100 protein-coding genes, 1 other RNA gene and 1 pseudogene (1 of these 102 running past the window's edge) are annotated in these 115,343 nt (G+C 34.7%); 54 read left to right on the top strand and 48 right to left on the bottom strand.

The window, feature by feature from the left end:
• A protein-coding gene (locus N4A45_06065; GenBank protein MCT4664781.1) for an ATP-binding protein crosses the window boundary here: on the bottom strand, positions 1-495 show its start. It extends 780 nt beyond the left edge of the window; the window shows 495 of its 1,275 coding nt (coding positions 1-495); it begins with the start codon at positions 493-495; the stop codon falls past the left edge of the window.
• 390 nt (positions 496-885) lie between these two features.
• Between N4A45_06065 and N4A45_06060 the strand changes: the two genes are divergently transcribed.
• On the top strand, positions 886-2,322 hold the full coding sequence (locus N4A45_06060; protein ID MCT4664780.1) for a glyceraldehyde-3-phosphate dehydrogenase: 1,437 nt from the start codon (positions 886-888) through the stop codon (positions 2,320-2,322).
• A 321-nt stretch (positions 2,323-2,643) separates the two neighbouring features.
• Here N4A45_06060 and N4A45_06055 read toward each other — a convergent pair whose 3' ends face one another.
• The 5 genes from N4A45_06055 to N4A45_06035 are packed head-to-tail and all read right to left on the bottom strand — an operon-like array spanning position 2,644 to position 7,378.
• The gene (locus tag N4A45_06055) at positions 2,644-3,843 is read right to left on the bottom strand and encodes a M20 family metallopeptidase (protein ID MCT4664779.1); all 1,200 of its coding nucleotides are present in this window, start codon (positions 3,841-3,843) and stop codon (positions 2,644-2,646) included.
• 5 nt (positions 3,844-3,848) lie between these two features.
• On the bottom strand, positions 3,849-4,472 hold the full coding sequence (locus N4A45_06050) for a class I SAM-dependent methyltransferase (GenBank protein MCT4664778.1): 624 nt from the start codon (positions 4,470-4,472) through the stop codon (positions 3,849-3,851).
• A gap of 34 nt (positions 4,473-4,506) precedes the next feature.
• Complete coding sequence (locus N4A45_06045) at positions 4,507-6,027, bottom strand: Ig-like domain-containing protein (GenBank protein MCT4664777.1); 1,521 nt, start codon at positions 6,025-6,027, stop codon at positions 4,507-4,509.
• On the bottom strand, positions 6,027-6,362 hold the full coding sequence (gldC, locus tag N4A45_06040) for a gliding motility protein GldC (GenBank protein MCT4664776.1): 336 nt from the start codon (positions 6,360-6,362) through the stop codon (positions 6,027-6,029). Before gldC ends, N4A45_06045 begins: the two co-directional genes overlap by 1 nt.
• Positions 6,363-6,364: 2 nt before the next feature.
• Positions 6,365-7,378 (bottom strand): DUF2268 domain-containing putative Zn-dependent protease, encoded by a 1,014-nt coding sequence (locus tag N4A45_06035; GenBank protein ID MCT4664775.1) that lies wholly within the window; start codon positions 7,376-7,378, stop codon positions 6,365-6,367.
• Between the two features lie 83 nt (positions 7,379-7,461).
• Here N4A45_06035 and N4A45_06030 point away from each other — a divergent pair, with 83 nt between their 5' ends.
• Together N4A45_06030 and N4A45_06025 are read left to right on the top strand one after the other, a co-directional pair.
• Positions 7,462-8,115, top strand: coding sequence for a PorT family protein (locus N4A45_06030; GenBank protein MCT4664774.1), 654 nt, complete (start codon positions 7,462-7,464; stop codon positions 8,113-8,115).
• Between the two features lie 11 nt (positions 8,116-8,126).
• Entirely contained in the window at positions 8,127-8,579 is a 453-nt protein-coding gene (locus N4A45_06025; protein ID MCT4664773.1) for an N-acetyltransferase, read from the top strand.
• Positions 8,580-8,792: 213 nt separating this feature from the next.
• On the opposite strand, the gene N4A45_06020 is transcribed toward N4A45_06025, so the two are convergent.
• Both N4A45_06020 and N4A45_06015 read right to left on the bottom strand, forming a co-directional pair.
• A complete protein-coding gene (locus N4A45_06020; GenBank protein ID MCT4664772.1) occupies positions 8,793-9,098 on the bottom strand; it encodes a thioredoxin family protein in 306 nt (101 codons plus the stop codon).
• 93 nt (positions 9,099-9,191) lie between these two features.
• Complete coding sequence (locus N4A45_06015) at positions 9,192-9,785, bottom strand: helicase associated domain-containing protein (protein MCT4664771.1); 594 nt, start codon at positions 9,783-9,785, stop codon at positions 9,192-9,194.
• Positions 9,786-10,062: 277 nt separating this feature from the next.
• Between N4A45_06015 and N4A45_06010 the strand changes: the two genes are divergently transcribed.
• A complete protein-coding gene (locus N4A45_06010; GenBank protein MCT4664770.1) occupies positions 10,063-11,295 on the top strand; it encodes an aminotransferase class I/II-fold pyridoxal phosphate-dependent enzyme in 1,233 nt (410 codons plus the stop codon).
• Positions 11,296-11,792: 497 nt separating this feature from the next.
• Here N4A45_06010 and N4A45_06005 read toward each other — a convergent pair whose 3' ends face one another.
• Together N4A45_06005 and N4A45_06000 are read right to left on the bottom strand one after the other, a co-directional pair.
• Positions 11,793-12,008: a type II toxin-antitoxin system RelE/ParE family toxin gene (locus N4A45_06005; protein ID MCT4664769.1), complete on the bottom strand. Its 216-nt coding sequence runs from the start codon at positions 12,006-12,008 to the stop codon at positions 11,793-11,795.
• Positions 12,009-12,013: 5 nt separating this feature from the next.
• Positions 12,014-12,232, bottom strand: a complete 219-nt coding sequence (locus N4A45_06000) for a hypothetical protein (protein MCT4664768.1) — start codon at positions 12,230-12,232, stop codon at positions 12,014-12,016.
• A gap of 196 nt (positions 12,233-12,428) precedes the next feature.
• On the opposite strand from N4A45_06000, the gene N4A45_05995 reads away from it, so the two are divergent.
• From N4A45_05995 to N4A45_05935, 13 genes are all read left to right on the top strand, one after another.
• The gene (locus N4A45_05995; GenBank protein ID MCT4664767.1) at positions 12,429-12,983 is read left to right on the top strand and encodes a YeeE/YedE family protein; all 555 of its coding nucleotides are present in this window, start codon (positions 12,429-12,431) and stop codon (positions 12,981-12,983) included.
• 3 nt (positions 12,984-12,986) lie between these two features.
• Positions 12,987-13,403 (top strand): YeeE/YedE thiosulfate transporter family protein, encoded by a 417-nt coding sequence (locus tag N4A45_05990; protein MCT4664766.1) that lies wholly within the window; start codon positions 12,987-12,989, stop codon positions 13,401-13,403.
• An 84-nt stretch (positions 13,404-13,487) separates the two neighbouring features.
• Positions 13,488-14,291, top strand: coding sequence for a hypothetical protein (locus N4A45_05985; GenBank protein ID MCT4664765.1), 804 nt, complete (start codon positions 13,488-13,490; stop codon positions 14,289-14,291).
• Positions 14,292-14,294: 3 nt separating this feature from the next.
• The gene (locus N4A45_05980; protein ID MCT4664764.1) at positions 14,295-15,062 is read left to right on the top strand and encodes a hypothetical protein; all 768 of its coding nucleotides are present in this window, start codon (positions 14,295-14,297) and stop codon (positions 15,060-15,062) included.
• Positions 15,063-15,084: 22 nt separating this feature from the next.
• The gene (locus tag N4A45_05975; protein ID MCT4664763.1) at positions 15,085-15,723 is read left to right on the top strand and encodes a hypothetical protein; all 639 of its coding nucleotides are present in this window, start codon (positions 15,085-15,087) and stop codon (positions 15,721-15,723) included.
• A gap of 71 nt (positions 15,724-15,794) precedes the next feature.
• Positions 15,795-17,042 carry a DUF819 family protein gene (locus tag N4A45_05970; GenBank protein MCT4664762.1) on the top strand — a complete coding sequence of 416 codons (1,248 nt, stop codon included), beginning with the start codon at positions 15,795-15,797 and terminating at the stop codon, positions 17,040-17,042.
• 51 nt (positions 17,043-17,093) lie between these two features.
• Complete coding sequence (gene ruvB / locus N4A45_05965) at positions 17,094-18,110, top strand: Holliday junction branch migration DNA helicase RuvB (GenBank protein MCT4664761.1); 1,017 nt, start codon at positions 17,094-17,096, stop codon at positions 18,108-18,110.
• A 156-nt stretch (positions 18,111-18,266) separates the two neighbouring features.
• Entirely contained in the window at positions 18,267-18,692 is a 426-nt protein-coding gene (locus tag N4A45_05960) for a DUF2141 domain-containing protein (protein ID MCT4664760.1), read from the top strand.
• A gap of 186 nt (positions 18,693-18,878) precedes the next feature.
• Positions 18,879-19,889 (top strand): histidine kinase, encoded by a 1,011-nt coding sequence (locus tag N4A45_05955; protein ID MCT4664759.1) that lies wholly within the window; start codon positions 18,879-18,881, stop codon positions 19,887-19,889.
• Positions 19,886-20,617, top strand: a complete 732-nt coding sequence (locus N4A45_05950) for a LytTR family DNA-binding domain-containing protein (protein ID MCT4664758.1) — start codon at positions 19,886-19,888, stop codon at positions 20,615-20,617. Before N4A45_05955 ends, N4A45_05950 begins: the two co-directional genes overlap by 4 nt.
• A gap of 31 nt (positions 20,618-20,648) precedes the next feature.
• Positions 20,649-21,821 (top strand): DUF1343 domain-containing protein, encoded by a 1,173-nt coding sequence (locus N4A45_05945; GenBank protein MCT4664757.1) that lies wholly within the window; start codon positions 20,649-20,651, stop codon positions 21,819-21,821.
• 154 nt (positions 21,822-21,975) lie between these two features.
• Complete coding sequence (gene metK, locus N4A45_05940) at positions 21,976-23,229, top strand: methionine adenosyltransferase (GenBank protein MCT4664756.1); 1,254 nt, start codon at positions 21,976-21,978, stop codon at positions 23,227-23,229.
• 191 nt (positions 23,230-23,420) lie between these two features.
• On the top strand, positions 23,421-24,254 hold the full coding sequence (locus N4A45_05935) for a DUF4476 domain-containing protein (GenBank protein MCT4664755.1): 834 nt from the start codon (positions 23,421-23,423) through the stop codon (positions 24,252-24,254).
• Between the two features lie 67 nt (positions 24,255-24,321).
• Here the strand turns inward: N4A45_05935 and N4A45_05930 are convergent, their stop codons facing one another.
• Entirely contained in the window at positions 24,322-24,741 is a 420-nt protein-coding gene (locus tag N4A45_05930) for an Rrf2 family transcriptional regulator (protein ID MCT4664754.1), read from the bottom strand.
• 100 nt (positions 24,742-24,841) lie between these two features.
• Here N4A45_05930 and N4A45_05925 point away from each other — a divergent pair, with 100 nt between their 5' ends.
• The 5 genes from N4A45_05925 (at position 24,842) to N4A45_05905 (ending at position 29,046) form a co-directional block, all read left to right on the top strand.
• The gene (locus N4A45_05925; protein MCT4664753.1) at positions 24,842-25,348 is read left to right on the top strand and encodes a cytochrome c; all 507 of its coding nucleotides are present in this window, start codon (positions 24,842-24,844) and stop codon (positions 25,346-25,348) included.
• 357 nt (positions 25,349-25,705) lie between these two features.
• A complete protein-coding gene (locus tag N4A45_05920; GenBank protein ID MCT4664752.1) occupies positions 25,706-27,112 on the top strand; it encodes a rhodanese-like domain-containing protein in 1,407 nt (468 codons plus the stop codon).
• 309 nt (positions 27,113-27,421) lie between these two features.
• On the top strand, positions 27,422-27,880 hold the full coding sequence (locus N4A45_05915) for a winged helix DNA-binding protein (protein MCT4664751.1): 459 nt from the start codon (positions 27,422-27,424) through the stop codon (positions 27,878-27,880).
• A 132-nt stretch (positions 27,881-28,012) separates the two neighbouring features.
• On the top strand, positions 28,013-28,432 hold the full coding sequence (locus tag N4A45_05910; protein ID MCT4664750.1) for a lipocalin family protein: 420 nt from the start codon (positions 28,013-28,015) through the stop codon (positions 28,430-28,432).
• 218 nt (positions 28,433-28,650) lie between these two features.
• Positions 28,651-29,046 carry a lipocalin family protein gene (locus N4A45_05905; GenBank protein ID MCT4664749.1) on the top strand — a complete coding sequence of 132 codons (396 nt, stop codon included), beginning with the start codon at positions 28,651-28,653 and terminating at the stop codon, positions 29,044-29,046.
• A gap of 106 nt (positions 29,047-29,152) precedes the next feature.
• Here the strand turns inward: N4A45_05905 and atpG are convergent, their stop codons facing one another.
• From atpG to N4A45_05840, 13 genes are all read right to left on the bottom strand, one after another.
• Positions 29,153-30,013: an ATP synthase F1 subunit gamma gene (atpG, locus tag N4A45_05900; protein MCT4664748.1), complete on the bottom strand. Its 861-nt coding sequence runs from the start codon at positions 30,011-30,013 to the stop codon at positions 29,153-29,155.
• Between the two features lie 79 nt (positions 30,014-30,092).
• On the bottom strand, positions 30,093-31,673 hold the full coding sequence (atpA, locus tag N4A45_05895) for a F0F1 ATP synthase subunit alpha (protein ID MCT4664747.1): 1,581 nt from the start codon (positions 31,671-31,673) through the stop codon (positions 30,093-30,095).
• Positions 31,674-31,684: 11 nt separating this feature from the next.
• A complete protein-coding gene (gene atpH, locus N4A45_05890) occupies positions 31,685-32,233 on the bottom strand; it encodes an ATP synthase F1 subunit delta (protein MCT4664746.1) in 549 nt (182 codons plus the stop codon).
• A 7-nt stretch (positions 32,234-32,240) separates the two neighbouring features.
• Entirely contained in the window at positions 32,241-32,741 is a 501-nt protein-coding gene (locus tag N4A45_05885; protein ID MCT4664745.1) for a F0F1 ATP synthase subunit B, read from the bottom strand.
• 93 nt (positions 32,742-32,834) lie between these two features.
• Positions 32,835-33,023, bottom strand: a complete 189-nt coding sequence (locus N4A45_05880) for a hypothetical protein (GenBank protein MCT4664744.1) — start codon at positions 33,021-33,023, stop codon at positions 32,835-32,837.
• Positions 33,024-33,062: 39 nt separating this feature from the next.
• The gene (atpB, locus tag N4A45_05875; protein ID MCT4664743.1) at positions 33,063-34,154 is read right to left on the bottom strand and encodes a F0F1 ATP synthase subunit A; all 1,092 of its coding nucleotides are present in this window, start codon (positions 34,152-34,154) and stop codon (positions 33,063-33,065) included.
• Positions 34,155-34,549: 395 nt separating this feature from the next.
• Positions 34,550-34,897, bottom strand: a complete 348-nt coding sequence (locus N4A45_05870; GenBank protein ID MCT4664742.1) for a YraN family protein — start codon at positions 34,895-34,897, stop codon at positions 34,550-34,552.
• On the bottom strand, positions 34,890-37,346 hold the full coding sequence (ligA, locus tag N4A45_05865) for an NAD-dependent DNA ligase LigA (protein ID MCT4664741.1): 2,457 nt from the start codon (positions 37,344-37,346) through the stop codon (positions 34,890-34,892). The genes N4A45_05870 and ligA overlap by 8 nt, the downstream gene beginning before the upstream one ends.
• A 6-nt stretch (positions 37,347-37,352) precedes the next feature.
• Positions 37,353-38,213 carry a YicC family protein gene (locus tag N4A45_05860; GenBank protein ID MCT4664740.1) on the bottom strand — a complete coding sequence of 287 codons (861 nt, stop codon included), beginning with the start codon at positions 38,211-38,213 and terminating at the stop codon, positions 37,353-37,355.
• A gap of 58 nt (positions 38,214-38,271) precedes the next feature.
• Positions 38,272-40,659 carry a heavy metal translocating P-type ATPase metal-binding domain-containing protein gene (locus N4A45_05855; protein ID MCT4664739.1) on the bottom strand — a complete coding sequence of 796 codons (2,388 nt, stop codon included), beginning with the start codon at positions 40,657-40,659 and terminating at the stop codon, positions 38,272-38,274.
• Between the two features lie 200 nt (positions 40,660-40,859).
• Positions 40,860-41,444, bottom strand: a complete 585-nt coding sequence (locus N4A45_05850; protein ID MCT4664738.1) for a thioredoxin family protein — start codon at positions 41,442-41,444, stop codon at positions 40,860-40,862.
• A gap of 185 nt (positions 41,445-41,629) precedes the next feature.
• The gene (locus tag N4A45_05845) at positions 41,630-42,094 is read right to left on the bottom strand and encodes an LEA type 2 family protein (GenBank protein ID MCT4664737.1); all 465 of its coding nucleotides are present in this window, start codon (positions 42,092-42,094) and stop codon (positions 41,630-41,632) included.
• Between the two features lie 32 nt (positions 42,095-42,126).
• Complete coding sequence (locus N4A45_05840; protein ID MCT4664736.1) at positions 42,127-42,549, bottom strand: hypothetical protein; 423 nt, start codon at positions 42,547-42,549, stop codon at positions 42,127-42,129.
• 166 nt (positions 42,550-42,715) lie between these two features.
• Here N4A45_05840 and N4A45_05835 point away from each other — a divergent pair, with 166 nt between their 5' ends.
• The 5 genes from N4A45_05835 to N4A45_05815 all read left to right on the top strand — a co-directional run bounded on the left by N4A45_05835 (position 42,716) and on the right by N4A45_05815 (position 52,893).
• Positions 42,716-46,429, top strand: coding sequence for a carboxypeptidase regulatory-like domain-containing protein (locus N4A45_05835; GenBank protein ID MCT4664735.1), 3,714 nt, complete (start codon positions 42,716-42,718; stop codon positions 46,427-46,429).
• Between the two features lie 20 nt (positions 46,430-46,449).
• Positions 46,450-50,691 carry a T9SS type A sorting domain-containing protein gene (locus N4A45_05830; protein MCT4664734.1) on the top strand — a complete coding sequence of 1,414 codons (4,242 nt, stop codon included), beginning with the start codon at positions 46,450-46,452 and terminating at the stop codon, positions 50,689-50,691.
• Positions 50,692-50,716: 25 nt separating this feature from the next.
• Positions 50,717-51,793 carry a PorV/PorQ family protein gene (locus tag N4A45_05825; GenBank protein ID MCT4664733.1) on the top strand — a complete coding sequence of 359 codons (1,077 nt, stop codon included), beginning with the start codon at positions 50,717-50,719 and terminating at the stop codon, positions 51,791-51,793.
• Between the two features lie 227 nt (positions 51,794-52,020).
• Positions 52,021-52,497 (top strand): transcription elongation factor GreA, encoded by a 477-nt coding sequence (gene greA, locus N4A45_05820; protein MCT4664732.1) that lies wholly within the window; start codon positions 52,021-52,023, stop codon positions 52,495-52,497.
• A 3-nt stretch (positions 52,498-52,500) separates the two neighbouring features.
• On the top strand, positions 52,501-52,893 hold the full coding sequence (locus N4A45_05815; GenBank protein ID MCT4664731.1) for an HIT family protein: 393 nt from the start codon (positions 52,501-52,503) through the stop codon (positions 52,891-52,893).
• Between the two features lie 36 nt (positions 52,894-52,929).
• Here the strand turns inward: N4A45_05815 and ruvC are convergent, their stop codons facing one another.
• On the bottom strand, positions 52,930-53,484 hold the full coding sequence (gene ruvC / locus N4A45_05810) for a crossover junction endodeoxyribonuclease RuvC (GenBank protein MCT4664730.1): 555 nt from the start codon (positions 53,482-53,484) through the stop codon (positions 52,930-52,932).
• On the opposite strand from ruvC, the gene N4A45_05805 reads away from it, so the two are divergent.
• Both N4A45_05805 and N4A45_05800 read left to right on the top strand, forming a co-directional pair.
• Positions 53,485-54,348, top strand: coding sequence for a hypothetical protein (locus N4A45_05805; protein MCT4664729.1), 864 nt, complete (start codon positions 53,485-53,487; stop codon positions 54,346-54,348). It abuts the gene before it with no gap.
• A complete protein-coding gene (locus N4A45_05800; GenBank protein ID MCT4664728.1) occupies positions 54,345-55,427 on the top strand; it encodes a glycosyltransferase in 1,083 nt (360 codons plus the stop codon). The genes N4A45_05805 and N4A45_05800 overlap by 4 nt, the downstream gene beginning before the upstream one ends.
• Before the next feature lie 31 nt (positions 55,428-55,458).
• Here the strand turns inward: N4A45_05800 and N4A45_05795 are convergent, their stop codons facing one another.
• From N4A45_05795 to N4A45_05785, 3 genes are all read right to left on the bottom strand, one after another.
• Positions 55,459-57,957, bottom strand: a complete 2,499-nt coding sequence (locus N4A45_05795) for a gliding motility-associated C-terminal domain-containing protein (protein MCT4664727.1) — start codon at positions 57,955-57,957, stop codon at positions 55,459-55,461.
• Positions 57,958-58,419: 462 nt separating this feature from the next.
• On the bottom strand, positions 58,420-59,541 hold the full coding sequence (locus tag N4A45_05790) for a PQQ-dependent sugar dehydrogenase (protein ID MCT4664726.1): 1,122 nt from the start codon (positions 59,539-59,541) through the stop codon (positions 58,420-58,422).
• Positions 59,542-59,781: 240 nt separating this feature from the next.
• On the bottom strand, positions 59,782-60,198 hold the full coding sequence (locus N4A45_05785) for a RidA family protein (GenBank protein MCT4664725.1): 417 nt from the start codon (positions 60,196-60,198) through the stop codon (positions 59,782-59,784).
• A gap of 61 nt (positions 60,199-60,259) precedes the next feature.
• Here N4A45_05785 and N4A45_05780 point away from each other — a divergent pair, with 61 nt between their 5' ends.
• The 5 genes from N4A45_05780 (at position 60,260) to N4A45_05760 (ending at position 66,982) form a co-directional block, all read left to right on the top strand.
• On the top strand, positions 60,260-61,048 hold the full coding sequence (locus N4A45_05780; protein MCT4664724.1) for a nitrilase family protein: 789 nt from the start codon (positions 60,260-60,262) through the stop codon (positions 61,046-61,048).
• Between the two features lie 66 nt (positions 61,049-61,114).
• Complete coding sequence (locus tag N4A45_05775; GenBank protein ID MCT4664723.1) at positions 61,115-63,013, top strand: class II glutamine amidotransferase; 1,899 nt, start codon at positions 61,115-61,117, stop codon at positions 63,011-63,013.
• A gap of 246 nt (positions 63,014-63,259) precedes the next feature.
• Positions 63,260-63,793 (top strand): VTT domain-containing protein, encoded by a 534-nt coding sequence (locus N4A45_05770; GenBank protein MCT4664722.1) that lies wholly within the window; start codon positions 63,260-63,262, stop codon positions 63,791-63,793.
• Between the two features lie 332 nt (positions 63,794-64,125).
• A complete protein-coding gene (gene rho, locus N4A45_05765; protein MCT4664721.1) occupies positions 64,126-65,970 on the top strand; it encodes a transcription termination factor Rho in 1,845 nt (614 codons plus the stop codon).
• Between the two features lie 97 nt (positions 65,971-66,067).
• Positions 66,068-66,982, top strand: coding sequence for an SPFH domain-containing protein (locus N4A45_05760; protein ID MCT4664720.1), 915 nt, complete (start codon positions 66,068-66,070; stop codon positions 66,980-66,982).
• Between the two features lie 378 nt (positions 66,983-67,360).
• On the opposite strand, the gene N4A45_05755 is transcribed toward N4A45_05760, so the two are convergent.
• Complete coding sequence (locus N4A45_05755) at positions 67,361-68,341, bottom strand: hypothetical protein (GenBank protein MCT4664719.1); 981 nt, start codon at positions 68,339-68,341, stop codon at positions 67,361-67,363.
• Positions 68,342-68,537: 196 nt separating this feature from the next.
• Between N4A45_05755 and N4A45_05750 the strand changes: the two genes are divergently transcribed.
• Positions 68,538-70,034: a hypothetical protein gene (locus N4A45_05750; protein ID MCT4664718.1), complete on the top strand. Its 1,497-nt coding sequence runs from the start codon at positions 68,538-68,540 to the stop codon at positions 70,032-70,034.
• 37 nt (positions 70,035-70,071) lie between these two features.
• On the opposite strand, the gene N4A45_05745 is transcribed toward N4A45_05750, so the two are convergent.
• The 3 genes from N4A45_05745 to N4A45_05735 form a co-directional block, all read right to left on the bottom strand.
• Positions 70,072-71,655 carry a hypothetical protein gene (locus N4A45_05745; GenBank protein ID MCT4664717.1) on the bottom strand — a complete coding sequence of 528 codons (1,584 nt, stop codon included), beginning with the start codon at positions 71,653-71,655 and terminating at the stop codon, positions 70,072-70,074.
• Between the two features lie 191 nt (positions 71,656-71,846).
• A complete protein-coding gene (locus N4A45_05740; GenBank protein MCT4664716.1) occupies positions 71,847-73,211 on the bottom strand; it encodes a hypothetical protein in 1,365 nt (454 codons plus the stop codon).
• 313 nt (positions 73,212-73,524) lie between these two features.
• Positions 73,525-74,358, bottom strand: coding sequence for a M23 family metallopeptidase (locus N4A45_05735; GenBank protein MCT4664715.1), 834 nt, complete (start codon positions 74,356-74,358; stop codon positions 73,525-73,527).
• Positions 74,359-74,470: 112 nt separating this feature from the next.
• Here N4A45_05735 and N4A45_05730 point away from each other — a divergent pair, with 112 nt between their 5' ends.
• Positions 74,471-74,803, top strand: a complete 333-nt coding sequence (locus N4A45_05730; GenBank protein MCT4664714.1) for a hypothetical protein — start codon at positions 74,471-74,473, stop codon at positions 74,801-74,803.
• A gap of 10 nt (positions 74,804-74,813) precedes the next feature.
• Here N4A45_05730 and mltG read toward each other — a convergent pair whose 3' ends face one another.
• The 9 genes from mltG to N4A45_05685 all read right to left on the bottom strand — a co-directional run bounded on the left by mltG (position 74,814) and on the right by N4A45_05685 (position 86,428).
• A complete protein-coding gene (mltG, locus tag N4A45_05725) occupies positions 74,814-75,854 on the bottom strand; it encodes an endolytic transglycosylase MltG (GenBank protein MCT4664713.1) in 1,041 nt (346 codons plus the stop codon).
• A gap of 21 nt (positions 75,855-75,875) precedes the next feature.
• Positions 75,876-76,242: RNase P RNA component class A (gene rnpB, locus N4A45_05720), an RNA gene on the bottom strand.
• Positions 76,243-76,287: 45 nt separating this feature from the next.
• Positions 76,288-81,102 (bottom strand): DNA repair ATPase, encoded by a 4,815-nt coding sequence (locus tag N4A45_05715; protein ID MCT4664712.1) that lies wholly within the window; start codon positions 81,100-81,102, stop codon positions 76,288-76,290.
• Between the two features lie 30 nt (positions 81,103-81,132).
• Positions 81,133-81,516: a hypothetical protein gene (locus N4A45_05710; protein ID MCT4664711.1), complete on the bottom strand. Its 384-nt coding sequence runs from the start codon at positions 81,514-81,516 to the stop codon at positions 81,133-81,135.
• A 105-nt stretch (positions 81,517-81,621) separates the two neighbouring features.
• On the bottom strand, positions 81,622-83,721 hold the full coding sequence (locus tag N4A45_05705; protein ID MCT4664710.1) for a flotillin family protein: 2,100 nt from the start codon (positions 83,719-83,721) through the stop codon (positions 81,622-81,624).
• 21 nt (positions 83,722-83,742) lie between these two features.
• Positions 83,743-84,459, bottom strand: coding sequence for a hypothetical protein (locus N4A45_05700; GenBank protein MCT4664709.1), 717 nt, complete (start codon positions 84,457-84,459; stop codon positions 83,743-83,745).
• A gap of 58 nt (positions 84,460-84,517) precedes the next feature.
• Positions 84,518-85,228 (bottom strand): PspA/IM30 family protein, encoded by a 711-nt coding sequence (locus tag N4A45_05695; GenBank protein ID MCT4664708.1) that lies wholly within the window; start codon positions 85,226-85,228, stop codon positions 84,518-84,520.
• Between the two features lie 6 nt (positions 85,229-85,234).
• Positions 85,235-85,636, bottom strand: coding sequence for a YbjN domain-containing protein (locus tag N4A45_05690; GenBank protein MCT4664707.1), 402 nt, complete (start codon positions 85,634-85,636; stop codon positions 85,235-85,237).
• 471 nt (positions 85,637-86,107) lie between these two features.
• Positions 86,108-86,428, bottom strand: coding sequence for a heavy metal-binding domain-containing protein (locus N4A45_05685; protein MCT4664706.1), 321 nt, complete (start codon positions 86,426-86,428; stop codon positions 86,108-86,110).
• Between the two features lie 157 nt (positions 86,429-86,585).
• On the opposite strand from N4A45_05685, the gene N4A45_05680 reads away from it, so the two are divergent.
• On the top strand, positions 86,586-87,236 hold the full coding sequence (locus tag N4A45_05680) for a helix-turn-helix domain-containing protein (GenBank protein MCT4664705.1): 651 nt from the start codon (positions 86,586-86,588) through the stop codon (positions 87,234-87,236).
• Positions 87,237-87,360: 124 nt separating this feature from the next.
• Here N4A45_05680 and N4A45_05675 read toward each other — a convergent pair whose 3' ends face one another.
• The 7 genes from N4A45_05675 to N4A45_05645 form a co-directional block, all read right to left on the bottom strand.
• Positions 87,361-88,623, bottom strand: a complete 1,263-nt coding sequence (locus N4A45_05675) for an erythromycin esterase family protein (protein ID MCT4664704.1) — start codon at positions 88,621-88,623, stop codon at positions 87,361-87,363.
• Positions 88,624-88,645: 22 nt separating this feature from the next.
• Entirely contained in the window at positions 88,646-89,041 is a 396-nt protein-coding gene (locus N4A45_05670) for a TlpA family protein disulfide reductase (protein MCT4664703.1), read from the bottom strand.
• A 268-nt stretch (positions 89,042-89,309) separates the two neighbouring features.
• Positions 89,310-89,525 (bottom strand): hypothetical protein, encoded by a 216-nt coding sequence (locus N4A45_05665; protein ID MCT4664702.1) that lies wholly within the window; start codon positions 89,523-89,525, stop codon positions 89,310-89,312.
• Positions 89,522-90,211 (bottom strand): T9SS type A sorting domain-containing protein, encoded by a 690-nt coding sequence (locus tag N4A45_05660; GenBank protein MCT4664701.1) that lies wholly within the window; start codon positions 90,209-90,211, stop codon positions 89,522-89,524. The genes N4A45_05665 and N4A45_05660 overlap by 4 nt, the downstream gene beginning before the upstream one ends.
• Positions 90,208-90,900, bottom strand: a complete 693-nt coding sequence (locus N4A45_05655; protein MCT4664700.1) for a T9SS type A sorting domain-containing protein — start codon at positions 90,898-90,900, stop codon at positions 90,208-90,210. The genes N4A45_05660 and N4A45_05655 overlap by 4 nt, the downstream gene beginning before the upstream one ends.
• On the bottom strand, positions 90,890-92,254 hold the full coding sequence (locus N4A45_05650) for a glycoside hydrolase family 16 protein (protein ID MCT4664699.1): 1,365 nt from the start codon (positions 92,252-92,254) through the stop codon (positions 90,890-90,892). Before N4A45_05650 ends, N4A45_05655 begins: the two co-directional genes overlap by 11 nt.
• 16 nt (positions 92,255-92,270) lie before the next feature.
• Positions 92,271-93,362, bottom strand: coding sequence for a tail fiber domain-containing protein (locus N4A45_05645; GenBank protein MCT4664698.1), 1,092 nt, complete (start codon positions 93,360-93,362; stop codon positions 92,271-92,273).
• A 337-nt stretch (positions 93,363-93,699) separates the two neighbouring features.
• Between N4A45_05645 and N4A45_05640 the strand changes: the two genes are divergently transcribed.
• From N4A45_05640 to N4A45_05560, 17 genes and pseudogenes are all read left to right on the top strand, one after another.
• Complete coding sequence (locus N4A45_05640) at positions 93,700-94,449, top strand: hypothetical protein (protein ID MCT4664697.1); 750 nt, start codon at positions 93,700-93,702, stop codon at positions 94,447-94,449.
• A 258-nt stretch (positions 94,450-94,707) separates the two neighbouring features.
• A complete protein-coding gene (locus N4A45_05635) occupies positions 94,708-95,934 on the top strand; it encodes a c-type cytochrome (protein MCT4664696.1) in 1,227 nt (408 codons plus the stop codon).
• Between the two features lie 20 nt (positions 95,935-95,954).
• Entirely contained in the window at positions 95,955-99,059 is a 3,105-nt protein-coding gene (locus N4A45_05630) for a TAT-variant-translocated molybdopterin oxidoreductase (GenBank protein MCT4664695.1), read from the top strand.
• Between the two features lie 27 nt (positions 99,060-99,086).
• Positions 99,087-100,451: pseudogene (gene nrfD, locus N4A45_05625) on the top strand (polysulfide reductase NrfD).
• Between the two features lie 13 nt (positions 100,452-100,464).
• Complete coding sequence (locus N4A45_05620) at positions 100,465-100,986, top strand: DUF3341 domain-containing protein (GenBank protein ID MCT4664694.1); 522 nt, start codon at positions 100,465-100,467, stop codon at positions 100,984-100,986.
• An 11-nt stretch (positions 100,987-100,997) separates the two neighbouring features.
• Positions 100,998-101,591 (top strand): cytochrome c, encoded by a 594-nt coding sequence (locus N4A45_05615; GenBank protein ID MCT4664693.1) that lies wholly within the window; start codon positions 100,998-101,000, stop codon positions 101,589-101,591.
• A 21-nt stretch (positions 101,592-101,612) separates the two neighbouring features.
• Positions 101,613-103,160 (top strand): quinol:cytochrome C oxidoreductase, encoded by a 1,548-nt coding sequence (locus tag N4A45_05610; protein ID MCT4664692.1) that lies wholly within the window; start codon positions 101,613-101,615, stop codon positions 103,158-103,160.
• 19 nt (positions 103,161-103,179) lie between these two features.
• Positions 103,180-104,328, top strand: a complete 1,149-nt coding sequence (locus tag N4A45_05605; GenBank protein MCT4664691.1) for a cytochrome c oxidase subunit II — start codon at positions 103,180-103,182, stop codon at positions 104,326-104,328.
• 34 nt (positions 104,329-104,362) lie between these two features.
• Positions 104,363-106,144, top strand: coding sequence for a cbb3-type cytochrome c oxidase subunit I (locus tag N4A45_05600; protein MCT4664690.1), 1,782 nt, complete (start codon positions 104,363-104,365; stop codon positions 106,142-106,144).
• Between the two features lie 250 nt (positions 106,145-106,394).
• Positions 106,395-107,063 carry a CBS domain-containing protein gene (locus tag N4A45_05595; GenBank protein MCT4664689.1) on the top strand — a complete coding sequence of 223 codons (669 nt, stop codon included), beginning with the start codon at positions 106,395-106,397 and terminating at the stop codon, positions 107,061-107,063.
• A 9-nt stretch (positions 107,064-107,072) separates the two neighbouring features.
• A complete protein-coding gene (locus N4A45_05590) occupies positions 107,073-107,954 on the top strand; it encodes an NAD kinase (GenBank protein ID MCT4664688.1) in 882 nt (293 codons plus the stop codon).
• A gap of 31 nt (positions 107,955-107,985) precedes the next feature.
• Positions 107,986-109,995, top strand: coding sequence for a DNA primase (gene dnaG, locus N4A45_05585; GenBank protein ID MCT4664687.1), 2,010 nt, complete (start codon positions 107,986-107,988; stop codon positions 109,993-109,995).
• A gap of 105 nt (positions 109,996-110,100) precedes the next feature.
• Positions 110,101-111,507 (top strand): hypothetical protein, encoded by a 1,407-nt coding sequence (locus tag N4A45_05580; protein MCT4664686.1) that lies wholly within the window; start codon positions 110,101-110,103, stop codon positions 111,505-111,507.
• A 120-nt stretch (positions 111,508-111,627) separates the two neighbouring features.
• The gene (locus N4A45_05575) at positions 111,628-112,113 is read left to right on the top strand and encodes a TlpA family protein disulfide reductase (GenBank protein ID MCT4664685.1); all 486 of its coding nucleotides are present in this window, start codon (positions 111,628-111,630) and stop codon (positions 112,111-112,113) included.
• 46 nt (positions 112,114-112,159) lie between these two features.
• A complete protein-coding gene (locus N4A45_05570) occupies positions 112,160-113,842 on the top strand; it encodes a DUF6029 family protein (GenBank protein MCT4664684.1) in 1,683 nt (560 codons plus the stop codon).
• A 1-nt stretch (position 113,843) separates the two neighbouring features.
• Positions 113,844-114,743, top strand: coding sequence for an Omp28-related outer membrane protein (locus N4A45_05565; protein MCT4664683.1), 900 nt, complete (start codon positions 113,844-113,846; stop codon positions 114,741-114,743).
• A gap of 153 nt (positions 114,744-114,896) precedes the next feature.
• Positions 114,897-115,343 (top strand): Rpn family recombination-promoting nuclease/putative transposase (locus N4A45_05560; GenBank protein ID MCT4664682.1); only part of this gene is annotated, 447 nt, incomplete at its 3' end.

The following is a 115,343-nucleotide window of genomic DNA, read 5'->3' as shown; positions in this document are numbered from 1 at the left end:
CATTGGGCGTTTAATGACGCTAGCGAAGTTGTAAATATCATTTTTCTTACCTGACTTCAACTCATTTCTCTCAAAAATTTTTGCTTTTCTACCTTTAGGGTAATAGTATAATTTTTCAGAAATAATTTGTGTTTTGGATAAGGAAAAAGAATAATCAAATTCTACTTCATCAATCATAAAACACATTTGAAACTCACTGGGCTGACTTTCTTTTTGAAATTTAAACACCTCATAGTCAAAAAATGTATTTTCATTAAAATTATGAGAGCTGAAAACATACCCGCAGCATTGCCTAATTGCTTTTATAACATTTGATTTACCTGAAGCATTCGCACCATAAATTACCGCCGTTTTAAGGATATTGTGTTTTTGTTTTTTGACAATATTATTTGATAATTTTTGAGCTCTTTCCCCTCGGATATTTGCAGCCTGCATATCTAACACAACCTCGTCTTTAATCGAGTAAAAGTTTTTTAAACGTATGTATAGTATCATTAGGGTTCGTTTTATGTAGTAAAGCTACAAATTTTATTGATAAATCAAATATTATTCAACTTTAATCAGTAGTCAGTAAAAAATTATTCTTTAAAAAAATATGGGGGCGTTCTTTCTTGGATGATATTTTTGTTTTCTTATTTAAACTTACCCTAAGTTACAAGTTGTTCTAAAATGCTGTAATCGGTATAAAAATCTAACCTTTTGTTTGATTTTTTAGAGATTTCTGTCGAAAATTGAGATATGATATTCCAAAAAATAGGTCAAAAGCTTCAATTACTCCAATAATAGATTCAAATTCAACAACTTTTTACCCCTAAAATTTGCGGAACTTTTGTACTTTTGCCCCATGTTTATTCAAGGGAATCATTCCCTAAAAAAAATATCAAAATGAGCATCTTAAATTACGAAGAAGAACTAATTCAACGTGTAAAAGAAGAAAAAGCGGCTGTAGAGCTTATCAAAATCGTTAGCGATCTTTGGCTTGACCGTCAAGTAGAATTGGTTATGTTCAGAAAAAGACTTTTGGACCAAAAAATGAGCGAAATCTTGAGTCTTTTCGACTATGCAAAGGATTTTGTAAAAAAACCAATTAATGTATTTGATGCTTTAACAGCAGCAAGAATAATAGAAAATGGAAACTATGGTGCTGCCAAAATAGACTTAGGTCATTTGGTATTCAACTGTGAAGACAAATCTAATATTGAAGCCCATGTAGTCAATGCATTAAAAGACTTCTCATCTGATACAGCATCAGAAATGGAATCTAAAGATGTTGTTCTTTACGGTTTTGGAAGAATCGGTCGTTTATTAGCTCGTGAACTTATCACACAAGCAGGAAAAGGTGATCAATTGAGACTTAGAGCGATCGTGGTAAGAAGAGACGACGATGCCGAGATCACGAAAAGAGCTTCTTTACTTAGAACAGACTCAGTTCATGGAGAATTCCCAGGGACAGTTGTAGAAGATTTCCAAAACAAAGCATTGATCATCAACGGACATCACGTGTTGCTAATCAAAGCAAACAACCCTGAGGATATCGATTATACAGCTTATGGAATCAACAATGCTTTAGTATTAGACAATACTGGAGTGTTTACAGATAAAGAAGCTTTGAGCAGACATCTTCAAGCAAAAGGAACTTCTAAAGTAATCCTTACAGCTCCAGGTAAAGAAATTCCAAATATCGTTTTTGGAGCGAATCACTTGGATTATAAACCAGAAGATCATGATATCTTCTCTGCAGCTTCTTGTACTACAAATGCCATTACACCAATGCTAAAAGTAGTCAGTGAGAACTTTGGAGTAGAAAAAGGACATATAGAAACAGTACATGCTTATACAAACGACCAAAACTTGGTTGACAATATGCATAAGAAAAACCGTAGAGGTAGAGCTGCTGCATTAAATATGGTAATTACTTCTACAGGTGCAGGAAAAGCGGTTGTTAAAGTAATTCCTTCATTAGAGGGGAAACTTACTGCGAATGCCGTTCGTGTTCCTACACCAGATGGTTCTTTGGCAATTCTAAATCTTAATTTAGATAAAGCAACAAACCTTGATGAGTTTAATGAAACAATGAGAAAAGCGGCCTTGGAAGGAGCCCTTGTTGAGCAAATAGAATACAATACATCAAAAGAGCTTGTATCTTGTGATATTGTAGGAAATGCTGCGGCTTCTATCTATGATAGCAATGCGACTCATGTTTCTACAGATGGAAAATCTGTTGTAATCTACGCTTGGTATGATAATGAGTATGGTTACTCAAGACAAGTAATGAGACTTGCAAAATATGTTTCTAACGTAAGAAGAAAGACGAATTACTAAATAGTTATTATTCTTTAAAATATAAACCCCATTAACAGATCTGTTAATGGGGTTTTTTAGTGTTATGTATTAAAGAAAATGATTAGATCATTTGCGGTATTAATTTACACACTGGTATAAACCTTCCCAACTTTTCGTGAGGGAAAGGGGGATGGTGCATCTTGTTTCATAATCGAATAACATTTTTATCGTTTCTTTTTCGGAGGTGTTTACTTTGTGAACATCCCTTTTTCCTCCCGAAAAATCGGGACAAGCTCTTCACAAGGGGGCTTATGACAGTGTGTAAATTAACACCATAAATGGTATTATTTACCACTAGAGTTATTTCTCCTCAGAATTAAAATAATTAAGGGCTAAATAAGTCATCATACCCACAGAAGTTTCTAAAGAGCTTTCGTCAATATCAAAAAGAGGATGATGGAGTTTTTTTTCGTTTTCTTTTCCGGGTTCAGCGGTTCCAAAACGGTAAAAGCAGGCTGGCATCATTTGAGAATAATAGGCAAAATCTTCGGCGGTCATTCTCATTCCAAGTTCTACCACATTTTCTTTTCCGAGGTATTCTTCTGCCGATTTTCTTAACAATTTTGTTAAGTCTGGATCGTTTTTTAAACTTGGATATCCCAGTTTGAGATCCAAGTCTGCCGAGCAATCATGAGCAAGGCAAGTTGCATCAATAATTTTACGTAGTTCTTGATGAGCTACGGCTCTCCATTCTTCATCCAAGCATCTTAAAGTTCCTTTAAGGTGAACTTCATCAGGAATTACGTTGGTTGCCCCCAATCCTTGGATATATCCAAAAGAAAGAACAACGGGTGCATAAGGAGAGATTTTTCTGCTAACAATTTTTTGTGCATGCGTAATAAATTCAGCACTGGCGAGTATCGTATCTTGATGTGTGTGCGGCAATGCAGCATGTCCGCCTTTTCCTTTAAAACTAAGATGAATTTCATCACAAGAAGCCATATATAAGCCCGATCGAAATCCTATTTTGCCTGCAGGCAAGTCTGGAAAAACATGTTGCCCAAAAATTGCTTGTGGTAATTCGGGTTCAAAAATGCTCTCGTCTATCATCAGCTTTGCTCCACCAGGAAGTACCTCTTCTCCTGGCTGAAAAATAGCTGTCAGTTTTCCTTCCCAAAGGTCTTTGTTTTCATTTAGAATCTTGAGAACCACCAAAAGAGAAGCGGTGTGTGCATCATGCCCACAAGCATGCATGGTATTGGGTTCGGTAGAACAATAGGCAACCTCATTTTGTTCTTGAATAGGGAGCGCATCTATATCAGCCCTTAAAGCCAGATTTTGCGTTCCTTCTCCAGATGTTAATAAGACTTTGATTCCTGTATTTACATATCCTGCTTGAAAGGGAATATTCCATTTCTTTAGCAGTCCTTGAATATATTCAGAGGTTTTGTATTCTTCAAATGAAAGCTCTGGGTTTTGATGTAAATATCTTCTGATTTCTATAACAAGAGCCAGTTCTTTTTTTACAAGTTCTTTTATTTTTTGAATACTTCTTTGCATGGAATTTATTTTTTCTGAGCCAACATTCTGATGACCCATCCCTCGTCTTGATGTGCACCAGAGTTTAAGGATATTTTTTCTTCTACTAAGGTAAGAAAATCAAAATTCTCAAAATCTTTTTTCATCATTTCTTTAGAAAACATTAATGCTTCTTCTTTTGGACCTCCAAGATGGGGTTTTGTTTTTTTGAGTTCGAAATGCTTTTTAGAAAAACCTTCGAGAATAATATAAGCACCTTTTTTAACGGTTTTTGCTAGTTGTTTATGATATTGCCCTCGAATACTTGGAGGAAAATGCGCATAACATAAACCAATGGCATCAAATGTTTCAGGCGGATATTCAATATCTTCTAAAAAACGCCCTACACGATAATCTACTTCAAACTGGTGCTTTTTATGAAGTTTTAATGCTTTTTCTTTTCCTACTGAGCTGATATCAAAAGCTGAAACCTTCCACCCGATTTGGTTACAATACAAGGCGTTTCTTCCTTCTCCTTCGGCAGGTAAAAGAATCTGTCCTTCTTGTCCTTTGAGTTTATCTATTTCCTGTTTAAGAAAAGAATTAGGGTTCAATCCATAAACATATTCTTCTTGATCAAAACGATTGTTCCAAAATTCTGTCCAACTCATAAATTTTCTTTTGATATTAAATGTACTGATGGAGTTAAAAGTCAATTTCTACTTCCCAGTTTGGCTTCATGTCAAGTGCTTCTGGGTGTAGTATAATAGGTTCTGGTTGTAAATGTTTGGCAGGATCACCAAGGTCATGAACCCCATTTTTATTCAAATCAACGATTTTTCTTAAATAGTATTTTCCAGGAAGAATATAATGAAATTTGATCATTCCTCCGCCTTGAATACTTGATTCTTGCATCACCTCTAGCTTATTGTTTAAAAGCTGTACAATTTGAGTACTGTCTTTTTTAGAAGAAACATTGATTTCTAAGACCGAAAAAGCAATTTCAGGTTTCACTTCAAACGGGATAGATGCTATGTTTTTCAAAGGTTTTTGAAAAAGAGATAGAGCAGAATCTGGGAAAATTAATTCGTAATTACCTATCGATAGATGCTGTTGATCTATGATAAACTGTTGGTTGTTTTCACCATTTAATGATAAATAAATAGTTGTATCCTTAGATTTTAATCCAAAAGGTTTCTGTATTGAAATGGGGTAATTTGTAAAACAAATGAATGAGTCTTGAGGAGTCAGAATCTTTTTTGGGCTCCAAATACTCGGTTTGTGGTGTTTTTCTGCTAAGTAAACATTAAAAGTATCTTGATGTGCTAAAACAGTTAAGCTGTCGGCTTTTCCATTATAATTCACAAATAAGGAATCATTGAATTCAAAAACAGGTAAGGCTCGATTGTTTTCAGATAAAACAACAAGGTTTTCTAAATCAAATTTTTGATTTTGTTTAATATACAGTAATCCTTTAGCTATTTCCTGAACAGAAAGAATAGCGTTTTTTTGAATGACAGGATAGAGATGTAAGTCAACTTTTCCTTGGTCACTAGGGGTTATAGGTTTTGGCTGATATGAAAATGGTTCAATTTTATCCCATTTTCCATTTTTATTGACATCTTCAAAGGCATAAATGTAGTATTCTTTTTTCGGTAGAAAATGAAATTTATAAATCCCTTCTGTATTGGATTGCATTAAATAGCTTTTGTCATTTTTGATAAAGCTACTGTCATTAAATTGCTGATCTTCTACTAAAGCAATATAATATTGATCTGTTTTATTTTCTAGAGGTTTAGAAACTTTTCCTTGGATGCTCAAAGAATCTATTTTATCACCAGTAGAAAAAACATAGGCATAGAAAGGAATTGGGTTTCCTTCGTGGTAGTCCTTGATAACATTAACAAACTGAAAGCTATAAGTAGTTTGCTCCTTCAAAGGTTTTTCCCACGAGACTTTAATCTTTTTTCCTTTGTATTGATATCTAAGATCTTCAATTTTTGGGGAAACTAAAACTTCGGTTTCGAAATTGGAGTTTTGGATGAACTCATCAAAACGAACACTGAAGCTATTTTCCGTAAAATTAATCTGTTTGTTTTTAGGAGTCTCTTTGGTAACTACTGGTGGTAGGGTGTCTTTCCCTCCACCAGTAGGCATAATTACTTTGGCACAAGAACCAATCATCATGAGTAAAATGATGGTCAATATTCTTTTTAGAAAACTCATTAGTTATCTTGATACAGTTGTGCTTTTTTAGCAAAATAGGCACTAAATTTTTTCATATCAGTAGCCAATTCTTCATCATCTGTCGCTCTAAGATAGGTTTCTGAAAGAGAAGCGAGTGTTTGGTGAACAAAATATTTCATTTCATCCACTTTCATTTCTTTGGTCCAAAGATCAATTCTTAGTGCATTATTTTCTTTTTTATCCCAAATACTGAGCATAAAAGCTTCACATTCTCTAAGTTCAGATTTTCCACTATCAGTGGATTCCCATGCAAGTTTATCTGGAACATGATTCTCATCTAAGCTCACGTGAAATTTTATTTCTTCTTTTTTCATTCTTATGGTTTGTATTTGGAATCATTGAGGAATTTCTGAGCATCTTGTAAGGCCATCATGTCTTCCACAGTAGAATTTGTGTTTGTCATATAGGCTTTCACAATTTGTAATCCTACCCATTCTCCAATTCTTCCTGGTGATTTCTGATCGAAGCTAAGATAAAATTTTGAGAAAGGTGCTTGACGCATAAATCTCATTTTGGCATCATCATCTGTAGAGAATAATAAATCATTGGATATAAAGAAGTTCCATATATCTTTTTCATTTTCTTTTGTCCAAGACATTTTCGTTTCATCTGTTTTCATTAAAAATGAATCGCTTGCCTTTCCGCTAAGCATGAGCTCTGTCATAAAAAGTTTTTTTCCTTCGAAAATCATATCATCTAACAAAGTTTTTTTCTCGGTAGTCGCTTTTGTGATTAATCGACTTTCCATCCATGCATTAAGAATGTCCGCTACTAGATATTTAGGATCTTTTTCTTTTCTAATATACATTGGTAGATGATCATAATATAAGTGATTGGCTCCCAAATATTGATCAGTTGCAATAATGATATCATTTCCATAATTCCATGCACCTTCATTCATTTCAAATGCCGAGTTCCATACAAAAATATTCGGTAAAACATCATTTTTGATATGTTTCTTATAGATATCAACACTTTCATGAAGTTCTTTTTCCCAAGAAAGTCCATCAAAAACTTTATTAAGGGAATCTACAAATTGTTGTAGAGGTTTATTTGTTCTTCTTTTTAACCATGTTGCATTGGGTTGCTGTCCAAAGAAGAATACTTGATAGTCACTCTTTAGATTTTCTAATTGAGTAATAAAACCAATTGAGTCTTCTGGAAGTTGATAAAAATCTTTATCGAAATTTTTTATAACCGCTTGTCGGTTATCAATTGTCTGGGATGTTTCACTTTTTTCATTTTTATTATTACAACTTGTGAATAATCCTAAAAAAATAAAAATTGCAAGGGTATTTTTAACCATTTGTCGTTTTGTTATAGACTTCATACTATCAATTTTGATATCTTAGCTTTACTTTAGTTCAAACAAAAGTAACATATTGTAGAAAAAACAACAAACTAAATCGATTCATGAAAAAATTATTTGTATTAATTCTATTAACTTCATTATTCTATTCTGCTCAGGCTCAGGATTCAAAAATACGAGTGGGATTGCATTTTTCACCAAGTATTTCTTATTTTAGAACGGATAGTAAAATTACCGATAAATCATCGAAAGTTAAATTTTCTTGGGGTTTTAGGAGTGAGAAAAAATTTGAAGATAAGCCCTATAGTATTATGCTTGGGATAGATCATTCAAAGAGAGGAGCAATCATGCGATTCAAAGGAGATGATGAAAAGGAATATAGCATTGACTATAATTACGAAAACATTGAAATCCCTGTTGCTATTAAAATGTCCACAAGACAAATAGGAATGTTTGCTTATTGGGTATATGTAGGAATGGCACCTAGTTTTCAGATTAGTGAGAACAGTTCAATGACCGAAAAAACACAAAATGAACCTTTAGAGGAATTTGCAGATCATTCGTTTGTAGATGGTTTTGATATTAGTTTAATCCTTGGTGGAGGAGTAGAGTATGAGCTTACAGAGGAAACTTTACTAACACTTGGACTTACTTTTAATAATGGATTATCTAACACAGTGAGTGATCAAAAATATTGGAAAAACGGAAAAGGTGGATTCAATTATTTTGGTCTTCAATTAGGCGTAATGTTTAGATAATATAATAAAAAATGATACATAAATTAGCAGATGTTCAAAGTTCGCACATTGGTGAACATACTCAAATTTGGCAATTTGCAATTGTGTTAAAAGACGCAATAGTTGGCAGTAACTGCAACCTTAATAGCCATACTTTTGTAGAAAATGACGTGGTTATAGGGAACAATGTTACAGTTAAGTGTGGGGTTTATCTTTGGGACGGTATTCGGGTAGAAGATAATGTTTTTATAGGACCCAATGTAACTTTTACCAATGACAAATTTCCTAGATCAAAAGAGTATCCTGAAAATTTCCAAAAAACACTCCTTAAAAATGGTGCTTCTGTTGGAGCAAATGCCACGATTCTTGGAGGAGTAACCATAGGAAAAGAAGCGATGATTGGTGCTGGAAGTGTGGTTACAAAAGATATTCCAGATGGAGAACTATGGGTAGGTAATCCTGCTAGATTCGTAAGGAAAATCTAATTTTCGAGTTTCATTATTCTATAGGACGATTTTTTTTAGAGTAATACGATTTACTTACTCGTCATAAATATAAAAACCATATTCCAGCTTGTCTGAAATATGGTTTTTTGTATCTTTTAGATGGATAATCTTTGTGGAGATATAGAATACCCCAATTATTAGCTAAAATCACTCATTTAATATCTACTCGGTAGACTAATTTTAGAAAGGTATTTATTTCATTTCAAGGTAAGTTTCTAAAAGCTTGATGGTGTCAGGAACATTCATAAAACCTTTGTATTTCCATATTAAGTCGCCATCTTTATAGAGGTGTAAAATGGGGACACTTTTGATTCCAAAGGCCTCTACAAGCTCTTGGTTTTTATCAACATCAATTTTTATAATTTTAAGCTCTTCTCCAAAGTGATTTGCGACTTCTTGAAGTATTGTGTCAAGCATTTTACACGGTTCACACCAAGTAGCATAGTAATCAATTAATAAGAATGAGTGTTTTTCAACGAGTTCTTTAAGCATTTCCATTTATAGGTAGTTTTTAGGCACAAAAATAGGGAATTCGAAATGAATCGAATCCCCTAAATATTACAAAAACTTATTTACTTATTAAAATTTCAACTAATTAATCTCTATACCTATACCTCTTAATTTTTGCACTTTTACCTCTTCTAATCTCAAGTTCTTGAACTTGATTTTTTGCTGGTTTATCCAGTTATAAAGTTTTAAATTTTCTTTATAAGATGGCAACCTTCTATTTTTATTGATAAATGACTGAAGCGTATCAAAATTTTGCTCCCAGATATAGTCATTACCATTCCAAATAAATCCTAAATTATTTAACTTCTCTACTTTGTCTTCAGAGAGTGTTAATTTTATTCTACGTTGTTTCTGTACCCATCTTCCAAAGATTGGATCTTTTTCAAAGTTCACAGGAACATTTGTATCACCATGTTGGTCCTTGTAAGTAATCAATTTTTCATAGTTGTCTTCCCAAGAATTCTTTCTAGGATCCCAAACAAACTGAATAGTATCTAGTAAATCCAATTGTTCTGGAGTTAATGAATTTTTTATTACACGTTGTCTCACGACCCAAGTACCAAGAGATTTATTTCTCTTGTGTCTTGCAGAGATGTTTGAGTGACCATTCTTTTCGTAGTAACGCTTCAATTGATTGTAGCGGTACATCCATTTTCGTTTAAGTGCTGTACTCATAGTTTAAAAATTTTTATAACAATAAATTAGATTACGAAACAAAACTATGGCTAAGTATCAAACATTCAATATATAATAAGATAATGGTCACTATTATTAAGTTGAAATGTTGAATTTTTTCGATTAGTGATTTTTGATTTATGCGAGTAACTATGTAACAATATCTATTTAGAAAAACAAAAAGGATTAAAAATCATAAAAAGGTTATTCGTATTTCTCGTGAATAGTTCAAATTTGCAACTTATTTCTTCTCGCTTGAACACTAAAGAAAATCAGTATGAATTGGCCAAGAAAAAGCTTTGAACAGATTAAGGAAATCGTATTTCGTAGATTAGGAGAGAACATGAACTACAAGCACTTCCCTGTGATGGGTGTTCCTGGATCTTACCTCGATAAAGAAACATTTTATGACGATGCTCCATTTTTAAAAGAAGCCCCTTTTGTTTCAACCTTAATTGCAAATCCTAATCACATTGGTTGTCATACCTTAGAGGAAAAATCTGAAGTATTTTTTAAGGGTACACAAAGGTTAGAAAGAGAGTTGATATCTTTAGTTTCTGAAGAAATTTTCCGAGCAGAACCTAAAAGTATCGATGGTTATGTAGCACCAGGAGGAACAGAGGCGAATATTCAAGCAATGTGGTGTTATAGAAATTATTACCAAAAAGAATTTGGAGCAAATCCTCAAGAAATCTGTTTGATCTATTCTCAAGATTCTCATTACTCTATGCCAAAAGCTGCAAATTTATTGGCATTAGATCAAGAAATCATCAAAGTAAACCCAGAGTCACGTAAATGGGATTTGGAAGATCTTGCACAAAAAGTTTCTAACAGGAAAACCACTGGTACAAAATATTTTATTGTCATTGCAAACTGTTCAACAACCATGTTTGGTTCAGTTGATGATCTCGATGCAATTTGTGATTTCTTTACAAGGGAAAATCTGACATTCAAACTTCATATAGACGCGGCTTATGGTGGTTTTATTTATCCATTTACAGACGAAGAGAGTCAATATCATTTCAAAAATCCGCATATTACTTCTATGACTATTGATGGACATAAAATGCTTCAAGCTCCTTATGGAACAGGACTTTTCTTAGTTCGTAAAGGTTTTATTCAGTATTGTAAAACAGAAGAAGCAAGTTATGTGCAAGGTAAAGATTATACGATTTGTGGATCTAGATCAGGAGCCAATGCTATTTCCATGTGGATGATTCTTCATTTACACGGATCACAGGGCTGGAAAATGAACATGGAAAAACTTATTCAAAGAAGTGATGATATTTGTAATAGGTTGGAAAAAAGAGGTGTAGAGTTTTTTAGAAACCCTCATATCAACATTATTACCATGAAGGCACAATATATTCCAAAAGAGGTAGCAGAAAAGAATTTTTTGGTTTCAGATAATCACGAAAATCCTAATTGGTATAAAATTGTCGTAATGCCTCATGTGAAAAGAGGAATGATTGATCAGTTTTTTATTGATTTAGATAATTTCAGAAAATAAGATAGATTATACCGATTACTTGCTGAAATCACCCACTTATTTTACTGCGTTCATAACTGGCTTTTAGCAATGTATCGGCATAATACCTATGGGTAAATTAACACCAAAAATGGTATTACTTGTTGAATACTAACCTACTCATAGATATAAACCCCCTTTGAATAGCTTGTCCCGATTTTTCGGGAGGGGAAAGAGGGTTTACTACAACGAAATTTCCCAAAGACTAATACCTACGAAGGCTAAGATTAGTAAGGTATTTAAGCGAGGTTAGCTGTCAAGCTACTAAATAGCTATTAACGCTTGATTAGATTTATCTTCTTATCCTTAAAAGTAATAAAGACTTTAATGGCGGGGCAGGTGAGTACCCACTTTCCCTAATTACATTTATTGATTTTAACTTTTGTTATATTTTATGTGATTTTATTTCTCTTTTGATAGAATTTGGGTTTTGCCTATGTCAATAAAGGTAATAATCTCAATAGCTTGTTCTTCTATATTTATTTGATAGTATAATGTGTTTTGTTTTGTACGACACACTTGAAAAGACCCTTAACTTCTTCTGATTGAGGACAGCTTTCAGGTTGGGCAGAAATTTGGTTGATTTTAGCTTTTAATTTATTCAAAAAATCATTTCGAACTTTTTGATTCCACTCTGTTAAAAGAAATTCCAGAAGAATGGTAAGCTTTTCTTCAGCTGTTTTCGATAAGTACACTTTCACTAACCGATCCTTTTAAGGAACTCATTAAACTCAATTTTGTCACCCTTTTTTAAGTCCGACATGCCTTGTTGAATTTCATTTTGTTCCTCTATGGAAAGTTCATTCCAAAAATCAGCTTTTTCTCTCTTAATAAATTCGGAAATTCTTTGAATCATAGCGGTATTATCAATATCTAATATTGTTTTCAGTAATTCTTTTTTTGATGCTTGAAAATCCATTATCGAAAGTTTATTATACAAATTTACGAAATTTTTAGTTTTTGCTTTATGAGGTCTAATGAGTGAATTAACACCGTAATTGGTATAAAATAGCGGAGAAAATAGTGTTATATACAAAACTCCATTCTCTGGTGATTTGAATTACCATTTTTAGTGAAAATTTCCATGAATTTTGCCGATTAAAAGACGTAAGATTATGGACATTATTTTTCAACCTTTCCCATGGTATATAGCGGGGCCATTAATAGCCTTGGTGATGTTTGCTATGCACTATGTAGGAGATGGTATGGGTATTTCGACAAATTTCAAGACTATGTGCTCTATGAGCGGCGCTGGTAAATACTGTAGTTTTTTTGATAGTAATTGGAAAGATCAGGCATGGAATATTACTTTTATTTTAGGAGTTGTTTTTGGAGGATTTTTGAGTGCAAATTTTCTTGAAATTGGAGATATTGAACTAGCAGATTCTTTCAAAGAGGTTTTGGCAGGATGGAATTTGAGCCATGATGGCAACAGTTTATTTCCAAAAGAAATTTTTTCTTGGGATAACTTATTTTCTGGAAACGGTTGGTTTTTCATGCTTCTTGGTCCATTTTTAGTAGGATTTGGAGCACGCTATGCTCAAGGTTGTACCTCTGGTCATGCAATATCAGGCCTAAGTAACCTACAACTTCCTTCGCTTATTGCTGTAATTGGATTTTTTATAGGCGGTTTATTTGTTACTCATATTGTTTTACCTTTAATTTTCTAAATCATGAAAAAACTACTTCCCTTTTTTATTCTTGGAACACTTTTCGGAGTTGTATTATCTAAATCACAAGTAATTTCATGGTTCAGAATTCAAGAAATGTTTCATTTCCAATCTTTTCATATGTATGGAGTCATTGGTTCTGCTGTAGTAACGGGTATTATTTTAATTGCCATTGCCAAAAAGAATTATTGGAAAAATAATCGACAAAAAAATATGTATTTCAGAATTAAAGAAGCTGGACTACGTAAATACATCATCGGAGGAATAATTTTTGGACTTGGATGGTCTATTACAGGAGCTTGCCCAGGTCCTATGTTTGTTTGGCTTGGGAGAGGTGCTTCAGTTTTTGTTCTGATGGTACTCATGGGTGCACTTGGTACATTTGTTTATGGTCTTATTAAGGATAAATTACCACATTAAAAAATTATTGTTAAACACAAAAAAAAGAAGTTAATCGTCATAGATTTAACTTCTTTTTTTATATTTGGGGTAAATCATCTATTCATGAGGAGTATTTTAATCGTATTTTTTGCTTTTTTTCTAGGCTTTTCCTCTTACGCCCAGTCGGATGAGCATCCGCCATTTGGGATAAGAGCTTATCGTTATTTAGGAGGACTACCATCCAAAAACATTTCATTTGGGAGTGCAAAGTCTAGATCCAACCGAAAAGGAAAACCATTTTTGTATATTGATGCCTCTTTTCGTTCTATGTTTCATTTGACTAATGAAAGTTTTCAAACTACGACAACAACAGTTGATATTTTGGACGCTTCAGTATCCAATACACAAACCGCTGATATCGGAATTCCATTGGATTTTATGGAAAATGGTTTAAGATTAAGAGCCCATATTCCATTAAAAGTGTTTACGCTTACGGCTTCGTTTACACAGTTTTTACCTTATTCTGTAAATAACGAACACCATTTAATTACATTGAATGATAATCCTTACCCTTATATGGCTTCTGCAAGTGTAGGGACCTATAGTTATGCGTTAGAAACAAATTATTTCTTTGCATTAGCAAAAAAATTATGGTATCTAAATGTGGGGGTAGAAGGAGTGAATTCAAAGTATGACCTTCTTCCAAATGGAGACGGTGAAATAAAACTACCCAACGGTTCATCAATCAAAGTGCCAGAAATAAACCATGAATTCTCTAGAACTTATGCAAATGTAGGTTTTGGAGTTCATTTTCATAGAGGGTGGTTTAGTGAAGTTCAGTATATGACCACTTCCGTGTTTGATAAAGAACGACCTTCATCGGCAATTTCATTTAGTATCGGTTATCGAATGTTTTTTAAATTTTAAGCCATGACAAAAAGAATATTACTATTATTTATTGCATTCGTTGCATCATGGTCTGCTCAAGCGCAAATCAAAAAATATTACCCAAAAAGCCCTAGAGATGGTTTTTTAAGAACTTGGGAAGTAGGGGTAGGAGGATTTTATTCACAGATAAAGGATAAACAATACTCAAATTCTGCAATGTCTGATTCTTATGGTCTAGATTTGTCTCTTAGGTATAAAATGAATGACTATGCGTTTATTGATGTAGGAGCTTCTATTTCTACAACAGAGAACGATAGAAAAATGCTAGGGAATAACACTTATAGCAATACCTATTTAGGTTTCTTTCCTAACAGTATTTATGACAAAGATTTTAAAGACAAAAATAACAAAGAGACTTATATTGATGATATTACTCAGTTTTATTTTAGTTATAGTTCTACTCAAGTAAGATTTAGTTTTGGACGATATGTAATTGGTTCTCAAAATTCGCGTTTTGCTTTTGCCCCTGTTTGTCCTACCATAGGTGTGATGTTGTATAATGCAAGTTTTAACTATGTATTCGAAACAACAAATGGAGCTCATGATTTTAATCATTCATCAGCCATTTTACAGTTAATGAATAAATCAACATTACAACTTAGACTTAACAGAGTAAATATTTTTGCAGAGGTTCTTTTCTTTGCTTCTATGTCTAGAGAGCAAAGTATTAAATTCCCGATTTTTGAACCATTTTATAAACCACAAATTGCTGGATATTCAGGAATATTTGGTGTAAGATATCATTTGTAAAACAAGAAATTAACAAAGTAAAATGAAAAAAATATTATTAGCCCTAGTTCTTTTATTTAGTATCTCCGAATCTTTCGCTCAAATTGATTTCCGTAGTGGAGGAATTAACGGATATGGAGGCGGAAATTTCTCAAGAGGTGGTTTCTCTTCGGGAAGAGGAGGAGGCGGAGCCTCTGGTGGACAGCTTTTCTTGGTAAGTTTAGGGGTACACTACGATGCCGTAATTGAAAAACCAGGAGCTTTTGCGGAAATAGGATTGGGTAAATATTCTATATTTGCTTCATACGTACCGAACACAATAGAAATTCCGACAGTTGACGGAAAGCTTGAATCAATCGATCAAAACGTGAGAACGATACAGTTAAGATCACGAGCTCCATTTATTACCGATTATACCTATATATTTGCAGGAGCTGGTATGCAGACGGTTACAGCAAAAGTTAATGGTCAGGATATCTCTGCAGACCAAGGAATAGGTGAATTAGGTCCAGGAGTAAGATTCAGATTCGGTAAAATAGGAATTATGGCTGAGGCTGGTTTCCAAGTATATGGAGGTGCATTTTCTATTGATGTAAATGGTGTAGGGAGTACTACAAATACAGATGGAAGCTTTGGGTTTGATTTTAAATCTGCAAGATTCGGAGTAATTTTCATCTTGTAGTAAACATTCGTAAAATATTCTAAACCCATTCATAGTATATTATGAATGGGTTTTTTTAATTTTCAATCATCATGACAGAAACATTATTTACCAATAAAGCCACCGTTTTTGGAGTTTTAGCCATTGTGCTGGCATTTGTATTCTATACCTCTTCTAAAAAAGAAGGGTTTTGGTCAAAATTTTATAAAATAATACCCGCACTTTTGATGTGCTATTTTTTGCCAGCGATTCTCAATACGCTCAATATTATTTCGGCAAAAGACTCTAAGGATATTTACTATATCGCAACAAGGTTTATGCTACCTGCGGCTCTAGTTCTGCTTACATTGAGTATTGACCTTAAAGGTATATTCAACCTAGGTCCTAAAGCCATTATCATGTTTTTGACAGGAACAGCAGGAATTGTTATTGGAGGACCACTAACAATTTTGATAGTTTCTTCTTTTGCCCCAGAATGGGTGGGTGGAGCCGGCCCCGAAGCCGTTTGGCGTGGAATGACAACTGTTGCAGGTTCTTGGATAGGAGGTGGAGCAAACCAAGTAGCAATGAAAGAGGTATTTAATGTGAATGATGCCATGTTTTCAAAAATGATCATCGTTGATGTTTTGGTTGCCAATGTTTGGATGGCATTTCTATTGTTTGGAATAGGTAAAAAAGATAAAATAGACCATTTTTTGAAAGCTGATACCACGGCAATAGAAACTTTAAAAAATAAGATGATAGCTTTTCAGGATTCTATTAGTAAAAATCCGACACTTACTGATTTAATGGTGATTCTAGGAATCGCTTTTGGAATTACTGGTTTTTCTCATTACGGTGCAGATATTCTAGCGCCTTGGATTAGTGAAAATCTTCCCTTTTTAAATAAATTCTCATTAGGTTCAAGTTTTTTCTGGCTCATCGTTTTGGCTACCACAGGTGGAGTGATTTTGTCTTTTACAAGGCTTAGAAACTATGAAGGTGCTGGAGCCTCTAAAATAGGATCGGTATTTATTTATTTTCTAGTTGCTAGTATCGGTATGAAAATGGATATACTTGCGATATTTGATAATCCAGAACTTTTTGTAATTGGTTTGATTTGGATGGCAATACACGTATTATTGCTTTTTGTGGTCGCAAAAATCATCAAAGCACCTTATTTCTTTGTGGCAGTGGGATCAAAGGCGAATATTGGTGGAGCAGCTTCTGCTCCTGTAGTAGCAGGTGCTTTTCATCCTAGTTTAGCCCCTGTAGGAGTTCTTTTAGCCGTATTAGGATATGCATTAGGAACTTATGCCGCCCTTATTTGTGGTCAGTTGATGCAAGTTGTAGCTCCTTAATTGTCAATATAAACTTCTTCTTTATCACGCATTAAGTGTACCTTTGAAACAATGAATGAAATATTCTTAGATAACGAATCTGAACAAGAGGACAGCTTTGAAAAATCGATTAGACCTTTAAGTTTTTCCGATTTTACAGGGCAAGATAAAGTCATAGAAAACCTAAAAGTCTTCACGGAAGCAGCACGGTTACGTGAAGAAGCTCTAGATCATGTATTGCTACATGGACCACCAGGATTAGGAAAAACAACACTTGCCAATATTATTGCCAATGAAATGGGCAGTGAGATAAAAATTACTTCAGGGCCTGTGTTAGAAAAACCTGGAGATCTTGCAGGTTTACTAACGAACCTAAATGAGGGTGATGTTCTTTTTATTGATGAAATTCATCGTTTATCACCTGTGATTGAGGAATATCTATACAGTGCAATGGAGGATTACCGTATTGATATCATGATTGATACGGGGCCTAGTGCTCGAACTGTACAAATAAGCTTGAATAATTTCACCTTAATAGGAGCAACGACAAGAGCAGGCTTATTGACTTCACCGCTCAGAGCTCGTTTTGGAATTAATTGTAGATTACAATATTATGACCAAAATACCCTTGCGAATATTATTAAGAGATCAGCAGGAATTCTGCAAACTCCCATTGAAGAAAGTGCAGCCTTGGAACTTGCTAGACGAAGTAGAGGAACACCAAGAATCGCCAATGCTCTTTTGAGAAGGGTAAGAGATTTTGCAGAAATCAAAGGGAACGGAAAAGTAGATCTTCAAATTACCAAATTTGGACTTCAAGCATTAAAGATTCATGAAAATGGATTGGATGAAATGGATATTCTAATTTTACAAACCATCATTGAGAAATTCAAAGGTGGACCTGTGGGTGTAGGAACAATTGCTACGGCAGTAAGCGAAAAAGTTGAAACCATTGAAGAAGTATATGAACCTTTCTTAATCCAACAAGGTTACCTTATGAGAACACAAAGAGGGCGTGTTTGTACAGAAAAAGCTTATGAAGTTCTAGACCTCAATTTTCACCAAAATAAAGGATTATTTGATCAATAGAACAGAAATATCTTAGATTTTATACTCTTTAAAATCTTTCACGGAAAACTTTTCACCACTCAGTAATCATAATTCACCATTGGGGATATTTATTTTTTGGATACGCTAGATACGAGTGATATTTGCTTCAGTTATTTAATCATAAAACAAAACAACATGAAAGCAATTATTTTATCACTTATGAGTCTTTTAATGATTTCCAATGGTTTTTCACAAAAGACTACCGAAGTAAATTTAACCTTTACCCATGCTCAATCTCAAAAAGGGTATTGGATGGTAGCCATCTACAAAGACGCTAAAACATTCTTAGGAGATGCACCTTTTACCGCAAGAAGAATGGCGGTATCTAAAGGTAATACTATGACCTTTGAGCTTCCTAGAGGAGAATATGCTGTTGCGATGTTTCAAGACATCAACGACAATAAGAACTTGGATAGAAACTCAAAAGGAATTCCAACAGAACCCTATAGTTTCTCTGGAGAAAATATTTTTCCGCTCATGGCAAAACCAACCTTCGAAATGACAAAATTTAAAGTAAAAAGAAGAAAAGTTGCTTTAGATTTAGCAATACAATCGGAATAAACCCATAGAAAGATTTAAAATCTAAACAAAGACCGTTGCAAAGACTTTTTAACTTCATATACTATGATTTTAGAAAATTTTTGCAACGGTTCATTGCACATAAAAAAAGTTCGTTGATGAGTATATAGATCTGAAAAATCAGAAAAATACGAATCAAAATCTTCTTAAAATTAAATATCTTTAAACATGGAAAAAAGGTTTTATTTTATCGCTTTAGTCATTATTGCCATTTTATTTCCGCTCTCATTCGTTGTTTTTAATCCAGGAGGTGCCTCTTGGGAGGGCTTCTTTAATTACCTCCTTTGGAGTATGCAATACACCCTTTTGTTAGGATTTGGGAATGGTTATCTTTCAGATCGTTTGAACAAGAAATTTAGCTGGATGAAACAATTAAAAATGCGAATTTTCACAGGAGTAATTGTCACCATTGGCTATTCTTTTTTAGTTGCTGTATTCATCGCTTGGATCATGTTGGTACTCAGGAGAGGTATGCCTATCGAAGTACTTTGGGGAGATCGAAGTATGTCAGGCTATTTAGAGATTATCAAATGGAGTTTGATTATCTCATTGGTGTTTCATCTTCGTGGATTTATTCTAGCATTTAAAGAACAAATTAAAAAGAATGAAGCACTAAAAATTGCCAAACTAGAAAGTGAGGTTTTAGCGCTTCAAAAACAAATGGATGCCCATTTTTTGTTTAATAGTTTGAGTGTACTCAAAGAGCTGATTTATACTGATAAAGAATTGGCAAATGAATACCTAGATCGATTCGCAGATGTTTATCGATACATTACCCAGAACAATGAGAAAAATTTGGTTAAACTTAAAGATGAGCTAGAATTTGCAGAAAAGTATCTTTTTATGCAAGAAACAAGATTTGAGGAAGCCTTAGACATCCAGATAGAAAGAAAAGCAATTGAAGCTTCTCAAGAAATTTTACCGCTTTCTATTCAAATAGGTATTGAGAATGCTCTAAGACACAATACTTTTTCTATGAAAAATCCACTAAAAATAAGAATCTATTTTCATCAAAATAATATTGTGATCGAGAATAATGTACAGCAGCGCAGTGATTCTTCAGGAACGGGAATCGGTTTAAAAAACCTTAATAAACGTTCGGAGATTATCACAAAAAAATCTATAAAAATCATTCAAGAAAATGGCATCTTCGCCCTGCAAATCCCTTTACTACCATGATCAAATGTATTGTTATTGAAGATGAAAAAAGAACTGCTAATTACTTATGCAAGCTTCTTTTGGATCGTGAGTTAGAAGTGGTAAACATTTTAACTTCCGTTGAAGAATCTTTGTTGTGGCTGGCTCAAAATGAAGCACCAGATCTTATATTTTCAGATATTGAACTTGGAGACGGAAAATCTTTTGATATTTTTAACCAATTGGTAATTGATTCAAAAATCATTTTTGTAACTGCTTATGACCAATATTCCATTGAGGCATTTAAGCATAACAGTATTCATTATTTGCTGAAGCCGATAAAAGGGCAAGATCTTGATCAAGCCATAGAAAAATATCAAAAACTGAGTTCGGTAAATCAAGTACAGAAATTACAAAAAAATTACAAAAATGTATTTCTTATCAAATCGGGACACCAACTAAAGACGATCCGAATTCAAGAAGTTGCTTTTGTATTTTCTGAACTAAAAACAACTTTTATCCGAACCAATAAAGGCGAAAAATATTTTTTAGATCAATCTCTTGAAAACTTTGGAAAAGAACTAAACCCTAGATTGTTTTTCCAGATTAATAGGCAAATGATTATTCATTTTAATGCCATTTCTGAAATGACATATTATTCTAGTACTAAACTAAAAATAGCGCTTAATCCTCCTGTGGATAAAGAGATTTTTGTTTCAAGAGACCGAATAAAACCCTTTAAAGAGTGGTTGAAAAACTATACAGATTAAATGTCTATTTTTGTGTCTAAATATGAAGAGAATGTGGAAATTTTTATTTTTAGTGCTAATTATAAGTTCATGTAGCGGGCAAAATCAAAAAAATGTTGAACCTCAACCTGAGAAAACTATTGCCCAAGAAGAAGCCAAAGCGATCATTGTTGGTGCAGCTCAGTTAGATGATTTGTTTCGCAAAGTAGGAAACAAGAAAATTGTCATTGTGGCAAATCAAACTTCGGCAACTACTGTAGATTTTTTACATTCTAATGGAAGAGATATCGCCTTTATTTATGCACCAGAACATGGTTTTAGAGGAAAACATGATGCAGGAGAAAAAGTAAAAAAAGGTGTAGATTCTCAAACAGGTTTAACCATAAAATCTTTGTACGGAAAAAATAAAAAACCGAAAGCAGAGGATTTAAAAGGAATTGACTTAGTGGTTTTTGATATTCAGGATGTAGGAGCAAGGTTCTATACCTATATTTCCACTTTACACTATGTAATGGAAGCTTGTGCAGAGCAAAATATTCCAGTTTTGGTTTTAGATCGTCCAAATCCAAATGGACACTATATAGATGGACCCATTTTGGAAAAAGAGCATCAGTCTTTTGTGGGAATGCATCCTGTGCCTGTTGTTCATGGGATGACTATGGCAGAGTACGCACAAATGATTAATGGAGAAAAATGGTTGAAAGATGGAATACAATGTGAATTAGATTTTATCCTTTGTGAAAATTATGATCATCAAGCAGCCTATGTTTTACCCATAAAACCATCACCAAATTTACCCAATCAGCAATCTATTTATCTGTATCCGTCCCTTTGTTTTTTTGAAGGAACCCCAGTGAGTGTGGGAAGAGGAACCGAAATGCCTTTTCAAATTTTTGGTCATCCTGAGTGGAAAGAATCCTTTAGTTTTCAGCCCATGAGTAGAGAAGGAGCAAAATATCCTAAACACGAAAATAAGTTATGTAAGGGATTTGACTTAAGACAAAATGAAAAATTGAATGCCCTAAACTTAGATTGGCTGATTACGGCGTACCAAAAACATGGGAGGAAAGATTTTTTTAAACCATTTTTTCATAAACTGGCTGGAACCAAAATATTATCTCAACAAATTATGGAAGGGAAAACAGCTAGTGAGATAAAAAAGTCTTGGGAAAAAGATTTAAAGACCTATAAAACGAAAAGAAAAAAATATTTGTTATACAATTAGAAACGAAAAAACTATATTTGTATCCTATTAACTTAAAAAGGTGGATTGATTTGTCTGATTGCAACCACGAAAAAAAATGCTAAAGCAGTTTCTTTTCATAGCAAGACACCATATTTAGACTATTACTCTCCCTTTTTGCTAGAAAAACTTATTTATGTCATATTTTTTTACATCAGAATCTGTTTCTGAAGGACATCCAGATAAAATAGCCGATCAAGTATCTGATAGCGTATTAGATGCATTCCTTATTCAAGATTCTGAAGCCAAAGTTGCATGTGAAACTCTTGTAACTACTGGTCTTACAGTATTAGCAGGTGAAGTAAAATCTAATGCTTATGTAGATTTACAACTGCAAGCCAGAAAAACTATTGCCAATATTGGTTATACAAAATCAGAATATCAATTTGATGCAAATTCTTGTGGGATTTTATCATCCATTCACGAACAATCTGCGGATATTAACCGAGGGGTAGATAGAGAAGATGAAGAACAAGGTGCAGGAGACCAGGGAATCATGTTTGGATATGCTACGGATGAAACGGAAAGCTATATGCCTCTTGCTCTTCAGTTGTCTCACATGCTTTTAATTGAGTTGGCAGAGTTGCGTAGAATGGAAAATTCACCAATGCCATACCTTAGACCCGATGCAAAGTCTCAGGTAACTATTCAATATTCAGACGATCATCAGCCAGAAAGAATTGAAGCGATCGTTCTTTCTACTCAGCATGACGACTTTGATGAAGAAAAATCGATGTTGGCAAGAATCAAAGACGATGTTGTGAAAATTTTGATTCCAAGAATAATTTCAAAGCTAGATCAGAAAAATGCAGACCTTTTTGGATCAGATATTCAGTATCATGTGAACCCAACTGGTAAATTTGTAATTGGTGGTCCTCATGGAGATGCTGGACTAACTGGTAGAAAAATTATTGTAGATACCTATGGGGGTAGAGGTGCTCATGGTGGAGGAGCCTTTTCTGGGAAAGATCCATCTAAGGTGGATAGATCAGCTGCTTATGCAGCAAGACATATTGCAAAAAATGCTGTAGCAGCAGGTTTGGCAGAGAAAATTTTGATCCAAGTATCTTATGCTATTGGTGTTGCAGAGCCAACAGGAGTTTTTGTAGATACTTATGGTACTGCAAAATTGAATCTTTCTGATGGAGAAATTGCTTCGAAATTGCAAAAAATATTCGATTTAAAACCAGCAGGAATTATTGATCGACTGAAACTAAAAAATCCAATTTATGGAGAGACGGCTAAATACGGTCATTTCGGAAGAGAACCTTTTGAAAAAGAAGTAAGTATTGAAGTTTCACCAAATACTTTTGAAACCAAAAAAGCAAGTTTCTTTACATGGGAGAAATTAGACTTTGTAGAGGCGATTCAATCAGAATTTGGGATTTAATAGCATTCCAACTACACAATAGACGAAACCGTTTTCTGAAGTATCAGAAAGCGGTTTTTTTGTGCCAAACAGGTTTCATGAAAAGAAATATTCTAAATTCTTTTTGGCAATATGTATTACAAGCTTTGAGCTTTAAATCGTATTTTGGTATCAATTTTGAAAAACTCCATTTTTAAAACAAATGATTTATTATGAAAAAAGCACTTTTATTTACTTTTTTGATGGTCTTTGTGGGACTTAATGTTTTTGCTCAAAGCAATCAAATAACAGTTATTTCGGGTACGCAAGCCAAATTTAAAATGATTCTTAATGACCGAATCGTAAATCCGCAAGCTCATTCATCAATGACCGTGAAAGGGATTAAAACTAAAAATAATCACCTGACTTTATTGTTTAAGAAAAGACAATATCCAAACCTTGATGAAGTACTGGATTTGCCAAGTAAAGGAAAACACTACTTATTTCTATTAAAAGAAAAACAAGGAAAAATGAAACTTGTTTTGATGGCTGAAGGAAAAATAGGAAACTTTAGAACGCCTAATCAAGGGAAAACTTATGATTGGTATGATGAAAAAGAAGTAGAAAATGGTGGCGATTTTGTAACCAATAACAATTCTAATGTCAACAACAACAATATCAATATCAATGTAAATGTGATCAATGAAAATAAGCAGGTGGATAAAAAGCCAAAAGCAGATCACTTTGTTATGGAAGGATATCATGGAGCAATAGGATGCCCTTGGCCAATGACAGAAGGAAAATTTAGAGATATTAAAAGAACGATAAGAAGTAAGACATTTGAAAGTAGTAAAATGACTATTGCCAAGCAAATCTTGGAGAAAAACTGTCTGTTTTCAAATCAGGTTTTATCACTTACTAAGTTATTTACCTATGAGTCAACGAAGCTAGAATTTGCAAAATTCGCTTATGATTACACCTATGATCAAGATAACTACTACAAAATCAACAATGCTTTTACTTATGAATCAAGTATTGATGAGTTGAATGAGTATATCAAAGATTAATGACATATTGATTTAGAAAAAAAATAGGCTATCCAAATATGAAATGGGTAGCCTATTTTATTTATGATTACTTTAGAATCGGAAAAGCATCTCCATTTTTCAAATCTTCCAGCTTTAGTTCAGACAATTTCTTTTTTAATTTTTCACTAAAAGGAACATAAATATGATGTAGCGGGCAAGGATTCTCTAAATTACATTGATCAAAGTTTAACACACAATTTTTTGCAAAATCATCTCCTTCGAAAAAATAAATAAGTCGCATGACAGGAGTATTTCTATTTTCTCTAGTTAAATAAAATCCACCCCTTGGGCCTTTGGCAGAGCTAACGAAATCATTCTTTACGAGCTTTTGCATGATTTTACCCAAATATGCATTGGGTACATCAACATTTTCTGATAGTTTTTGTAATCCTATTTTACCTACCTCTTCATTTTTGGAGAGAAAAGAAATGGCTCTAAGCGAATATTTTAATGAATTTGAAAACATATTTCCTTGTTTTAATAAAAATAGAAGATATTAAGCTCTTTTGTTATGACTTTTGTCATGGATGATTTCATGCAATGATAATATTTTTGAATAAAAAAACATGAGAAATATCCCAACACTCTTATTTATCTTCGCTTCTTTTTTAATGATTTCATGCGGAGGCTCTGATGCACCTAAGAAAGAAAAGAGAAAGATTCCGAAGTCTAAGACCAAGAAAAAAGCTCCAAAGAAAAAATCGGTAACCAAAACAATACCCGCCTCCAAAACGGTGGACATGGTGAGTAAAGGAGTAGGACCTATTAGTTCTTTGAAATTACCTGAAACTGTGGATCAAAAAATGGCAAAAGAAGGAGAGAAAATCTTCGCTAGAATGTGTGCAGCTTGTCACAAAACAGATAAACGCTTTATTGGTCCAATGGTAAAAGATATTACCAAAAGACGCACTCCAGAGTGGATCATGAATATGATTCTGAATCCCAATGAAATGGTACAGAAAGATGATTTGGCAAAAAGATTATTGATGGAATTCAATGGAGCCCCGATGGCAAATCAAAATTTAACTGAAAAACAAGCTCGTGCTGTGCTCGAATATTTCCGAACGCTTTAATGTCTTAACTCATAAAGAAAAAAGATTTTGATTAAGATAAACTGAAAACGAGTGTAAAATTTAGGTGATAAAACATACTTTTGAGAACAATCAGTTTGAAAACATATCGTTTTTTAGTTGAAATTTCAATAATTTTATACCATAGTCGTGGTCTAATGTTTTGATTTTCAAAAATGAAACAAATTGGGAGTCATTTTAAGGAACCACAACTGAGTGTTGAACAAAATGATGATGTACCTATCTAAAACATCCGATTCTTTTTACTAAAATACTGGTAAATAGCAAGGTGATTATTAGCACCATGAAAATAATTCGGATGATGGAATTTTGCATCAGAACAAAAAAACTTACCAGAAAATGAAAATAGAACAACTTTATACAGATTGTTTGGCTGAAGCAGCCTATTATATCGAATCTAATGGAGAAGCGGCAATTATTGATCCATTAAGAGAAACAAAACCATATACAGAGCTTGCAGAAAAAAACGGTGCAAAAATCAAATATATTTTTGAAACACATTTTCATGCTGATTTTGTTTCTGGTCATGTTGATTTGGCAAAGAAAACAGGAGCTGATATCGTTTTTGGACCTACTGCTAGTGCCGAATATGATATTCTAGTAGCTGAAGATAATCAAGAATTTAAAATAGGAAATATAACAATAAAAGTATTGCACACTCCAGGACATACGATGGAGTCTTCGTCATTTTTATTGATAGATGAAAACGGAAATGATCATGCACTGTTTTCTGGAGATACCCTTTTCTTAGGAGATGTAGGAAGACCAGATTTGGCAGTGAAAACAGATCTTTCTCAAGCAGATTTGGCACGTCACCTATATCATTCGCTAAGAACTAAAATAATGCCTTTGGCGGACGAGGTAATTGTTTACCCAGGTCATGGTGCAGGTTCTGCATGCGGAAAAAATCTTTCTGAGGAAACAGTAGATACTCTAGGGAATCAAAAGAAAACAAACTATGCACTTCGTCCAGATATGGGAGAAGGGGAATTTGTAGAGGAAGTATTAACAGGTCTTGTGGCTCCACCACAATATTTCCCAAAGAATGCCGTGATGAACAAAATGGGTTATGAGTCTGTGGACGCAGTAATGGCACGTGGTTTACAAGAATTATCGGCAAATGATGTAGAAAAACTTCAAGCGGAAGGTGCTTTAGTGGTTGATACACGTACTGAGCAAGAATTTGCCGTAGGACATGTTCCAAATTCGTGGTTTATCGGTATTGAAGGAAATTTTGCTCCTTGGGTAGGTGCTTTAATTCCAAATATTGAGCAGAAAATGATCATCATTGCAGATGAAGGTCGTGAAGAAGAAGTTGTAAGAAGACTTGCTCGTGTAGGCTATGATCAAGCACAAGGATTCCTGAAAGGTGGTTTAAAAGCATGGGAAGATGCTGGTAAAACTGTTGGACGCTTTAACGAAGTTGATGCTAAAGAGGTGATTGAAGATTTAGAGAAAATCAATATCTTAGATGTAAGAAAAGAATCTGAATTCTATTCGCAACGTCTTGTTTCAGATCAGATTTTAAATAATCCTTTAGACTTTGTGAACAGTAATTTTGAAAAGGTAGCTAAAGATAAAACATTTCATGTTCACTGTGTGAGTGGTTATCGTTCTATGATTGCTATGTCTATTTACAAATCAAAAGGGTTTGATAACTTGGTAAATATCAAGGGAGGATTTGAAGCACTAATGGAAGCCGAAGCTCCTGTTTCTGAATATGTATGTCCAAGTACTATGTTGTAAAAGAAAATTAAATTATCTGTAACGATAATAAATAGTATAAATATAGAGTGCCGAGTATTTACTAGATGTAGATACTCGGTTTTTTTATTTTTACTCAATAATTATAACAAGTAATACCATATACGTTGTTATTTTACTCATAGGTATAATGCTGATGCATTGCTAAAAGCCAGTTATGAACGCAGTGAAATAAGTGGGTAATTTTAGCAAGTAATCGGTATAATTATTAGAATCTAACTTAGATTAATTTGGGGACTTCGAATCATTTTTTTATATTTGTTGTCACAAATAAAACACAAACTTGCGCTTATGGAATTGTTTAAGGAACTCAAAATGAGTAAGGATTTTACTGATATAAACGAAAAAACGATTGTCAATATTTTTTATACCGCCAAAGTTTTGGAAAAAAGAACCCTTTTAATCCTTAAGCCTTATCAGATTAATAATCAGCATTATAATGTTTTGAGAATTCTCAGAGGGCGTTACCCAAAATCAGCAACACCTTCTGATATCAGAGAAGTATTGATTGATAAAACTTCTGATCTTACAAGATTGTTAGATAAGATGGTAAACTTGGAAATTGTCGAAAGAGAAAATAACCTTGAAAATCGTCGGAAAGTAGATCTAACCATCACTCAAAAAGGTCTGGATTTATTAGACAAAATTCAACAGCCTTTAGATGAACTTCACGGACTAGAGTCTAATGTCTGTTCAAAAGCGCTCGGTCATCTTAACGAAGCACTTGATGCCATAAGAGCCAATATTTAATGTGAGAAATGATGTAATTCCGTTAATTTTATAAAAAATTAATTCGCTACAACTTTTGATAACTGTCTATTTATCTGCTTGATAATGCTTGTGATTAACTTTGAAAAGTAGAATCTCAAAAAAATTATAGCAATGAAAAAGACATTCTCTTTTCTATTAGTTAGTATGAGTACTTTATTGTTCCATGCCTGCGATACAAACGATTCAGTGTCTCATCAACTTATTGGTACCTGGAAAATGGATAGAATTTATCATTTAGAATCTGAAATTCCTCTAAGTAATTGTGTCAAGAAATCTAAGATTACTTTTTATGAAAATGGAAATCTAACCTATAATTCTTTCAAAACCGAAAATGGCAATTGTTTGGGACAGAATAATTCTGGAAAATGGATTCTCGATGATCAGGAAAGTATTCTTTCCTTATCTTATAACTCACTTCAAGATTCCATGATACCTAATAAACATGGACTAATGATAGCAGAGGAGCAATTGGAACTCTGGCAAACACATTTAGGAGATTCTATTCATTATACGTATAAAAGAGTGGAGTAGCAGCTGCCAATTCGTTCTAAAATTCCCGAATAAAACATTTTAATTATTGTTATTATTTAATCGTTTCTTTAATCCTTTAATCTTGCAATGATTAAGCTGAGGAGTGTTGCTATCTATTAGATCTATTTTATTAGAAATCTGTGATTGTTTTTTTGGGGGAAATATATTGAATTGAAATATTGTTGTAGATTTACGGTACTCAACTAAAATTATATAATATGAAGAAATTATTTTTTACTACATCACTGATGTTATTATTCAGCCTTGTTTCCTGTAATAAGGATCTTTCTGAAGAAATTGTAGATACTTGGTATTTGAGAACAATTTCAGTTAACACTATTAGTATAGAAGTTAATGATTGTATGAAAAAATCGAGCTGGACTTTTAAAGAAGGTGGTAGTTTGGAGGCAATCAACTATGATGGAGAATCAAATGATAAGGATTGCGATAGTTCTAAAGAATTTGGAACTTGGAAAATGAATGATGACGAAACTAAATTAACTATCGATGATGGTGATGGACCTGAGCTATTAGATTTCAGTATCGAAAAAGACGAACTTGAAATAACTGGAAGTATTGAAGGAGAAAAAGTGAGTATGACTTTTGAAAGATAATTCTGGATTTTGAGTTTGGCAAAATATTGCTAAAAATCAATTATTTATACAACAAAAAAAGTCAGCAAAATTGCTGACTTTTTTTTATTTGAATACAAATAGAACCTTATCCAAGAGCTTCTGCTCCACCAACAATCTCAAGGATTTCGTTGGTAATTGCAGCTTGACGCTGACGGTTATATTGTAGTTTAAGGTCATCTCGAAGAGCTGTAGCGTTGTCAGTTGCTTTGTGCATAGCTGTCATACGTGCTCCATGCTCAGAGGCATGAGAATCTAATAGTGCTTTAAAAACTTGCATTTTTAGAGACTTAGGAATCAAATCGGTAATGATTTCTTCTTTAGAAGGCTCATAACCATAATCTACAGCGCTTGTTTCATCACTTTCGATGGGTTTTACGGGTAAGAATTGTTCGAAAATAACATCTTGTCTTCCTGCATTGTAGAATTTACTATAGATAATATCTACACGATCAAATTCTTCGTTTACAAATGCATCCATTACTTTTTGAGAATACGCTGCTGAAGCGTCAAAAGTAAGGTTATCGAATATACTGATGTTTGAATCAAAAAGATTCATTTCTCTTCTTTCGGCGAATTCTACCACTTTTTTACCAATAGGCAAAACACTTACATCTGCATTCGGATACTCCTCTTTGCGAGCACGTGTTAATTCTTTTGTGATACGTGTGTTAAATGCTCCACACAGACCACGATTTGAAGAAACTACGATCAACAATACTTTTTTAATATCTCTTTTTTCAGAGTATTTTCCGTCTGCTGAACTCCCTAAAGAAGCACTCAAATTTTCGAGTAATTCTTTTAGTTTATCGGCATAAGGTCGCATTTGTGTGATAGCATCTTGGGCACGTTTCAATTTTGCAGCCGATACCATTTTCATGGCAGAGGTAATCTGCATTGTTGATTGTACGGATCCTATTCGGGTTCTTAGTTCTTTTAAATTTGCCATAGTATTTTTTGAGTTTTATGGTCTCAAAACCAGCAAAACTTCCCAAATAGATCTTTTGGGAAGTCCTACTGAAATATTATTAAGCTTTGTACTTAGCGGTCAATTCTGCTGCTGCTGAAGATAATACATCCAATAAATCATCGTTGTATTTTCCAGCTTTTAATGCTTGAAGGGTATCTCCATGCTTGTTTCTCATGTACTCTAGGTACTCAGCTTCAAATTCTTTTACCTTATTTACTGGTACATCTCTAAGCATATCTTTTGTTCCAAGATAGATAATTGCAATTTGCTCTTCTACAGGAAGTGGAGCATTTTGCGGTTGCTTCAAGATTTCTACGTTTCTCTTACCTTTTTCGATAACTTTTAGCGTAGCAGCATCAAGATCAGATCCAAATTTTGCGAAAGCCTCAAGCTCACGGAACTGTGCTTGGTCAAGCTTTAATGTTCCTGATACTTTCTTCATTGGTTTAATCTGTGCAGAACCTCCTACACGAGATACCGAGATACCAACGTTAATCGCTGGACGAACACCAGAGTTGAATAAATCAGATTCTAAGAAAATCTGTCCATCGGTAATTGAAATTACGTTTGTAGGAATATAAGCGGAAACGTCTCCAGCTTGTGTTTCGATAATTGGAAGTGCTGTTAGCGATCCTCCTCCTTTTACGTGTCCTTTCAAAGATTCTGGAAGGTCGTTCATTTGTGCAGCAATTTCGTCTGAATCATTCAATTTTGCAGCACGCTCAAGAAGTCTTGAGTGAAGGAAGAATACATCTCCTGGATAAGCCTCACGACCTGGTGGACGACGAAGTAGCAAAGATACCTCACGGTAAGCTACGGCTTGTTTAGATAGATCATCATAAACGATTAATCCTGGACGTCCTGTATCACGGAAATATTCACCGATAGCAACTCCTGCAAATGGAGCGTAGAATTGCATTGGTGCAGGGTCAGATGCATTTGCGGCAACAACAACTGTATAAGCCATTGCTCCAGCATCTTCAAGTGTTTTAACAATATTGGCTACTGTAGAAGCCTTTTGTCCGATAGCTACATAGATACAGAAAACTGTTTCTCCTCTATCGTAAAATTCTTTTTGATTGATGATGGTATCAATTGCAACAGTAGTTTTCCCTGTCTGACGGTCACCGATGATCAGTTCACGCTGTCCACGTCCGATAGGAATCATTGAGTCAATTGACTTAATCCCTGTTTGCATTGGTTCATCTACTGGTTGACGGTAGATAACTCCAGGTGCTGTTCTTTCTAAAGGCATTTCGAAAGTTTCACCTTGGATAGGTCCTTTACCATCAATTGGGTTACCAAGTGTATCTACTACACGTCCTACTAATCCTTCACCTGCTTGTACAGAGGCGATCGTATTTGTACGTTTGGCAACGTCTCCTTCTTTTACTTCTTTTGAAGATCCTAGAAGTACAACCCCTACGTTGTCTTCTTCCAAGTTTAGGGTGATACCTTGTAATCCTGATTCGAATTCGATCAGCTCACCATATTGCACATTAGATAATCCATACAAACGCGCAATACCGTCTCCCACGTTTAGTACAGTACCTACTTCTTCTAATTCAGCTTGGCTCTTTGTTCCGGCCAATTGCTCTCTGAGGATGGCAGATACTTCTGCCGGGTTCAACTTAGACATATTACAACTCTTTAACTAAGGGTTTTTAATTCAAATTCTCTTTTTAGTGATGATAACTGGTTTGCCAAACTATTGTTAATTCTTTGGTCTCCAATTTGAAGGATGTATCCTCCAATGATGTCTTCATCAACTTTTTCTTCTAGTGCTACTGTTCCGTCCACTTGGCTATTAACTAATTTAGTTATTTGTGAGCGTGTTGCTTCATCAAGTGGAAAAGCAGTGGTAACCGTAGCCGTTACCATATTTTTTGATTCTTTGTAAAGCTCAATATAGCTAGTTGCTAAAGCTCTCAAAATATCTTCTCTTTTGTTTTCAGATAGTAGCTTGATCATAGAAACAGTAGTTTCATGACTTTCTTGAGCAAATATCTGGTTTAATATTGCTTGCTTTTTATCCGAAGGGATGATTGGGCTTTTAAGTACATCATCCAATTCTTTATTCTCTTGGAGCGTACTTAAAATAGCTTGCATATCCTCTAATACCTTTTCGTCACAATTTTGTTTTTGTGCCAAAGATAGAAGGGCATCTGCGTAGCGTGATCCTATTCTTTGATTTTGCATCTTGGTACTAGTTCAGGTTAACTTCTTTGATCAAGTTATCTACCAAAGCCTTTTGCTTGTCTTGGTCAGACAATTCATTTCTAAGGACTTTTTCAGCAATTTCGATAGAAACTTTTGCAATTTCACTTTTCATTTCGGCAATGGCAGCATTCTTTTCAGCAATAATAGCATCTTGAGTTTGCTTCATCATTTTTTCTGCTTCTGAAGATGCCGCTTCCTTAGCGTCAGCAATCATGCTTTCTTTCATTTCACGAGCTTCTTTTAAGATCGCATCTCTCTCAGCTCTTGCTTCTGTCAAAATCTTTTCATTATTTGCAGAAATATTTGCCATTTCTTCTTTGGCTTTTTCAGCTGCGTCAAGGGCGTTTTTAATTCCTTCTTCACGCTCTGTAAGTGCATTCATGATTGGCTTCCATGCATATTTTGCCATTAGAAGAATCAAAATGATAAGGATAATGGCTTGCCACATGAACAAACCAAATGAAAAATCGTTAATTAACTTTTCCATTATATTGTTTTAAGAATAATTTGTTTTCTTTTTTTGTTTTAAAACCTACTCTGCTGGCAATCCCAACAGAGTATGGTTTTGTTTGTTTAGGAATTATTTTCCTAGGATCAAGGCACCAAATGCCAATCCTTCCAATAGGGCTCCGATGATAATCATCGCAGTCTGGATTTTACCAGCAGCTTCTGGTTGACGTGCAATAGCTTCCATTGCTGATCCACCGATTTTACCTAATCCTAATCCTCCTCCGATTACGATTAATCCTGCTCCAATTAGATTGTACATAACTTAATGATTTATGAAATTAAACAAAAAAAAACAATTTTAGTGATGATCATGATCTTGCACCGCCATACCGATAAACAATGCCGAAAGCATCGTAAAGATAAAGGCTTGTAAGAATGCAACCAACAACTCAATTAAGGAAATAAACAAAGCAAGTGCAATACCTGTAATTGTTCCTCCTACGGCTGAGTTCATAACGTAAACTAAGGCAATCAAACTCATTACTACAAAGTGACCTGCCGTAATATTGGCAAATAAACGAATAGTAAGCGAGAATGGCTTAGTAAACATCCCTAAGATTTCGATGGGCATCAAAATGATTTTCATTGGTACAGGTACTCCTGGCATCCAAAAGATGTGACCCCAGTAATCTTTGTTTGCAGTAAACTGCGTAATAAAGAATGTAAACAATGCCAAACAAAGTGTAATGGCAATATTTCCTGTAACATTAAAACCAAGTGGTGTAAGTCCCAAAAGATTCAAAATCCAGATAAAGAAGAATACCGATAAAAGGTATCCCATATATTTTCTATACTTGTGTTTTCCGATATTTGGTACGGCTATTTCATCTCTTACATAGAGTACTAGCGGCTCTAGTACACGACCAATACCCGTAGGGATTTGACCTTTTTTATAAGATTTTGCCAATGATCCAAACATCCACAACATTAAGATGAGTGTTAATAACATTCCCATTACGTTTTTAGTAATAGACATATCCAATGGTTTTGGATTTGTAGCATGTCCATGATCATCCATAGTAATGGTTCCTGCAGCATCTGTCTTGTAGATTTTTCCGTGGAAAATTTTGTAGTAATTTCCATTGCTTTCCGCAACAGATTCTCCATGGTGGAATTTAGACGATGAAAAAACATGTAGTCCCTCATCAATCAATATGATAGGAAGTGGGAAACCAATGTGTGTTCCAGATTCAGCATCAGAAAACAAATGAAAATCATAAGAATCCTGAAGGTGATGTCTTTTGTAAGCATCAATTGCATCAGCTTTTTCTTTAGACCCTCTAGGAGCTAATAGCCCTTGTCCTTCCTTTGCCGGTCCTCCTGCTAGTAATACCATTGGTATCATAAACAAGAAGCTCAAGATAAATACCTGTAAGGTGTTTTTGTTCATCATAACTTTAAAAGCGAACTAGTAAGTTTCTTTAAAATTTGCTGCAAATGTAGTTGAATAATTCCAATTCGACAATCATATCTATAATTTATTTTTGCTTATTGTGAATCTCATATCCATGCTCGGGATGTTTATCGTTGAATCTTTTTTATTTCAGTGTTTTAGTTTTTAAAAAATTGATTAAATACTTTTATTCGAATTTGAAATAATGTTAGAATATGTGATCGTAATCAATTTCTAACCCTAGTTATACCGAGTATTTGTTATAACTGATTTGTATCAATATCTGCTAGGGTTCTATATTGTCTTTGTATGGTGATCTTGGTAAAAGTTTATAGGTACTAAATGCTGTGCTTTTGATTACCCGATTTACAAGTCATTTCCCCTTCTTTCGTTTATCTCCACCCAGGGAAATGCTCAATGGAATAGGTGTCTGGTTTTCCTACTATTTCTATGACATCTATTTGCAATTCATTTTGGAATTGATGTTTTTCTAGAAATTTTTCTCCCGCAAAACAGATCATGTCCAGCTGTTTGTTGGATACAAATGAAGCAGGGCGACCAAAATTATTGTTCCATCGGCTTTTGACTTCTACTAAAACAATTCGCCCTTCAAAATAGGCGATCATATCTACCTCTGCTTTTAGAAAACGCCAGTTGCGGTAAAGAATTACATAGCCTTTTTTCATCAAAAAATGATGTGCCATGCGTTCTCCCCATCTGCCGTATTCTAATTTATCCATTGTAGTTTATCAATTTTAGAAAGTCTTCTTCCGAAAGCATTTTTATTTCCAGTTTTTCGGCTTTTTCTTTTTTGGAAGGTCCCATATTTTCTCCCACAACTACTAGGTCGGTGTTTTTTGAGATAGAAGAAGTGTTGGTAGCACCCATTTGCTCAATAAGTGCTTTTAAGTCATTTCTTTTGATTTCCTGAAACTTACCAGAAACCACTATTTTTAATCCCATAATAGGGCTTGAACCTTCAAAAACTTCTTCCTCTTCTTTCTCCAAATGAAGCCCTAATGCTCTTAGTGTTTCAATTTCTTGAAGATGCTCTTCCTTTGAAAACCAATCGACCACACTGTCTGCTATAGCTTCGCCTATTTCATGAATATTGATAATTTCTTCTTTATTGGCTTTTGCCAAGTTATCGATGTTTTTAAAATGCTTTGCCAAGGTTTTGGCTACCGTTTCGCCCACATGACGAATCCCTAAAGCAAAAAGGACTTTCTCAAAAGGTTTTTCTTTAGATTTTTCGGCTCCTTCTATCAGTTTATCAACGGATTTTTCTTGGAGAGAAACCTTGCTTCTGTCAGCAATTCTCCCAAAAGATTTTTCAAGTATTTTGGCTTTCTGTGGATGTTTTTTTATGAAATATTCTCCATATTCATCTAAGTAAAGATAGCTAGGGATTTCTGTCATATCTGGCGGAAACAGTTCATCAGAAAACAGAATAGAAACAAAATCATTTAAAGATAAATAGTTTTTTAAGGAGGATTTTATCGAAACATTTATTTTCTGTAAATCAATATCTATTTTCTTCTTTTTATCCTCTGAAATTGGCATCAATTTTAGATCTTCAGACAAAGTTTCCCATTTGGTTTGGGTTAGATCCAATTCTTTCCAATCTTTAGAAGATAGATTTCCAATTTCTAAGGCATAAAGTGCTCGTTCTAGTGGAATCTGTAGCTGACCTTCAAAAGAAAAACCACTATCTTCTTTGGTAAGATAACGAGTCATTCCTATAAGATCTTCTCGATGATTTTTGAGTTTGAAAAAATCTGAAAAACTTTTGAGAAATTCGTTTTCGAATAACATTTTGATTCTTTCTGTCCCAAAACCATCCATATCCATGGCTTTGCGGGCAACAAAGTGCTCAAACATTCCAATAATTTGAGGCGTACAATGTTCTTTATTTGGGCAAAAATGTTGTGCTTCTCCTTCGTTCTGTATCAAGTGCATTTCACAGCTCGGGCATTGTTGAATATATTCTATTTTTTGAGCTTCTTCGTTTCTTTTTTCGGTGATTACGCCGGTTATTTTTGGGATAATTTCACCCCCTTTTTCTATCCAAACAAAATCTTTTTCGTGCAGATCTAGTTCATCAATAATTTGTGCATTATGCAAGCTGGCTCTTTTGACCACCGTTCCTGCTACCCACACAGGTTCTAGTTTTGCCACAGGAGTAATAGCTCCTGTTCTTCCCACTTGGTAAGACACAGAAATAAGCTGGGTAGATTGTCTTTCTGCTGGGAATTTATAGGCAATTGCCCATTTCGGACTTTTGGAAGTAAAGCCCAGTTCTTTTTGGTCTTGGTAATTGTTTACTTTTATGACAATTCCATCGATCTCAAAATTGAGATTTGCTTTTTCCTCTTTCCAGTATTGGATAAAATTCCAAACTTCTTCAATATTCTCACAAGTCTCATGGTATTTAGGGACTTTAAAGCCTGCTTTTTGGGCTAAATCCAAACCTTCTTGGTGGGTGTTTGCCCATTCTTCATCTGTATTTACAAAGTAAAGAAAACAGTCTAAAGGTCTTTTGGCAACTTCTTGGCTGTCTTGCATTTTTATAGAACCCGAAGCCGTATTTCTTGGATTTGCAAAAGGAGGGAAGCCTGCTTTTTTTCGACTTTCATTTAAAGCGTGAAACCCATCGAGTAACATAATGACTTCTCCACGAATTTCAAATCTTTTGGGAAGTTCTTTGGGATTTTGGAGCACCATAGGAATAGAAGAAATCGTACGAATATTATCGGTTATTTCATCTCCTTGAACTCCGTCTCCTCTAGTGGTTGCGGCAATAAGCTCTCCATTTTCGTAGAGCAAACTTACTGCTGCACCATCATATTTTAGCTCGCAAACATATTCTATAGCGTCTCTACCTGTTCCTTTTTTGATTCTTTGATCAAATTCCAATAATTCTTCTTTGTTGTAAGTGTTGGAAAGGGAAAGCATAGGGTAGAGATGCTTTCTATTGGCAAAATCTTTTGAGATAGAACCTCCCACACGTTTTGTTGGAGAATTTGTTGAAGCCCATTCCGGATATTTTTCTTCCAGTTTTTGAAGTTCTTCCAAAAGTTTATCAAACTCATAGTCTGAAATAATCGGTTGATCTTCTATATAATATCGGTGATTATGTGCTCTAAGCTCTTTTGTGAGTTGTTCTATTCTATCCTTAGGATTTTGCATAGTTATTTATAAAATATTAAATGTTTGCTCTTTTATTTTTTCGAGTTCATCTTTCATTTGGATGACAATTTTTTGCAATTCTGCGTGGTTTGCCTTTGAACCTAAAGTATTGACTTCTCTTCCTATTTCTTGACAAACAAACGCTAGTTTTTTCCCTTTAAGAGGATTATCTGTATTGGCAACTTGTAAGAAGAGTTCACAGTTAGCTTTGAGGCGTACTTTTTCTTCGGAAATATCAAATTTTTCGATATAAAAAATCAATTCTTGCTCAAATCGATCTTTATCCACTTTTACAGAATCGATATGTTTGTCCAAATTTGATAATATACGTTCTCTAATCGTTTGAATCCTTTCTTCTTCAAAAGGTGCTACTTCTTGGAGTAAATTTTGAATATTTTCTATGTATCCAAAAAGTTCTTTTTGGGTTTTTTCTCCTTCTTGAGTTCTGTATTGGTTCAGTTCTGAAGCGGCTTCTTGAATAAGCTTTTGTACAAGATTTACTTCCTCTTTGGGGATTTCTTCTTTGGATTGAACCAAGGCTTCTGGTAATCTCATGGCAATAGCAAGATAATCTTCTGAAGCTTCAAGATTTTTGAGTTGTTCAATATAGTTTGACACCACTGCCATATTTATTTTTGAAGCCAGTTCACCACCTTGTTGCTCAACCGAAATAGAAAGTTCCATTTTTCCACGATGCAATTTTTTGGAAATAGCATTTCTAAAATCGAGTTCAAAGCTTTTATAAAAACCAGGGATTCTTGCGTAAATGTCCGATTGTTTACTGTTTAAAGATTTTAATTCTACAAGAATTTTCTTGTTTTTAAACGTACCTTGGGCTTTTCCGTAGCCCGTCATTGATTGCAACATAGATTCAGTTTTGTTCAGAATGCTAAGTTATTATATTTTGGGTATAAGAGGTTTTTTATTACCTCAAAACCTTCTTTGCCCAATAAGTACTCAATAAGGTTACGAAGACCACTATAGAAATAGAGCTAATGGGCATGAGTATCGCCGAAACAATAGGAGAGAGTTTTCCTGCTATGGCAAATGCTAATCCAACAATATTATAGGCAAATGAAAATACAAAACTTGCGTAGATAATTTTTTTCGAAATTCTGCTGAGCCTCATAAATTGGGTGAATTTCTGAAATTTTTCGGCATCCAAAATGGCATCGCAAGCAGGGGAGAAACTGTTGATGTTCTCAGAAATGCTCATCCCAAATTCGCTTTGCTGTAGCCCTCCTGCATCATTGAGTCCATCGCCAATAAAGGCAATTTTTCTTCCTTTTTGTTGTAAACCTTGAATATATTCTAGTTTTTCGTGAGGACTTTGATTAAAATTGAGTTTTACGTGTTTTCCAAGCATCTGATCCAAACGCTCTTTTTCACCTTCATTGTCACCCGAGAGAATATGAAGTCGATAATCCTTCTTTAAGGATTCCATCACTTTTTTCATATCAGCTCTATAATGATTATGAATTTGAAAAAAACCACCAATTTCACCATCAACAGACCAATAAAGTCGGGTTTTATTCTGTTCTCTGCCTAAATCCATTTCTAGGTAAGTAGGTAAGCCCAGTTTATATTCTTTTCCTTGAAAAATAAGTGTTGCACCTTGCTCTGAGGCTTCCACGAAAGAATCTGGACGAATTAATGAAGCTTCGGGAAGAAAATCATAAATCATTCTTCCCACAGGGTGGTTGGATTGTCTGGTAATGGTTTTGAGAACACCCAGTGTATCCTTTTCTATTTCTTCTTGAGAACAACTGATATCTTTTTCATTGGAGATGGTGAGTGTTCCTGTTTTATCAAAAACAATATCGGTAACCTCGCTCATTCTTTCTACAGAGAGCGCATCTTTTACAAAGAGTTTGTTTCTAGAAAACCAAGAAAGAATATTTCCGTGTGTAAACGGAGCTGCCAGTGCTAGTGCACATGGGCAAGCAACTATCAAGACGGCGGCAACTACTTGAAAGGCTCCACCTGGGTCTTTTGGAAACCAAAACATAAAGGCAATGGTGGCAATGAGCAATACTACAAGCGTGAAATATTTACTAATGCGATCTGTAAAACTTTGGATATTCTTTTGCGTATTTTTTTGAAAAATATCATGGCTCCATAGTTTTGTTAAATAACTTTGGTCCACCACATTTTCTACAATGACTTCAATAGAAGCGCCTTTTTGCCTTCCTCCTGCAAATATTTTATCACCTACTTCTACTTGTATTAAAGTAGATTCCCCTGTAACAAAACTATTGTCTATATAGGCTTCACCTTTTGATAAAATACTATCTGCAGGAACTATTTCGTCATTACGAATGAGAAGAAGATCTTTTTCAGTTACCTCTCCCAAGGGAATGTTTTTTTCGATTCCGTCTTTAAATATTTTGGTAACGGCAATGGGGAAATAGGATTTATAATCTCTGTCAAAAGAAAGAAAATGATAGGTTCTGTCTTGAAACATTTTACCCAGCAAAAGAAAAAACACTAAGGCAGTTAGCGAATCAAAATATCCAGTTCCTGTTTGAGAAATTACTTCATACCAACTCCTCAAGAAAATAACGATAAGTCCTAAGGCAATAGGGAAATCTATATTGACATATTTTGAACGAATTCCTTTGTAGGCAGATTCAAAGTATTCCCAACCCGAATAAAACATGACTGGAATGGCAAAAAAACCACTGAGATATTGAAAAAACATTCGCAAATCATTGTGACTAACCCAATTATCTGTTAAGTACTCAGGTAAGGCAAGAAACATAATGTTTCCCCAGAAAAAACCTGCAATTCCTAGTTTGTAGAGCTTTTTCTTTTTGGAATCATCTTTTTTATTATCTTTTGAGTCAAGTGTGATTTTTGGAGCGTATGCAATATGATTGAGGAGATTTACAAGTCTAAATAAGTCAATTTCTTGATGTTTGAACTGAATGTGAACCATTTTTTTAGTAAAATTCACCCTAGACCAACTAATACTCTCATCGAGTTTTTGAAGATTTTCTAAGAGCCAAATACAAGAACTACAATGAATATTGGGAATATAAAACTCTACTTGTGCAAAGTTTTGATCTTTAAACATCAAAAGCGAATTGGCAACTTTTTCTTCTTTTAGGAAAGCAAACTTGGATTGATCTTCTATTTGTGCTTGAAACTTATTTTTATCAGACAAATCATAGAATTCGCACATATCCGATTCATTGAGAATCTTGTAAACAGATACACAACCTGTACAACAAAAGTTCTTTTTATCTTCAACAATGATATCCTCACATGGGCTTCCACAATGATAACATTCTTTTGCTTTCTTTTCCTCCATAATGGGGCAAAGGTAAGTGGAAAAATTAGAACCCGTGCAAAGGAAAATCACAATTAGATTTTAGAGAATGTGAGTTTTAATATCTAAAAAAAAAGCTCCCGAATGATTTTTTTTCGGAAGCTTTTTGGGGTTATTTGCGAGAGATAACCCTATAAGAATAAATTGTGACGTTTGACTTTCAAGCAAATTTAATAAATAACTTAGTTGTTGTCTATTGTTTTTTTGAATTCTTCTTCAAAACTTTCATTCACATGTTTTGCATACCAAAGGTGGAGTTCTTTGTCATAAGGTTGCCCCATTTCTTTATTTCGCTTTACAATTTCGCTAGCTTGAGCAGTTCTTGGTCCCCAATGATTAATTAATTCACCAGTTTCAGAATTCACCCGAATGAGTTTTGGAATAGATCTCCCGCCGTTGGTTAAAAATTGATCCATCAATTCTAGATTTTCATCTCGATAGAGAATTTCTAAATCAATATTCTCATTTTTGTTCGCTATTTTAGCAATCTGTGCTAAAACCTGAGCGGCATCGCCACACCAAGATTCCGTGAGTAGGAGCCACTTTTCAGATTCATTGATGCTTTGCACAGCAGTTGTAATATTTTCTGAAGGTTGGTATCTTTTGTCCCACTTTCTCATTCTTTGGGCATTTATTTTGGTATAGTTAATTAGATTATCTAATTGAAGTTCACCAGATGTTTTCCCTTCTTTCGCTAGAGACTCTTGTTCTTTATAAAACTGCTCATAGCTCATTCCTTTTCCAAAGTGCTTTTTTAAAGTATTCATTTTATTTTTTCTAATTGGTTGTTGTGTCTTTGTGTGTTTATTTTAAAAATACTTACAAAGTTATAGCCTTACATTATTATAGAAAGGATCTTTTGGAGCTAGTAGATAAAAAAAGATCCAGGAAGCGTAATGCTTCTTCCTGAATCTTTTTTAGATTGATTAGGATATATTTTTTAGAAAGTTCTCTATTTTTTAAGCGTAAAATCTATAGAATCATCCATTTCGTGGGTGTAGAAAAAAGCCTCAAAATCGAACACTAATTTTCCTTTGTACTGAATTTTTATCTCTTTGTTTTGTACGGCATTCAAAACAGAACCCAGTATTCCTGTAGATTCCCCATAAATTTTACTTAAGGGAATATTCACACGCATAGGAACTGTAAAATCTTTTTTTGCCTCAACATCAAAAGAGTTGGCAGTATTTACTGTTGCCACTTTTCGGTTATCGATCAATACATCTACTTCTACACGGTCTATTTTTCCTCCAAGATCATTAGGGTTAAAATATTTTGCATCCACTAGAAGTGTAGCGTGTTTTGCGTTTATAGATTCGATTTTAACTTTACCTAGACCTTTATACTCTGGATCTTTATTTACGTCACAAGAAATAATACTTATAATAAGTACTAATGATAAAAGAAGTTTTTTCATTGGGCTTATATTTTTGTGCAAAAGTAATAAAACTAGTTCCAGATTCTTAATTCATTTCCATCAAAGGTATAATTATATCGTTGTAAGTTGAATTCACTCGGTCCATTGAGAACCTCGCCTGTGGTTATTAGAAACTGAGACCCGCAACATTTATCTATGAGCTTAAAGCTATTTTCTTTTTCAAAATCTACAATTTCACAATCATCTAGAGGATTATAAGGGCAAGCTCTATCAAATACTTGAAAACTATTTGTGCCATCTCTATACACCACAAGTCCACGGACACCACCTTCTAGAAATAGGCTTCCACCAATGGCTCCTAGATCAAAATAAGCACCAGAACCAGGGTAAATAGTTAACTGAATATTTTTTTTAGGAAAATTCGGATTGAAATTATTGTCATCGCAAGCAATAATTAAGAGTAAAAAAGGAAGAAGAAAGATTTTTCTGAACATTTTAAAATAATGTTTTTAAGGCTATTAAAACGATCTATAACAAGAATTGTTACCTTAGATTAAGTAAAATTACGTTAAAAAATTGTTAAAAAATGCTTTGAATAATTATTTGATTTGTATAATTTTACCAAGTTGTCAGTAGATATAATTAATTTAAAATACGTTTATGCTGAGAAATCTACTCTTAATTTTTTTAGTTACAGGGCTGTCCTTTAGTGCGTTTGCACAGACCCTGCGAGGTGTGGTTACAGATGCTGCCAGTGGTGAAACATTGATCGGTGCGAACATTGTCGTCAAAAACGGAGAGACTATTGTAAAAGGTGCAGCCACTGATATTGATGGTCGTTATCAAATAAATGGTATTGATGCCGGAACATATAATGTGGAAATTTCATATGTTGGTTATTCTCCAATAAAAAAGGCTGGAGTAATAATTACTCCAACGGGAATTACCAATGTTAATGCAGCTCTCCAAGAAGGAGGTTTGATGGATGAGGTTGAACTAGTCTCTCATGTTGATCCTATAATTAAGGATGAGCAAATCACGACTATTAGTGCTGAGAAAATCAAAGAAGCTCCAATTAGAAACTTGAATGCATTAGCATCTTCAGGTTCTAGTGGTATCGATCAAACAGATAGAAATGGTGGTCTGAATGTAAAAGGAGGTCGAGGTGGCGAAGTTGTTTACTTTGTTGACGGAGTGAAACAGAGAGGATCAAGTTTGAATCTTCCTCAGCAAGCCTTGGATCAGATGAATGTAATTATTGGAGGTGTCCCTGCAGAATATGGAGATGGAGCTTCTGGGATTATTTCAGTTGTTACGAGAGGTCCTTCATCAGTAACAGCAGGTGGTATCGATTTTGAAACCTCACAATTCTTAGACCCTTATGGGTATAATAGATTAGGAGGATATTTTACGACTCCACTTATTTGGAAAGATAAAGATGCTAAAATTCCATTAATTGGAGTTTTTGCGTCTGCGCAATTACTTTATCAAGGAGATTATTCACAATCTAGATATATATACAAAATTAAGGATGAGGTATTAGATAATGCAAGAAAAAATCCGTTAATTATCACGGGGAATCCAAATGCACCAATTGTTAATCCTACATTGAGTTATATAAGATCATCCGATATCGAAAAATTAGATCATTTGGAGGGTGCTACGTCATTAGGATTAACTTCTCAAACCAAATTCGATGTTAAGTTGGGAGAATATTCACGTCTAAAAGTTGGTGGGACCTTTACTTTAAATAACACGGATCAAATGAGTAGAGCCTTGATTTTTGCCAATCCTGATTATGAATATAAGACAAAATCATCTAATCTTAGTGCTTATGCCACTTTTCAACAATTTTTTCAGAATGAATCTGAGGATGGTGAAAAGGCTACTATTCAGGATGCAATGTATACACTTCATGCCGACTATTCGTTAAATAATTTAACACAAGAAAGTCCTAAACATGAAGATAATCTTTTTAGATACGGTTATGCAGGGAAATTTACGCCAAAACAAAGAGATGCTTTTCTTCCATTTAATTACAGGAATAATGAATATACGGTATTTAACAAAATCACAGGAGAAGAAGAAACGGTAAGAATTCAATCTACAAGTGATGAGCCCTTTCCAGACAATAGTACATTTTCTCATGTTATAAGGTTTGCGGGAGCAACTCCAGAGTCATTTTCATTTACGCCTAGCAGTATTAATGAAAATCATGCAAATTTAGCATCACAGTATTTTGGTTTTGCTAATCCTTTAACAACTGGATCAATCAATTCTTTGCCACAAGGAGTAAGAAATGGTACAAGTCCTGCTTCTTTGCTGTCTTTATGGTCTAATGTAGGTATAAACCCAGGGTCTAGATTTAAACAAAAAGTTTCTCAATTTAGATTTACTGGTTCAACATCAGGATCAATCGGGAATCATAACCTAAAGATGGGGTTTGAATTTGAGCAGAGATCATATAAAACTTATAATGTAGGAGCGTCTAATTTATGGAATGTTGCTCGTTTGGTTGAAAACTCTCATTTATCTGGGGCTAATTATAAATATGAATTTAATGGTGAATATAACCAGCAGAATCAAGCAATATTAGATGCGATTCCATTATATGAGGAAAGTCAAATTGTAGGGTACGCCAAAAATGTTCGTGACCGTTTTGGATTAAGTTATGATAAGCCTGTTTACACAGATGCCATGAATCCTGACGATTTGAGTATTGATTTATTTAGTCAAGAACAAATTTACGATCAAGGTTTAGCTTCTGGTTTGGGATATGATTTATATGGAAATGAAATCACAGGTTCACAACCTACTTTCAACGATTTTCTTACGGATTCTCTTGCAGATGGAACATTAACGAGAAAAACTTCAGCATTTGAACCAATTTATATTGCAGGATATATTCAAGACAAATTGACATTCAATGATATGATTTTGAGTGTAGGTATCCGTGTTGATAGATACGATGCAAATCAGCCAGTTCTTAAAGATAAATATACTATTTATGACGCAAGAACTGCTTCAGAAGTTAATTTTGACAAATTTGGAGCGACTCGTCCAAGTGCAATTGGTGATGATTTTGTTGTGTATGTAGATGATGAAGATAATCCAAAATCTATTACAGCCTATCGAGATGGAGATAACTGGTATGATGCCCAGGGTAATAGAGTTACAGATTTGCAGAAAATTGCAGGAGCTTCAGGGTCACCAATACCATATCTTACTGAAGATGCAAAAGAAGGCGGTTTAGTAAAAAACTCTTTTGTAACAGATAAAGCTTTTACTGATTATGAGCCAGAAGTAGTTGTAATGCCAAGAATTGCATTTAACTTCCCAATATCTGATGAAGCTAAGTTTTTTGCAAATTATGACCTCTTGACTCAAAGACCTGGGACAGGGAATGGGATTTTTAATCCTGGTCAAATATTGGATATAGCCCGTAGATCTACAAGTGTTCGTTCAAGTGCAAATCCAGATTTGAAAATGCAAAAAAACACAAATTACGAAGTAGGTTTTAAACAGAAGTTAACAGATATCTCTGCTATTTCATTATCTGCATTTTATCGAGAGCAAAGAGATATGATTCAGATTACACAAGTAACAAATGCTTATCCAATTTCTTATACTCTATTCGATAATCGAGATTTCGGTACTACAAAAGGATTTACTTTAGAGTTTGAAAAAAGAGTAGGTGAAAATGATAATTTAAGTTTAACAGCAAATTATACATTACAGTTTGCTGATGGAACAGGATCAAATTCTGCTACGGCAGCTGGTCTAATACGAGCAGGTATTCCTAATTTACGACAAACATTACCATTAAGTTTTGACACCAGACATACATTAAAAGCTCAAATTAGATATGGCTTCCCATCTGGGGATGCGTATAATGGTCCTGCGAAATTGAAAAATGTTTTGCAAGGAATGTCTATATTTTTATTGGGTAATGTTGCTTCTGGACGTCCATATACATTAGGTGGAATACCATATGCCTCACAAGAAACAGGAGCGGCTACTAGTCCTTCTATAAAAGGTACGGTAAATGGTTCAAGACTACCATTTAGGTACAATATTGATTTATCATTATCCAAAAGATTTACGATTGCTCGTGAGGGAAAGAAAGATATAGGAATGAGAGTTTATGCTGGAGTTCAAAACTTATTAAATACAGAAAATATTTTAAGTGTATTTAGAGCAACAGGTAATTCTAATGATGATGGTTGGTTGAGTTCTCCACAAGGTCAGGATAAAATTAATGCATTGGGAGACCAAGGAAACACTTATGTTGATTTTTATAACACACGCTTAGATAATCCTTACAGATATTCGTCTCCAAGAACAATACGTGTTGGTGTAAGTTTTGAGTTTTAATCGTTAAGCAGAAAAAAATTATGACAAAAAATAGCAAAATACAAAGCTTTTTAGCCATGGCAGGTCTTATTGGTGCTTTTAGTACTACTGCGATAGCGAAAGAGAATATAGGTATTCCTAATGCGAATACTAAATCTAAACCACAAGTGGTCTTAGCAAATAATTGTTTACCATCAACATCTAAGATTGTTATGGAACTCAATAATGTGCGTACAACATTACTCGGTGGTGGAGACTTTTGGTGGGATTTGAATTCTCAACCAAAATATGAAATTCCAAAAAATTCAGGTAAACACTCTGTATTTGCAGGATCTATTTGGATGGGTGGTTTAACACCAGATGGAAACTTGAAAGTTGCCGCCATGACCTATCGTCAAGGTAACCAAAATGACTTTTGGTCAGGTCCTCTTGATGGAAGAAAAGAAATAGAAAATGCTTCGGGGGATTTAGTGTCAAATCCAGATTACGGGCAAACTAATGTGGACATCTGTAATGACTATGATGATCACTTTTCAGTAACCTTAGAAGAGGTTAGCTCTTTTTATAATGACTGTCAAAAGGCTGGTGGAGCTGGAGGTATTGAGATTCCAGAATCCATAAAAAACTGGCCGGGAAACGGTGTAGATGGTGAATTACCATATATTCTTGCTCCTTTTGTGGATTTAGATGACGATGGAATTTATGAATGGCAAGATTGTGAATACCCTGCTTATAAAGAGGTGGATAATGCGAATACAGCCAATATTAGCTGTGATGATGATAATGCGAATCTAATTTTCGGTGACCAAACGATTTTTTGGGTATATAATGACCGAGGAAATATTCACTCCGAATCAGGAACTGAAGCGATTGGTGTAGAAATTCGTGCTCAAGCATTTGCTTATACTACTAATGATGAAATTAATGATATGACTTTCTATAATTTCAGAATTATTAACTATTCTCCTGAAGATTTAGAGCAAACTTATTTTGGTACTTGGGTGGATTCTGATGTCGGTTTTGCTTTTGATGATTATGTTGGATGTGATGTTCAACGTGGATTAGGATATACCTATAATGGTGATGGAAATGATGAAGGAGCTAATGGATATGGACAAAATTCTCCTGCATTAGGTCTGGATTTCTTTAAAGGTCCTAAAGCTGATGTTGGTGATGGAATTGATAATGATAAAGATGGTTGTGTTGACTGTACTTACGGTACTGATGCGGATGGTAATCAAATCGAAATACCAGATTCACTTCCAGAAGGTCGTGAAACAATTATTATGTCTAAGTTTGTATACTATAATAATGACTTCTCTAACTTTGGAAATCCAACAGAGGGTCAACATCATTATAACTACCTTCGAGGACGTTGGAAAAATGGATCTCCATTAACGTATGGAGTTAATGGAACTGAAATTAATGGAGAACCTTGTGATTATATGTTTCCAGAAGATACAGATCCAGCCTTTTCTACTCCGTGGACAGAGCAAACTGCAGGGAATACGCCTGCTGATAGACGTTTCTTAACCTCTGCGGGTCCATTTACTCTGGAGCCAAATGTTGTAAATGATATTACTACTGGTTTAGTTTGGGCACGTGCTAGCTCAGGAGGTCCTTTTGCTTCAGTTGCTAAACTAAAAGCTGCCGATGATAAAGCTCAGGCATTATTTGATAATTGTTTTAAAGTGTTAGATGGTCCAACATCTCCGAATTTAGATATTGTTTCATTGGATCAGGAACTTGTTTTTCAAATTATAGGAGTTGGAAACAATGAAAATGAAAGTTACGAAGATGAGGATGTCACTTTAATTGAAACTGGTGATTTTCCAATTCCAGATAATAAATATCGATTTGAAGGATATCAAATTTTTCAATTGAAAGATGAAACTGTTGTACCTTCAGATATCTATGATGCATCTAAAGCTAGATTAGTTTTCCAAACAGATATTAAGAACTTTAGAAAAAAGATTGAAGAAGAACTAAATGCTAGCGGAGAAGTAACTTCTGTTGATACTGTTGACAATTTAGATCAGCCAATTACTGGACTAATCAACTGGGAATATGATCAATCTGTAGATAACAATGTGCCCAAAGATAAAACAATACAGGCTTCTAATACTGGTATAAAGCATAGTTTCAAATTAAGTAGAGATGCCTTTACGAATCAAGCTTTGGTAAACAATAAGCAGTATTATTATATGGCTATTTCTTATGCCTATAATGAATATATGAAATATCAACCAGATGTTCCTTATGGAAGTGTGCAAAATATTTTTGAAGGAAATTCTTCGGGTCAAAAAAGACCATATTTGGCAGGTCGTAAAACTTCGGGTACAGACGGAATTTCAATTTATAAGGCTAGACCAAGAAAAACTGCTATAAATAAGAAGGGAGACTATGGAGTACGCCCAGCAATGACAAGAATTCAAGGTGCTGGTTCAAACTCTTTTGAACTTGACTTTACACCTGAATCTGAAGCAAAAGTATTAAAAGAATATTGTGTTGCTCAAGCTGAATATAAAGAAGATAAAACACCTATTAATTTATACGTAATAGATCCATTCTCGGTTCCTAATGCTAAATTTATGCTGGAACTTTATAATACTGGATCTACTGGTGCTACCAAAGAATTGAAGTTTGATAGAACTTCTTGGAGAATGATTAAGGATTACGATGGAGCAAATCCTGATACTGTATATTCTAAGGCAACTTTACTTTCAGCAAATGATCAAATCATTCCTGAATGGGGAATTGCTATTGAATTCGATACGGATTTTGAAACCCCTCTAAACCCTGAAAGTGGAAATGCAACAAATGGACTTATCGGTTGGGAGATAACTTATGATAATCCAAATGATGAATGGATGACCTTCTATTTTGATGGTGATTATCCTCAATCTCAAAACTGGATACTCTCAGGAACTGCTCAAATACCAAATAGAGATTTCGAATTAACTCCTGGTGAAGATCAAGATAACCGTTATTGGATACAAGATGTTAGGCTCTCAAAACTTCCTGATGTTCCAACTTCAGGTTCTCCAGACAACCCCGATTTTGCGGATCCAAGACAGCGATATAAAGAAATTGCGGGTGGTGGAATTGCTCCATATTGGTTAACAAGTCCTGATAATGGATACCCTAGATATGTATCTAGTTATGCAACAAACCTTCACCTAAGTGGTGATGAAAAAGATCGTTTTAAGAATCTTTCATCTGTGAAGATCGTATTTACAAAAGATCGTTCAAACTGGACAAGAGTCCCAGTTATCGAAGCACATCACTATGTAGATGACCAAGATGACTATAAGGATCTTAAAGATGTTAGAAAAAGACCTTCTGTGGATAAAGATGGTAATCCTGACAATAGTGGAACAAAAGGATGGTCTTGGTTCCCTGGATATGCTTTAGATAAGAGTACAGGTCAACGATTGAATATGATGATTGCTGAAGATTCTGCTTTAGTAGATCATAATGGTAATGACATGATGTTTAATCCAACTGATGAAGCTGGTAATGATGAATTCGAAAGAGACCAAGACAGAGATAATTTGGTAGTATATCCTAACAAAATAGCTGGTGGTCGTCATTATTTCTATGTAATGAGTTCTCAATATGCTGGAGATAATGAAAAAAATCATGAGTTATTTGATAGAATTAGTAAAGTAGCTAATCTAGCTGATAACAAAAATGGTGGTTCATCTGATAAAAACAAGATTTTTGAAGACGCTATGTGGGTAGGAGTTCCAATGTTAGCTAAAGACAAAGAGTGGTTATCTAACGATGTTGCAATCAATATCGATATTGCTCAAGAACTCACTAGATGGGGAGCTGCTACATCGAGCTCTAAATTTAGAGGATGTGCCGAGACAGAAATGAATAAAGCCTATCCAGCTTATACATTCAAAACGGATAATATTACGATCACGAATGATTTAAATGACAGAGAATCTACAAAAGGTGGAACACAATTGGATCTAGTGAATGTAGTGCCGAATCCATATTATGGACTTTCGTCTTATGAAAAAGGACCTTTGGATTATAAAGTAAGAATTACAAATCTTCCTAAGAATTCTGTAATTACAATCTTAAACGCAAACGGTTCATTAATTAGAACACTTCGTTCAGACGATGGAGGTGATTTAGATTGGAACTTAAAGAACAATTATGAAGTAGCAATCGCTTCAGGAATTTACTTTATTCACATCACTTCACCAGAGGGAGAGAGAACAATCAAGTGGTTTGGTACGCTTAGAAAACTTGACCTCGATACATTCTAATTGTTAACAAAAGTAGAAACGAAAAATGATGAATATCAAAAAATATATCAACAAAAAGTTTACAACGATTGGTTTGGGATTACTAGCGATGACTTCAGTCTTCGCTGGTAATGACCAACGTATAGGGCAAGCTGGAGCAACAGAAATCCTTATCAATCCATGGGCTGCAACCTCAGGATGGGGTAGAGCATCTATGGCGAATGTGCAAGGATTGGAATCTGCTTGGAGCAACGTTGCTGGACTTTCACGCTCAGATGCAAAGATAGAAGTTGGATTATCAAGCACATTGTGGTTTGCTGACTCTTATGTAAATTCTTTAGGACTTGGATTTCAGATGTCAGAGGGAAGTGTATTGGGAGTTTCTTTAACTTCAGTATCCTTTGGAGATATCCTAAGAACTACGGTAGAGAACCCTGATCCAAATGAGAATATTTCATTCTCATTTGCAACTACTATTCTTGGACTACAATATTCTAAGAAATTTACCCAATCTATTTCTGGGGGACTAGGAATTAAAATGATCAACGAAGGAATGGCAGATATGTCTGCTTCTGGTTTCGCAATTGATATGGGAGTACAGTACTATGCCGGAGATAAAGACGAATTTAAGTTCGGTATTGCACTTAAAAATGTCGGATCAAAAATGACCTTCTCAGGAGATGGTGACGATACTCGTCTAATCTATGAATCTCAAGAACATCCAGCGTTTTTCCAAAACTTTGATGCACGTATGAGAGGTTTTGAATTGCCTACGCAGATGGAATTAGCTGCCTCATACGACTTCTATTTTGCTGAAGACATGCACAGAGTAACTCCAGCATTTTCATTTACATCAAATGCATTTGGTGCTGATATCCTTTCGCTAGGAGCAGAATACCAATATAAAAGTCTTTTAAGACTTCATGCTGGTTTTGATTACCAAGACGGGATAACAAGTGACATAGGAAGTGGTAGAAATACTGCTTTAACAGGTCTTGCAGCAGGTTTTGAGGTAATGCCTTTTAAATCGGAATCGTTAGACAAAGTATCTATTGCTTATTCTTATAGAACAGCAAATCCACTTAGTGGAATACATGCTTTCTCACTGAATTTTCAGTTTTAAAAGAAAAAACAAAATTTAGTATATTTGTAAAAGAAGCTCAAACTGAGCTTCTTTTTTCATTGGTCAAAACTCAGATCACTGAGTATGGTTTAAATAAAAAGCCATGAGACACAATATTCCTAGGACTACTATTACTAACAAAATTTTACTTTAATTGTAAATGGTGGTTTCTAGCAGTTAATTGATAATCCCAGATGCTTAATTGCATTTGATAAAAAAGTATTAGTATGAGTAATATATCTTATTATACAGAAGAAGGTCTGAAAAAACTTAAAGAAGAATTAGATCACCTGAAATTCGTAAAAAGACCCGAAATATCTAAACAAATTGCCGAAGCAAGAGATAAGGGTGATTTGTCTGAAAATGCAGAATATGATGCCGCAAAAGAGGCTCAAGGAATGCTTGAGATGAAGATTGCCCAAATGGAATCTCATGTGGCGAATGCACGTATTATTGACGAAAGTCAATTGGATAACTCCAAAGTTTATATTCTTTCTAATGTAAAGATTAAAAACTTAAAGATGAATCGTGAAATGACATATACGCTTGTTGCGGAATCTGAGGCGAATTTGGCACAAAAGAAAATTTCTGTAACTTCTCCAATAGGGAAAGCATTGTTAGGTAAAGAAGTTGGAGATATCGTAGAAGCTCAAGTTCCTGCAGGAATATTACAACTAGAAATTTTGGAAATTACCCGAGGATAAATTATGGCGAGTATTTTTACTAAAATAGTCAATCGAGAAATTCCTGCATACATTATTGCAGAATCTGAAGAGTGTCTAGCATTTTTAGATGTGTTTCCTATTACAGAAGGACACGTATTGGTTATTCCTAAAAAAGAAATTGATAATATTTTCGATTTAAGTGATGATGAATTAAGTGCACTCCATATTTTTGCTAAAAAAGTGGCAAAAGCCATGGAGCAAAATTTTGATTGTACTAAAATAGGGATGTCCGTTGTAGGGCTAGAAGTGCCACATGCACATATCCATCTAATTCCAATTAATTCTGTTGGGGACATGGACTTTAATCGACCAAAATTAAGCTTCGAAAAAGAAGAATTTGAAAAAATTCAAAATCAAATAAAATCTTTTCTTTAGAACTAAAAAGCCACCAAATAGGGGGCTTTTTTTAGATCATTTTTTTCTTTCAGGATTCGCTTTCAAAAAGGCATCCCAGCTAGAGTATGACTTACCTTGTTGTAGTGGATTTTTACTTTGAAGATGATGACAAACTGCTGCTGCAAGCCCATCAGTGGCATCAAAATCTTTAGGAACCGTCTTTAAATTCAGCATTTGCTGGAGCATAAAACTCACCTGCTCCTTACTGGCAGTTCCTTTTCCTGTGATAGATTGCTTAATCTTCTTAGGGGCATATTCAGTTATTGGAATATCTCGGTATAAAGCTGCAGACATCACAACTCCCTGAGCTCTTCCAAGCTTTAACATAGATTGCACATTCTTTCCAAAAAAAGGTGCTTCTATGGCTAAGTGATCAGGATTATACTCATCAATTATTTGAAGACTCCGTTCAAAAATCTTCTGTAATTTTAAATAATGATTATTTAATTTGTGCAACATAACGGTGTTTAGCTCCAAAACTTCTAACTTCGTCCCAGAAACTTTTAAAATCCCGAATCCCATAATGGTGGTTCCTGGATCCACACCTAAAATAATTTGCTCCTTTTTCAAATGAATATTTTTTACAAATATCTACATTCTTTTGATAGGCTGTTCTCCAAAAATGTTAAATGGATTCAGTGGATTCTATTGGCATTAAGTTTTTTTCTTTTTTATCAATATTTTGATCAAGCTTGGAACAAATGGGAACAGACAAAAATTAACTGGAGTCCGAGTTTTAGCATTTTTTTCTTTATCGGATTTTTTTGGCTGATTCATCATGCTTTAGAAACTTATCTCTGGATAGCGGTTGTGAAAAAAAGTTCAAGAAAAACGCTTTCCTTTAAACAAGCCTTGGTAATGAATTGGAAAGCACTTGTTATGTCTTTATCAACTCCTTTTAGAGTAGCTGAAATCCCTTTCAGAAAAAAGTATTTAGAAAGTTTAGGGATTCAGAAATCACAATATCAATCGGTTTTACAATTGTTTTTTATAAAACCTTTGTTTTATGTATTTGTTCTAGGTACAGTCTTACTATTCAGTTTTCAAGGAATTTGGGTGATTTTGGGCTGTTTTTTTCTACTCGTCTCGATTTTTGCTACCATTTTTCTATTTCAGAAGCAGAAATTCTGGGATATCTGGATCATAAATCTGTTGAGAGTTTTAGCCTATTTTGGAATTCATACTTTCATTTTATCTTTGATGCTTCCTGATATTGTATTTCTAGAGTTGTTAAAACCCATCGGATTAGTGCACAGTGCCTCTAGTTTTTTACCTCATTTTGCAGGAACAGATATCATTTTCAAAACCGCATTACAGTCTTTTCTTAAATTAGGAATTGATTTCAAATTGTTTAGTATGTCCCTCGTCATTCTTTGGATTCTTAATATTTTTATCCCCTCAATTGTTGGACTCTTTTTAAAACTAAAACCATGAGCTTCTACTTTCTTATTTTTGTCATTCTTATTTTCACTGCTGCATGGATGTTTTTTGCACCAAAAAAAAATGTGGAGGAAATGTTTAAGGTAACAGGATTGGAGTTACTTATTCCTTTTCGAAATGAAGAGAAAAATTTGCCATATCTTTTTCAGTATTTAGATGAGCAAGAAGGCATTTCTGAATCACAAGTCAATATTCTTTTGATAGATGATGCTTCTGAAGATCATTCCTTGGCTTTAGCCGAAAAATGGCAGAAAGAGACCAATTATAAGGTGAAAATATTAAGAAATACAGAAGCTTTGGGTAAAAAAGCAAGTATCAAAAAATTGTTTGAGAAATCTAATAAAAACTGGCTCTTGTTTACCGATGCAGATTGCCGTCCGCAGAACAATTGGTTACAATCTATGATGAAAATTTCCAAAAATGCCAAAATGCAGTTAGGGGCTGTTTGGATTACTGATCAAGGTCTTTTTGGAAAAATACAAAGAATGGAATTTGCAGCTATGCAAATGACAGCAAAGGCTTGCGTAGAGCAAGAAAAACCATTTTTGGCTTCGGCAGCCAATATGATGGTGCATAGAGAATTGTTTTCTCATTACCTTTTCCATGACGAAAACCAAAACAGGAGTAGTGGAGACGATATGTTTTTGCTTGATTTTGCCATTAAAAACAAACAAAAAATATCCTGGAATTCTCAGTCAAAAGTATTTACAAATCAAGTAGAGACTTTTAAGGAGTTTGTGGATCAAAGGGTGCGTTGGTTTGCGAAATCTCAATACTATAAAAGTAGTAATCTACAATTCTGGAGCTTCTTTTTTGGCTTATGGGGAATTTTAACACTCATTCTACTTTGGGTTCAGATGACGTATGGAACAACTTATTGGAATTATATTTTGTTTGCTAAATTTATAATAGACGGCATAGCATTAGGGTTGTTTTATAAAAAATATCAACAGAAATTTGAGATAGACATTTATTTAATGATGATTGTTTTTCATCCTATAATCTTAATTTGGATTGGCTTTAGTGCACTTTTTTATCGACCAAAATGGAAGGGAAATAAAATTAATAGATAGAAAATAGGGGGTAAGGCAATTAAACCATTCTTTAATTAATTTCAACAATTAAGTTGATTGCTTTTTTTACTTCTTCACCAGTAGAGTAGTTTTTTAACCAAAAAATATAGGTGCCTGTTGATAATTGGTTCCCATTTTCATCTGCCCCATTCCATTGTATCTTTATTTGATTTCCGATTAACTTTTTTGTGAAAAAGCTTTTTTTCAATACACCATTTAGAGAATAAATATGAACATCCAATAAATTTTCTGGACTAGAAAAAGTCTTATAATAATTCCAAAAATCCTGATCGCCATCACCATTGGGAGTGAAAAGTTCCATGAAATCTTCTGTTTTTCCTATGAATACCTGACTGTTGATTCTTCCAGGAGTTCCATAATTTTGTGTGCTACTTGCCGTAGCCCAAGTGTTTGATTGACATCCATTCAGCTCAAAATCGATTTTTTCTAAGGCTTTATTTTCTGTGTTTTCAACACCAGAAGAATGCCAGGAAGATTCATAACAAGCTTGGTCTATTTGATGTATGGAAGTATTAAAAAAACCTATTTTTCCTCCCGTATTATTCAAGTTAGGAAAATCGTGCATTTCTATGAGGTTTGATTCTTCTGGAAGGTCATATTCTACTTCTAATAATTTTTTATTCTTCGTAAGAACGGCATAAGACTTTGCTGAGATATATTGATTTTTTTCAGGGAGATTTTGATAATTCCATTGGTCTGTATAAACACCCAAAACCAGTTGAGAACTTTCAATAGGATATTCATTTTGATTATATATTTCGATATATTCTACATGATTTTCTGTGGTTTCAAAACGAATCTCATTGATTATGATTCCTTCTTGTGGTTTTGAAGAATTGTAGAAAAATTCCTTTTGCGGAAAATGGACATTTTCATCACAAAAGGGTAAATTTTCAAATGAAATTTGCTCTAATTCTCCATTTTTAAGTGGTTTTTTAAAATTTATTCTAAAAGAATTCCCATTGATTCTTTCTATATATTTTATGGCTTTACTAATGGTGTAAAACGTGTCGTTCACAAACAAATTCTCAAGTGTCAAAACAGGAAAAGTGATTTCTAAGACACTATCAGTAGGGCAATATAAAAATAGCGGATCTAGTTTATCCAGTATCATCTCATGTTCAGAGTTTATTTCACCTAAAGTCTCTCCACTTGGAGCGGTTGATTCTTCCCAAGCCCATTTTCCTAAGCAAGCTTTGTTGGGCTTAATAAGTTCTAGACTCCAATTTCCGTCTTTTTTAAAATCTGTTTGAAACCAATCATCTGTATAAGAAACCCAATGAATTGGGTGGTCGGATTCCCAAATAGAGAGACTGCTCCCTGTTTTCTTTAGATAAAAGGTTTTGTCTAAAACTATTTTGGATTTTCCCGTTTTGAAATTCTTAGCTTCTTTGTCATAAACTAAAACCACAGCATTGGGCTCAAGCCAAAAAGAGGGGTGTAGATATTCTTTCTGGTCAATTTTTAGTGTGAACTCTGATAATTGAATCCCAAATTCACTTGGATTATAGAGTTCAATGCAAGGGTCTGAAACGGGTTTTGTTGCTGTGTTTATGGTTGGGAGAATTTCTGAAATCAGGATATCATAAGCTTTGATTCTAGACCATAAAACGGTAAAACTGGTGTCCAATGAGTTTCCTTTTAAATCCTGAATGTTTTTTAGATTTAGAAGATGCTTTTTGTTGTATTCAAGATTCGTAAAATCAAGAATTAAACTATCTCCATAGTGTTGCTGTCCTTTGGGAACAGCTCCTGCTTGGGTTTTAATTTCAGCAGAAGTAATCAGTATTTTTTCCGAAAATTTTAGATGAATATATTGATTGGATTCTGAAGTGAAGTGGGTGATTTTTGGTGGGGTTTTATCCTGAAAAGGGCTCCCCTGAATGTTTATATTATCAAACCAAAATTTGTCTTTTCGGGTAGATGTATAACGGCATCTAAAACCAAAAAGCTTATTTTGATTTGCCGCAAATGAAAAATGGGGAAGACTTTGCCAATTCAGACTATCTAAACTATAGTTTATTTGCCATGTTTGATTTTCATGTTCTATATTCCACCAAATGGTTTGATAATTTCCGCTGAATATTCCCGAAGTAGTTTCTGTTACTGTTTCTTTTTGTCCGTTCAATACCTTTAGAACACGAATTTTGTCGGAACTTCTACCTACTTCTACAATTAATTGATTGTTCTCAATAGTGTGTAAAGAATCTTCTGAATATAAGATAATCTCCAAAAAGTTTGAAGATGAAGGATTGAAATCCATTTGGGTATAAAACTGCCAATGAGCAGAATCAATAATTTCGGACGAAAGTCCTAAAAAGGATGGAGCTAATGCAGAATTACCATTTAAACGCAATTGGTAATTATCTACTTGGAATAAAGCGGTATCTCCTTTCCATGTTGGGTTTTGGACAAAATCTCCATCAGAAAAATTATCGGTAATAGAAGTCGTTTGAGCAAGAGTTGAAAGAGTTAAGGAAAAGAATAGAAAGGTGAATCTCCAATTCATTTCACTTAAATATTTGATTATTAAACCAGTAATTTAAGTAAAAAAACTCAATGATGGAAAATACTTCGCTCCGAAAGAAATTTTATCAAGTATGTCAGTTCGAGTGATTTCTTTGTAGAGAAGCGGGTTCTCGATAAAAATTTTCTTTCGTTACTCTTCAGAAAATTCACTCGAACTGACAGGGTTGTATCGAGTATGTCAGTTCGAGTGATTTCTTTGGAGGGCAACGGAAAAGAAATTTTATCGGGAAATTTTTTGATTATCGAATGCCATTCTCGATACAATTTTTGACTCCATTGCATTCCATCAAAAATCACTCGAACTGACAAAAGCCATACAATTTTTATCAAGTGTATCAGTTCGAGTGATTTCTTTGGAGGGAAGCGGAAAAGAAATTGTATCGAGAACTTCATCCAAGGACATTATATGCTGTATATTACCTTCCCATAGTTCAAGAAAAAATTACTTTTTCGGGATAATTCTACTGAGTTTTCCTCCATTTCCTTCAGAAAGGATATAGAGATGCCCTTCTGGGCTTTCTTTAATGGCTCTAAATCTTCCGAAGTCTTGAAACATTCTTTCTTTTTCAACCAGTTTTCCACCTTCAACTGCCAAGCGGTTAATATGTTGTTTTGCTAGTGCACCTACAAACACATGGTTTTTCCATTGAGGAAATGCTTTCCCCGTGCAGAAAGTCATACCACATGGTGCGATAGAAGGTGTCCAATAAATTTCGGGCTGAATAGTTCCTTGTATATGGGTTGAGTCTGTAATGGTTGTACCGTTATAGTTTTTTCCATAAGTGGCAATTGGCCAACCGTAATTTCCGCCTTTTTGTATGATATTGACTTCATCTCCACCAAGCGGTCCATGCTCGTGTGTCCAGATGGCGTTAGTCTCGGGATGAATTGCCAAACCTTGAATATTTCTATGTCCGTAGGACCATATTTCATTCAAAGCAGAATTGTTTCCTACAAATGGATTGTCTGCAGGAATGCTTCCATCGAGATTAAGTCTAACAATTGTTCCGAGCGCATTAGAATTATCCTGAGCCTCATTTTGCATTCCATTTTCGCCTAAAGTAAGATAAATATATTGGTTGTTTTCTATCCAAATTCTACTTCCAAAATGATAAGAAGTAGTGGTCATTTGTGCTACTTGGTATATTTTGGAAATATTGTTAAGATTGAGGTTTTCACGATCTAAATTTCCTCTAAATATGGCGGTGGACCATTGTCCATTTACTTCATTGGTGGCACTAAAGAAAAGAGTATGGTTATTTCCATTGGATTCATGAACTAAAATATCCATCAAACCACCTTGTCCAGTGCTTTTTATGGTAGAAGGTAGTCCAGATACAGATAAGATTTGTCCGTTTGAGAAAATGGATAATTTCCCAGGTCTTTCGGTGATTAATATTTCGTTATTGGGCAGGAAGTCTAAAGCCCAAGGATTTTGAAAACCAGTATGGAGTGTTTCATGTTGGTATTCAATATTCGTTTCAGGTTCTTCTTTTTGAGAAATATCATCTTTGTCACAAGAGACAAGAAAAATTAAAAAAATAAAAATACTGAGGTGTTTCATAATAATGTTTGTTCTAAAAAGTTATCACAAATTTATCTCTTCTAACAATAATTTGTAGATCGTAAACTTGTTGAGTGTCTTTTGTTTTGATGTTTACTTTAGGAAGATAAACGAAATTCTGATGGAGAAAAAATCACAGGTATTATTCTCTGTTTAATTTTCATAAAAAAACACGTCTGAAATAATCGAGACGTGTTGTATTAACAAGTAATTGGTATTGAACTTGGATGTGGAAACTTTTTAGATAGTAGCAATACATTTCAATTCAATCCCTATTGGAGTAGGAAGGCTTTTTATTTCAACAGTAGTTCTACAGGGTTGATTATCCTTAAAATACTCTGCATAAATACGATTGTAAGTTTTGAAATCATCCTTCATATTGGTGAGAAAAACAGTAACATCTACAATTTTATCCCAATTGCTTCCACTGGCTTCCACAATGGTTCTCACGTTTTTGAAAACAGAGTGACATTGCTTTTCGATGTCATAAGAAAGAATTTCTCCATTTTCATCCAGTTCTACTCCTGGAATTTTCTTGGTTCCTTTTTCTCTAGGACCCACTCCCGAAAGAAACAATAAATTTCCTACTTGACGAGCATGTGGATATAAACCTACTGGTTCTGGCGCTTCTGAAGCGTTAAATTTTTCTGAGCTCATTTTGTGTATATTTTAGTCAAAAATAAGTAAAATTACCTTGCCGATTAAAGTTCCACACATTATGAATCTATCCGAGAATAATAACAAGCTAAAAATAGCTCTTTTTCAAATGGATCTCCTTTGGGAAAATCCACAAGGAAATTTGGCAAATGTCAAAAAAGCAATCACTGAGACACATTCAAAATTTGATTTTGATATTTTCCTGCTTCCCGAAATGTTTACTACTGGTTTTTCCATGGAAGCACAGAGATTTGCTTGGAGTAAATCTTCAAAAGAAATAAAGGATTTGCAAAAATTATCCAAGCGTTTTGATTGTGCCATTGGCGGTTCTGTTTGGTTTTTAGAAGCGGGTAAATATTATAATCGTTTATTATGGATCACTCCTTGTGAAGTTTTGGATTACGATAAAAGACATTTATTCTCTTTAGTTGGGGAAGAAAAACACCTTTCATCTGGGCTCGAAAATCCCATTTGGAATTATAAAAACTGGAAAATAAAACCCCAAGTATGTTATGATTTACGATTCCCAAGGGAATCTAGGAACGATCATCAAAACCCTTATGATCTATTAATATATGTAGCAAATTGGCCAGAAAGGAGAATTCAAGCATGGGAAACTCTTTTGAAAGCAAGAGCCATAGAAAATCAATCTTACGTTATTGGAGTGAATAGAGTGGGAGAAGAGCCCAACGAGATCAAGTATAATGGAAACTCAATTGTTGTGGACTACTTTGGAAACACCATGGTTCAGGCAGAAGATTTTCAAGAACAGATTTTGATTTGTGAATTAGAAAAAAATACTCAACATGATTTCCGAGAAAAATTTCCATTTATTCAAGATGAATTGTAAGGAGAATTCCACATTTTATACAAAACATTCAATTAAATTTGCGCAAAGCAATCATACCTACTAAAAATGACAGAATCATTGCATCATGAATGTGGTATTGCCATGCTAAGGCTTTTGAAGCCCATGGAATACTATATCGAGAAATACCAAAATCCTTTTTGGGCACTCCAGAAAATGTCTATGCTTATGCAAAAGCAAGTAAATAGAGGACAAGATGGAGCAGGAATCGCAAATATCAAATTTGATTTACCTCCAGGGTATCGATATATCAGCCGAAAAAGAGCGGTGGGAAATGAATCGGTAAAACAAATCATGACGCATATCAATACAAGATTGCAAGAAATAATAGATGCAAACCCAGAATATGCCAATGATGCCGAATGGCTTAAAAAACACGCTCCTTTTACAGGAGAATTGTTTTTGGCTCACTTGAGGTATGGAACTTATGGAGGGAATAATATAGAACATTGTCACCCTTTTTTGAGACAAAACAACTGGAAAAGTAGAAATTTAGTTTTGGCTGGGAATTTTAATATGACCAATGTCGATGAACAATTTCAAGCACTTGTAGATCTTGGGCAGCATCCAAAAGAAAAAGCGGATACGATTACTATTTTGGAGAAAATAGGACATTTTTTAGATGAAGAAGTTGATGACTTGTATTATAATATGAGAGATCAATATGATTCTAAAAAAGAGATGTCTAAAGTAATAGAACGTTCTGTACGAGTAGATGAAATCTTGAAGAAATCATCAAAAAGATGGGATGGAGGATATGTAATCTCAGGTCTTTTGGGTCATGGAGATGCATTTATCATGAGAGATCCAAATGGAATCCGCCCAGCATTCTATTACCAAGATGAAGAAATTTTTGTGGCAGCTTCAGAAAGATCGGTTATTCAAACAGCTTTTAATGTTCCTTTTGAAGAAATTAATCAAGTTGCAAGAGGTTCCGCTATCATCGTAAAAAGAAACGGAGAGGTTTCTCATGAGCAGATTTTGGAACAAAAAGATCATTTATCTTGTTCTTTTGAAAGAATTTATTTCTCAAGAGGAAATGATGCCGAAATATACAAAGAGCGTAAGAAGCTTGGAGAATTAGTGACCAAACAAATTTTGGATTGTGTAAATGATGATATCCGAAATACGGTTTTCACCTATATTCCAAATACTGCCGAAACCTGTTTCTATGGAATGGTAAAGGAAGTGGAAAGTCGTTTGAAAAGCAAACAAATAAAAGAAATTTCTGCTTTAGGTAATTCAGCAACACCAGAACTGATTACCAATATCATCGAGACGACAACTCGAATAGAAAAAATTGCCATAAAAGATGCTAAGTTAAGAACCTTTATTACTAACGATAACAACCGAGATGACTTGGTAGGACAGGTATATGATATTACTTATGGAGAAGTGAAACCTACTGATAACTTGGTGGTAATTGATGATAGTATCGTTAGAGGGACGACTTTAAAACAGTCTGTATTGAAGATATTAGACCGATTAAATGCGAAGCATATTGTTGTCGTTTCTTCGGCACCGCAAATACGATACCCAGATTGTTATGGAATAGACATGGCAAAATTAGGAGATTTTGTAGCCTTTAAGGCAGCTATAGCACTATTGAAGGAAAGAGGAATGACCTATGTGTTAGATTCGGTTTACGAAAAATGTAAAAAACAAGCCAATTTGCCAGATGATCAAATTCAGAATTTCGTAAAAGAAGTCTATGAACCTTTTGATTATCAGGAGATTTCAGATAAAGTCACTGAGTTATTAGTGCCTAATGGAATGAAATCACGAGTAGATATCATTTTCCAATCCGTAGAAGCTCTACATGAAGCCTGTCCAAATGACAAAGGAGATTGGTATTTTACAGGAAATTATCCTACTCCAGGAGGAATGCGTGTTGTGAATCAAGCATTGATCAATTACGTAGAAGGAAAGAATGTGAGAGCTTATTAATCAGTAAGTTTAATAACATTATTTTCTTTTGGATAAATATCACATAATTCCACTTTTATAATAAAAAATGTTAAACACGCTCATAATGGTACAGTATTTTCTACCATTCGGGCGTGTTTATTAATTATATTTGCCACTCTTGCAACAAGAAAACCCCAAAAGACTTTGAAAAGAATAGCCCATAGCAGTAGATTATATTATCATTATTTGAGAAGAACAGGTTTGTTTTCCTACTTAAGTGAAAACATGCTTAAGCTGTTGTATATCATTATTGGCTTTGTAGCCGTTATGATGATTATCCAGCAGTTTATCACAATGGACGAAATCTTCCAAATGATTATCAATAATGTAGCATACCAATATGTTTTTGTGCTATTTGGAATTTCAGAGACCATTTTGGGTTTGATTCCACCAGATCTATTTATCATGTGGGCAAAAACTCTGAGTGGTGATATTGATGCATCTAAATGGGTTTTATTGGGAATACTTGCCACTATGAGTTACCTTGGAGGAATTGCTGCTTATGGAATAGGTTACGCACTCCAAAGTAAAGAAAGTATCAGACAATGGATTCAGCTTAAACACTCCGATTTATTCAATAAACTTAGAAAATGGGGCGGTTTTCTCATAGGTGTTGCAGCATTATTACCCATTCCTTTTTCATTAATTACCTTGATTAGTGGAACAACCCGTTTCCCTTTTAGAATTTTACTAGTAGTAGGATTACTACGTTATTTAAGATTTTTGATCTACGCCTTGGCTCTTTGGAGCATGATGTAATCTCGATTATATGTTAAGTTAACACGAGGAACGGAATAACTCCTAAAGTGAAAATTACTTTTGGTGGATTAAATCAAATAATTCCAAAAAAAAAGAAGTCGAAAAAATAGATTAATCTGTTGAAAAACTAGTGAAATAGGGTGTTTTCAATAAGGATACTTTGGATTATTCCAAAAAATAATGTATCATTGCATTAGAAGGATAGAAAATCGAAGATTGATTTTCAGCTACATGCCTTTTGAAACCAAATTATTTTCTCAATTTGGTGGACTCTTACAAAAAATCTTAAATATCTAACCCAGACTTTTATTTAGACCTTACTTTTATTCTCAATGTACGATATCATGCTTTTAAAAAGCAAATTGTTGCCTGATTTGCAACAGATTGCTAAAGAAATGAAAATTTCGAAATACCGTCAGTTTAAAAAACAAGAACTGATATATCAAATATTAGATCAGCAAGCTGCTGAGCCCAAAATCGCTAAAGAACTTTTTAAGAAGTTAGAAGCAAATACTTCTGATGAGAAAAAAGAAGCTCCAAAAGCTCCAAAACCTACTCCCAAAAAAGAGGAGATTAAAGTTGAAATGAAAGATTCAAAAAATGAAAAAGCACCTGTGAAAAGCAAGGAGCCAAAAGTAAAAAGGGAAAGAAAAAGTCCTGAAAAAATTGTTGAGGCGAAAAAAGCCCCAGCTAAGGAAGCTGAAAAAGCCCCAGAAACAAAGCCTGCCAAGCCAAATAAAAAACCAAAACCAAGGATTTCTTCCAATATAAATCCTGAAATTTTGGCAAGAATGGAAGCCGCTTCTTTAAAAAAGGACACTGCGGAAGAGAAAACAGAGCGTGAAGAAAGAAAACCACGATTAAACAATCGTAAAAATCGGGCGACTCCAAGGACGAAAAACCAGCATGTGAATGAAGAGCAATCAAGTGAACAACGCAGTCAGAATCCAACAAAAAGAGAGCCTAACCCTGTAAGTAGTAATAGACAACAAGACTCTAGAAATAATAACAAAAACCTAAGAAATAAAAATCAGAAACGCCAAAAAGAGCAATATGATTTTCTTGGAGAAATCGTGAGCGAAGGAGTATTGGAACTGATCCCTGATGGATATGGATTCCTAAGATCAGCAGATTATAATTACCTGAATTCACCAGATGATATTTATGTTTCTCAATCTCAAATAAAACTGTTTGGACTAAAAACAGGAGATACCGTTAGAGGAACTATTAGACCGCCAAAAGAAGGAGAAAGATATTTCCCACTTGTAAAAGTTGAAAAAATCAATGGACAAGATCCTGCATATATCCGAGATCGTGTACCATTTGAACACCTTACTCCACTTTTCCCAAACGAAAAGTTTGACATAATTAGCAAAAAATCAACAACAGCAACAAGAATCATCGACCTATTCTCCCCAATAGGGAAAGGGCAAAGAGGAATGATTGTAGCTCAACCAAAAACAGGTAAAACCACCTTGTTAAAAGAAGTGGCAAATGCTATTGCAGCCAATCATCCTGAAGCTTATATGATTGTATTGTTGATAGATGAAAGACCTGAAGAGGTAACAGATATGGCAAGAACCGTTAAAGGTGAAGTAGTAGCTTCTACCTTTGATGAACCTGCAGAAAAGCACGTGAAAGTTGCCAATATTGTGCTCGAAAAAGCTAAGAGAATGGTAGAATGTGGTCATGATGTTGTGATTCTTTTAGATTCTATTACACGTTTGGCAAGAGCTTATAATACCGTTTCTCCAGCCTCAGGGAAAATCCTTTCAGGAGGTATTGATGCCAATGCACTTCATAAACCGAAAAGATTCTTTGGAGCTGCAAGAAATATTGAAGATGGAGGTTCTCTAACAATTATCGCAACGGCTTTAGTAGATACAGGTTCAAAAATGGATGATATCATCTTTGAAGAATTCAAGGGAACAGGAAATATGGAAATGCAATTAGATAGAAAAATTGCCCAAAGAAGAACCTATCCTGCAATTGATTTGATGAGCTCAGGAACAAGAAAAGAAAACCTATTATTGGGAGACAATGTAACCCAAAAAATGTGGATTTTGAGAAAATATATGGCAGATATGAATGCTTTGGAAGCGATGGAGTTTTTTAAAGACAAAATAGAATCTACACAAGATAATGATCAGTTTATCCTTTCAATGAACGGAAATTAACAGAATTGTTAAAGATAATTAACGAAGCCTGTAAGAAATTCTTACGGGCTTTTTAGTATATTCGTTACAAATATTATTAACCAAAAAATATAGAAATATGACCCCAGGATTATTTATTTTACTCCCTATAGTTTTGATTTTGTTTTTTGCTGCATTTTTTGTGGTAAAACAACAAACAGCCGTAATTATAGAACGTTTCGGAAAATTTGTATCTGTTCGCCGTTCAGGACTTCAAATGAAAATTCCATTGATCGATAGAAAAGCAGGAACACTCAGTATGAGAATTCAACAGTTGGATGTAAGGATTGAAACGAAGACCAAAGATGATGTATTCGTTATTCTCCAAGTATCTGTACAGTTCCAAGTATTGGCAGATAAAGTTTTTGAAGCATTTTATAAGCTAGAAAACCCAGGTTCTCAGATCACTTCTTATGTATTTGATACCGTTAGAGCCGAAGTTCCTAAAATGAAAATTGACGATGTTTTCGAAAGAAAAGATGATATAGCCATTGCCGTAAAAAATGAGCTTAAAGAAGCTATGAGAGAATACGGTTATGATATCATCAAAACACTGGTGACGGATATCGAGCCAGATTTGTCTGTAAAAGAAGCCATGAACCGTATTAATGCAGCCGAAAGAGAAAAATTGGCAGCAGAGTATGAAGCAGAAGCAGAAAGAATTAGAATAGTAGCAAAAGCTAAGGCAGAAGCCGAAAGTAAAAAATTACAAGGACAGGGTATTGCAGACCAAAGACGTGAAATAGCAAGAGGTCTTGAAGAGTCTGTAGAGGTGCTAAATGGAGTAGGGATTAATTCCCAAGAAGCCTCAGCACTTATTGTAATTACCCAACACTATGATACGCTACAAGCAGTAGGAGAAAGTACAAATTCTAATTTGATTTTACTTCCAAATTCTCCAACAGCAGCTTCAGATATGTTAACGAATATGGTAACATCTTTTAGTGCAGCACAGACTATTAGTGAAGCAAACAAAAATAAATTAGAAGAGTAGTACCGATTACTTACTAAAGTTACGCTCTTATTTCATTCATAATTGATTTTTAGTAATGTATCGGCATATACCTAAGGGTAAATTAACGCCACAAATGGTATAATAAACGCTTCAAGATCACTTTTATATCCCCAAATTAATATTTTATTTTGGGGATTTTTTTGTTCTACAAATCACTTATACCGATTACTGGCTAAAATTACCCACTTATACCGATTATTTGTTAAATAATCACTTACTTCACTTCGTTCGTAATTGATTTTTACCAATATATCGGCATTAGACAAAAAGGTGAAGTCCAATTTCACTGCGTTCATAGCTGGCTTTTAGCAATGTATCGGCATTATACCTATGAGTAAATTAACACCATAAATGGTATTAATTTTCCACAGAAATCAAAAGATTCGTGAATTCTGTATAATCAGAATTGTCTTGGTAATATTCAATATCCAATTCAAAATTCGCTTCTTTCTCTTCATCATTATCAAGATACTCTTCATGGATTTTGATTTTTTTTAAGAGACCACTATGATGGTATTCATAGTTTTCTGTATAGCGAATGCGATTTCTGAAAATTACTTTTTGTTGAATGTTTCCATCTGCTTTGTAGAGGACTGTTACATGAAACTTTTTTCTTCCTTTTAGTTCTACAACACGATTTTGATCATCACGAAAGATTTCAAATTTTAATTTTTCAGGCTTTTCACAGAATCTTTTCTCTTGACTATTTTCTTTTAGGTAGAACCACCTTCTGGAGGTATCTTCAACAAGGAAATCCAATGAGTTTATTTTAAGATCATAGAGTACTGGCTGTTTAGAAAAAGGCATTTGATTGTTTATTGGATAAAGAGTTTCAATGAAGCTACGCTCGTTTTTCTTCTTTTCAAATAATGTATATGATTTAATCAGCTTTTGTTGTCCAATATTCGATCTGAATTTAATTCCTTTAGCATGAGGGACTTCATCGGTGTAATGATGAACTGTGGGAGGAGGTGTATCTGAATTCGAGAGGACATCTAGCAAAGTTGTTTGGCTTTTTTCATAAGAGCCATTTATTGTTGTCGTACCTGTGATTATTATGGCATCTAAACCATTTTGGGCAGCAATACTTTTTAAACGATTTATTTTTGCTTGGTTATTTTGACAGCAGGATGTCTTCATTTCCATAACAAGGTAATAGTCTTCTTTTGGTAGATTTTTGAGTTCAGGATAAAATACTTGAATTTCTTTTTCCTGAGGCCGTGTAGGGAAATTCATTTTTTTTGTATCCATTCTTTTATCTCCTGTGTACTGAGTGTAAAAAGAATTGCAGGAAATTAAAATTCCAAATGAAAAGATTATTATCAATGTATTTTTCATAAGATCAGTTATTTATTGGGATATTACAACAAAAATAATACCAGTTGAAAGAATCGATTCAAGCAGAAAATCGCTATTAAGGGAGTTTTCATAGAAAATAGTGTTCAAACTCTTGAATATTTCTTAAATTACTCACTATTTTGAATTTATAGAAGTGTTAGTTTATAGGATTTACTACTTAATCGTACTATTGTTTTTGAGTCTGAATATCACGGCTCAGAATATTCATTTTGATATTGCCTCCTACCCAGTAATTTGGGATTCAACTGAGGTGTATCACTATGATTTTGCTCTAAATACATATAACTCAAAAATATGTACGCCAGTGCATTTGGAGTTTTTAGATGGCAAAAAAAGGGCTATTTGTGTTCGCTTGTTAGAAAATGAGATTTATGATCCTAAAAAGAAAAAGAAAATTCCCACCACTTCCCTAAGAAATATCAAATTTTCTAATCCCGATTGGTTTTTGCTAAACGGAATAAAAGGTACAAGGGGTTTGTTTAAAACAAAAATGGCTATGGTGGCAAGAGAGCATTACAGTCTTGAAAATATCACTATTTATGAAGCACCCTATTATTATTATAAAGACAGAACAGAGCTTAGGCAAAGATGGATCATAAAAGATAAAAAGCACGAAATTAGACTATTGAAAAAAACGCATAAAGGAGAGTTGAGAAAAACAACCATTGCTAATTATATTCAAGAATCTAATTATCAAGAATACTTCTCTGAAAAAGAATTAAAGAGGGCGGGTATAAAATATCTATTGGAAAAAATACAGCTCTTGTATGCCAAAGACTCTAAGATGAATTTGTGGATAGATGAGTTTGGTGAAATATATTCTAAGCTTCAGAATTATAAATATCAATTAAAAATAAAATCTATTGATGCTCAAGAGGTAAAGCTTGTTTTTCTGGATAAAAAAGGAGTTGTAAAAAAGGAGCAAACGAAAATTTTTCAGCTCAATAATACGCAAACAAACTATTTGAAAAAAAGAAATAAATACCAAAAAATACAATTCTTACCCACCATGAGAAAACCTAGTAATAGTCTTCTAGATTGGTATTTAGTTTATCCGATCCCTGAGGATCTTAAACAGCAAAAAATCTATACTTCTCAAAAGAAACACACCATTAATTCTCTTTATGACTTTGATAACAAAAAAACTACTTTGACTTTAGGACAATCTCAGGATTCCATACTTTGGGAAGGACTTTATAGAGATCCTAACTATATTTATGATGGAAAAATTTTGAAGACAAGATACCCAGTCGAAAGTGAATTTTATACAGGAGAAGATCAAAATTTTATTCCTTTTTTCAAGAAAACAGTAAGAAAGAAATTAGAAAAAAAATATAAAGAATTTTGCTATACCTACTTTAAGGGTAGGAGAGTGAAGTTTGGCGATACAAAAGATAGGGCAATCGTACTACTAGAAATCCAACTGAATAATCAGGCAAGAATCAGTGATTATCAAATACTCTATACAAACAATAAAGCTCTAGAAAAACTGGTAAAATCTTTTGCAAAGAAACTCCCTAAATTAGATCAAAATATTTTTGCGAATTCAGCGTTTCAGTCGCCCAAAGACCTTTATCCTATGCGTTTTGTGGTTCCTTTTGTGTATCAACAAGGCATGCTCAACGGATCTATAAATAAGCTAAGAGACGCTTGGTGGATTTTTGGTAAATAATACCATCTCTAATCCTTTTTTCGAATATCATTTGGCATTAATCTCTTAAATGGGGATTCTCTTTCCTGATTTTATTCATCCAATCTTTATCTACCATATTTTCAAATGATTTTGGAGCAGGGATATAGTTATATTCCATTTCCCCTTCAGAGGAACGTATCAACAATTTATTGTGAGCGCTTAATCTTGTGTCCACCTTTTGGACAACTTGATTGTTTGAAATAAAGAAATTTGCAAAATGAGCATCATCCCAATTTGAATACAGAATGGTATCCTTGCTATTTAATTGAGGGCTTATTTCTTGAATCAACTCATTTAATTCTAATGTAGCAGTTCTGGGTTTAAACTTTTTTGTATTCACTAAATAAGTGAAGTAAACCATAGAACCCAAAGGAATGGCTAACAAAATTATTTGGTTGAGTTTTTTGAGTTTTTGAAGATGGAGTACAATAAAGAAAAGAACTAATGGACCCAAAGGATAAAAAATAACTTGATAAATAGGTTTTAGAGTAGAACAAGCATTTTGATAGACTGCTAAAGCCAACATAAATATTTGAATTAAAACCAAAAAGCCCAAAGTGATCCAAAGAAAAATACTGTTTTTATTTCTGTTTTTATAGCTTAAAAATAAAGTATATGCAAAGGGTAAAAAGAAAATAAAGAAATGACGATATCTAAAACCTTCAAAATCTTGTAGTCCTATCCCAAAAAAGTATAAGAGATTTTGAGGTACAGACATGATAAGATCTTTTAAAGTAACGTACTTAAAAAAGAAATCATTATCGGGCATAAAGGTGTTAATAAGCTTGTAGGTAACATACATTTCGCCCAAGCCTCCTGAAGTTTTCCCTACATAAGAAAACCACAGAGAAAATGAAAATAGAAGTACGATTCCCGAGACAATATTGGCGATTACAAAAGTTTTATTTTTGAAGAAATAAAAGAGTAGAACAGCCATTTGTAAACCGATAATTCCTAAACTCAAATAATGGCTAAAGACCATTAAAATCGCTAATATCAAAAAGGCAATAAAATCTTTCCAAAGCACATGATCCTTGTTCTTAATCATCCTAAAAAAATAGAATAATTGCATAATCACAAAAGTGATCACAATATTATAGGCACGGAGATTAAACTCGTGATACTGGTTGAAAGGATTAAAAGTGAGTAAAACAACCAATAGACCAATAATCCAAGGGTTTGAAGTGAATAGTTTCGCTATTTTTATAGAATAAATAATTCCGAGTAGAATAAAAATTAGGTGGAAAAAGTGTAAAGATTTTCCTTGTACCCCAAACAAATTGACCCAATAATGGATGATGATATTATAACCAATGGCATTACCGCCATCTAGTGCATTAGCTTTTATAACTTGATCAATCGTATTAAAATGATCCCAATCTGTACTACGAAAGAAGGGTTTATTGATTGGTTTATGATCAATTTGAAATTCTTCTGGAAGTACCCAAGGTTTGATATCTCGAACATCAGACATCCCTTTTGCTACACTAATGGTAACTTTTTCGGCTTCTTGAAAATTATAAGGCTTATTGAATATTGATAAAACAATAATAAGTTTAATAATAAGGATAAAAGAAAGTACCCAACCGTTCTTTTTCATATTGTATTAGTTTTCTCGTGCGAAGATACAATCTTATCAAAAAACAGACAAACTTAAATGAGGTAGATCCATTTTGTAATTGTCCCAAAAAAAGCTACCGATTTTGGTAGCTTTTTTAGGAATCAACTGAACAGAGTTAAAACGTACTTTGAAAAGCCTCGTACAACCATGCAAAGTACAGTTCCTTGTGTTTAGTTGTTGTCTATATAATCTGGTGTTCCATCGCTGTCTGAGTCTGGAAAAGTGTAATTTTGGAATATTCCATAGGGATTATCTGGCCCCACTGTATTATCTACCGCATCATCTAGTCCATCTCCATCTGAGTCATTGCCTGTCAAGGTAAGACCAGCTTCTTGAGTATCAGAAATTCCATCATTGTCAGAGTCTGTATCTAAATAATTTGGGTAAGTTCCTGAGCTATTTTCACTAGCTGCATCAGTATTTGGTGGATTAATAATTCCCGCAGTTTCGTAAGCATCATCCAGTCCATCTCCATCTGAGTCATTGCCTGTTGGTAAATTAAAAGGATGTCCTTGAGCTTCTATTATGTCTGGAATACCATCTCCATCCGAGTCTTGATCTCGGTTGTCTGGAATATTATCTCCATCTAAATCTCCATATTTGATACGAATCTCTAAATCATCAATGGCAAAGTCATTACCAGCCTGCCCACAAGCACAGTTGTTTACGATTTCGAAATTAAGTGTGTCATCTGTCTTTGTATCAAGCTTCAAAGTGTATTTTTGCCAATTCCCGTTGGTGATATCACCAGTGTTTACACTATCTAGGACAACTCCATTTGTCTTAACGAATCGAAACTTCAGGTCTGGTTTATCTACTAGATTAGGTGCAATATTGGCAATGAATAGGCTAACATTCAAAGTAGAATTATGTGGGATATTGGTTATTTCCCTTCCATAAACAACTTCATTTCCGTTGTTTGGTGCATTTACGAGTATAAAATAACCATTATTTCCTGAAGATGAATTATCACTTTGAATAGGTGATGATGGCCAGAATGGAGCTCCGCAGGAAGTCTTGTTTATAAGGGCATAATGTCCGTCAGTAACGTTACCAGTTCCTGCATAACTAATTCCCGAATAATTTGGAGCACTAAGTGGTGCTCGAGCACATCCTCCAGATAGGGATGAGGCAGATCCAAATGGATCCTCAAAGAAAGCAATATTGGCAGTTTCATTAGTGTCAATAATGCCGTCGTTATCAGCATCAATATCTGTTTGATCACTAATATGATCCCCATCTACATCAGACATACAATCTTCTCTCAAATAAACCCATTTATCTCCATTATAAAAGGTGAGAGTTCCACCTGTACAACAATTGATACAATATGCTGTAAGTCCTTCTGCAGGGGATTGGATATTGTTTATAACGCCTTTGTAAAGTCTAGGAGGTAAAAAACCTTTGGTAGTACTGCTTACATCAACTATAGCTGAAGCATCTGGAGTGAGAGTTCCTATTCCATACTGAGCTGTAAGCTTATAGGAAAATAATGATAAGGCAATAGCCATTATCACTTTTGAGTAGTGGGTCATTTTGTGCGAGTTTTTTTGTTTGTGCGTGCAAACGTAATAAAAAAATATTAAATTTTGTAGTGTGATTTGTGTTTTGCTTCAGATAAACTAGGTCTTAATGTGATTATTAGCACCTTTTATTTATCGTACTTTATCAAGAATATTTTTAAAATTAGATAATTTATTTTGATGATTATGAGTTTTGTATATGGAGTTATTTTGATTCATTTTTAGCATTTATTTACCTATCAGTTTATGCGAATAAATATCAAAAATGCTAGAAAAAATATTAAAAAAGGATTTTATGTCAGTGGTATATAATTTTAACTCAATATTAATAATTAATCAACTTTTCGGGGTCAATAGGATAACCATTTTGCCAAAGCTCTATATGTAAATGAATTCCTTGGCTTAGTTCTCCTGTATTCCCAATTAATGCAATGACTTCCCCAGGTAATACATTTTCTCCAATAGATTTTAATAAGCTAGAATTGTGTTTGTAGATACTCAGTAAATTTTCAGAATGTTGAATAAAGATAACGTATCCATCTTCGCTTGTCCAGCCAGAAAAAACGACCGTCCCTCCTTGAATAGCTTTTATGGGAGCATTCTCTGTAGCCACTATGTCTATTCCAAAATGTTGTGTACTAGGGTTGAAACGTTCTGTTACGATTCCTTCTATCGGTTTCAGGAAACTGTAATTTAGGTTGTTTTTAGTTTCAATATCCAAGGTATTATGTGCTTCTTCTTGTTCTACTCTTTTGCGTAGTTTTAGCTCATTTTTCTTTACATTAGGATCTCCTAGTTTGATGCTATCAGATTGCTCTTGAGGCATTATTGAATTAATTTCTCCTGAAGCAATGGCATTGATATTCTCAAAATATTGCTGATTAATTCTATTGATGTTTTTTAAACTGTCTATTGTAAACTGTACTTCATACAAATTACGATACATTTTTTTATCAGGAAATCCTGGGATGAGTTGTTTCATAGGGGTAAGAAAATACAATAAGCTGATGAGAATAAAAATCAATGCAAAAGCACCAATGATTACTCTAATCAATTGTTTTCTCTTTAGACTAAATATGATTCGGTCTTCCTGGTTTTTCTTGCCAAATTCTTGAATGAATTTGAAATTGTCCTCTCGCTCTCTCAGCTCTTCGCTCATGGGCTGTCTTTAAGAATAATGGATAACAAAAGTAAAGTTTATCAACAAATTTTACTAATTATACGCCAAATAATTCAAGAATTTAATAAATTGGACTTTTAAAATACCATTTATGAAACTTTCTTATATCATTGCATTTGTTGGACTCAGTCTTTCTCTTGTTTCTTGCGATAAGTGTCAAGACTGTGAAAGGCAGCGAAAAACATATTATCACAATATCCCAAGTTTGTCAAAAATTCCATCGTATGAATTTAAAACAAATCCTTTGTTTAAAACAAAAATTGATACTTTTCATATAGGGGAACTTTGTGGTCCTAATTTACCAAGTGGAGGAGAAAGTATTCATAGAGATACGACATTTCAAACAAAGGCACATATCAATTTAGATAAATACAGCGGTGGTGGAATTGCCCTTATCGTTGAGCAAAAGACTATTTGTAAATAGTAAGCCTCTTTTATCTCAAAACACGTCTTTCATCCAATGCTTTTCTGTAAGCAGCGGCATTCTTAGAATGCTCGGAACTGGAGATTGCAAAGTTATGAGATCCATCAAGTGTAGGTTTTGCACACATATAGATATAGTTATGGCGTTCAAGTCTTAAAACGGCATCTATAATCACGCTATTAGGAATAGCAATAGGCCCAGGAGGAAGCCCTGGGTTTAAATACGTATTATAAGGCGAGTTTATTTTCAAATCTTTGTAAAGCACTCGCTTTATTCTTTTACCAGGATTTTTTTGCTGTATTGCAAAAATGACGGTCGGGTCAGATTGTAAAAGCATTCCTTTTCGGATTCTGTTATAGTATAATCCTGCAACAGTTCTAAACTCCGATTTCACATAAGTTTCTTTCTTTACAATAGATGCCAGAGTGGTAATCTCTATTGGGGTAAGTTTAAGTTTTTTAGCTTTTGCTAATCTTTTTTCATTCCAAAAATGATGATATTCTTTTAGCAAACGATCTCTAATAGTTTTGGCACTTTGGTTCCAATATACTTCATAAGTATTGGGTATAAAAATAGCGGGAAGTTGTTCTTGGGTCAAATTATTTTTTTGAAGAAAATCTATATCAGTAATAGCATCAATAAATTCCGTAGAATCTAGTTCCATTTGTGCAGCGATCTCCGAAGCAATTTCATAAATATCTTTGACTTCGTTAAATTTAAGTTTTATCGGAGTTCTTTCTCCTATTCTTAATTTATTAATGATGTCATTGAGAGAGCTTCCTTTCTTAAATTCATATCTTCCCCCAACCACTCTATTGTCTGTGAATTTTTTAGTTTCCGCTAAAAATTTAAAAAATTCAGGATTGTTGATAATCTCTTCTCCTTCGAGTAATTCAATCACTTTTCCCACATGGGCACCTTTAGGGATATAAATTACTTTTGAGGTGGAAACAGTGGCTCTGAAGATTTGATTATAAAAATGCCAACCTGTAGCGATAACGACCGCTGTTAAAATAAGAATCACGAAAGTTAGAATTCTATATTTTTTCATTTTCAATTGTCTTTGTTTATAAAAAATACACGGGTAATAAGCCGGATTCTGTATCTAGATTATCATTTCTCTAGTTCCAAAATCACTTTTGGAATCCATCGATCTACCCTCCGAATCAGCCGAGCAGACTTTTTTTGTATTGCTACAAAGCTTCGGTTTACATGATCTTTCTGCCCATAAGGTTTGTTCAGCTACACTATTTGCATAATGCACTGGTGAGCTCTTACCTCACCTTTTCACCCTTACCAACAGAATTGGCGGTTGTTTTCTGTAACACTAGCTGTCTCCAGTTTCCTGAAGCCTTCCCGTTAGGAAGTATGGTGCTCTGTGCAGTCCGGACTTTCCTCTTTTTGGCTCAAAGCCAAAAAGCGATAACCTTCCCGTGTGGTGCAAAAATAAATTTATCTTTCTGAAAACATTGCTTGTTTAGGAATTATCTTTTTCCCAGCACACCTTTTATCCCATCTAAACCATCGGTCAATTTTGCCAATTCTTCCAAAAGTGATTGCATATAACTATCCGATTGAGTCGATTGATTTTCTTTAAACGTTTGCTTGATGCTTTTCCACCTTTCTATTTCATCTTCTGTGAGTTGTTTCGTGAGTTCTTTATACTTTAATAAATTGGCTTCTGAGGCAGAGGTTAAAGTTTGAGATTCATTTTCATAATGCGTATTGACTAATATTTCTAATTCTTTAGCATTCATGATGGGGAGTATTTTCTCGGCTAGTTTATTCATGTCTCGGTAAGACCCTTGGAGTTTAAAAGAAGGTTCGGTACGGTAAGCATCATCCATAGAAGCCGATTCGATATAGGTTTTGTTTACTTGGAGAACAATATCTCTTATCTTCAATAGTTTTTCTAAGGTAGCTACATAGGTTTCTATATCACTCTTACTGTGGTTGCCCTTTAGGTTTAAGGTTCCTTGTTTGTTTCCTTCAATAAAATGGATGATTTCGTACAGATCGTCCATGCTTTGTGTACTCAGATTCCTTAGAATAGTATTTGAGCTCAAAGCATTTTCTACCATACTTAGTTCAAACAACTGTGCCGATTCTCCGATAATGTCTCCCAGATTATAAATGTCTGATCGGTTGGTGAGCATATCGGGAATTTGAAATTTTTCTCCACTTTCGGTATAAGGATTTCCTGCCATGATGATACAGAATTTTTTCTCCCTAAAATCATAAGTCTTAGGTTGACCATTATAGACTCCTTCTATTTTTCTTTGTCCGTCGGCAAGGGAAATAAATTTTTGTAAAAATTCTGGGTTGCAATGCTGAATATCGTCTAGGTAAAGCATCACATTATTTCCCATTTCAAAGGCGAGATTAAGTTTTTTGAGCTCTTCTCTGGCGGCCGAGTTGTTGGCAGACATTGGATCCACTGAAGTAACTTCATGCCCAATGGCGGGTCCGTTTATTTTCATAAAAGTCATCCCCATACGGTTGGCAATATATTCCATCAGGGTCGTTTTTCCGTATCCAGGCGGAGAGATGAGTAAGAGCATTCCCATCCGATCCACTCTTTTGTTGTCGCCAACGGTACCTAGTTGTTTGGCAAGATTGCTCCCAAAAAGTGGAAGATATACTTGGTCTATAAGTTTATTTCTAACAAACGAAGCCAAAACTTTGGGTTTAAATTCATTTAGTTTTAAACTCGCTTTTTTCTCTTGTAAAAGGGTTTGTTTAGCATTTTTAAAAGCTAAAAACTGCGGAATATATTCTTGTTCAAAACGGGTGAGTTTGTCAAAGAAGCTATGATAATTTAAGGTGTAGCTCCCGTTTTTTATCGAAGGATGTGCTCCAATGAGAGCAATTTCTTTTAGCGTTTCAGTTGTATTGACATGGGTAAATGAAGAAAAATCGAAGAGAATTAGAGCGATAATTTCATAAATATAGAAGAGTGTATCTGGGTCTTGGCTATTTTGTATGAAAGCCGATAACCAATATTGGCAGTAGGCAACTTTCTCTTCCAAGTTTTCCATCTTTTCTATACGCTTAGTAAAAGTGCTTTTTGCTTGATTGTTTTGGAGATGCGCTATAAATTCTTGATAGATTTTTTCTGCCTTTCGGCTGATTATGATTGAGTCTTCTTTTTGAAACTCCTCAAAAAGATATAAGGCAATGGTTCGGTTCTCTGTTGTTTTCCATCCTTTCCAGTCAGAATAGAAATGAGCTACAGCTTCTTCTAGCTCATCAATTAGAAAAGTGAAATTTTCCGATTTTGGGAACAGTTGGAGCACTTGCTGAGCAGCGGATATTTTTTCTTGCCAACTTTGATGTTTTTGAGGATTCAAACTCTTCCAAAACCATAAGGCTTTACCTCTTATTTCAGGAGAGAATTTTAACAATCCCATACTCTGTTGAATCTGCGCTAAGGCAGTTACTAAAGTTTCGGCATCACTATCGTGCACACCTTTGGTATATCCTTCGGTATAGTGTTTTGAAGTATATTCTTTGATGATTTTTTTTAGAAAATCTGGTTTGAGTAATTGTTCCGAAGTATATTTTTTTAGCATTTGAAAAGCTAAATACTCACTGCGGTAAACATGTGTGTTTTCCGAAACATATTCCGCATTCCAAAGAGATTGGTGATTTCGGATATTTTCGTCTTTCACCTGCTCATAAAAGTCTGAACCAGAAAGATGAAAAAATAGTTGGTGATCTTGCTCTACAATACTTAAATCTAACGGTTGTTGATTCACCCCAAAACGATGATTTCCAAAACGGATGATATGATCACCTTCTTCGTATAATTCTAGTTTATCTTTAAGTTTTCTGAGACTTTCTTCTTTGCTTATCTTTAATTTGGAAGCAATTTGTTCTGCTTTTCCAGAATCTTCCAGATCGTTGAGGTTTTGGATGATATCATGGATTTTGGCAACCATAATATCGGCAGCAAAGTAAGCGTGTATTTCTTCGGCAGTTCTAAAGGTTTGGGCCTTCTTACGTACGCCTTTCAAGATTCTATCTGCCGAGTTGGAAAGTGTCAGAGATCTTTTGTTGCGTTTTTCAATTAAGGCATTTTTTCGGGTTTCGAATGCCGAATAAATTTCTTCTCTTTTTTCTAAAATATGGTTGACAAATTCGTCATATTCGGCAAATTTCCCTTCTATTTCTTCTAGTTGAACTGATAGTTTAGTGAGGTATTCATCACATTTTTCGGGTGTTTGTGAAAGATCCAAAGCATTGAGCACAGACTGATCAAAAAGTTTTATTTGTGCCGTAAAATCTGCTTGAGCTTCGGCAGTCCCAAGATTAGAAAGTCTTCTTTTTAAGGAGGCTTTTACACGGTTGAGTTCCGCAAAAATGACCGAAATACCATCTATTATTTGCGTAGAATGTGCCGTATCTTCAATTTCCAAATTATTCACAATATCAATGAGAAGTTCTAGATCTGCACTAATTTTTTCCAATTCTTCGTGAAGCTTTTTCCCATCAATTACTTTTTTGACGGCTTCAATATTTGCCTCTTTTTCTTTTACGGCTTGGGTGTAAGGAAGCAAGGCTTCCGCATTCATCAAGAAATCTACACAGCGAGTAGAAATATGTCCTGTTTTTTCAACGATTTCGTTTTCTAGCGCTTCAATAAAGGCATTTTCGGTGTAGCGAATATCTTTGAGTCCAATTGTATTTCCTCTGAGTAATCTCAGATTAGCTAAAACTTCCACGAATTCCTGAATATCTTGAAAACGTGCGTGTTTTATTTCATCAAAAAGTTGTTTGGCTTCTTGAGAAAGTGCGTCGGTTTTTTCTTTTGCCTGTTTTTTGAGTTGAATGACTTTTTCAAACTCGTCTATGGCAGTATTTGCCGTGTTTTGAATTTCTGATAAAGGAACCGATAATTGTGCGGTTTCGGGCTCATGTATCCAATAGTAGGAATCAACTATATCTCCAGAAAGCTTGGCAATATCATCATAAAGCCCATCGTAAGAATCCTCTTTATTGAGCAAGCCAATGAGTTCCCTACTTTCTGCCATGGCTTTTACAAGGTCTTTATTCCCAATTTTATAAATCAAACGATCTGAATGTTCCGATTGAACGAGTGTTTTCTTGGTAAATGGCGTTTGCCAAATTTGGATTACATGGTGTTTGGTAGCGTCTTCTTCGGCTTTAAAATAAGAAAGTTCTCCATCGGGAAAAACGGTGTATCCGTTGCAAATAATGGGTGTTTTTATTTCTTGATCGATAATATTATAAAATATCAAAACAAAATCCCCTTTGGCTTCTTCGTAGAATACAAAGATAAAATCCTCTCCATTGGGAGCTGCAAGTCGTTTTAAGAACTTAACCTGCTCAATGCTTTTTTCAAAGAGTTTGTAAGTTCCAGTTTGAAGATAATAACCGTTTGGAAATAAAATTCCTTGATTTTCGGGAAGCAAAACAGTTGCATCTTTGATGCTGTCTATTTTATAGACTTCTTGTACTTTGTGGTTATACACAAAATATCGAAAATCTTCTTGGTAGGGTTTAATTTTTAGGATAATCAGATTACCTAAATCTGCATAGAAATACTCGGCATCATCTAGGGTTTGATCTTGAAATTCTACAGGTTCCGAAAAGATCCCTTGTCCAATGTCGGTATTGTCTTCTATCTTTATCGTAAGATCGCCACCAATGGTTTCTACAAATACTTTATCTAGAATAGAAACATGGGCATGTGTACCGTATCGGTGCATTTCTCTTACTGGTTTTTTCCATTCAAATTCATGTTGGTTTGGAAAACCATATTCAAAATCAGATCGATTATCGATATAACGCAATTGATTGTCATTCAAGAGCCATTTGAAGGTTTTTATATCATGAATTTTATCCGAAATCTGAAAAACCATGTGGACATAATTCCCAATAATGGCAAAACGAGCAAAAATAGTATCTCGATAGTATTTGTATAGGTTCTCGAAATCATTAATAAAAGCCTCATCATTAATGAGTGTTAAATCAATGGCTTTAAAATTTCCATTCTCAAATTGGTAGGCAGAAAAAACATCGGAAAGTTTAATTTGCGATCGCAGACCTATATGTACATTATACCCCAAAAGACAGGTATTTCCAAAAGAAATAATATCTCGAGCAATACAATTATTATCCGTATTGATCCTTTTATTGGCAATAATTTTTAGATCTACAGCACCAAAGACTTCTTTTCTGGAATTATTGAGCTTTTCCAGTCTTTCTAATAGATCTTTTTTTTGCTTTTCTAATCTTCCTTGTATGATTTCGTATGTACCAGTTTCTAGGCTCATATATTATTGTATTTCTAGTGTGGGGTAGGTTTATTTAATCTGACTTTTGATGATTTCTTGTGTAAAAAAATGGGCTCGTCTTGGAGTGATAAAGAGCTTGTCAAAAGACGGATGATAAGCTTCCGAAATAGTGGAATCTGTTGGGAGAAGTGCTGAATCTTTTTTCGAACTTATATACGAAATAGAATCAATGCGCTCCATAAATACGGGCTTTTTAGTTTCGGTAGAAGTTTGATCTGTAAGTAGGTATTCTTGTGAAAACAAAAGGCTGATCATCAAAACGCTTACCGCACTCATAATTAAGATGGGGAGCAGAGTATCTGCATTCCATCCAATATTCTTGGAGCTAAAAAGCATATAGAGAAAATAGGAAAATAATCCTGACAATATGCTGTATATGATGATAGTAAACATCCTTTTTATTGATAAAATTCCTGATAGGAGTTTTGTGTACCAAAAGCAATGTATCACTTTTGGTACAACTCCATTTTGTTGAAAAAACTAAACTATTTCTCTTGCTTAGGACAATTTATTTTGGTCCAAACCTAAAGCTTTCGCTAATCCTAATAATCCACTGATTCCTTGTTTTTCATCAGAAGAAGCTTCGCTTTGCAGTTTAAAAATAAGCTGGGCAATACTTAGGTTTTTAAGATCTTCTGAAGAGACTCCGTATTTGATTGCCATATCTCGTACTTTTTCTAAAAGATTTCCTTTTACGTCATCAGAACCTAAAATAGCGTCTTTTACATCGGTTACGGTTTCAGAATGTGCTACCAAACGATCGAATCCTTTGGCTCTAGTTACTTGCCCGATAATCTGGTCAAAGAACATGGTCTCTCCACCTACAATATCAATATTAGCAGCTTTTAGGGCTTCGGCAATTACCATAGCTTGTGCATCAGCAATTTCTTTTTGAATATTAATTTGTGCCAAGTCCACTTGAAGTTCTTTATCCAGTTTCAGTTTAAATTCTTCGTGTTCTCTACCTACACCATCAAATTTCTTCATGGCTTCTGCTTTTTCGTCTATTCCTACGGCTTCTGCAAAGGCTTTTTGTTTGATGATATCGGCCTCCGATTCTCCTTTTTGACGAATCACTTCTGCTTCTGCAAGACCTTGTTCCTTGAGTGCATCGGCTTTGGCTTTAATTCCGATAGCTTCCGCTAAGGCTTGTTTTTCTGTTACATTGGCTTCCACAAATCCTTGTCTTTCGCTGGCTTCTGCTTTGGCATGCATTACTTGAGCTTCCGAAATACCAATGGCAGCTTCTTCTTTGGCTCTCGCTTCGGCAATGGTTTTACGGGCATCTGCTTCTTTTACGGCAGCATCTTTTTGTGCCTGAGCTTCTATTTGCAGTTGTTCTGCTTTTTGTTTCGAAGCTTCTTTTTCGGCCTCAGCTACTTTTATTTGCTGAATCATATTTTCCTCGGCAGCTTTTTCTGCATGGGTAATCGCTACTTGTTTTTCTCTTTCGGCTTCCTTAAAAGCTTCCAGGTCTTTGATGTTTTCTTGTTCTTCTACAACTCCTTTTTCAAGCGCCACACGATCTCGGATTACGTCTTGGATATTTTTCTTTTCTACTTCCACTACTTTTTCCTTCTCGATCTGAGCGAGTGTAACTATGCGTTCTCTTTCGGTAGCTTCCAAAGCACGGTCTTTTTCCACTCTTTCGGTCTCGACAGCGTCTGTACGTTCTTTGTTTTTTTGAGCTACAATGATTTGGCGATCTTTGTTTTCTTCGGCAATAGCAATTTTCTCATCCGATGCAATTCGAGCATTTTCTGCTTTAAGCCTTTCTTCTGAAGCTACCTTGTCTATTTCAGCTTGTTCTCTAGCTTTAATATTGGCAATTTCACGAGCCTGTTGTTCTTCTTTTTCAGCCAGTTGTTTGTCGAGTTCCAAAATAGCTTCACGAGCTTCAACATCTTGCTTGCGGATGACTTTTTCTTCATCTCTTTTGATCAAATTGGCTTTTTTGTTTTGAATAGCCGTTAACTCGGTAATCTTTTTGATTCCCTCGGCATCCAAAATATTATCAGGTTTTAGATGTCCGATAGAAGTTTGTTCTAAATAATCGATGGCACAATCATCTAAAATATATCCATTTAGATCGGTTCCGATAATATTGATAATTTCGTCTCTAAACTCTCTACGAGCTTCGTAAAGTTCAATAAAATCGAATTTTTTTCCTACTGTTTTTAAGGCTTCCGAGAACTTGGCTTCAAAAAGTGCTTCTAAAGTAGCATGGCTTGAGGCACGGGTACACCCAATGGTTTGAGCTACCTTTTTGATATGCTCCACTTCATTGTTTACTCTTACAAAAAAGGCTACTTTGATATCCGCTCTCAGGTTGTCTTTACACAAAAGACCATCCGACGAAATACGTTCGATATCAATCTTTTTTACCGAAATATCCATGATTTCTACTTTGTGGAATACGGGAACTACATAAAGTCCTTTGTCCGTAGCTACTTTGGTTCCCCCGAAACCTGTTCTCACCAAGGCTTTTCCTTGTGGGATTTTTCGGTAGAACATGGCGATAATGGCGAAATATACAATCACCAAAAAGAGTATGACTCCTACTCCTATTCCTACAATGGATAAAATTTCATCTGTCATAGTGTTATTTTTAAGGTTTAATTAATTGGAATATGGTTTTACTAAATAAAAAGTTTTGGAGGAATCTTGAATAATGACCAAAATTTGTTGTCCGTATTCAATCTTCTGTCCTTCGAATGCTTTTACATTCAATATATAAGGGTTGCCTTCAATGATGAGTTCTGCCGTGCCGAGTTTTTCTCCCGAAATACTCGATTTGATATGTCCAAGCCTACCTTCAAAATTGATGGCTTGGTCACCATCTTTGTTGATGTTTTTAAAAAATGCTTTAAAAGGAATGGTGAACAATTTTGTGAGATACAAAGAAGGAATCAACAGAATAAAGAAAAGAATGAATCCAAAGGAATTGTCATAACTCCCCGTGATATAGGTGGATAAAAGCGTGGTAAACCACCAGAAGAAAATCCAACAGGTAAAAGTGAACATAAAAGGAAGTCCCACAAAATTGAAATGAATGAGTACTATTTGCCACCATTTGAGCTTTCTGGGAAGTCTTTTGGACAAAATATCTTCCTTGTTAATCTCAGTATTGGAAAGTTCTCCAAACTCAAAATCTTGTGTGGGAATTTGATGATTAATATCGGCATCAATATCTATATCAATATCTACGTCAACGTCGATATCTACATCCACATCCCAGTCCGTTCCCGTAAGCATAGAGATCACCCAATATAAAATTAGAATTATCAGTAAAATGGTGAGCGTCATATTGACTGGGGAGAATAAAATATCGATCATCTTTATTACTTTGTTTTAAGGTATTGTTTTGTGGAAAATTTACTATTGAACAGTAAACTTATTCATTTTCCGTCATTCCTAACTGATCTTTTAGTTTTTCTAGTTCAGTTTTTGCCGATTCTTTTTGCGTATCAATGGCTTTATCAATTTTTTTATCAATCGATTTTCCTTTTTCGGCAATGTCACCATAAGCTTCTGCCATGGCTTCTTCCTGAGCTACTTTTTCTTTCATGCGTTCTAACATTTCAACAGTAGAATCTTGATCGATTCTTGCCATTTCTTTGTTGATTTTTTTGGTTGCACTACTTACTTTTACACGAGCTTTAAGCGTTTTGAGTTCATTTTCCCATTTTTCGATGGTGCTTCTTAGCTCGCTGATATTTCCTTCCAAATTAGAAACAGATTGCGAAAGTTTGGTATGTTCTGTTTTGGCACCTTCGGCATGTTCTGTTTGCTGTTCCTTTTTTACTAAGGATTGAGTAGCCAAATTTTCGGCTTCAGCCATTTCCATTTCGCCTTGTTGTGCTTTTTTGAGCAGGAGTAAGGCTTTGGTTTGGTATTCCTCGGCTTTGGCAAGGTAACTTTCGTAGTCCTTATGGGCTCTTATTGTCGTAGCTTTTACTTCAGCAAGAGCTTCTAGGCTTTTTGCCAATTCTTCTTTCATATCACGGATACCTTGTTCCGTCATTTTTATCGGGTCTTCCATTTTATCAACGGCAGAGTTGGCTTCTGCTTGCCCGATTTTGAAAAGTCGTTTAAAAAAATTCATAATCTTTTATTTTTTTGATGAATACTTGAGTATCTCATTGGAATACTCGCTTAGTAGGAGACTTAATGAGTTGATGGAGGCTTCGAGTTCGTTTTGATCCAAATTTTCTAACTGAAGTGTATCTCTAAAAATCAGCTTCGTTTTAGATTCATCCAACACGAAGGCGCCATGTACCATGTCTCGGTTTTTTTTGAGCAATTCTGAATAGATTTCTGCCGTAGGGCTAGGAATGGTACAGAGGTATTGTTCCATAATCAAAATAGGATCTGCTAATCCTATGAGCAGATTTTTGATTCCCTCTGGTTCATTCTGTATCATCAGAATTCCATCTTTTTCATTTTGATAAGAAATATCGTATTTCAAATCAAGGAGGTAATTTTTTACTTTTAAGAAGCTATTGCTTTTCATATTTCGGTTAAAAAATTTTTGTTAAAGTAGTTATTTTGTATGATTTAAAGTTCAATTTACAGAAAATTAAATCAATTTTTGTTGTGTGTGTTCTCGATACAATTTCTTTTCCGTTTCTCTCCAAAGAAATCACTTGAAGTGACATACTCGATACAACCCTGTCAGTTCAGTCCCGATAATCTCGGGAGACCCATCGGGAAGTGGTTTTTGATGGAATGCAGTGGAGTCAAAAATTGTATCTCGATTTGTCAGTTCGAGTGGTTTTTGATGGAATGCAATGGAATCAAAAATTGTATCGAGAACTCATGGTAATAAAGTGAGTTTGTGGGGAAAAAATTTAGTTTAATATAATTCAGAAATTATTCTTTGTTCAGTAGTGATAATTAATCTGAGTATGCTCAATTAGGTTAATTAATACAGCTTTATAAATTAGTTTCAATTATTCGTCAAACTCACTATTCTGTTTTCCGTTTATCTTATAGAAACGGCTGTTCCACTTGCCGTGACCATCAGCATTCCACCACCATTTCCAACAGTTTCGTAGTCGAGGTCTATACCCACTACAGCATTGGCACCTAATTGTCTTGCCAATTCTTCCATTTCTTTGAGTGCAGTGTCTTTTGCTTCTCTCAAAACTTTTTCATAAGAGCCGCTTCTTCCTCCAACTACATCTCGGATCGAGGCGAAGAAATCTTTGAATATATTGGCTCCAATGATGGTTTCGCCCGTCACTATCCCATGGTATTGTACAATGTGTTTACCTTCAATAGAAGGAGTCGTAGTAAGTATCATTTCGTTATTTTTTTTTGTTTATGCAAATATTATTTGCGTTTATAATTCTACTTTTATGAGCTTTTTGTGCATTTTTATTTAAAATAAAACTATCTTTGCTCATATTGATAGCTCAAATATACAACTATTTTTTAATTATGCAAATAAAATTAGCAAAATGTCAACTTTTGGTAAGAACATAAAGAAAATTAGAAAGGCCAAAAATCTTAGTCAATTGGCTTTTGCCGAGCTTTTTGACCTCAAAAGACCTACTTTGGGTGCTTATGAGGAAGATCGTTCGATGCCGAAAATTGATACGGTGATACGTATTGCTAATCATTTTGGCATTTCTATCGATATTTTGTTGACACAGGAAGTAACTATTAATCAGTTGTCCAATATTACCGACGATTTATTGGTGCATGGACTATCTTCCATTTCGGTAGAGAATGAAGCCCCCGTGCTTTTTTCCAATTTATTACATGGAATTTCCATTTCGGATTGGCAGGAGAGCATCGAGCAATCTAAAAAAATGGTTTTCCCTTTTGCTCATTTTCCTTTTGATTTTGTTTTGAAGCTAGAAGCTTCTCTCGGGCAGTTTCAGTCTGGAGATTGGCTTTTTTGTACTTATCATCAGAACGATGATAGCACGGCTTGTTTGTATTTAAATGCGGAAGATGAATTGACTTTTTCGAAAGAACTAAGAGATGATGCCGTTTATATAAATGCTGTTTTGAGTATATCTATAGCTCAGGAGCAAGCCGAAGTGGCAGAGGAAAGTTTGGAAGAACGAGTAAAACGTTTGGAAGCTTTGATGAAAGGTTTGTAGAGTACTATTGTAAGCCCCCTTTGAAGGGCTTTGAAGGGGGATGTTCTACAACGGAATACTTCTAAAAAAAACTATGGATAAATAACACCGTTTTGAGATGTTTCATTTGGTGATAGATCTTCGTTTATTGTCTATTTTTTTGCTGATTGGTTGCAGCTTTCATATTTCTTTGGAAAAGTATGCCATCAAATCCTTTAAATAACTTTCCTTTTTTAGTGCCCAATACGGAGGATTCTATTTCCATATTTTTATAGGGCAAAGAAAGTGTTGAGGTATTCAGTAATCCATAGTACATGCTTTTGTTTTTGAGAAGCTCATATTCTAAACTAGTTTCATTTGCAGAGAATGTATCAACTTGACTCCTAAATACTGTGCCACTAGTTCCTTCTCCTTTTATCAGACCGAGAGAAAAAGATTCATTACCATATTTTTGATTGACATACATACCGAATAATTGGGCTCGCTGATACCAGTTTTTGTCTTCAGGTTTGTTGTATTCAAATTCACTGATATCTTTTGTGATATGGAAATTGGCTCCCCAAATGATAATCTTTTTATTCGGATACTGCTCTAGAATCCATTCTAGATTTGAGAACATTTGAGCATCTCTTTTTTCAATGGCTATGCTTTCGTTTTCGAAAGTATATTGATTTAGAATATAGTTTTTGTATTTGGGTAGATTAGATTCAATATTCGAAATTTGCTGAAGTATCATGGCTTGATGAGCAATATCCCATGTAATTACAGAGTCTTTAAGATTATTAATTCCTTTTTCAAAATCTATTAACTCATCTATACTAACCAAAGATTTGTTTTTAGTAGATTTAAACAATTGTGTTTGTATTTTGCGAAGAGCTTTCAATCTCTTCTTGTAATCTGGAGAAATCTCCACGTTTTTTATAATAAATGGATAGAAGTATGCTGCTGAATAGAAATCAAATATGGGTTCTATACCAAGAATATTCATCGATTGGTTTTTAGCTATTTCTTTTAATTGAGAAACTTCGTTGCTATTAGACCAAATATAGAACCAGCTTTGTTCTAACGTGGGAACACCAATTTTTTTATGAATAGGTAAGTTATTGTCTGCAAGGTATAAACTAAATAATGATCCACCTTCTAGTGCAAGTATTTCCCAATTATCATGTTTATTTAAATAGTCCACAATCTCTGACTTTAATTCGAAGGCTGAACCGTCTCCATGTCCAGTTTCGCCTAATAACAAAATTCTTTTTCCTTGTAAAGATTCTTGAATGTCTTCAAATAATTGTCGTTTCTCATTTCTTTGGTATGCCGTGAAATGTTTAGAAACTTTAGATAATTCACTTTCTGATCTTGTACAACTAAAGAGTGTTATGAGGCTTAGTAGTAAAGAAAGCTGTTTCATTATTAAAGTATTTATGTTTTTTTTACTCCAAAAAACTTTCCAAGTCTTTATTGGATATTATTTTGTGTATTCCATTCTCCACAAATAGGGTAGTGGGAAGTAAATTTATTCCAATATCCGCATTTTTTCCTTGATGTTTTAAAAAATGGAGTTCGGAAATATCTTCTCGATGCTGCAAGAATGTTTTTAATAAGTCTGTTTTTTCATCTGAAATCATGATTATTTCTAAAGATTCATTGCTTTGAGCAATCTCATTGAGTAAAGGAAATTTCTCAATACACGGAGAGCAGTAAGTCGCCCAAAATGACACGATATACGTTTTGGTTTTAAGATCTTGATAAGAAAATGGACTCCCATCCAAATATTCTAGTTTAACGTAAGTTCGATGTAAGGGATTAATTTTAATACTTGATTTCAATATGTTATTTGAGTTTTATAAAGTATCGAATAGGTAATTTTAAAATCGACCTATTTTTAAGGATTACGGAAATCACGGTAAAACTTTAGTAAAACCCCTTAGCTCCAGAGGCTTCTGGAGATCCAGGGGTTGCACTTAAGTTTTACAAAGGTTTTTGTGATTCTTAAAAATAAGTCTTGAACTTTTTTTGTTTCTTTTTTTGCTTCAAGGCAAAAGAAAGAAAATCAAAGCGATAGCGTCGAAGTGTAGCTCGATTCTTACGTCGAACTCACGTTAGTTTAGCTTCAATATCTAGGTTGATTTCCCCTTGTTTATACTCGGTAAGGAAATCTGAAAGGTTGATATCCTTTGGAATTTCTTTTTTGCTCGGTTTTGTTTGAGTTTTTAGGGGGTTCTGTATGTCCTTTTCGTCTTTATTGTTCAAAATATAATATCCGATGAATAATAGGATGACAGTTGAAAGCAAGATTATTGTTCTTTTCATATTTTAATAAATTTCTGATGAAAAACCCTTCCAAAGGAAGCTATTTTGATATAATAGATCCCTTTGGGTAGGTCCAATACATCTACCTGTAGCCAGTTTTTATGGTACTTTTCTATAAAAGTTTTCACTCTTTGCCCTCTGCTATTAAAGATATGAATATCCATCGCCTCTAGGTTTTCTTCTGTACGGATATTGAGCAGTTCTTTGGCTGGGTTAGGATATACTTGAATAGCGAGCATATTTTCCAACTCTGTTGTTCCTATTTCGTACATCTTTTTCCCGATAAATCTTAAAGAGTATGGGGTTCCACTTGGAGGAGGGCCTGGAATGAATTCATTATTAGCCCAAAGACTGTCTTTTCCATAAAACCAACTAAACTTATAATAGTTGGGGTCATTTTCTTGATAATTAAAATCTGCAAAGCAAAAATCATAAGATGTATAAAGATATATTGTAGCATTACCCCAAGGGGTAACGGTTTCACTAATAATACAGGTTGTAGTGTCCAATTTGTCCACTGTGACTACCCAATTCTTAGAAGTCAGAAGCCATTCATTTGAATAGGCATTGGTTTTTTTGAAACGATCCCCAACATAAACACCCAAAAGCGAATCCGGTGTTATTTGAGCGTAGGAATCGTGAATTGCTATACTCAAAAGAAGAAGGATTAAAAAAATATGTTTCATATCTTAATAAATTTCTGATGAAATACCCTTCCAAAGGAAGTTATTTTGATATAATAAATTCCTTTGGGAAGATCTAAAACATCTACCTGTAGCCAGTTTTTATGGTACTTTTCTATAAAAGTTTTCACTCTTTGCCCTCTGCTATTAAAGATATGAATATCCACCGCCTGTATATCTTCTTCTGTACGGATATTGAGTAGTTCTTTGGCTGGGTTAGGATATACTTGAATAGCAAGCATGTTTTCCAGCTCTGTTGTTCCTATTTCATACATCTTTTTCCCGATAAATCTTGTGGAATATGGAGTTCCTGTAGGTGGTGGACCTGGAATGAATTCATTATTGCCCCATAGACTGTCTTTTCCGTAAAATCTATTAAATCTATAGTAGTCGGGATTGTTTTCTTGATACTCAAAATCTGAATTACAAAAATCATAAGGAGTAGTGAAAACAAATGGCTGACTCCCAGATGGAGTGATGCTTTTATTTGAAAGACAATTTAGTGTATCTAAATCCTTGATGGGTACAGTCCAATTCTCAGAAACGATATACCAATTGTCAGAATTAGCATTATGATTATTATAGTACTTCCCAACATAAACACCCAAAAGCGAATCCGGTGTTATTTGAGCGTAGGAATTGTGAATTGCTATACTCAAAAGAAGAAGAATTAATGATAAATTAGTTTTCATCGGATAGAAATTTTATTTTAGAATATAGAGGGGGTTCCACTGTGGTGTCGGGTTCTATTTTTGGTATAAGGTCATAAGGCTCACAAATATGTGTTCCAAAAATGGTGGTTGCCTGAGGTTTTAATTCCACCTGATTGTGAAATACGATATCCTCAGCGCTCATAAAAGTGACTTCTTCCGAATTATCGAGATTTAGTTGGCAACCTAGCCCTCCAAATTCAATATTTTTATAGAGTTGTTCATCATAAGTGCTTGCATCAAAAACAGAACAATACTGTTTGGATATTTCACAAGCTTGTTTTAGCTGATATACCCTCACATAGTCTAGTTCATATACATAAGGGAATGCAGTTCCGTTGGTGCTTAGTGTGTCAAAATCGATTCCAAAATTTCTATTGGGAGAATAGATATCTATCCAAAGAGGCATAGGAACGAGGGAGTCTGTTGGCATAGATATTTCTTGCTCAAAGTCTCTGATTTTTACTCCGTCCAGATAAAATTCTATTTCGGACGAAGTCCAAAGCATACCAGCTGTGTGCCATTCGTTTGAGCTGATATAGCCATGTCTTCCTGTTTTAGAGATATGACTACTAGCACTACCTATTGGTCTATAATGCACATTGGTAGTATAAAGATTGCTTAGATTGTTCTCTTGGTCATAGCCAATTTCAAAAATATCGATCTCACTCCAGTGATTTTCGTACCCGAAATTTGATCCATCTTTATCAGCACTATAGAGCCAAAAATTGGGTCCAAACCCAATATGTCTTTTGGGGGCAGTAGGGGGCGGAGGAAGGCGAAAACGGATTTCAAAATAGCCATATTTAAAGCTTTTTTTGGAAAAGAGCATTCCTGTAGTGTACTTATAAGGTAAATATCGGCTACTTACAAAGCATCTATACCCAGTAGAGGATGAAATATCTTCCCCAGGGCCATATACCATATCATCACAAGAATCACCGTCTATGGTTATTCCATTGGCGTAGCATGGTGCCCAAACCCAGATATTACCATCGTAATTTTCTTTTCGGGTATATAGTTTTACCGTACCATTAGAGACCTTGCAGTTTGTGGTATCTGGTCGGTAATCGGTTGTTTGGTCTCTCCATTTATGATAAGCCAGTTCATATATTTTTTTAATTGTTCCATCATCGTAATAGTCAATGAATAGATTAGTAGCGGTGTTCCATGGTGTTTTTTGTTCCCATTTGTCTGTATTGATGAGACTATCACTAAATTCATCATTAAAAACTAGATGATAATTCTCCCCTATAGGTAAACTCTGTGCTACTGTCCCTGACGAAGTGGAGAGTAGTAGCACAAACAATAATATGTGTATCTTCAGTGGTTTCATATCCTATACTTTAGAATTAGTGAATGATGAGCATTAGCTTGGAATCAACCACATAATCATCAACTATCAGGACATAGTGATAAGTTCCGGCAGGCAACGATGAGGCATCCAAAGTATAGGTTCCTGCTCCTGTGGAGTATATATCATATTCGTCTTTTTGTTGTCCCCAAAAATCATAAACGACTATTTGGGCTTCAGTGAAAGCAGACTGAATATCATAGGAGATAGAGGTTGTGGCATTAAAGGGATTTGGAGTGTTTTGTCCTAAACTGGCAGTAATTCCTTTTTCATTGATAATATCGGTATTGATACTTTCTACTAAATCATTCAGCCTGTTGACTTCAGATTTTAGACTCTCAATGATTTGTTGCTGTTCTTGTATCCCTTTGACTAAAACAGGGATGATTTCTGTATAATTTACACCTTCTATACCTTGAATTTGAGAAACAATATTAGGGAAAACGGTATCTATCTCTTCTGCAATAAAACCAAAATGTTTAGGCTCTGTAGCCTCAGGTAAACTTCTATTTTTTTCGGCTTGAAGAGTTGCGTTTTTAACAGGGTCGCTATCAGATAGAGGTAAAGAGTCTCCAGGTGAAACGGTCAAATCATAATGATAACTAACGGGTCTCATTTTCATAATACTGGACAACCCATGATCTAGGCTATTAATGTTCTTTTTCATGCTCTGCCCACTCCATACATAATTCCCATGAGATATAGTGTTACCTCGTACTTGGAGACGAAAGTTGCTTTGCGTACTGTAGGTGGACCACCAGAGAAAAGAACCTGTTGCGACTTGTTGGACATAGCCTTCATTGGGTTTCATATTGATTCCTACAAAACCAGCATCGTGGATAAACATTTTATAATTTCCAGAATGCCAAGAATTCCAAGGTTTCCAAAAATTAAGTCCATGATTCCAATGTTCGATAGACCATGATCCATTATTGTTATTTGGGTCTTCTCCAATACCAAAGGTGAGATACCTATAATTACTATATCCAAGTTGAATGGCGGCATCGTTCCTAATTTTGAATGCTCCAACTTGAGCAATCATACTCGTACAGTAGAATAGAAATGTGGTGATAAAAAATAGCTTTTTCATAAGTAAATAAATTTAGGTTAATTATTCGTGTATTCCGAAATGGAATGAACTAATTCAGGTACAAGTTACTAAATCTATGTTAAATATAAGATTGAAGCGTTGATTTTTAATAATATAGATTTTCACCAATACATTATTTCTGTACAAAGAATTCACATCACAAAAAGTCGTGACAGGCTATAATAGTCGGTTAAACAGGTAGGGTGATTGCTTTGATTTTTTTTTTTTTTTTTTACAGGATAACTATCTAGAAATATAAGCTCCACAAACATAAAAACCAAAAATAAACTCATTTTTACTGAGGTATTTTTATCTTTAAGCCTAAAATTATTTGATTATGATGCTTACAAAACGGCTTTTTGTACTTTTTATTTTAATGAGTTTTTTTTCTTGCGATTCAGTGCCAGATCTTTATAAGGATAATCAGGAGGTGATAAAAGACAGTGGAGCGCCTAACAAAGCCAATGAGGATAACACTGTTTTTCCATCTGGAAAAAAGTACACTTATAATATTTGGATTCAAGATGCAAATAAAGTGAAAAGTCAAATTGTGATAGTATGGGATGCGACTAAAAAACAATTCGATTGGAGAAAAGAAAGAAAAGGAGACAGAGCCGAAGGTATAGAAAATATATACCCGATAGATAAAGTGGTTTTGGTGAGTCATGAGAATACAGAACATACAAATACGCTCAATACGGAAGTTCGGTGGGAATTCTGGAATAGACCACATGGAAAACTAGGGATCTCTGAAAAACACCATGTTTTTGAGGACAAGGAGGCGTTAAATATGGAATTCCCTCAAGCCTATTTTATGGAAGAATTTTCTAAAATTCCCCCTCCCAATGCTTCAAAGAACATATTTGTTGGTCAGAAATGGGAATACCAAGGAGTAAAATTTCAAACCACAGCACAAGTGTATCGAAATACTTTTTATGGAAAAAAGCTTGTTTTTCTTTTACAAGGGACGAATAAGTTTGGAAAAGGAAAATATACCTATCATCCTAAATACGGATTTCTAAAAATGGAAATGAAAAATAGAAGCGGAAATACCCTAGTTTTGGAATTAGTGGGAAGAGAGAACTAGTGCTAAAACCCCCTTAATCAATTCATTTGTGAAGCCGAATTTTCATTATTGAAAAAAAACTTAAAAACTATCTTATTTAGAATCGTTTTAAACTGCAAAAAAAAAGGTTTCTTAATAAAAGTTAAAGCAATGAAAATTTTATTTTTGCAAGTGATGGAAGAACCTTAGATCTGAGAGGAAAGCGCTATAAATCACGTAGTTAATTGATTATCAGGTGTTAAGGCTTAGTTGAATTAAGATAAACTGACTCAAAAAGTAATGACAAAATTGAAGTCTTTACAACTGCTAGTTTTTGCTGTGGTATTCACAGGGTTCTCATTTTTAATGAGTACGCCTGCTAATGCCCAAGATGCAGCCAAAGGAGAGGAGCTTTTTAAAGCGAATTGTGCGGCTTGTCACGCCTTAAACAAAAAACTAGTAGGTCCCGCTCTTTCTGGAGTTACAGAAAAGAGGGAAAAAGAATGGCTCGTTAGCTGGATTAGAAACTCACAAGATATGATCAAAGCAGGAGATCCTGATGCGGTTGCTATCTTCGAAGAGTACAATAAGTCACCGATGACGGCATTTGCTCACTTCTCAGACGAGCAAATAAACGATGTATTGGCTTATATCGAAAATCCACCAGTAAAGAAACAAGAAGCAGCTGCTACTACCAACGGTGGTGCAGTGGAAGAAGACAACGGAAGTGGCGGAATAATTGCCATTATCGCTGCTTTGGTAATCTTGTTGGCAAGTTTTATGGCGGCTGTAAAGGCTAAAAACGCTGTAAAAGAAGCAATGGATGACGAAACACCAACGATGCTCAATCAAGTGAAAGCTTGGCTGAAAAGAAATCCAGGTGTTACCATTGTAATTGTTTCAGTTTTGGTTATTTTAGGAGTAAAAGATACTTGGGAAGGCGTTTTTGATACCATTGGGGTAGCCCAAGGATATCAGCCAGAACAGCCCATAGCTTTCTCACACAAAATTCACGCTGGAGATAATGGAATCGACTGTAATTACTGTCACTCGGGTGCTCGTCACTCAAAAACGGCAGGAATTCCTTCTGCTAATGTTTGTATGAATTGTCATACTTATATTAACGAAGGAACAAACACAGGAACCAAAGAAATCAGTAAGATTTACGAAGCAATAGGATACGACCCTGAAGTACGTTCATATAAAGAAAACTATGATCAAAAGCCAATTGAATGGGTGAAAATCCACAATTTGCCAGATTTATCATATTTCAACCACTCTCAGCACGTAAGCGCAGGAGGAATTGAATGTCAAACATGTCACGGTCCTATCGAGACTATGGAAGAAGTAAAACAACATGCCCCACTTACTATGGGATGGTGTGTTGAGTGTCATAGAAAGACAGAAATCAATACGGATAACCCTTATTACGAAAACCTCAATAAGCGTTGGGCAGAAAAATTCCATGGAGAGAAGATGACTGTCGATAAAATTGGTGGTTTAGAATGTGGAAAATGTCACTACTAATTTCCTAATTACTAAAAAAAATGGCTAGTAAAAAAATATATTATTCAAGTATTCAGGAGTTAGAAAAACATCCTGCAATCGAGGAAATACAGTCAAGAGAGTTTCAAGAATCTCCTGAGGAAACAACGGAAAAGGTAGAAGAATCATCAACATCAAGACGTGATTTCTTGAAGTTTGTAGGATTTAGTACCGCTGCGGCAACAATTGCTTCATGTGAAGCTCCTGTTTACAAGGCAATTCCTTATGTTGTAAAACCAGAAGAAGTAGTTGCTGGAGAAGCCAACTGGTATGCATCTACTTACTTTGATGGACATGACTACGCATCTGTTTTAGTAAAAAACAGAGAAGGTCGTCCTATTTTCTTAAAAGCAAACCCAGATGCAGCCTACGGAAAAGGTCTTTCGGCTCGTGTGATGGGATCACTACTTTCTTTGTATGATTCAGGAAGAGTAATTAACCCAATGAAAGGGGGAGAAGACTCAAACTGGGAAACAGTTGACAAAGAAATATCTTCAAAACTAAAAGCACTTTCTGCCGATAAAAGAATGGTATTGATGACTTCAACAATCATCTCACCATCAATAAAAGCAGTTATTGAAAAATACAAAACAACTTATACAAACTTTTCGCATGTAACCTACGATGCTGTTTCTTACAGTGCCATGCTAGATGCAAACAAAGAAATGTTTGGAAAAAGAGTTTTACCTACTTATAAGTTTGATAAAGCAGATATCATCGTTTCTTTCGGAGCCGATTTTATCCAAGACTGGACAGAAAATGAATTTGGTGCCGATTATGCCAAAGGAAGAAATCCAGAGTCAGGAAGAATGAATAAGCATTACCAGTTTGAGGCAAATATGTCTCTAACAGGTTCCAATGCCGATTATAGATTCCCAATCAAACCATCACAAGAAGGACTTTTACTTTTGAACTTGTACAATATGCTTGCTCAAAAAGCAGGTGCTCAAACCTACAGTTCAAAAAAATCTAATCTTGATGAGCAACTAAAAACTGTAGCCAATGAACTTTGGGTAGCCAAAGGGAAATCATTGGTTGTTTCTGGTTCAAGTGATAAAAATATCCAAATGGTAGTCAATAAGATCAACGAATTGATTGCTTCTTATGGATCTACTATTGATATGGACAATGTATCTTTCCAAAGACAAGGAAATGACGCAGATGTTGCTCAACTTATCAAAGATATGAACGCTGGAAAAGTTGGAGCTTTAATGCTTCACAATGTAAACCCAGCTTACACACTTCCATCGAGCCTTAAATTTGCAGATGCTATTAAAAAAGTAGCACTCACTGTTTCTTTTACATTAAAAGAAAACGAAACTACAGCTTTGTGTGAGTATATCACTCCAGATAATCATTTGTTTGAATCTTGGGGAGATGCACAACCAACAAAAAACTATATTGGATTAATCCAACCTACTATTTCACCATTATTTGATACACGCCAATGGAATGTATCATTATTGAAATGGTTAGGTGAAGAGACTGATGCCTACACAGCCCTAAAAACTTATTGGGATACCAATTTGTTAAACGGACAAAGCTGGAATCAATGTCTTCATGATGGTTTCTTAGCAGATACGAAAGCGGCAGCTGTTCTTCCAACAGAAGAAGCACCAGTAGTAGCAGCAGAAACAGAAACACCAGAAACGGCAACTTCATCAGCTGTTGATTTTATGGCTATTGCCAATGCGATTAAGGCTAATGCAGGAAAAGCTTCTGGACTTGAAATGACTCTTTATACAAAGTCTGGTATCGGAAACGGAAGTCATGCTGACAACCCTTGGTTACAGGAACTTCCAGATCCAATTTCTAAAGCAACTTGGGACAACTACCTTACGGTAAACGCTTCAGATGCTAAAGAATGGGGACTTGAAAACGAAATGCAATCAAACGGATCTATCAACGGAGCTTATGTAACATTGAGCAACGGATCTACAACTATTGAAAAAGTACCAGTACTTGTTCAACCAGGACAAGCAAGAGGTACAGTAGGATTGGCTGTAGGATATGGTAGAACCCATGCAGGTAAAGAAGTATTTAATTTTGGAATCAATGCTTATGAGTTGTACAACAACTTCTCATTGACAAGCGATAACTTCAAAATTGAAAAAACTTCTGGAGCAAGTGGAGGTCACGAATTTGCCCTTACACAAGTTGCTTCAACTGCTATGGATCGTTCGGAAATCATCAAAGAAACTACTTTTGCTGAATTCCAAAAAGACCCAACTGCTGGAACCGATCATATTTTCCTTGATACTCATAAAGGAAAGAAGCATGTAGAAAAAGTAACCCTTTGGCAAGAATTTGAAAGAGATGTACATTTCTGGAATTTGAGCATCGACCTTACAAAATGTAATGGTTGTGCAGCCTGTGTGGTAGCTTGTCATGCAGAAAACAATGTACCAGTTGTAGGAAAAGAAGAAATAAGAGTAGGACGTGAGATGCACTGGTTGCGTATCGACCGTTATTACTCATCTGATACAACAAAAGAAAATGCCAATACAGATGGATTGATGGATGTAATTGACATGTATTTAGACATGGAAATTCCTTCAGAAACTCCACAAGTGGTATTCCAACCAACAATGTGTCAGCACTGTAATCATGCTCCATGTGAGAATGTATGTCCAGTAGCTGCAACTTCACACTCACGTGAAGGGTTGAACCACATGGCTTATAACCGTTGTATCGGAACAAGATATTGTGCAAACAACTGTCCTTACAAAGTAAGACGTTTCAACTGGTTCCAATACTCACAAAATGATGATTTCGATTTCGTAATGAATGACGAATACTCAAGAATGGTATTGAACCCAGATGTAGTTGTAAGATCTAGAGGAGTTATTGAAAAATGTTCTATGTGTGTACACATGATCCAAAAGACAAAACTAGACGCCAAGAAAGCAGGTCGTCAAGTGAAGGATCACGAAGCACAAACCGCTTGTACTTTAGCGTGTGACACAGGAGCAATGGTGTTTGGAGATTCAATGAACAAAGACCACGAAGTGGCAGAGTTGAAAGAATCACCAAGAGCTTATCACTCTCTAGAACAATTGAACACACAGCCATCTGTGTGGTATCAAACAAAAGTAAGAAACCTATAATTTTAGCGATAGTATAAACAGTTTATTATGCATTACGAATCACCTATACGTGAACCTCTTATTCTGGAAGATAAGACTTACCATGAAATCACAGAGGATATCGCTCGTCCGATAGAAGGAAAAGCCAATAAACATTGGTGGATTCTTTTCAGCTTTTCCCTTGTAGCATTCCTATGGGGAATAGGATCCATTGTTTACACCATTTCAGAGGGAATCGGTGTTTGGGGTCTAAACAAAACCGTTAACTGGGCTTGGGATATCACCAACTTCGTATGGTGGGTAGGAATCGGTCACGCCGGAACCCTTATCTCAGCCGTACTTTTATTATTCCGTCAAAAATGGAGAATGTCAATCAACCGTTCTGCGGAAGCCATGACCATTTTTGCGGTAGTCCAAGCCGGACTTTTCCCAATCATTCACATGGGACGTCCTTGGCTCGCTTATTTTGTAATGCCAATCCCAAATGAGTTGGGAACCCTTTGGGTAAACTTCAACTCGCCACTACTATGGGATGTATTTGCAATTTCTACTTACCTTTCTGTATCATTGGTATTCTGGTATATGGGATTAATTCCTGATTTTGCCATGATCCGTGACAGAGCAAGAGTAGGAAAATACACACAGAGAATTTATAAAATCCTTGCATTCGGATGGACTGGAAAGGCTAAAGACTGGCAAAGATTTGAATTAATCTCTTTGGTTCTTGCAGGACTTGCAACGCCACTGGTACTTTCGGTACACACCATTGTATCTTTTGACTTTGCTACCTCTGTAATTCCAGGATGGCACACCACGATTTTCCCTCCTTACTTTGTTGCAGGAGCGATCTTCTCAGGATTTGCCATGGTACAAACCCTTTTACTTGTAATGAGAAAAGTAACCAATATGGAAGCATATATCACGATGCAACATATCGAGTTAATGAATATCATCATTATGGTTACAGGATCTATCGTAGGGGTTGCTTATATCACGGAGCTTGTTATTGCTTGGTATTCTGGAGTAGAATATGAACAATACGCTTTCCTAAACAGAGCAACAGGACCTTACTGGTGGGCGTACTGGTCAATGATGACTTGTAACGTATTCTCACCACAGTTTATGTGGTCTAAAAAATTGAGAACAAACATCGTGTTTACATTTGTACTTTCAATCTTTGTAAACATTGGAATGTGGTTTGAGCGATTTGTAATCATCGTAACCTCTCTACACCGTGATTTCTTGCCATCTTCTTGGTCAATGTTTTCACCAACATTTATTGATGTAGGAGTGTACCTTGGTACTATCGGATTCTTCTTCGTACTTTTCTTATTGTATGCAAGAACATTCCCTGTAATTGCACAGGCCGAACTAAAATCTATCGTTAAGTCTTCAGGTTCACAATACAAAAAAGGAGGAGATCATCATGAGTAATAAAGTATATGCAATTTACGGTGACGACGATATCCTAATGGATGCCGTTAAAGATATCCGCGGAAAAGGCGTTCATATCGATGAAGTTTATACACCTTTCCCAGTGCACGGACTCGATCATGCACTTGGATTAAAACACAGCCGTTTGGCAATTGCTTCATTTATTTATGGAGTGATCGGAGCCATCTTCGCCTTGTGGATGATGTGGTATATTATGATTTATAATTGGCCACAAAATATTGGAGGTAAACCAAGCTTTAGCTTAATTGATAACTTACCTTCTTTTATCCCAATCACATTTGAGCTAACAGTAATGTTTGCTGCCCACTTGATGATTATTACTTATCTTATTCGTTGTAAACTGTATCCAGGTTCGAATGCAACTTCACCAGATCCAAGAACAACAGATGATAAGTTTTTGATGGAAATCCATGCTCATGGAAATGAAGAAGAGTTGAAGGCTATGATGCTTGAAACTGGAGCAGAAGAAGTAAAAATTCAAACTGAAGAATAAGTAAGGAAGATATGAAGATTATTACCAACATAGCCAAGCCCATAGTAGCTTCTTTGGGTATCGCTTTCGCCCTTACATCTTGTGGTGCCGGGAAAGATGATCCAGGATATGAGTATATGCCAAATATGTACCGTAGCCCATCTTATGAAACTTATGGAGAAAATAAAATCTATGAGGACAATATGGCTGCAAGAACCCCTGTAGAAAATACCATTCCAAGAGGATTCATGCCATTTGAGTATGAAAACAATCTTGAGGGATACAAAAAAGCAGGTGAAGAAATGAAGAACCCTTTCGAGATGAATGAAAAAGAAACGAAGGAAGGAAAAAAACTTTATCTTCAGTTTTGTGCCCATTGTCATGGAAAGAAAGGAGACGGGAAAGGATCTATTAAAAATCCTATCTACGGAGCTGTTCCATCTTATGCCGATGATGCACAAGCAAGACGTAGTGGATCCACTATGAAGAATTTGACAGACGGACATATTTATCACACCATCACTTATGGACTCAATGCCATGGGACCTCATGCCTCACAACTTACGGCTGAAGAAAGATGGAAGATCACAGGATATGTTCACGTTTTACAACAAGGGAAAAAATAATAGAAAAATTACTTAGGAACGATGTATACTTTTTCACAAAAAGCAAAAGTTTTTTCTTTCATCCTTATAGCTATTGGAGTTATTGCGGGAACCCTTGGGTTTATGTCTGCAAATTCTGAGCATCATACCGATGAAGAAATAAAACACCAAGTCGAAGTTTTTGCTAAAGAACTTGGATTTGATATGCATAAGCAATTTTCAGAAAAAGAGATTAAGGCAAACATTAAAGCACAAGCGCTAAAAGATGCCGATTTACCTCATAGCGAGCATGCACACTATTTCGGTGTTTACGCTCCACTTTTCGAAAAACTTGCGGATCATTATCATGCACATTTTACAGAACAAGAAATGAAGGACGCAGACTCCGTTGAGAGAGTTAGCGATATCGCAATTCATTATTTCCACGCCAAGCATCAAAGACCTTGGTCTGGACTTATGTTTGCAAACTTCTTCTTCTTTACCATTGCCTTAGGAGCTTTGTTCTTCTATGCAATTCAATACGTATCACAATCAGGTTGGTCTGCACTAATCTTGAGAATTCCTCAAGCAATGTATTCTTACTTAGTTGTTGGGGGTGGAGTAATGCTTTTCATTATTGTAATGGCAGTAATGCACAAACACCACCTATATCACTGGATGGATGAATCTTTGAGATTTACTCACCTGATTCCAGGAGCTGAAGGAGCTTTAGAATATACTAATGATGATACTGTTGCTGGAGCCGTTGTAAACCCAGATTACGATAAACTTATCGCAGGAAAGGCAGGATATCTAAACAATCCTTTCTTTTTGCTAAGAGCAGTTATCTACATTGTTGGATGGATTCTTTTTGGTAGAGCATTAACAAAATTCTCTATTCGAGAAGACAACGAAGGTGGAACAAAATGGTATAAGAAAGCATTTAAAAGATCAGCTGTATTTGCTGTATTCTTTGCCGTAACATCTTCTATGATGGCTTGGGATTTCACAATGTCAATTGATCCACACTGGTTCTCTACTTTATACGGATGGTTTGTATTCTCAGGATACTGGGTTTCGGCAATTACTGTAATGGCATTAATTACTGTTTTCTTAAAGAAACTAGGATACCTTCCACAAGTAAATGAAAACCATTTCCATGATTACGGAAGAATGATGTTGGCTTTCTCAAATCTTTGGACTTACCTTTGGTTTGCTCAATTCATGCTTATTTGGTATGCCAATATTCCTGAAGAGGTAACATACTATTGGATCAGATTTGAAGAATATAAAGTACCATTCTTATTAACCGTAGTATTAAACTGGGGAGTTCCAATTCTATTCTTGATGAGTAGAGATTCAAAACGTTCTATGGGGATGATTACTTTCGCTGGTATCTTCATGTTATTAGGTCATGCACTGAATACATATATGTTGATCATGCCAGGATCTGTTGGTGCTCATTGGCATATCGGGTTTACCGAGATCGGATTATTCCTTGGATTCATGGGACTATTTATATTCGTAACATTACGTTCGCTTTCTAAGCGTAAATTGGTTCAAGAAAACCATCCTATGCACGAAGAGAGTAAACATCACACAATTCACTAAAGACAAATAATTCAAGACAATGATGAACTTTTTGTTAATAGCAGTAATCGTATTGGCTGTGCTTACAGTAGCACAGATCATTCGTTTATTAAATCTTTCTTCTAAGTTAGGAGGTAAGAACGCGGACGATATTACAACTGGAGATAACAACCGTCAAGGAACTAATTTCCTTATTTTCATGATCCTTTTCATGGTATCGGTTTTCTATATGACCTACCGCTGGTGGGACGTAATGCTACCCCCTGCATCATCTGAGCATGGTGTAGAGTATGATGGATTGATGCAAATTACCATGATTATTATCTGTTTGGTATTCCTAATAACACAACCAATGTTGTTCTGGTTTGCATTTAAATACAGAGGAGTAAAAGGTAGAAAAGCTACATTCTTTTCGCATAACAATAAATTAGAACTTATCTGGACGGTAATTCCTGCTGTTGCACTTGCCGTTTTGATTACCTACGGATTAAGCATTTGGAATGATGTAATGTTTCCAAATACAAAGGATAAGGAAACAATTTATATGGAAGTTTATGCTAAGCAATTTGACTGGACAGCTCGTTATGCTGGGGCAGACAATAAGCTAGGTAAAGGAAATGTACGATATGTTGGAGGAAATAATATCACAGGATTGGTATCAAAAACTACAACAGATGCACGCTTGAAATCTTTGAGTGAAGATATTGCTTCGGCACAAAAAATAGCCGAAACAAGTAAAAACGCTTTCAAGGTAAAAAACGCAGAAGAAAACATCAAGAAATTGATGAAAATGAAAAAATCTGTACAAGCAATTGCTCTTCAATCAACTGAAGAGGCTCTAATGATGGGAGAAGACGATATCCAAGTAAAAGAAATTCATTTACCAGTAAATAAACAGGTTCAAATGAGATTCCGCTCACAAGATATCATTCACTCGGCTTATATGCCACACTTTAGAGTGCAGATGAACTGTGTTCCTGGTGCTGAAACATTATTTACTTTCACACCAACAAAGACAACTGCTGATATGAAAGCAGAAACAGGAGACGATAAATTCGAGTACGTTTTGATGTGTAACAAAATTTGTGGTGCAGCTCACTACAATATGCAAATCAAAGTGGTAGTTGAAGATGAAGCTTCATACCAAAAGTGGTTAAGTGAACAAAAAACACTTATCTCAAGTTTATAAAAGGATTGTTTAATAAAGAAATTAGCAGATAGATATGTCACACGACGGACACCACCATGAAGAAACTTTCATCTCGAAGTATATCTTCAGTATGGATCACAAAATGATTGCCAAGCAATTCTTGATTACAGGAATCTTAATGGCTTTCGTGGGAATGGCTTTGTCATTGTTTTTCCGCTTGCAAATTGCATGGCCGGATGAAGCCTTTCCTGTATTAGAAACTTTCCTTGGAAAATGGGCTCCTGATGGGCAAATGGATCCAAATATGTACTTAGGATTAGTAACCATCCACGGTACTATTATGGTATTCTTTGTTCTTACAGCAGGATTAAGTGGAACTTTTTCAAACCTATTAATTCCATTGCAAATTGGAGCAAGAGATATGGCTTCAGCCTTTATGAATATGCTTTCATACTGGATGTTCTTTGTCTCTAGTGTTTTAATGCTTATTGGTCTTTTTGTAGAAACAGGACCTGCCTCAGCGGGATGGACTATTTACCCACCACTTTCTGCATTACCACAAGCAATTCCAGGATCTGGATTAGGAATGAATATTTGGTTGACCTCAATGGCTTTGTTCATTGCTTCATCAACTATTGGTTCATTGAACTATATCGTAACCGTGTTAAACTTAAGAACAAAAGGAATGTCTATGGCTCGTTTACCATTGACAATCTGGGCTTTCTTCGTAACAGCAGTTATCGGAGTTCTTTCTTTCCCAGTTCTTTTTGCAGCGGTATTATTATTGATTTTCGATAGAAGTTTCGGAACATCATTCTACCTTTCAGATATCCTTATTGGAGGAGAAGTTCTAGGATATGATGGAGGTTCTCCAGTATTATACGAACACCTTTTCTGGTTCTTAGGACACCCTGAAGTATATATCGTACTACTTCCTGCTTTAGGATTAACTTCAGAGGTTATTTCTACAAGTGCACGTAAACCAATTTTTGGATATAAAGCCATGATCGGATCTATCGTTGGTATTGCCTTCCTATCGTTTATCGTATGGGCTCACCACATGTTTGTATCTGGAATGTCTCCATTCTTAGGTTCGGTATTTACTTTTACAACATTATTGATCGCTATCCCATCGGCAGTAAAAGCCTTCAACTACCTTACTACACTTTGGAAAGGTAACCTACAGATGACACCAGCAATGCTTTTCTCTATCGGATTAGTATCTGCGTTTATCACAGGAGGACTTACAGGTTTAGTATTAGGAGATTCTACATTGGATATTAATGTTCACGATACATATTTCGTTGTTGGTCACTTCCATATTGTAATGGGACTTTCAGCAGTATTTGGAATGATGGCAGGAGTGTATCATTGGTTCCCAAAAATGTTTGGTAGAATGATGAACAAGAAATTAGGTTATCTACATTTCTGGATCACAATCATCACTGCTTATGGAACATTCTTCCCAATGCATTATTTAGGTTTGGCAGCACTTCCAAGACGTTATTACTCAAACTCAGCATTCCCAATGTTTGATGATTTAGTAGAAATCAACGAAGTGATCACTGTTTTCGCTATTATTGGAGGATTGGCTCAAGTTATTTTCTTGTTCAACTTCTTCTACAGCATTTGGAACGGAACAAAATCGGGTCAAAACCCATGGAATTCAAACACTCTAGAGTGGACTACACCAGTAGAAAGAATTCATGGAAACTGGCCAGGAGAAATACCAGAAGTACACCGTTGGCCTTATGATTATTCTAAAATGAATGCAGAAGGTAGCGACTACTTAATTGCAGGGCAAGATTACACACCACAAACGCAACCAAAATTAGATAACGAACCTGATCATTAGAATTAGGACGTTTATTATAGAGTTTATAGAACCACTTCAATTTTTTGAAGTGGTTTTTTTGTTTAAATGATTTTCATATCAATATATTTATGGCATTAGAAATCTAGTTTTATCATTAATTTTACAATTCATCTATCATATGAATGAACGAGAATTAAACTTTCTATTAGAAATGTATAGGACTGAGCTCTATTCCATGCAAATTATTATCTCAAATAACTTAGCTTTGTAAAAAAGCAGTCGATAAAAATTGATTACCAATACAAAATACCACACTTGCGAAGATATTGAAGTGAGACTTCATGATTCCCTATATCGAGTTATGGAACTTTTTGAAGAAAACAAAGTTTCTCACTTACCTGTTATCTCTGATAAAAACAAATACTTGGGTCTTATTGAGGATCGAGCCGTGTTTGAATATTATACAGAAAGTAAAAGTGTAGGAGAAAATAATCATCCCTTTCTTAGAATTTCAATATTTCCGCAAACACATATTTTTGAGGTCATAAAAACAATTGGAAAGTATCAATTAAGTTTACTTCCTGTGATTAATGAACAGGAACAACTATTGGGTTATTACAAACCTCAAGATATCATATCAGCACTGTATAAAAGTACGAGCTTTGCAGAGAAAGGGAGTATTCTTTCTCTTAGAATGCATCGTCGAGATTATTCATTACATGAATTAACTAGACTATTGGAAGCTGATGGTTTTCTTGTCACTTCTGTATATTATCAGGAAATTGATGAAACGGATTATCTTTTGGTTCATTTGAAATTAAATAAAGAAGAAGTCTCTAGAGCGTTACACACTTTAGAACGCTTTAACTATGAGGTAGCTTTTACCTATTCTCGAAATCAATATGATGACGATCTTGATGATCGTTTACAATCATTTCTTAAATTCTTAAATCCTTAATAAGCCAATATGAAATTTGCTATTTACGGAGTTCGATTTTACGAACAAGCTAAAGACTATATCCAATTATTGTTTGATGAACTCAAAAAACATCAATGTGAACTGGTTATTTACAGTGATTTGGCTGAGGCTTTGGAAATCAATATAGATCTTAAAAATTCATACACCACTTTTAGAGACTATGAAGATCTTGAAAAAGATGAGTTTGATTTTATGATCACCATTGGAGGCGACGGAACCATACTTTCTGCTGCCACAATAGTGAGAGACCTTGGAATTCCTATTTTGGGAATTAATACAGGAAGGCTTGGTTTTTTGGCGAATATTTCAAAACATCATATCCAAAAAACACTCTTTCAGCTCAAAAAGGGACGCTATAAGATAGAAGAAAGAACCTTGATTGCTGTGCAAAATATGCAGCGAATCTTTGGAGAGTTGAATTTTGCGGTAAATGAAATTACCATCAATAGAAAAGATACGACTTCCATGATCAGTGTGAAAGTGTGTATTGACGGAAAATATCTAAATACCTATTGGGCAGATGGACTCATAATTTCTACTCCCACAGGATCCACAGGATATTCATTAAGCTGTGGAGGACCGATTATTATGCCAGGATCCAAAAACCTTGTAATAACTCCAATAGCTCCGCATAACTTAAATGTTCGCCCATTGGTGATTGATGATGGACATGAACTTACCGTTCACGTTCAAGGAAGAGAAGAAGAGTATTTGATTGGTTTAGATTCAAGAATATATTCAGTTTCATTGGGTGCCGAAATTAAATTAAAAAAATCTGACGTGACACTCAAAATGGTGGAGCTTGAAGATCATGATTATCCTTCTACGCTAAGAAATAAACTCCTTTGGGGACTTGATAGACGAAATTAAATAGCAGCACCTCTCTCTTTTACTTAAAAATATGGCAAAAATTACCCAACAAACAATTGATAAAATCTATGATGCAGTACGCATAGAAGAAGTGGTGGGTGATTATGTGAATCTCAAAAAAAGAGGTACAAATTATCAAGGACTTTGTCCTTTTCATAATGAAAAAACGCCTTCTTTTAGTGTTTCGCCAGCAAAAGGAATTTATAAATGCTTTGGTTGTTCTGCAGGAGGAAGTTCTATTAGCTTTATTATGGATATCGAACATCTTTCATATCCTGAAGCTCTAAAGCAACTGGCAAAGAAATACCATATTGAAGTAGAAGAAGAAGAGGTAAGCCAAGAACAAAAAGAACGTTATAACAAAAGAGAGAGCTTATTGTTATTAACGGAATTTGCACAAGAGTACTTTGTAAATCAGCTGAAAGAAAGTCAGGACGGAAGACTGATTGCTCAGCCCTATTTAGAAGACCGAAAAATATCTTCGGCAAGTGTAGAAACTTTTAAAATAGGATTTCTCCCAAATAAATCGGATGCTTTTGCTCAGTTTGCCTTAAAAAAGGGATACAAAAGAGAACATTTACAAGAATCAGGACTGAGTGTTTTTAGAGACAATGGTTCTGTTTATGATCGTTTTAAAGACCGTTTAATATTCCCAATACACAGCTTGTCAGGAAGAGTTATTGGTTTTGGAGCTCGAATTTTAAGAAACGATAAAAAAGTAGCAAAATATGTCAATTCGCCTGAAAGTGACATTTACCATAAATCACAAGTGCTCTACGGAATTTATCAAGCCAAGAAGAGTATTGTAAAAAAAGATAATTGTATCCTTGTAGAAGGATATACAGATGTAATTAGCTTACACCAAGCTGGAATAGAAAATGCCGTTGCTTCTTCAGGAACTGCCCTAACACCAGATCAAGTAAGATTAATAAAAAGATTTACAGAAAATCTTACCGTTATTTTTGATGGAGATGCTGCTGGAATTAAAGCTTCATTAAGAGGGATTGATATTATATTGGAGTATGGGCTCAATGTGAATGTATTGCTTCTGCCCGATGGAGAAGATCCCGATTCCTTTTCAAAACAAAAAACAACTGAAGAACTTCAAAATTACATCAAAGAGCATTCAGTATCCTTTATAGATTTTAAGATCAAGTTGTTTAAAAACGGAGAGAACCAAACGATTGTAGAAAAAACGAATTGGCTCAGGAGTATTATTAGGTCTATAGCCAAAGTTCCTGATCCGCTAAAAAGAACCGTTTTTATACAAAATGCTGCTCCAAAACTTGAACTAGACGAAAAGGTTCTTTTTAATGAACTTCAAACTCAGCTTAAACAAAAGGTAAAAGACGATATAAAGGAAGCCGAGCGAAAAGAGAAATTAGAAAGTCGTCAACAGCAGCAAGCACATTTGGAAATTTATCCAGAATATGCCCAAGAAGTTACTACTCCAGTAGTAGATACTACTAAAACATTTGCAGAATTTAGTGATCTAGCCACAGAGTTGGAATATAACCTTTTGAAGATTTATTTGAAATTTTCAAAGGAGATTCTACACATAGAAATAGAATCTGAGGAAGAAAAGAAAGAGTTTATAGAAATATCTGTTGCCGAATTTATTGAGCATAGTGTGGAAGAAGAAGAATTTTCCTTTCAGTTCCCAATCCATAGAGAAATTTACAATTTCTGTGTAGAACAATCAGATAAAGAGGAAGAAATAGACTTTATTAGTGCACTTTTAAGAGGCGAAAATCAAGAAATAGTGAAATATGTAAGTGAGCTTTTGCATGAAAGACATCAACTAGCGAACTGGGAAAAACATGATATTTTTGTAAAAGAAGAAACTACAATTTTAGAGAAAAAAATTAATCAATATATCTGGCGATATCAACTTGAACTTGCCAAAGGAAATATCAAGAATATACAAGAACGAATAAAAGCCTGTACCGAAACTGAGAAAAGGAATGAAATAATGAACGAATATAAAAATCTATTAATTTTTATCCAGATTCTTCAGAAAAAACTCGGAAAAGAGGTATAGAAATGGAGACAATTCCAAGGATATCTTTTAGAAAATAAGTAAAGAACATCAAATCCATCACAATTTTATTATCTTTGGTTTTGATCTATTCTAAACCGAAGCAATATGCTAAGAAGTATTTTATTTTCTGTTTATCTTATGTTTTTGATACCACTATCGGCACAGCCTACACATCCAGTGGCTCCCAATGTGGTTTTTGATGATATTAGCGGGGTTTCTCATAATATCTACACCTATTTATCTCAAAATAGAACGGTAGTTCTCGAGTTTTATAATTCCAGTCATCCTGCAAGTATCAGTTCAAGACCAGGAATGAATGATCTCAATAACACACACGGACTTTTTGGGAATGCCTCTCATATTTTAATTTCCATAGACATGGATACTTTAACAAATAATGAGTCTGCTTTTGCAAATACCCATAACATTTTATACCCAGTAGTTTCAAATGTTCAAGACTTTGATGCTTATAATTGGGACTTGAGCGAACCGATGTTTGTAATTATTTGTCCAGATAAAGGATGGATGGTGAGAAAAGGGTCTATTTTTGACGATACATCTTATATCACAGCATTATCGGGACAATGTGCTCCACTTTCAAACCGAATTTTAGATGCAAAGATCTATAACTTTATTGCCGATGATCAATATTGTAATAAATCACATCAAGCACAATTTTATATCCAAAACTACTCACAGACACTTCCATTAACAAAAGCAAAAATTACTGCTAAAGAAGCAGGAATTGTTAGAGGTGTTACTTATTGGAATGGTTTTCTGTCGCCTTATCAGGTGGATACCATTTTTATGGATTTAGATGGAATTTCAGGGTATGATTTATTAGAATTTGAAATTGATAGCATCAATAATATAAAAGATCCTTACCCAGAGAACAATACTTTTAATCAGATTTTGAGAGAAGGTAGAGATGTTTTTGAGAAAATTTTCATCACCTTAACGACAGATTATTATCCACAAGAAATTTCTTGGTCAATCATTAGAGAAAATGGAGATACCCTTGTGAAAAGTCCGAAATATACGGAAGAAAACAAAGAATATAAATATACCGCTTTTGTAGGATACGGAGGTTTTGAATGCTATGAAATAGTAGTAGAAGACAAAACAGGAAATGGGATACTATCAGGAAATACACCCGATGGTTATGCTATGGGAGATCTATTAGTAACAACAGATCAAGGCGACAGCTTACTTACCGATCATCAGTTTGAGCATAAAGCCAGAAGGAAATTTTATAGAAGATATGACTTGGAAGTAGAAGAAGAAAATATCCCAGAACTTGAATATACGTACCAATCAGGAATGATTAGTTTAGAGAATTTATCCTCAGGAGGAATAATAACCCTTCAAGATGTACAAGGAAGAACTTTGATCTCAAAAAAAGTAGAATCTTCTTTTGTAGAAATGAATTTGGGTAACTTCCCTATGGGAGTTTATTATTTGAATTATCACCATGCTAAAGGTAATTCTGTTTCAAAATTGATTCATTATTAAAAAAACGAGTTAAGAAATTTTAACTTTCAGGATGAATGGTATATAATTTGAATACCACACACCCAAAGGGATTAATTTAGTACCTTGCAATAGTTAATTATTAACACTTAAAGAATGATTATGAAAAAAGTATTACTATCAATGTTGTTTCTAGCATTTGGATTTGTAGCTGTGGCACAAAAAAAACTTCCAAGTGTAGATATCAAAGATATGAATGGGAAAACTGTAAATACCGCCTCTTTAGTTTCAGATAAACCAGTTGTAATTAGTTTTTGGGCAACATGGTGTAAACCATGTCAAAGAGAACTTGATGCAATAAATGAGATGTATGAAGAATGGAATGAAGAAACAGGAGTAGAGCTTTATGCCATTTCTATAGATGACGCAAGAGCCGCCTCTAGAGTAAAGCCATTGGTTAATGGAAAAGCTTGGGAATTCAATGTATTGTTAGATAAAAACCAAGACTTTAAAAGAGCCATGAATGTAGGTTCTATTCCACACACATTTGTGGTTAACAGCAAAGGAGAAATCGTTTATAGTCATAATGGATATAGCGACGGTGATGAAGACGAACTTGTGGAAGAAGTAGAAAAACTACTTAAATAAATCATACTAAAAATCTTAACCTAATTTTTTGTAAATCACAAAAAGTATGAAAAACAAAATAATAGCAAGCTCATTGGCTTGCTTTCTTTTTTTGAGCGAGAAATCAATGGCTCAAACTGATAAATTGAGTATCTCAGGGAATTTTCAATCCGTTTTTCAACACTCTAAGGAAAATGAAGCGATTGGAGCAAAAGACGTTCCCGAAAAAATCCTAATGAATGGATTCTCGAATGTGAATATGGCATATAAAAACTTTACTGCAGGTTTACGATTTGAGTACTATTCACCCCCAATTTTAGGGATTGCCCCAGGGTATGAAGGTGCAGGAATTGCCTATAGATATGTGAATTTTAAAGACAAAGGATTTGACATTACCGTAGGGAATTTCTATGATCAATTTGGTAGCGGATTGATTTTTAGAAGTTATGAAGAGCGTGATCTTGGATATGACAATGCCATGGATGGAGTACGCGTAAAGTATAGCCCAAAAGCAGGAATTAACTTAAAAGCTTTTGTAGGAAAACAAAGAATTTTTTGGGAGTATAGCCCAGGTTATTTAAGAGGAATGGATGCCGATTTTAATTTAAATGAAGCATTGGAATTAAAAGAAGGATTCCCACAAATAAACCTTGCAGCTTCTTTTATTTCTCGTTATCAAAAGAATGACAATATTTTGAATATCCCAGAAAATGTGGGAGCATATTCATATAGATTAGGAATAAGTCATAAAGGAATACAAGCCAATGTTGAACTCGCAGGAAAAACCGCAGATCCATCTGTTCATAACAACAATGAACTAAGTGATGGAAGAGCACTTTTGGCAAATGTTTCATATTCAACCAAAGGTTTTGGAGCCACAATAAGTGCTAAGCACATAGACAATATGGATTTCAGAACAGATAGAAATGCCTCAGGTCAAAATTTACTGGTGAATTTCAACCCTTCTTTAACACGTCCACAAACTTGGGCATTGGCAACGTTTTTCCCCTATGCTGTGAATAATATAGGAGAGGCAGGATATATGGCAGAGCTGAATTATAAAGTGCCAAAATCTGTTCCTGGAATAGGAAAAATGTATATTTCAGCAAATTATTCAAAATCATTTGCAATTGATAGAATTGCCATAGATTCAGTGGAAGATAAAGGAAAAGGAGGTCATTTTATCACCCATCGTCAAGCAGATTGGTTTGGATTTGCAAAAGATAAAACTACGGGAGAAAATAAAGTATTATTTGATGAGTTTTATATAGAAGCCACAAAGAAGATTAATAAAAAATGGAAGTCAACTCTAGCTTTTATGAATACCAAGTACAATACCGCTCAAAATGCAGGAATTGCCACTACCGATGAGACTAAAAAAGGGATTATCTCTGCACAAACAGTAATCCTAGAAACAAAATATAAAATAAACAGAAAGAAAAATATTCGTGTAGAGTTACAGCATCTATCAAGTGACCAAACAGGTGGTTTGAGTGAGGGAAGCTGGGCAATGGGGTTAGTAGAATTTTCTACCAAAAAATATTTTGTAGCCCTTCAAGATCTGTATAATTACGGAAATAACACGAATAAAGAACACTATACTACTCTATCAGCAGGTTACAGAAATGGAAAAACGAGTATTTCTGCAACTTATGGAAAACAAAGAGAAGGGATTTTCTGTGTAGGTGGAGTTTGTAGAGCTGTTCCTGCATCTGATGGTCTTACACTAACGATTACAAGTACATTCTAATATGAAAAAAACAATATACACGGTGTCTTTGGCACTTGCATTTTCGACATTGTTTACTTCTTGTGATGAAGTAGATAAAGATGATTATTTACCTGAGTTAAAAACCAATGCTAACTGTCCAGAACCTCAGTATTTGGATTCTGAAGAGCAAACCAAACGAAATGTCCTCTTGGAAGAATATACAGGGCATAAATGTGGGAATTGCCCGAGTGCAGCAAAAGAAGCAAAGGCATTGTTGAAGGAGGCTCCTTATAACGAAAATCTTGTGGTAGTTGCTATCCATGGAAATTCTATTGCTTTTAACCAGCCAGAACCGTCTGGAGAGAAATATCGTTATGATTTCAGAACAGAAATTGGAAAAAAATTAGACGCGCACTTTGGAGTAACAGACGATGGAATTCCTGCGGGATTAATTAATCGTAAAGATTTTGATGGATTCACGATTTTACCTGCATCTTCATGGAAGAATTTTCTGGATCAGGAATTGAGTAAAAGTCCAAAAATGTCTATAAATATGGTCGCTTCAAAGCTTTCTAATGAAGAAATCTGTGCTTCTTTAAGAGTAAAAATGCTCGATGATTATTCAGGTGCATTAAACTATAATGTTTTTGTGGTTGAAAATGGAATTATCAATTGGCAATTAGATTATAAAGGGGACCCAAAAGAGAATCCGAATTATGAACACAATCATATCTTGAGATATACGCATCTTGATGCCTTTGGATATACACTAGGTGAATCAAAAACTAATTATTCTGACAAAGAAACTTTTGAATTATCAAAATTCTCTATTCCTGTTGGAAAAGATTGGAATCTAAATAATATCAAAGTGATTGCCTATGTCTCTGATAAAGATTCTAAAGAAATTCTTCAAGTGAAAGAGATTGCATTAAAACAATAATATTTTATTGGAGAAAGCGTAAAAGCAAGGTTTTTTTTATGAAGAGACCTTGCTTTTTTTTGTTTTAAAAACATTTTGGAAAAGTTCTTAATTAAGAGTAATTTTGTAAAACATTCTTATAGAGAACAATAAACAACAATTAGATTTCAAAAAATGTCTGGTTTTCAAGAAAAATTCATCAATCCATTTACCGATTTTGGTTTCAAGAGATTGTTTGGTGAAGAGCCAAACAAAGATTTGTTATTGGATTTTCTGAATGAATTATTGAAGGAAAACGAAGGACGAATAGTGGAACTGAATTATATGAAGACTGAACATTTGGATTCTACCCAAATTGACAGAAAAGCCATTTTTGATATCTATTGTGAGAACGAAAAAGGAGAAAAATTTATTGTAGAACTTCAAAAGGCAAAACAAAAATTTTTCAAAGACCGAAGTGTTTTCTATTCTACTTTTCCAATAAGAGAGCAAGCTCCAAAATCTGAGTGGGATTTTGAACTAAAATCTGTTTACACTATCGGGATTCTCGATTTTGTATTTGACAATGATGGCGACACCGAGGAGGAAAAAGAAAAATACCTCCACGAAGTGCAGTTGGTG

Source organism: Flavobacteriales bacterium (genome assembly GCA_025210805.1).
GTDB lineage: Bacteria > Bacteroidota > Bacteroidia > Flavobacteriales > CAJXXR01 > JAOAQX01.
The sequence above is the reverse complement of the archived record's forward strand: the minus strand, read 5'-3'. Positions and strand labels throughout refer to the sequence as shown.

Bases quoted from the DNA above. Each gene is read 5' to 3' on its own strand.
- N4A45_06060 (MCT4664780.1), top strand. From the start codon at position 886: ATGAGCATCTTAAATTACGAAGAAGAACTAATTCAACGTGTAAAAGAA.
- N4A45_06055 (MCT4664779.1), bottom strand. From the start codon at position 3,843: ATGCAAAGAAGTATTCAAAAAATAAAAGAACTTGTAAAAAAAGAACTG.
- N4A45_06050 (MCT4664778.1), bottom strand. From the start codon at position 4,472: ATGAGTTGGACAGAATTTTGGAACAATCGTTTTGATCAAGAAGAATAT.
- N4A45_06045 (MCT4664777.1), bottom strand. From the start codon at position 6,027: ATGAGTTTTCTAAAAAGAATATTGACCATCATTTTACTCATGATGATT.
- gldC (MCT4664776.1), bottom strand. From the start codon at position 6,362: ATGAAAAAAGAAGAAATAAAATTTCACGTGAGCTTAGATGAGAATCAT.
- N4A45_06035 (MCT4664775.1), bottom strand. From the start codon at position 7,378: ATGAAGTCTATAACAAAACGACAAATGGTTAAAAATACCCTTGCAATT.
- N4A45_06030 (MCT4664774.1), top strand. From the start codon at position 7,462: ATGAAAAAATTATTTGTATTAATTCTATTAACTTCATTATTCTATTCT.
- N4A45_06025 (MCT4664773.1), top strand. From the start codon at position 8,127: ATGATACATAAATTAGCAGATGTTCAAAGTTCGCACATTGGTGAACAT.
- N4A45_06020 (MCT4664772.1), bottom strand. From the start codon at position 9,098: ATGGAAATGCTTAAAGAACTCGTTGAAAAACACTCATTCTTATTAATT.
- N4A45_06015 (MCT4664771.1), bottom strand. From the start codon at position 9,785: ATGAGTACAGCACTTAAACGAAAATGGATGTACCGCTACAATCAATTG.
- N4A45_06010 (MCT4664770.1), top strand. From the start codon at position 10,063: ATGAATTGGCCAAGAAAAAGCTTTGAACAGATTAAGGAAATCGTATTT.
- N4A45_06000 (MCT4664768.1), bottom strand. From the start codon at position 12,232: ATGGATTTTCAAGCATCAAAAAAAGAATTACTGAAAACAATATTAGAT.
- N4A45_05995 (MCT4664767.1), top strand. From the start codon at position 12,429: ATGGACATTATTTTTCAACCTTTCCCATGGTATATAGCGGGGCCATTA.
- N4A45_05990 (MCT4664766.1), top strand. From the start codon at position 12,987: ATGAAAAAACTACTTCCCTTTTTTATTCTTGGAACACTTTTCGGAGTT.
- N4A45_05985 (MCT4664765.1), top strand. From the start codon at position 13,488: ATGAGGAGTATTTTAATCGTATTTTTTGCTTTTTTTCTAGGCTTTTCC.
- N4A45_05980 (MCT4664764.1), top strand. From the start codon at position 14,295: ATGACAAAAAGAATATTACTATTATTTATTGCATTCGTTGCATCATGG.
- N4A45_05975 (MCT4664763.1), top strand. From the start codon at position 15,085: ATGAAAAAAATATTATTAGCCCTAGTTCTTTTATTTAGTATCTCCGAA.
- N4A45_05970 (MCT4664762.1), top strand. From the start codon at position 15,795: ATGACAGAAACATTATTTACCAATAAAGCCACCGTTTTTGGAGTTTTA.
- ruvB (MCT4664761.1), top strand. From the start codon at position 17,094: ATGAATGAAATATTCTTAGATAACGAATCTGAACAAGAGGACAGCTTT.
- N4A45_05960 (MCT4664760.1), top strand. From the start codon at position 18,267: ATGAAAGCAATTATTTTATCACTTATGAGTCTTTTAATGATTTCCAAT.
- N4A45_05955 (MCT4664759.1), top strand. From the start codon at position 18,879: ATGGAAAAAAGGTTTTATTTTATCGCTTTAGTCATTATTGCCATTTTA.
- N4A45_05950 (MCT4664758.1), top strand. From the start codon at position 19,886: ATGATCAAATGTATTGTTATTGAAGATGAAAAAAGAACTGCTAATTAC.
- N4A45_05945 (MCT4664757.1), top strand. From the start codon at position 20,649: ATGTGGAAATTTTTATTTTTAGTGCTAATTATAAGTTCATGTAGCGGG.
- metK (MCT4664756.1), top strand. From the start codon at position 21,976: ATGTCATATTTTTTTACATCAGAATCTGTTTCTGAAGGACATCCAGAT.
- N4A45_05935 (MCT4664755.1), top strand. From the start codon at position 23,421: ATGAAAAAAGCACTTTTATTTACTTTTTTGATGGTCTTTGTGGGACTT.
- N4A45_05930 (MCT4664754.1), bottom strand. From the start codon at position 24,741: ATGTTTTCAAATTCATTAAAATATTCGCTTAGAGCCATTTCTTTTCTC.
- N4A45_05925 (MCT4664753.1), top strand. From the start codon at position 24,842: ATGAGAAATATCCCAACACTCTTATTTATCTTCGCTTCTTTTTTAATG.
- N4A45_05920 (MCT4664752.1), top strand. From the start codon at position 25,706: ATGAAAATAGAACAACTTTATACAGATTGTTTGGCTGAAGCAGCCTAT.
- N4A45_05915 (MCT4664751.1), top strand. From the start codon at position 27,422: ATGGAATTGTTTAAGGAACTCAAAATGAGTAAGGATTTTACTGATATA.
- N4A45_05910 (MCT4664750.1), top strand. From the start codon at position 28,013: ATGAAAAAGACATTCTCTTTTCTATTAGTTAGTATGAGTACTTTATTG.
- N4A45_05905 (MCT4664749.1), top strand. From the start codon at position 28,651: ATGAAGAAATTATTTTTTACTACATCACTGATGTTATTATTCAGCCTT.
- atpG (MCT4664748.1), bottom strand. From the start codon at position 30,013: ATGGCAAATTTAAAAGAACTAAGAACCCGAATAGGATCCGTACAATCA.
- atpA (MCT4664747.1), bottom strand. From the start codon at position 31,673: ATGTCTAAGTTGAACCCGGCAGAAGTATCTGCCATCCTCAGAGAGCAA.
- atpH (MCT4664746.1), bottom strand. From the start codon at position 32,233: ATGCAAAATCAAAGAATAGGATCACGCTACGCAGATGCCCTTCTATCT.
- N4A45_05885 (MCT4664745.1), bottom strand. From the start codon at position 32,741: ATGGAAAAGTTAATTAACGATTTTTCATTTGGTTTGTTCATGTGGCAA.
- N4A45_05880 (MCT4664744.1), bottom strand. From the start codon at position 33,023: ATGTACAATCTAATTGGAGCAGGATTAATCGTAATCGGAGGAGGATTA.
- atpB (MCT4664743.1), bottom strand. From the start codon at position 34,154: ATGAACAAAAACACCTTACAGGTATTTATCTTGAGCTTCTTGTTTATG.
- N4A45_05870 (MCT4664742.1), bottom strand. From the start codon at position 34,897: ATGGATAAATTAGAATACGGCAGATGGGGAGAACGCATGGCACATCAT.
- ligA (MCT4664741.1), bottom strand. From the start codon at position 37,346: ATGCAAAATCCTAAGGATAGAATAGAACAACTCACAAAAGAGCTTAGA.
- N4A45_05860 (MCT4664740.1), bottom strand. From the start codon at position 38,213: ATGTTGCAATCAATGACGGGCTACGGAAAAGCCCAAGGTACGTTTAAA.
- N4A45_05855 (MCT4664739.1), bottom strand. From the start codon at position 40,659: ATGGAGGAAAAGAAAGCAAAAGAATGTTATCATTGTGGAAGCCCATGT.
- N4A45_05850 (MCT4664738.1), bottom strand. From the start codon at position 41,444: ATGAATACTTTAAAAAAGCACTTTGGAAAAGGAATGAGCTATGAGCAG.
- N4A45_05845 (MCT4664737.1), bottom strand. From the start codon at position 42,094: ATGAAAAAACTTCTTTTATCATTAGTACTTATTATAAGTATTATTTCT.
- N4A45_05840 (MCT4664736.1), bottom strand. From the start codon at position 42,549: ATGTTCAGAAAAATCTTTCTTCTTCCTTTTTTACTCTTAATTATTGCT.
- N4A45_05835 (MCT4664735.1), top strand. From the start codon at position 42,716: ATGCTGAGAAATCTACTCTTAATTTTTTTAGTTACAGGGCTGTCCTTT.
- N4A45_05830 (MCT4664734.1), top strand. From the start codon at position 46,450: ATGACAAAAAATAGCAAAATACAAAGCTTTTTAGCCATGGCAGGTCTT.
- N4A45_05825 (MCT4664733.1), top strand. From the start codon at position 50,717: ATGATGAATATCAAAAAATATATCAACAAAAAGTTTACAACGATTGGT.
- greA (MCT4664732.1), top strand. From the start codon at position 52,021: ATGAGTAATATATCTTATTATACAGAAGAAGGTCTGAAAAAACTTAAA.
- N4A45_05815 (MCT4664731.1), top strand. From the start codon at position 52,501: ATGGCGAGTATTTTTACTAAAATAGTCAATCGAGAAATTCCTGCATAC.
- N4A45_05805 (MCT4664729.1), top strand. From the start codon at position 53,485: ATGAATATTTTTTACAAATATCTACATTCTTTTGATAGGCTGTTCTCC.
- N4A45_05800 (MCT4664728.1), top strand. From the start codon at position 54,345: ATGAGCTTCTACTTTCTTATTTTTGTCATTCTTATTTTCACTGCTGCA.
- N4A45_05795 (MCT4664727.1), bottom strand. From the start codon at position 57,957: ATGAATTGGAGATTCACCTTTCTATTCTTTTCCTTAACTCTTTCAACT.
- N4A45_05790 (MCT4664726.1), bottom strand. From the start codon at position 59,541: ATGAAACACCTCAGTATTTTTATTTTTTTAATTTTTCTTGTCTCTTGT.
- N4A45_05785 (MCT4664725.1), bottom strand. From the start codon at position 60,198: ATGAGCTCAGAAAAATTTAACGCTTCAGAAGCGCCAGAACCAGTAGGT.
- N4A45_05780 (MCT4664724.1), top strand. From the start codon at position 60,260: ATGAATCTATCCGAGAATAATAACAAGCTAAAAATAGCTCTTTTTCAA.
- N4A45_05775 (MCT4664723.1), top strand. From the start codon at position 61,115: ATGACAGAATCATTGCATCATGAATGTGGTATTGCCATGCTAAGGCTT.
- N4A45_05770 (MCT4664722.1), top strand. From the start codon at position 63,260: ATGCTTAAGCTGTTGTATATCATTATTGGCTTTGTAGCCGTTATGATG.
- rho (MCT4664721.1), top strand. From the start codon at position 64,126: ATGTACGATATCATGCTTTTAAAAAGCAAATTGTTGCCTGATTTGCAA.
- N4A45_05760 (MCT4664720.1), top strand. From the start codon at position 66,068: ATGACCCCAGGATTATTTATTTTACTCCCTATAGTTTTGATTTTGTTT.
- N4A45_05755 (MCT4664719.1), bottom strand. From the start codon at position 68,341: ATGAAAAATACATTGATAATAATCTTTTCATTTGGAATTTTAATTTCC.
- N4A45_05745 (MCT4664717.1), bottom strand. From the start codon at position 71,655: ATGAAAAAGAACGGTTGGGTACTTTCTTTTATCCTTATTATTAAACTT.
- N4A45_05740 (MCT4664716.1), bottom strand. From the start codon at position 73,211: ATGACCCACTACTCAAAAGTGATAATGGCTATTGCCTTATCATTATTT.
- N4A45_05735 (MCT4664715.1), bottom strand. From the start codon at position 74,358: ATGAGCGAAGAGCTGAGAGAGCGAGAGGACAATTTCAAATTCATTCAA.
- N4A45_05730 (MCT4664714.1), top strand. From the start codon at position 74,471: ATGAAACTTTCTTATATCATTGCATTTGTTGGACTCAGTCTTTCTCTT.
- mltG (MCT4664713.1), bottom strand. From the start codon at position 75,854: ATGAAAAAATATAGAATTCTAACTTTCGTGATTCTTATTTTAACAGCG.
- N4A45_05715 (MCT4664712.1), bottom strand. From the start codon at position 81,102: ATGAGCCTAGAAACTGGTACATACGAAATCATACAAGGAAGATTAGAA.
- N4A45_05710 (MCT4664711.1), bottom strand. From the start codon at position 81,516: ATGTTTACTATCATCATATACAGCATATTGTCAGGATTATTTTCCTAT.
- N4A45_05705 (MCT4664710.1), bottom strand. From the start codon at position 83,721: ATGACAGATGAAATTTTATCCATTGTAGGAATAGGAGTAGGAGTCATA.
- N4A45_05700 (MCT4664709.1), bottom strand. From the start codon at position 84,459: ATGATCGATATTTTATTCTCCCCAGTCAATATGACGCTCACCATTTTA.
- N4A45_05695 (MCT4664708.1), bottom strand. From the start codon at position 85,228: ATGAATTTTTTTAAACGACTTTTCAAAATCGGGCAAGCAGAAGCCAAC.
- N4A45_05690 (MCT4664707.1), bottom strand. From the start codon at position 85,636: ATGAAAAGCAATAGCTTCTTAAAAGTAAAAAATTACCTCCTTGATTTG.
- N4A45_05685 (MCT4664706.1), bottom strand. From the start codon at position 86,428: ATGATACTTACTACGACTCCTTCTATTGAAGGTAAACACATTGTACAA.
- N4A45_05680 (MCT4664705.1), top strand. From the start codon at position 86,586: ATGTCAACTTTTGGTAAGAACATAAAGAAAATTAGAAAGGCCAAAAAT.
- N4A45_05675 (MCT4664704.1), bottom strand. From the start codon at position 88,623: ATGAAACAGCTTTCTTTACTACTAAGCCTCATAACACTCTTTAGTTGT.
- N4A45_05665 (MCT4664702.1), bottom strand. From the start codon at position 89,525: ATGAAAAGAACAATAATCTTGCTTTCAACTGTCATCCTATTATTCATC.
- N4A45_05660 (MCT4664701.1), bottom strand. From the start codon at position 90,211: ATGAAACATATTTTTTTAATCCTTCTTCTTTTGAGTATAGCAATTCAC.
- N4A45_05655 (MCT4664700.1), bottom strand. From the start codon at position 90,900: ATGAAAACTAATTTATCATTAATTCTTCTTCTTTTGAGTATAGCAATT.
- N4A45_05650 (MCT4664699.1), bottom strand. From the start codon at position 92,254: ATGAAACCACTGAAGATACACATATTATTGTTTGTGCTACTACTCTCC.
- N4A45_05645 (MCT4664698.1), bottom strand. From the start codon at position 93,362: ATGAAAAAGCTATTTTTTATCACCACATTTCTATTCTACTGTACGAGT.
- N4A45_05640 (MCT4664697.1), top strand. From the start codon at position 93,700: ATGATGCTTACAAAACGGCTTTTTGTACTTTTTATTTTAATGAGTTTT.
- N4A45_05635 (MCT4664696.1), top strand. From the start codon at position 94,708: ATGACAAAATTGAAGTCTTTACAACTGCTAGTTTTTGCTGTGGTATTC.
- N4A45_05630 (MCT4664695.1), top strand. From the start codon at position 95,955: ATGGCTAGTAAAAAAATATATTATTCAAGTATTCAGGAGTTAGAAAAA.
- N4A45_05620 (MCT4664694.1), top strand. From the start codon at position 100,465: ATGAGTAATAAAGTATATGCAATTTACGGTGACGACGATATCCTAATG.
- N4A45_05615 (MCT4664693.1), top strand. From the start codon at position 100,998: ATGAAGATTATTACCAACATAGCCAAGCCCATAGTAGCTTCTTTGGGT.
- N4A45_05610 (MCT4664692.1), top strand. From the start codon at position 101,613: ATGTATACTTTTTCACAAAAAGCAAAAGTTTTTTCTTTCATCCTTATA.
- N4A45_05605 (MCT4664691.1), top strand. From the start codon at position 103,180: ATGATGAACTTTTTGTTAATAGCAGTAATCGTATTGGCTGTGCTTACA.
- N4A45_05600 (MCT4664690.1), top strand. From the start codon at position 104,363: ATGTCACACGACGGACACCACCATGAAGAAACTTTCATCTCGAAGTAT.
- N4A45_05590 (MCT4664688.1), top strand. From the start codon at position 107,073: ATGAAATTTGCTATTTACGGAGTTCGATTTTACGAACAAGCTAAAGAC.
- dnaG (MCT4664687.1), top strand. From the start codon at position 107,986: ATGGCAAAAATTACCCAACAAACAATTGATAAAATCTATGATGCAGTA.
- N4A45_05580 (MCT4664686.1), top strand. From the start codon at position 110,101: ATGCTAAGAAGTATTTTATTTTCTGTTTATCTTATGTTTTTGATACCA.
- N4A45_05575 (MCT4664685.1), top strand. From the start codon at position 111,628: ATGAAAAAAGTATTACTATCAATGTTGTTTCTAGCATTTGGATTTGTA.
- N4A45_05570 (MCT4664684.1), top strand. From the start codon at position 112,160: ATGAAAAACAAAATAATAGCAAGCTCATTGGCTTGCTTTCTTTTTTTG.
- N4A45_05565 (MCT4664683.1), top strand. From the start codon at position 113,844: ATGAAAAAAACAATATACACGGTGTCTTTGGCACTTGCATTTTCGACA.